The organism is Endozoicomonas sp. ALD040 (assembly GCF_049275945.1).
In the GTDB taxonomy this organism is placed as follows: Bacteria; Pseudomonadota; Gammaproteobacteria; order Pseudomonadales; family Endozoicomonadaceae; genus Endozoicomonas_A.
In genome coordinates, this window is the sequence record NZ_CP184829.1 from 6312879 (window position 1) to 6428221 (window position 115343).

Here is a 115343-nt window from a genome sequence, read left to right on the forward strand (position 1 = left end):
TCATTGTTTATGATCCGGTAACATTAGTTAAATATTCTGAAGTTACACATTTAGCCTAAGAGTAGACATTCACGACAAAACCGTGAATGTGCCCGATGATTTCAGAGTAATAGTGTGCTCTAATAACCACACCGCTGTGTCAGAGCTTCTGTTGCCAACAAGGCAGACATGTACTGCAATGATTGACAGGATAAAAACGAAGGGTTGTGTATACCGCTGCTTATAGTGAAACCAAGTTTACAACTATTCGGTGGTTATCTGACTGATCGAAACAGATCAGTAATCTTTTTCACTAATCTACTACTTGATACTCACCTGCTTCAACCTTGATGGGAGTGCCCAAGCTTATTTTGGCTGTTACAAGGTAAGCTCTTTCGCTGGCAATGCTATTCTTTTGGACTTAATGTCTATACTAACTGTATTTATCAGAGACTGTAAATATTGACCATATTCAGTTTTTTCCAAATCTTTCGCTATTTCAAAAATTTTGTCTAGAGAAAGCCATCCATTACTCAATGCGATTTCTTCAAGACAGGCAATTTTTACGCCTTGACGCTGCTCAATTGTCTGTACAAAATGACCAGCCTCTAAGAGAGCATTATGTGTACCGGTATCGAGCCAGGCAAAACCACGACCAAGTAACTCAACCTTCAGCTTGTTCTGCACAAGGTATAAATTATTCAGCTCGGTTATTTCAAGCTCACCTCTAACAGAGGGAATTACTTCACTTGCAAGTTCAATTACCTGATTATCATAAAAATAAAGACCGGTTACAGCATAATTGGACTTTGGGTTGTCTGGTTTTTCTTCTAATGTTATCGCATTATAATTTTCATCAAATTCAACAACACCAAATCTTTTTGGATCATTAACCCTGTACCCAAATATCGTTGCGCCTTCAACCCTAGATACTACTTCTTGCAATTTGGGTGTAAAACCCTGACCATAAAAAATGTTATCCCCTAATATAAGTGCAACCCTATCATTGCCAATAAATGATTTCCCGATTGTGAATGCTTGTACTAGCCCTTTGGGTTCAGCCTGAATAGCATAACTTAAATTAATACCAAACTGACTACCATCACCCAACACATTAAAAAAATGAACCTGATCCTCGGGCGTGGTGATGAGCAGAATATCCTGAATACCTGCTAGCATAAGTACTGAAAGAGGATAATAAATCATCGGTTTGTCATAAACCGGCAGGAGTTGCTTGGAAACCCCTTTGGTAATTGGATGCAGCCGGGTACCACTGCCACCGGCGAGGATTATTCCTTTCATTTTTTATACCTTATTGGAGCCAAGTCGTTCACGCTGATAACTACCATCTTGCACCCATTTACACCATTGCTGGTTAGTCAAATACCATTGGATTGTTTTACGTAACCCAGTTTCAAAGGTTTCTTCTGGCTTCCAATTTAACTCTTTAGCAACTTTGCTGGCATCGATAGCATAGCGGATATCATGGCCTGGCCGATCGGTAACAAAAGTGATGAGATCTTTATATCGGTCAATACCTTTGGGTTTAACAGGGGCAAGCTCTTCTAATAAGGTACAGATGGCTTGCACCACTTCAATATTTTTCTTTTCATTATGGCCGCCAATATTGTAAGTTTCACCTACTCTGCCTTCTGTGACTACTTTGTAAAGTGCCTTGGCGTGGTCTTCTACATAGAGCCAGTCTCGAAGCTGTTCACCCTTACCGTAGACCGGCAGCGGCTTTCCTTCCAAGGCGTTTAAAATCACCAGCGGTATCAGTTTTTCCGGAAAGTGATAAGGACCATAGTTATTAGAGCAGTTGGTGATGATTACCGGTAAACCGTAGGTACGATGCCACGCTCTTACCAAATGATCGGAGCCTGCTTTACTTGCCGAGTACGGTGAGCTGGGTGCATAAGGTGTAGTTTCAGTAAACAAGTCATCGGTCTCTTCCAGGTCCCCATATACTTCATCGGTTGAAATATGGTGAAAACGAAAAGAGGCTTGTTTCCTAGAACCTAGAGTATTCCAGTACTGCCTGGCTATCTCCAGTAGTGTGCAAGTTCCCACTATATTAGTTTGAATGAACTCTGCAGGTCCATCAATGGAACGATCTACATGGCTTTCTGCGGCCAGATGCATAACCACATCTGGCTGAAATTCTGCAAAAGTGTGTTCCATGATTTCTGGATTGCAAATATCAGCTTGTACAAAATGGTAGCGTTCACTGTGGTCGACCGTTTTCAGAGATTTAAGGTTACCAGCATAGGTAAGCTTGTCAACATTACAGACGAGATCTTTTGTATTGTAAATTATATGCCGAATAAGCGCTGAACCAATAAACCCAGCTCCACCCGTAATAAGAATCTTCTTAGCCATATCACCATACTCCTTTTGTATCTACGATATAGCTGATCGACGGTTTGAACTTCTTAAATTGACAGTGATCAACCAACAACACATAAACATCAGCTTTAACAAAGGCATTATCCAGATTCACCAGTTCAAAGTCTTCGTTCAAACTATCGACATTTGGCTCCACAGCAACAATCTTACAACTCAGGCTGTTAACTAACTCTCTAGTAATTTGCAGCGCCGGGCTTTCTCGCAAATCATCAATATCAGGCTTAAAGGCCAAACCAAAACAGGCAATGGTGACCTCAACCATTTTTTTTCCGGGATGGTCTGCCAGAAACTGATCCACCTTCTCTTTTACTTTTTCAATGACCCAAGCCGGTTTATTTTCGTTTACTACTCTTGCCTGTCGGATCAATTTAGCTGTTTCCGGCGTTTTACTAACAATAAACCATGGATCAACAGCAATACAGTGCCCCCCCACCCCCGGACCGGGCTGAAGTATATTCACCCTTGGGTGTCGGTTAGCCAAAGCGATCAATTCCCAGACGTTGATATCCAGCTCATCGCAGATTATTGAAAGTTCGTTGGCAAAAGCTATGCCTACATCTCTACTGGCATTCTCTGTGAGTTTGGCCATTTCAGCAGTTCGGGCTGTGGTAGTAATACATTCACCCATTACAAACGCACGGTAGAGTTCTATAGCTTTTTCCGAACTCGCTCTATTTATGCCACCAATAACTCTGTCGTTTTCTACCAGTTCTTTTACCACGTAACCCGGCAAAACCCGTTCAGGGCAATGGGCGATAAACAAGTCACCACTCTGCTTTTCATTAAGTGGTACCAGTAGATCTGGTCTGGCTTCTGCTATCCAATTCGCCATTTGTTCTGTGGCACCCACCGGTGAAGTGGATTCCAGCACAACCAAGTCGCCTTTTTTAAGTACCGGAGCAATGGCTTTAGTTGCCGATTCAATATAAGAAAGGTCTGGCTCATAACCCTCTTTGAAAGGAGTCGGTACTGCCACCAGAAAAGCATCAGCAGGTTCCGGTGTTATTGTTGCCCGCAGATAACCAGCAGTAACAGCTGCACTCACCAGCATGTCCAGGTCGGGCTCAACAATATGGATTTTACCGTCGTTGATGGTGTCAACGGCCAGCTGGTTCACGTCTACCCCGATAACGTTCATCTTGCGGGAAGCAAACATGGCCGCTGTAGGTAGGCCTATATAACCGAGACCTATTACTGAAACAGTTTTAAATGTTGAGTCATGCATTGTTTTTATATCCAGGAATGGGTAACTTTTGTCCTAAACCAGCCCACACGAAATGCCGCAATATGGCAGCAAAAAAGAAGATGTGAATTATGAATTGATCAGATGACCGATAATTCTGTCGCTGGCTTTACCATCCCCGTAAGGGTTCTGGGCTTTGCTCATTTTTTCGTAGATTTTGCTGTCATTCAGCAAAGTAGTGATGGTTTCAATAATTTTTGAGGAATCCGTTCCGACTAATTTAACGGTACCTGCCGTTACTGCCTCTGGACGCTCTGTTGTGTCACGCATTACCAATACTGGCTTACCAAGGGACGGAGACTCTTCCTGAATTCCACCAGAATCGGTCAGGATAATATCCGAACGGTTCATTAACCAAACAAAAGGCAAATAGTCCAATGGTTCAATCAAATAGATATTATCAATATCACTCAACAACCGATTAACGGGTTCCCTGACATTTGGATTCAAATGTACCGGGTAAATGATCTGTACGTCGGGTTCCTGCTTGGCTATTACTGCCAGTGCTTCACAAATGCGCTCGAAGCCATCACCAAAACTTTCCCTGCGATGTCCGGTAACCAGAATAATCCTGGAATTGTCGGCAATAAAAGCAAACTGATCAGAGAAACATGATTTAAGCTCATGATCATTTTCCAGTTTATTTTTTACCTCCAACAGCGCATCAATGACTGTATTACCGGTAATCAGAATATTCTCTTCCGCAATGTTCTCGGTCAGCAAATTAGCTTTTGCACTTTCGGTGGGCGCAAAGTGCCATTTTGCAAGTGCTCCGGTAATTTTTCGGTTCGCCTCCTCTGGCCACGGTGAATACAAATCTCCGGTTCTGAGGCCTGCTTCAACGTGCCCCACGGGTATTTGCTGATAAAATGCAGCTAATGAAGTAGCCAAAGTTGTTGTAGTATCACCGTGTACCAAGACTGCATCTGGCTTACACTCGTGGAGAACGGATTCCATACCTTTTAGAATATTGCTGGTTATATCCGTCAGTGATTGGCCCGGCAGCATGACATTTAGATCATAATCTGGCTCTATTTCAAATAGCTTCAATACTTGGTCAAGCATTTCCCGATGTTGTGCTGTCACACAAACTCGGGCTTCAATTTTGGGATGTGAATATAATGCTTTGACGACAGGCGCCATTTTAATGGCTTCAGGACGTGTACCAAAAACGATTAGAAGTTTCATGATTTTCCTTAATCCGGAAAATGGCACCGTATCCAAACGGTGACTTTCAAGGGAGATATCGTCTATTTATGCAGTTGAATCAGAGTATTGCATAGCACTAACCACCACCATACCGCCGACAATACCCCCTAACCTTTTCAGCAACATCAAGCAAAACTGGCGTAAATGTGAGAACTTTGGAAAAAATCCGGCTCAAAGCCTCCGGCTGGTATTCATGGGCAATACTGTTTCTAAGCTCACGAATTTCTATAAATTCAATGGTGTTATCAATCAGACCTTTTTTCTCAGCGCGGTTGATTCTGTCGCGAACGGTACCCCCGTGCTCCACGTCTATGACGTCGATCAAACGGAATATTTTTTGTAGTAAGATGTCGTTAAAACGAGCAAAGCGAGCGGTGAGGGATTCAAATTTTTCCAGATCTTCAAGGTCTGGCATACTTCCCTTTTCTAGATTTACAGTCTTTCAGCGAGCCAAAGACCATTTGAGCAACTCCTCCATCTGCCTCATGCTTTCCAGCTGCTGCTGCAATAACAAGAACTGGTCTTCTTTTATTGCTACTTGTTGCTTGCCGACTTTACCTTCACTCACAGAGAAACACCTTCAGCCAATGCTATTCGAGTAAACGGATCGGAATCATCAGCGGCAATGACCAAGTCTATTTTCTGCTCACCCAGCTTTTCGTAGAGCGCCAACCTGATCCTCATTTTATCGTCAGGATTCAACTTATCTGAAAGAATCAGTAAGTCTATATCCCCACCTCTGACCTGATCATCAACCCTTGAACCAAAAAGCCAAATTTCGGCATCTGGGTCAAACTGCTGAATAGCTGACACAATAGCTTTACGCTCAGATTCACTCAGCCGCACTGGGCACTCCCTCAACCATCGCTTTTATATCAGACACCGGCTCTTTATCACCTTTGTTACAATCTTTTCACTTCGCCCATCACCCACTCAAGGCGCAAAGCATGACGGTCACAAATCCAAAGAGTGCGCCCAATGACGTCTACAAATTGTCTACCGCTACTCATTCCTTACCCTGCTCTGCTGCCACTCAGTTGAATCCCGGTATTTCTGGCTTCATGATGAATCGCTTCTCGGTGTTTTCCTCGTCGATAAATAACCAGGTCAATTTTCTGGTCACCGATGTGCTGCTTGATGTCCACCAGGCTATGGAGTTTAGCATCAAAAACCGCTTCCGGACTTTGCAGGTCGGTTTCTATATAGAGGTCAATATCACCGCCACGCTGATTATCATCAACTCTGGAGCCGAAAAGCCAGATATCAGTTTTTGCACCAAAGTAATGCTGAAGCACGTTGCAAATATGGCCCGCATGTTCGCTTGTGATTCTCAATGGTATTGACCTCTCGCTATTCTCTATTAAACAAGCATTCCGGAATTTTCAGGGCTCATACCACAGGCAGTCTTTTCATACCCGTTCAAGCAATATCCAGCAGGGTGAGTGTAGCTGCAACAGTTGATTCTGTCTCTGATGGTGCCGACATCATCAAGGTCAATAGTATCAATCAGGCGGAATATTTTTTGTAACGAATGTCACTAATACAGGCAAAACGATCAGTATCAATCTGTCGAATAACAGTCACAATGGCTTGCTGCTATGATTCAGTCAATCGCACCGTGCTCTCTCTCAATCATTGTTTTTAGAAACGCTACCGCCCTCCAGATAACACCTCCCTCTGAAAAGCAGCTTAAAAACCGTCTAATTTTTATTCACTACACGACCACTGACGGGCACGCAAAAACCAGGCAACCGTTAGCCAAGAGCCTTCTCTAAATGTCATGAAGTAGCACAACAAGAGTACCAGTTATACATACACTGACAAGTACCTGTCACCCAAAACACACGTCTAAATACAAATATTTTTTATAAAAATACCCATGAGCACGTAACACTCATGCCAGAATTCTTATTTAAAAAGGAATACCTAACTGTCAATGCTCAAAATTGCACCAACCGTCAAAAACGAACCAACAACAAGCACCCTGTCACTGGCTGTTGACTCTTCTTTAATTTGTTGGAAACCTTGTTCTGCATTTTCAGCGATGACAGGCAGACCAGAATATCTGGCCACTGCTTCACTGAGATCGGCTTTATTAAGTGCTCTGGGTGAGTCGAAATCAGCAACAACCCACTCATCTACCACTTCAGACAGCGACTCAATCACTCCGTGATAATCCTTGTCTTTATAGATAGCTATCAGTGCACGAGTCTTCCCTGATACCGGGTCTGACTTCAGGCACTCCGCCAGCTTTGCTGCTGCCTGGGGGTTATGAGCAACATCGAAAACAATCTGAACTTCCTCCCCGCTTTTATTAGTCTCAAGGACTTTTTCATAGCGACCAGGGAGGTGCGATGCTTTTAAACCTTCTACGATGGCATCACGGTTTACAACTTGAGGTAAAAACTGAATCGCTTGCAGAGCAGTAGCAGCGTTATCAATGACTAACGCAGGCACAGGGAGGCCAACATAATCAATACAATCACCCGTTTTGTTCAAACCTTTCCAACTCCATGTTCTGTCTTCTTCTGTTAACTCGAACTCTTTATCTCTTCTGTAAAGAGCTGACTCCAGTCTGACAGCTTGATCGACGATACTGTTTGGTGTCTCCACACCACCAAATATTGCTGGTTTTTCAGAGCGAAAAATTCCTGCTTTTTCTTTTGCTATCGCTTCAATACTGTAACCCAGCCAGTCCTGATGATCCAACCCTACTGTTGTAATAATTGAAATATCGGGCTCAATCATGTTGGTGGCATCGAGACGACCGCCAAGTCCAACTTCCATGAGAGCGATATCTACTTTTTCTTTCCTGAACACATCTACAGCCAACAAGACTGCGAACTCGAAATAGGATAGCCAGTCACCACCCAGCCCGTCATTTACTTTTTGAAAAGAGTCACAGAGGCTTTCATCGCTCGCTTCAACACGATTAACTTTAATTCGCTCATTGAATCTGCGTAGATGCGGAGAGGTGTAAACGCCGACCTTATAACCAGCCGCCAGGAGAATGGACTCTAGAATAGCGACCGTTGATCCCTTGCCATTGGTACCACCTACCGTGATTACGAGCGGAGCGGGTTTGATAAGATCCAGTCTTTCGGCCACCTTTCTGATTCTGTCCAATCCAAGTTCCATTTCGTGTTCAGGCCGGGTGTTTTCCAACCAGTCAAGCCAATCAGACAGCTGCTCGAAGGGAGGCTGACTGTTTTGCTGGTATGTCATGCAGGGATTCCTTGGTAGTACATCGTGAAGGACGAATGGTTGCATATTTGCCCAAATCATTCTATATCTTGCTCTGGATGAATCCTTTATGAGGCAATTCGATGACTCAGCAGCTTTACGAAACTGATTTTTATAGCTGGACGCAGCAACAAGCCAACTTAATCCGTCAGGGTCGACTGGGAGAACTGGATTTGGATAACATTCTCGAGGAAATCGAAAGCATGGGCAGAAGTGAATATCGCCAGCTTAGTCATCGACTGGACGTATTGCTAATACATCTTTTGAAGTGGAAATATCAACCCGTAAACAGGAGCACATATTGGCAAGGCTCAGTTGAAGAACAACGGTACCGTCTGAAAAAACTCATCAAGGAAAACCCCGGACTCAAACCCAAATTCCCTGAGATCTTTGCTGAAGCTTATAACGCTGCGAAGATCACAGCATTCAAGGAAACGGGCCTGCAAGAAGCCACATTCCCAACACAATGCGAGTGGCGCTTTGAACAGGTGATCAATGATGAATTTTGGCCAGACTAGCTTATCGATTCATTACTAGAGACTTTCAACTCCCTCCCTCAAGGAAGGCATGATTTTCTTTATTCTAATCACACCTCACCCAGCCGCTGAAATCACCTCTTCCTCAACTGTACTAAAGTCTGAATCCGGCTCAGCGGGCGCAGGGCCCATCCCCTGCATTTTTCTACAAAGTCGAGCAATCGTCGAACGCATATCGCCTCGATCAACAATCATATCGATGGCACCATGCTCTAGCAGAAACTCGCTGCGCTGGAAGCCTTCCGGCAACTTTTCACGAACGGTCTGTTCGATTACCCGTGGACCGGCAAAACCGATCAAGGCGCCAGGCTCGGCAATATTCACATCACCCAACATTGCCAGAGAGGCAGACACACCGCCATAAACTGGATCTGTCAACACTGAGAAATAAGGTACCGCGCGTTGTTTCATACGCTCCAGTGCCGCACTGGTTTTAGCCATCTGCATCAGGGAGAACAAGGCTTCCTGCATACGAGCGCCGCCACTGGCAGAAAAACACACAAAAGGAATCTTGAGTTCCAGGCTCAGCTCTGCCGCACGGGCAAACTTCTCGCCAACAACAGAACCCATTGACCCACCCATAAAGCTGAATTCAAATGCCACAGCGACCACAGGCAAGCCATCAAGCTGGCCCTTCATGGCCACCAGAGCATCTTTTTCCCCCGTCTGCTTTTGGGCCGATGACAGGCGATCCTTGTATTTCTTTGAATCCCGGAACTTGAGCTTATCGACAGGCTCTATCTCAGAGAACAGCTCTTCTGTGCTGTTTTTATCCAGAAAATACTGCAGACGCTTTCGGGCACCGATGCGCATGTGATGATTACATTTTGGACAAACGTATAAATTTCTCTCAAGCTCTGGACGATACAATACCGACTCACACTTAACACACTTGCGCCACAATCCTTCTGGCACATTGCTGCTCTTCTGCTGACTCGCAGAGCGTGACAGCGAAGGTATCAGTTTGTCGACTAGCCAGTTACTCATTCACGCTTCCTGTCTGTTAGCAAGACTGAAAGGGGGCACCTGAATATTCAGGGCAATCCCCCATTTTCTATCGCCTTAATTCATTGGGTTAACCTTTATCCATTGCCTGACGCATGGCTTCCAGATGGTCAGAAACCCGGTCGATAGCACCATCCCCCTGGCTTTCATAATTAGCCAGCTCAGAGACCAGCAGGGACCCTACTACCACACCATCCGCAACCGAAGAAATGGCGGCGGCAGACTCACCATCACGAATACCAAATCCTACCCCTACAGGCAGATCGGTAAACCCTTTGATGTGAGCCACTCTGGACTGAACGCTGTCCAGATCCAGCTTGTTCGAGCCTGTGACTCCCTTTACAGAAACGTAATATACGAACCCTGAAGCAACAGAACAGATCTTTTGAATACGCTCATCGGTGGTAGTCGGCGTAATCAGGTTGATCATATCAATCTGTCTGGGCTTTAAATGCTCAACCAGATCACCGGCAAACTCCGCAGGCAGATCAACAATCAGTACACCGTCTACACCGGCTTCAGCTGCCCGGGTAGCAAACGCCTCATAACCCATGATTTCAACCGGGTTCAGGTAGCCCATCAGGACAATCGGTGTATTATTATCGTTTTCCCTGAAGCGAGTTACCATTGAAAAAACGTCATTCAATGTAACACCTTGTGATAATGCCCGCTCGTGAGCCTCTGCAATCACCGGCCCGTCCGCCATGGGGTCAGAGAACGGAAACCCAAGCTCAATCAGGTTAGCACCACTGGCTACCATCTTGTGCATAACGTCTACGGTCTTACTGGCCGGATCACCCGCTGTTATGTAAGGCATCAGAGCCTTGTGACCTTCTGAAGACAATCGCTCAAAGCATGTTTTAATTCTCATAATGATTTCTCCTTGAATGCTTAGAACGTAAGTCCATCAATCTCGGCCACGGTGTGAATATCCTTGTCACCCCGACCAGACAGATTGACAAGAATAATCTGATCCTTTGCCATGGTGGGAGCCAGCTGCTCAACAAAAGCCAGGGCATGAGAACTCTCAAGCGCCGGCATAATACCTTCCATACGTGTCAGGCTTCTGAATGCCGCCAGGGCCTCATCATCTGTCACGCAAGGATACTCTGCACGACCCACAGTTCTGAGATGACTGTGCTCTGGCCCTACTCCCGGATAATCCAGTCCAGCCGATACAGAATAGCTCTCAGTTATCTGACCATCGTCGTCACACATCAGGAAACTGCGCTGCCCCTGGAAAACGCCCTGTCTTTCACCAGACATTCTTGCGGCATGCTCTCCAGACTCAACACCGTGACCACCGGCCTCAACACCGTAGATTTTGACGTCTTCATCCGGCAGGAATTCATAGAACAATCCCATAGCATTAGAGCCACCCCCCACACAGGCCACCAGCGCATCAGGCAGACGCTGAGTCATTTCCAGACATTGCCTGCGAGCCTCACGACCAATAACACTCTGAAAATTACGCACCATTTCCGGATACGGATGTGGACCACAAACCGTTCCCAGAATATAGAAGGTTTCTTCAGGACGGGTTACCCAGTCACGCAGTGCTTCGTTGATGGCATCTTTCAGTGTTTGAGAGCCGCTCTCGACCGGTACCACAGTGGCCCCAAGCAGCTTCATTCGGTAGACATTCAGCGCCTGTCGTTTTACGTCTTTAGCGCCCATGTAAACGATGCACTCCAGACCCAGTCTGGCAGCAACAGTAGCGGTAGCCACACCGTGCTGACCGGCACCGGTTTCAGCAATAATCCGCTTTTTTCCCATATGTTTGGCCAGCAGAGCCTGACCAATGGCATGATTGATCTTGTGGGCACCGGTATGATTCAGATCTTCACGTTTCAGGTAGATTTGAGCACCACCCAGACTTTCAGACCACCGCTCAGCATGATAGAGCGGTGAAGGCCTGCCTACGTAATGAGCCAGATCACGGTCAAAATCAGCCTGAAAATCCGGATCATTCCAAAGCTTCTTGTAGGTCGATTCCAGCTCTTCAAGGACACACATGAGCGTTTCAGCCACATAACGTCCACCAAAACGACCAAAATGGCCGGATTCATCCGGCAGTTCGTGCAACTTTTTATAATCTACAGTCATTGTTTTACCGCCTCGACAAAGGCTTTCATCTTTTCGGGGTCTTTACCCCTGTCATTCTCTACACCACTGCTGACATCGACAGCAAAGGGCGCAACCTGTTCTATGGCTTGCGAAACGTTCTCAGGATTCAGGCCACCCGCCAGAATAACAGGCTTATCCAGACTGTCGGGTATCAGCTGCCAGTCGAAGGCCTCACCGGTTCCACCGGGTATACCTTTACGATAAGAATCCAAAAGCAGACCACTGGCACCGGGATAAGCGGCAGCACTTTCCTCAACAGACGTCCCGGGACGTACTCTGAGTGCCTTGATATATCTTCTTCGCCATCGCTCACACTCCTGATCGGTCTCATTGCCATGAAACTGCAACAGATCCAGGGGGACCTGATCCAGAACGTTCCGGATAACCGCTTCCTCAGCGTCAACAAACAAACCCACCAGAGTGATGAAGGGTGGGACCGCACTGGCAATTTCTCGAGCCTTACCAACGGACACAAACCGCTTGCTGGGTGCATAAAACACCAAACCCAATGCATCGGCACCCGCATTAACCGCTTCAAGTGCTTCTTCTACAGAGGTGACTCCACAGACCTTGATCCGAGTCTTCAACGATACCTCTCCCGTATGTGCCTATTTCCAGTAAAGAACGCCTAAAGCATTCGATAACAGTGAACTCTCCCGGTCATCAGACAAACCGGTTAAATACGGCTTCTTTGATGAGTGAGCGATGGGAGTCATTGAACAGGATGCTTCCATACCCCTCCTCAAGGAGAAGGAAATTAAACAGGATCAGAAAGCAGAACGTGGATGTTAGCAGAAACAGCCGACCCTTGTCTCATAGTGAAGAGACAAGAGCCAAATCAAGAGTAAAGCTTATTTCAATTCAAACGCCTGGAAGGGTACTGTCCTCTGATGGCCAGATTGTAATAGCGACCGACAGATTCGGCAGACAGCAAATCCTGGTAAACGCTCTCAGGTACATCATAATATCGATAGAGACTGTCACTACCCACAAACTGGATTTAATGCTTTCTCAATAAACCGCTCAATATCATCACGAACACCATCTTGATTACTGTTCCTGCTAAACCTACCAAGACATCCTCACCAGGATAGGGTGGCAGATCAAATAACCAGCGGGTTTCGACAGATTGCAGACATTGCTCCCAGGAAAGACTTTCAAAGCGCTTGTTATTGTTCAATATCAGACAGTAGCGACTACCTCGAAACTGAAAACTCAAACGTTGCTGCAGGTACTGAACAGGATAAAGTATTCCGAATCTGCGCTCAGACGCTACCGGATAGAACTCTTTGCGCCATCTGAAAACATTCAGCGTTCTGCCTTCTAGAGAAACCACCTCCTCTTCATCTACCTCCCAGTCCTGCAGTCTGCTCTGATCACAAGAACGGGAATAGACCATCCTTCCACTGGTGACTGCTCCCCGCCCTGTCGGGCGAGGCTTCTGACTTCTCAGGCAGCAACCAGCAATGTGCCGGATTTACGCTTGCCTCCATCAGCAGAGACGGACAGACCTTCCGCCTTTAACTTCAAAATGCCTTGATGTTTTATGTTGATAGCGGCGTTAATATCCCGATCATGGGAAGCACCGCATTCACACGTCCATGATCTAGTTTTGAGCGGCATTTCCTCTCGCTTGCGACCGCAGCAGGAACAGGTTTTTGATGAGGCAAACCACTGGTCAATTTTCACCAGATGTTTACCGGCCTGTTTTGCTTTGTAGTCGAGCTTAGTCACAAGGGAGTGCCAACCTGCATCAGCAATGGATCGGGCAAGGCAATGGTTCTTGAGCATGTTCTTGACCTTCAGCGTCTCCACAATCACCGCTTGGTTTTCGTCAATGAGTTGTCTGGACAGTTTGTGCTGAAAATCATTACGGGCAAAAGTGACACGCTCATGCGCTTTTGCTACCAATAATCTGGCTTTGGCTCTGCCTTTAGAGCCTCTTTTGCATCGTGATAGTTTTTTCTGTTTTCGCTTCAGGTTGCGTTGGGCCTTTTCTATGAACCGTGGATTACTGATTTTTGACCCAGTGCTGGTAATGGCAATGTCTGTCAAACCGACGTCTACACCAACTATGTGAGAGCCTTGAAGATCGGTTATTGGTTTTGTTTCAGGCTTAGCATCTTCAGCCAGTACAGAAGCGTAAAACTTACCTGTCGGTGTTTTGCTTAGGGTAATCGACTTGATTTGTCCGTTAATCTCCCGGTGTATCCTTGCTTTAATTGGCGCGCACTTGGGTACTTTGATCCAGTCGTCACCTGTGGAAACAGAAGTGCAATGGTAGCTGCTTTGCTTACCATGCTTTGACTTGAAACGAGGAAAACGAGCTTGCAGCTTCGGATTAAAGAAGTTCTGAAATGCCTTGTCCAGATTGATAATGGACTGCTGCAAGGCAACCGAATCAGCTTCTTTCAACCATGAGTACTTTCGGCTTTTCTTGGCAATTACCAACAAGGGTTTCAAGTCTTTTTTCGGGGCAAGGTTCTGCTCTCGCACCTTGTAGTAATGATTCTTGATGACCAGAGCTTTATTCCAAACCTTACGCACAGCACCAAATTGACGGTTTAAAAAATCCGCCTGCTCTGGTGTTGGGTAGATGCGTACTTTAGTGGCTTTCAACATAACTCTTTACAAGTAAGTGCTCATTATTACAATGCCTGAAATAATATACTTATTACAGGTTATTTCAATTGACTGCGTACCAGCTTGCAGGCGGAACGCTCTGAGTTCCCGTCTTATATCCCCACCCGATTGAGGGTGTCGCAAAAGGTCAATTAAAACGCTTCAAGCTTCAAACCGTCATCTCCGCGAAGGCGGAGATCCACTGCTCGTGGTGGGTTCCCGCCTGCGCGGGAACGACAATCTTGATATATCCTGCTGACCATACCCTTTTGCGACACCCTCGATTGGGCGAGGGTTTACGACGATTTTGCTAAAACACAGACGATAAAGCCTGCTGTAGACCGATGTCGTTTTCTCATAATCCATCCCTGGTTGCCTATTTCCTTGGCTATAAAAATATCAATCGATGAAGACAAATGCTTTATATAATAAAAAGACCTCTTGCCAGCCCGATTGTTAAGTGACTTTCAGGTCACCAGGGCAGCGTCGAGGCTACGAAGAAAGGATTCGGTTCACTTTTTGGCAGTTCGAAATCTGCCGGATAACCCACATCAACAAAATAAAGACCATGGGGCTTGGCTGTAGTACCTCCTTCAGAACGTTTTCGGGCCTCCAGCACTTCTTTTGCCCAGACCGGTGGTTTTCTGCCCGCACCAATTTCCAGAAGAACACCCGTGATGTTTCTTACCATATGATGAAGAAAAGCATTCGCCCTGACATCAATCACCACCATATCGCCATGTCTGTAGACATTCAGATGCTGAATTTCACGAACCGCATGTTTCGCCTGACACTGTACCGCCCGATAAGCATCAAAATCATGCTCACCAATAAGCTGCTGCCCGGCAATATTCATCAACTCTACATCCAGTGGCCGGTAGTAAAAGGTGACACCTTTAGGCAGGTGAGCGGGTCTCACCGGTCGATTAAGAATCACATAGCGATATCTGCGCCACAGTGCAGAATAGCGGGCATGAAAGTCTTCACTGACAGGCTGAACCCAGTTGAAGGAGATGTCATCCGGCAGGTTGGTATTCCCTCCAAATGTCCAACCATAACCACTACGAACGGACTCAGTATCAAAATGAATAATCTGGTTGCAACCATGCACCCCGGCATCCGTCCTTCCTGCACAAACGACAGAGACAGGATGATTGGCTACGTTCGACAACGCCTTTTCTACAGCAGCCTGAACCGAGGGAAGCCCTGACTTCAGACTCTGCCAACCATGGTAACGGGAACCATCGTATTGAACACTGGCAGCTAATCGCGGCATGAAAAATACTCACTCCATCCATTAAAGAGGCTGCTGCAAAACTCCAATAACTCATTTCCACGCTGGGACCAGGAGAGCCTTTGAGCATAGGTGCCAGAGTTTTACAACAGCCACTAAAAGGAGGGAAATTTATCAGGAGGCAGAAACAATTGGTAGGGCAGCAAGCCGAATAAACATAGGGTCCGCCTGGTTTTTAGACACTGAGACGCAATTTTTGGTACTCGAATGAAAAACACGTTTCTTTTCCAGATGCGTCACTTTCCTGGTCTATCTTTACTCCCTACAAAAACACAAATAGATGTAAGGATAGATTTTTGAAGAACCTACTCTCCAATAGATGCAATGACAGAGTTTTCAGAAAACCACTCTCTGCAGGTCTTATGCTGCTGTTACTCTCATTGCCCGCTATTTGCCAGGCCGAATCATTTAAAAGAGGCTTTGTTGTCGAGTTGCAGCAGGATGAAAGCTCTCCAACAGGCAGCTTTTCTATACTGCAAGACCCGCACACCTTAATGAGCACCCCGTCATACCTTACTGATATAAACGACTATGCAGAAGCAATTTTGCCGCCAGAGGAGAAAGCAGACAGACTTGGCTGCGGGGTAAAAACCTCCTTATTTGAGTCGATCTCGTGGAAATTGATTTACGCCACTCATTTTCTGGTTGCTTACGAACTGATTATAACCACCAGTGATGCTATGCTGAGCGCCAAACCTTATTCAGGGGTACCTGCAGAAGCGCTTGTCGCTGTCGGCTCACTTTTGCAAAGCTATTGGAACACCGATTCACCGCTATTCAATCCGATAGGGCAACTGCAGGCAAGTCAGGATGATCCGTTTGTGATCACCACGATGATGCTCCCCGGACGTGGTCAACAACAAAGTCAACAAAAAAGCCAGGAACCAAACCAGCCATCAGCATCACCCGGTCAGCAAGCCTCTCATTCAACCACGCTGCTTAAAGCCACTCTCACCTACCGTTCGGGCTCCGGTGACGGCAACAAAAGCCCCGAACAACAACAGCACACTTTGGGTTTAAATTGTCACGTCGACTCCTGTAATGGCGTTTGTAAACTACGACAATCATCTGATAGCGGCGAGTCATCAGAAGAGAGGTCGCTGAATGCCGCAGAAACTCCAACAAACCAAACTGCAGTGACACCAGAACAAAGCAAGCAATACGCACGAATGGGTGATCTCATTCAAGCCCTGCACGATCTTCAGCCGTACGCCCTTACAGCATCGTTTATCAAGCCGGAAAATGAACCGCAGGAGCAAAGAAGAGCCTACAAGAAGCAACCCAAGCGCTTACATAGCACCGTCAGCAGTCTGAATAGAAGAAGATCCAGTCTCTTCGAGCAACACCATTGTAACGAGACAGTGGTCAGGGCGGATGGCAAGGAGCACCGATGCGATCGGGTCTCAGTCAGCGCTTCAGCCCTCAAGCGTCACAAAAAAAGATTCCACACAGGGTCACAAACTTATGATGAGCCAGCGCTCGGAGAGGATGATCAACAACAGTCATGTGGAACAACCTTCGAGAACTGTGAACAGCTGCCCTATCAGACAGAAGCGCATCGAAAAGGCAAGCAACTTCCTGATACAAAGCAGAATGAAAATGACTTAAACCCTTCAGAAGAAAGCAAAGAGTGATCCAGCTTTCAGCCACTATTAAAAGACACTTCCAGAATGAACAGGCAGCTCGAATATTATCTGGATTTTTTAACAGGGCAAAAAATGTCTGTTTTTTTGCCTTTGCTGCAATGCTGGTTAAACTTCTGACAGACACTCGTCGCCTGTTGCTTCAACCCTGATTCCGATGGCTAAAAAAAAGCCCGATGTGAACCATTCCGGGCTTTAAGTACCTAACCAGTTGGTTTCGCATATTCTGGACGGCGGCTTTTTCCATCCTTCTGCGTTCCAACTCTGGTTGCGCAGCTATGGCTACGCGCCCGTCGTTGCGCCTTGAAGGATGAACAAATCCACTCGCCAGAATATGCGAAACCAACTGGCCAGGTACTTATTGAATTGAGGCTGGGGAATGTTAAACCGCATGCTCCATCAGTGCCTGAGCTTCCTGCTTCTGCTCATCAGAGCCAGACTCAAGCACCTCCTGCAGAATGTCCCTGGCACCTTCTATATCACCCATGTCAATGTAGGCCCTTGCCAAATCCAACTTGGTTGCTGCTTCATCGTCATCAGAAAGGAACTCCAGATCATCGTCTTCCAGAACCGACTCCAGGTCAGGCAGGCCATCATCGAAGCTCAGCGACTGTTCGTCATCATCGGCATAGCGTTCATCCAGTTCAAGCTCCAGATCATCAAGATTATCGCCTGGAGCAGGAACCGCTTCCTGAGCAGCTACGTCCGATTCTGAAGGCAGCTCCAGTTCTTCAAGTGCCTCAGAAGTATCGTCTTCGCCCTGTTCTGGCTCCAGATCAAGATCATCCAGCTGGAAGTCCAGATCATCAGCCGACTCAGCAGGCTCATCATTGAACTCCAGGTCATCCAGATCAAATTCCAAATCACCCAGCTCGCCATCAGAATCAACATCGCTTTCATCGTTGAGTGCTTCATTCAGGTCGAATTGCTCAAAATCGTCATCTGCCTCTTCAGTAGCCGCTTGTTGAGTAACATCTCCAAAGAAAGCTTCAGCCGGGAACCGGGCTTTATAGGCATCAGCCTGACGCAAGGCATCCTGATCATCCAGCGACTCAACACCTGCCAGAGCTGCCTTAAAGTTATCCAGATCATTATTTTCAGCATGAACTTCCAGCAGTTTGAGTCTCAGATCCGAACGATCCGGCTCATTTGCAATGGCTTTTTCCAGAAGCTCAACAGCTTGCGGAAATCTGCCGTAGGCAATATAGATATCGGCTTCACTGATTGCATCCTCGGTCTGCTGAGTCGTCTCTTCTGGCTCTTCATCTTCAAGCAGACTGTCTTCATCGATTTCGAGTGTCTCATCCAGCTCAAACTCTTCCTGATCATCCTGTTGAGGTTCATCAGGAATCAGCGACATCGGCTCCAGGCTGGACTCTTCTTCAACTTCGATCTCGTCCTCTTCTTCCTGCTTGCGACGTCGGTAAACTAACAGGGCCGCAATCAGACCTAATGGCAGCAGAGCTGACAAAGCCAGATAAAGAGGGTGACCAAACAGGAAGCTCAGGAAGCCAGGCTCAGATTCTGGTACTGGTTGCTCAGCCACAGGAACCGGCCTGGTTTCCGGCGCTATTTGCGCCGGTGTCCCGACAGGCTGCTGTGTCAGTGCGGCCATCTGATCATCTTTCAGATCTATCAGTCGTTTCAGGGTACTGATCTGATCGTCGAGATCTTTTAAACGGCTTTTAAGCTCTTCATTCTCGCGAGTCAGGTTATCCATCTTCTCACGAGTCATTGCCAACTCATTCTGAAGCGCCGTGGTTGCCGTGTCTGCAGACCCTCTTCCCAGATCACTGCCCGCACCGGAACTATTATCTGTGGCAACAATCGACAAACGCCCATTGTTTCCAGCACCTTCTCCACCCGACTCGGCTGAGCTGCGTCGTGTTGCATCCAGTTGCTCCAGACGAGCCTGCCACTCACGATTCTGTCGAGCCACTTCACTAACAGCATCCTGAAAGCTCACTTGTGCAATTTCATCTCTGTCAGGCAAGCGCAACACCTGTCCTTTTTTGAGACGGTTGATGTTATTTTGAACAAAGGCTTGTGAATTCTTTTTCTGCAGAGCCAGCATCGTCTGCTGAATACTCAGATCACTGGCAGGCCTGACACTTCTGGCAATATTCCAGAGACTATCATTAGGCTGCACTTCATAAGTATCTCGCTGGCCTGGTCCAGAATAGCTACGGACACCGGTGCGAACAGGCTCTTCCCTGACCGGATTGACCTGGATCGGCCTGGATGATTCTTCTGGCTGGTAGGATGAAGATTGACTCTCAGAGTACCCTCTCTGATCGAACGGATTCACACTCTGACCACGTGAAGACTCAGGAAAACCACTGTTGTATGTCTGGGTAGAAGCAGGATTTACCGGAGCCGCTGCCTCTTGGCTAAAGGCTGGCGGATCCAGCAGCATGGTGTATTCCCGGAGCAGGCGACCACTGGGCCAGTGCACTTCCAGCAGAAAATTAAGGAAGGGCTCACGAACCGCCTGACTGCTGGTGACATGAATATAGCCCGTACCGTCCTCTCTCAGAATGGTTTTAAAATTCAGGCCAGTCAGACTGAAAGGCCTGTCGAGCCCCGCCCGTTGAAAATCTGCACGACTGGCAAGATTGGGCAGAATCTCGTTCCGGGTCAACTCTCTGACTTGCAGCAATTCAATCTCGGCATCCAGCGGTTGATTGAGCGCAGAATTCAAGCGCACTTCACCCAACCCCAGTGCATTCGCCAGACCGGAACCCATTGCTCCTGATATGACCATAGCTGCTACAAGCTTTTGCAGTTTCATTATGAGTCCTTGTTATCTGCACGAATCAGAAAACCCGCCCGTAAACACACCTTACATCGACAGCCAGAAGCAGAACCGAGTTAAAAACTGAACAATTCAGGTCGTCAACTATTCTCAACCCCCGCCTTTCGGGGCATGAGGTTTTCTTTGACGACACTTTTTATAACAAACAGCTTTCCAGATGTGTGCTGCACCCTCAAACAGAAGACAGGTGCCCAATCTGTACTCCAACATGGAATACACCAAAAGCTATGATCACTCATAGCCATAAAACCGGTACGGCTAACAGTTCCTGATTACCTGAAGCCCTACGCTGCTCTAGTCAAAGCAAGGCTTCAGGATAAAATTTTTATTATTCTGACAATTTCAATAAGGAACTGTCACTATTCTAAGCTAAGTTATCATTTTAAAAAGTCTTTTAGCAATATCTCTGCCACTGCCAATGCCTGAAATGCGCCACATCGCACCGGATCAGCAACAATCCAGAGACATATTTGATCGGCATGATCCGGATTTTGACGAATCCGACCAACGACAATGGCATCTTTTCCTGCCACAGTTTCAACAGAAGGCATTTCATCATCGGCCGCCAACTCAATACCAGCAACCCCTGCAAGGAGATCCCTGACAGTCTGCTCATCAACTGGACGGTCCAGATCCAGGTGAACTGCGAGGCTGTCACCAAAGAATACAGGCACACGCACACAGGTAGCACTGACCCTGAGATCATCCTGATCCAGCCCTTTCATGAGTTCTTTAGCAATCATTCGCTCCGGTAATGTAAAACCTGCCTCAGTGACGACACCCACGTGCGGCAGGACATTGAAAGCAATTCGTTGCTCAAAAAGCTTTTTCTTCACCGGCTTGCCACTGAGCAAATCAATTGTTTGCCCACGCAATTCTTCAATCCCTCTCTGACCAGTTTCAGCCAGTGAAAGGCTGGCCATGACATTGATAGAATCAATGCCGACTGCATCTTGAAGCGGCTTCATGACCTGAAGCATCAGGGCAGCAGGACTGGCAGGAATTGCGATCTCCTGCAAGCCTGACAGTTCCGCAGCATCAGACAGACCCGGCAGGTACATCTCGGCCTCGGCACCAATAGCACCATTAACTACACGACAGCCACACTCACTGGCCAGATTCAGAACCTCAGGATTAATTTGTGAGCCAGCGGGTATAATCAGAAGATCGGCATCGGCATAATGAAACGTCAACGCACTAATCACATCGACTTCAGCGCCTTTGAAAGCTACTGTAGTCTCATCTCCAGGCGTATTGGACTCTTCAGGCCCTGTCAGCGGATAGACAACTCCGGGGGTTAAATGGCTCTCTTCCAGAATAGCCAAGACTGCTTCCCCGGCAAGACTCTGTGCATCATAAATCGCTAAATCAAAGGTTCCGCTCATGAGCTTCTCTGCATCTGTACAAAATTGTCGGGAAATGTATCAGGAAGTATTCAGGAAAGCATCACTCAGGCATGAATTGCAGTCATGCCCGAGCTCATGAGATCAGGTTCTAAATACTCGGCCATACGGAATCGAATATTTCTGGCTTATTGGGCAGGTGCTCTGCAAGGCGCAACGACGGGAACATAGCATGCTATGTGACCAGAGTTGCAACGCATCACGACTGCATGGATGCAGGAGCTAGAGCAACGCAGGAGCAGTTGCCGCGAGTGCCTGAACAATAAGTCAGAAAATATGATTTCGTATGGTTGAGTACTTATAAGCTATCAAGCCGAAAGTGTGCTCTTGCTGTTGCCACCGGTATTTCCCTGCGGCTCTGCCAGGCGGTGATCGCAACATTGGCGATCCGGCTACCCTGTCTCACCACATCGCATTCTGCAAAAACATCCTGAATTTTTGCGCTTCTTAAATAATCAATAGAAAAATCCACAATCTTGGCAATTTTTGGCTCATCCATAAACAACATCAAGTGAATGGCTGCCGACATTTCCATAAAACCACCCAGCACACCACCATGGAGTGCTGGTAACACCGGATTACCCGTGTTATCTCTGTTTTCAGGCAGAACAAAAAGGGCATCATCACCCAGAGACTGGCAACTCATGCCAATTTTCCTGGCGTAGGGCAAGAGCTCCGTCAGATAACTGTAATCACTGGTCGCTCTGGCCTGAAGCAGAACCTCACGAAAGTCGTTCTGAATCTTCATTTTGCCAACCCCTTAGCCATTTGGCTCAAGGTTCGCCCGGATCTCATAAAGGTTCCCACGCCGTGCGCAAAAGGCTCGTCACGATTGCCCTGATAGACTACCCCTCTTGTAAAGACAACGGTTTTAGTAACCCGATAGGCTTCAGCAAAGCAGCGAACCGGCTTGAAAGGAGCCGGAAAACCCAGATGATCAATTCGCAGGTCAATGGTAGGACAAGTCTCAAAGCCTGGCAGACTTATACAGGCGGCTATACCGAAAGCGCTATCCATCAGGGTTGTTATCGCACCTGAATGAATGATTCCACTTCCCGGGTTGGCTTCCAGTTCGTCACTAAACGGCATGTTAATGACAACACCTTCAGAAGAGGCATGCTCCGGCTTCATCTCCAATACACGACAATGGGGAACTGCTTGGAAAAACTGCTGAACAATGCTTACTATCTGCTCATCGCTATTCATGTCAATGCAATCTCAAATCATAGTAAGTACCAATGTACAGCATAACCATTTTCAAACAACTGTTTAATTTACTGGCAGCTATAAGATTTGCCCCCCTAAAGGAGAGAAAATCGTCGTTAATCGGAATGTTACAGATGCAAATCCATTTAATACTGAAGAGAATGGGCCTGAGTGCAACGCTTGCACCCAGCTTTTTATCAGCCCACGTAGTCTATCTAGCGGCGAGATTTTTGTTTTTTCTTTTTATCATCCTTCCTCTTGCCTTTCAGTTCAATAACACGACGCTTGTGAGTTACCTTCCGCTCACCCCCAGAGCTCTTCTTGTGAACCGCTTTGCGTTCTGCATAAGGGTTTTCTGAAGAACGGAATTCAATCCGAATGGGTGTTCCCATGATCTTTAGCACCTTTCTGAACGTATTTTCCAGATAGCGCTTATAGGAAGCAGGAACTTCTTCTGTCTGATTACCATGAATAATGATAGTCGGTGGATTCATGGCACCCGCATGACAGTACCTTAATTTGATACGACGATTTCGAACCATAGGTGGCTGATGAATCTTGGTAGCATCTTCCAAAATTCGGGTCAGCTGGTTGGTAGACAGTTTGCGAGTCGCACACTCATAGGCTTCGTCGATAGAGTCATAGAGATGACCGACATTAGTTCCGTGCTTGGCAGAGATCATGTGAATACGGGCAAAATTGATAAACTCCAGCCTTCTGGACAGTTCTTCTTTAACCTTTTTTCGCTCTTCTTCTTTCATGCCGTCCCACTTGTTTACGGCAATCACAACGGCACGACCAGCTTCCAGCACAAAGCCCAGCAGATGCAGATCCTGTTCCACAATCCCTTCTCTGGCATCCACAACCAGTACCACGACATTGGCATCTTCAATAGCCTGAAGGGTTTTAATTACTGAGAACTTTTCAGCCACTTCATGGACTTTACCACGGCGGCGAACACCTGCCGTATCGATCAAAGTGTAATCCTGACCCCAGCGTTCATAAGGTATGTAAACACTGTCGCGGGTAGTTCCGGCCTGATCATAAACGACAACACGTTCTTCCCCCAGCAAACGATTGACCAGTGTCGACTTACCCACATTGGGTCGTCCTACAATGCCAATCCTGATACCTCTGGCCTTGACCGTTTCCGGGTCGTCTTCATCTTCTTCAAACTCATCGGACTCTGGCCCCATCACTTCTTCGAGAACGCCTTCAATCATGCCTTTGACACCACGGCCATGAACAGCAGCAATATGGAAGGCTTCACCAAAGCCAAGAATGGCAAAATCGGCTTCTGCCTGATCAGCATCAACGGTATCCGTCTTGTTAAGCACCAGATGGTACTGCTTGTTCTGCTTACGCAGATGACCAGCAATCATTTCATCAGCGGCAGTCAATCCGGCTCTGGCATCGACCAGGAACAGAACAATATCAGCTTCCCGGATGGCCGCCAGGGACTGTTCAGCCATAGCTGAATCAATGCCTTCCTCATCACCGCTGATTCCACCGGTATCAACAACAATATAAGGTCTCGAGCCCATTCTGCCTTCCCCGTATTTACGATCACGGGTAAGACCGGCTACATTGGCAACCAGAGCATCACGAGAGCGAGTCAGACGATTAAACAGCGTAGACTTGCCAACATTGGGACGCCCCACCAGGGCAATTACAGGAACCATACACTTCATTCCACTGGGGCTATTGAATACCCCCAAAACTTTAAACCAGTTACAGACAAACTGCCGTTTAAGTGGGAGCAGTCTGTCATGAAATCTGTCCTGACAGACCTTGACGGGTCAATTGCAACAGATTCCCAGCATTCAAATAACAGAAAAAGGGCTGAACCTTCCAAGATTCAGCCCGACTTTAATCCTTTGCCAAAGTCACTGTTTGATTCAGCAAATTATTTTTGGTTGAGCGCAGTCAAAGTACCTTCGGCACTGAGCACAAAGAGGAAATCACCCGATACCACAGGAGGGGCTTTGATCGCTGATGAACTGGCCTTGAACCGACCTGCCATAACACCATCAACCTGAGACAATAGATGAACATAGCCTTCCAGATCAGCCACAGCTACATAGCTGCTATATGTCGTTGGCGCTGTCAGCAAACGATATTCCAGCTTATCCTGCCTCCAGCTGACCGCACCACTGCGCTGATCCAGAGAACTGACATAACTGCTGTCATCCGTCAGATACAGGGAGCCGAAACCTTCTGCAATCGACTTGTAGCTGGATAATTCCCGACTCCAGCGGACACGGCCACTGTACATATCCATGGCAGCTACATTACCCTGAAAGCTGACCATAAACAGGTTGTCACCTACGATCAGTGGCTCCGCCTTAATGTCGACCATTCTTTCCAGCTCGGAAGAACCTTTCGGAATAGAAACCCGACTGTTCCAGAGAGGACCACCATCATTCACCCTGAATGCCTTCGCCTCACCATTGGAGAGCCCAACAAACACCGCTTCGCCTTCAATAAGCGGCGTACTGGAGCCTCTCAAAGTCAGTGCAGGTTGCAGGTTTTCCTGATGCCAAAGCTCCTTGCCGGTTTCAGCATCGAGAGCCGTAATCGTATCGTCAATACTCTGAACCATGACGACACGACCGTTGGTTTGGGGAGAAGAAATCACTTCACTGCTTACTCTGGCTTTCCAGAGCTCACTGCCATCTTCCTCTTTCAGGGCAATGACATGCCCATCCAGGGTTCCCAGAAGCAGTATCCCGAAGTCAGCAGTAATGCCACCACCGACAGCTAATTCCAGACTTTTCTTCCAAATCTCCTTACCAGTCTCAAGGTTCAGGGCAATGACATCCCCCTGAGCGCCTGCAGCATAAATCACATCGCCTGAAACAGAAGGCACCAGTCGCTCATAGCTGTCTTCGACACCTTTACCGATACTTCTGGACCAGACCTCTTGCAATTCAATATCCGGCTCAAACCCGGTGAGGGTCTTTGGTTTGCGGACTATATCCTCGTCATCGGAAAACAGGCTACAGGAAGCCAGCCCCAGCGTCAGGGAAACGATCAGCAGTGATCTGATTATCCTCTCCATCCATTAGCCCTCTTTTACGTTAGCTGCCAGATCATCCAGTTTGAACTGCAGCAGAGGCCGGGACTCTCCGTTAGTACGGGCAGCTTCCAGTGCCTTTTCATAGGATTCACGTGCTTTGTCTCTCTGACCCATTGCCAGATGTGCATCGCCTCGAACGGACTCGATAGTCGCTACAAAACCGGCTTCCGAATCGGCTTTGGCCAAAACATCCAGCGCCGCTTGTGCGTTATCGTCAGACTGGCTCAGCATCACTCGCGCCAGTCGGGCACGAGTCACCAGCTCAATTTCCAGATCGGGCTTTTGAGCCAGCACCCATTCAAGGGAAGAACGGGCACCATCAAGATCATTATCCAGAACCTGTTCACGGGCCTGAAGCAGTGTTGCAAAAGCCGCATAATCAGAGCTCTCGTAATCAGACTGCAGAGTTTCCACCACGTGTTTAACGGTGGATTTCTGTTGCTCTGACAGCGACTGCCCCTGAGTAGTGACTTCCAGAAGGCTCTGATAAAGCTGTGATGAAGCAGCTGCCGTTTCCAGCTGATTCTTCTGGTAAGCCTTGTAGCCGAAAATAGCTACGACAGTGATAGCAACGCCAGCAACAACCGGCTTGCCGTATTCCTGCCAGAGGTTCTTAAGCAGTTCTACTTCTTCTTCATCTGTACGGCTCACTCTTTACTCCTGAATTCGCTTTTTCAAAAATTCAACCACAGCAGGAATATCCATGCTTTCCTGCTCACCATCTATTGACAGAGACTTAACGGTTACCGACTGACTGGCCAACTCATCTTCTCCAATGATGAAGGCGAAGTCAGCTCCGCTGTTAAAGGCCCTTTTCATCTGTCCTTTAAAGCCTCCACCGCAATTGACCAGAATGCGCACATCCGGAACCGCTGTTCTTATTTGCTCAATCAGGGGCAGAGCTTTAGCACTGACACCCTCTCCACGGGTGACCACAGCGACATCAACTGTCTTTTGAACCGACTCGGGAATCAGATTCAACGTTTCCAGCATCAGTACCAGGCGTTCCAGCCCCATGGCAAATCCTACTGCCGGGGTTGGCTTGCCACCCAGCAGTTCAACCAGAGCATCGTAACGGCCACCACCGCAAACGGTTCCCTGTGCGCCAAGACTGTCTGTTATCCATTCAAACACGGTCCGGCTATAGTAATCCAGCCCGCGCACCAGACGTGGATTAACGACATAAGAAATCCCTGCCGCATCAAGAATACTTTTCAGGGATTCAAAATGTTCGGCCGATTCAGCGTCCAGATAATCGTGCAATACCGGTGCATCCGCAACAATTTCCCGGGTGCGTTTATCTTTACTGTCAAGAATTCTCAGAGGATTGATACCCAGACGATTCCGACTGTCTTCATCCAATTCCTGTTCGAAGCGGGATAAATACTCGACCAGAGCCTCACGATAATTCTGCCGAGCTTCCAACGTACCCAGAGTATTGAGTTCCAGACGCACATGCTGATCAATACCCAACTCTTTCCAGAGTCTGGCAGTCAACAATATAAGTTCCGAGTCAATGTCGGGGCCAGCCATGCCGAAGGTTTCAACACTAAACTGATGAAACTGACGATAACGACCTTTCTGTGGACGCTCATAACGGAACATAGGCCCCATAGTCCAGAGTCTTTGTGTCTGGTTATAGAGCAAACCGTGCTGGATACCGGCTCGAACACAACCGGCTGTCCCTTCGGGACGCAGAGAGAGACTCTCGCCGTTGCGGTCCTCGAAGGTGTACATTTCCTTTTCTACAATATCTGTACCTGCACCGATGCCCCGGCTAAATAGTGGACCGGGCTCAACCACAGGCATCCTGATTTCGCGATAACTGTAAGTCGCCATCAGGTTACGGAGTCTGGACTCCAGGTACTGCCAGGCAGGACTCTGATCTGGCAGGATGTCATTCATCCCGCGAATGGCTTGAAGTTGCTTTGCCAAGTTCTGACGCCCTCTCAATCCTCTAAATGAACGTTGGTGAGCAGGTAATAATGGCAGATAATGCCTGAAGCATTACTATCAACCGGCAAAAATTGCTCAAAAAGGCTTATTCCAACGACAAAAGCGCCAACTATAACTTTTCCGGGGCCCTGAGTATAGGCAGACTGGCTTGTCGCAGAACCGGATTCTCAATCAGCCAGCTTTCAGTAACAGGCTTGCTACCCTGCGACCCGAGCCAGACGTCTTGACCGCGACTTTTTTGCCATCAAATTTTAGATCCGCCACACCTTTCACATTCCCAAAGCGGACCTGAACGGATGAGGGTACTTCAAGCTCCAGGTTTGAGCCTGCCCTCTGAACATCGGTATAGAGAGCACGACCACTCATATCCTTGACTTCAATCCAGCAGTCCTCAACAAAGTCAATAGCCAGCCTGACAGGGGAGCCATTGTCGGAGAGAGAGCCCTCAGCACCAGAGAGAGAGCCGTCAACATCGGAAAGAGAACTGCCCACTTCGGGAAGAACCCGTTCAGTTTGACCAAGAGGTTCTTCACTGTCCTGACCAACCGCAGGTATATCATCATTTTCTGATTCGTTCTCAGGCTCTGTCACTTCCATTTCAGAATCATCAAAGTCAACCTGCACGGGCATCACTTTTTCTGCTTCAGAAACATCTTCTGACGACTCGATAACAACGGAGGGCTGCTGCCGAAAAATCACTTCCGATTGCGAAGCAGAACGTTTGTCCAGATTCCATCCATAATAACTGCCCGCCCCCACCAGAATAACCGTGAGAAGGCTTGCTCCCCAGGCAAAAAAAGAAGACATTGGACGCCAGGTTGTCAATGGAGCACCTGCTTTCAAATGAGGGGTTTCGGCGCCACTGTGCCCGGTGAAACGATCAAAGTGATCCACCAGTTCATCACCATCCAATCCGAGAGCCCGGGCATAGCGTCTGACGTACCCCCGGGCAAAAACCAGACCTGGCAGTGTCTCAAACTCATTACTTTCCAACGCCAGAATATAAGACTCTGGCAACTTCAAAAGGTCTGCAGCCTCACCTATTGAAAGACCTGCTTTTTGCCTTCCAGCACTCAGTAACTGACCAGGAGCGACAGCAGAAGCCTCCTCCTGGTCTTCCTGGCTGTTTTGCTCATCAGTACTCATAACCGCTTCTACTCCGCACTCCCTCTCCAGTGGAAGAAGGGAATAAACGCCCTAATTGCAAAGAATAACTGGCTGCAGCATCCTGATCGCCATTAACTCTGGCCAAGCGAACCCCCAGCCTCAGGGATCGCTCATTCTGACGGGAAAGACGGGTAAAGACCTGATAGTACTTCCAGGCTTCACGAAACTGGCCTTGCTCTTCAAGTATCGCCGCTAATTCCAGACTTGCACGAGGTAAATTACTGTTCAGTTTCAGAGCTTTGTCAAAATGCTCTGCAGCCAGAGATCGTCGGCCTTGTTTTAATGCCACCAGCCCCAGGTTTTCATAAGCTCGGCTGCGGCTACTGTAACGAACGTCACCGGCGGCTTGCTCAAATTCACGGTAAGCCTCACTCAGGCGGTTCTGACTGAAGAGAAATACACCAAAGTTATTGTGGATTTCAGAAGAGTCAGGATTAAAAGACAGGGCTTTCCTGAAAGATGTCTCTGCCAGGCTGGCTTCTCCCTGAAGCTGATAAACCAACCCAAGCATGCCGAAGGCATCGGCTGATCGGGGCTGGATCTCCAACGCTCGATTAATCGGCTTGACTGCCTTTTCGGTTAGACCCTGTTGCACATACCCCCTGGCCAGTTCAAGGTAGCTACGGACAGCTTCACCTTCATTGACGGGTTCAGGCCCGCCGGTTGTCACACAACCACTCAGGATGATACTGAACAAAACTGCACTGATTCCCAGTTTTGCGATCATACTTCTCCCCGTTTTTTAATTATTTTGAACATAGTAAGTGAACCGGGATAGTCGAGGCCACAGAAATCTGGCCCCTGCGGTCATAATTTTCAGCTCAAACAGGCTTTTACCAGAATCAATGAATTGGAAACCGGATACTCTGATCAGCCAACATTTACCTGACGAGCAGCGATATAGCGTTCACTTCTTCGTGTTTTGTCTGCAACCTGCCCCACCAGCTGGCCACAGGCAGCATCAATATCGTCACCACGAGTCTTGCGCACGGTGACATTAAAGCCGGCTTCCTGAAGTTGTTCCTGGAAGCGACGTACAGCATTGTTGCTGGGGCGTTCATAACCGGAATGCGGGAACGGATTAAAGGGGATCAGGTTGATTTTACAGGGGACATTCTTCAACAACTGAATCAGCTCAATGGAATGCTCAGGCTGATCATTCACTCCCGCCAGCAGCGTATATTCAATGGTTACGACACGTTTGTCTGGAAGCCCACTCATATATTGTTCGATCGCATCCAGCAAGTCTGACAACGGATACTTACGGTTAATCGGAACCAGCACATTTCTCAATTCATCGTTAGCTGCATGAAGCGACACTGCCAGTGACACATCGGTCACCTCACCCAGTTTACGCAGGGCGGGAACAACCCCCGAAGTACTCAGTGTTACCCTGCGCTTGGACAGGCCATAACCCAGGTCATCCATCATCAGGTTCATGGCATCAACGACATTGTCAAAGTTCATCAGAGGCTCACCCATCCCCATCATTACGACGTTGGTGATAGAACGATCTTTCTTTGCGGGAACATTATTAAAGTGACGCGCGGCAATCCAGACCTGACCGATAATTTCCGCCACAGTGAGATCGGAGTTAAAACCCTGTTTACCGGTGGAGCAGAAACTGCAGTCCAGTGAACACCCTGCCTGGGAGGATACACAGAGGGTGCCGCGCTTTCCTTCCGGTATATAGACTGTCTCGACACAACTGCCCGAAGCGACTCTGACCACCCACTTGCAGGTACCATCTTCAGAAAACTGGCTACTGACGACTTGGGGACCACGAATTTCAGCCACCTCTTTCAGCTTTTGCCTGAGAGTTTTGCTGATATTGGTCATTTCATCAAAATTATCGACGCCGAAGTGGTGAATCCACTTGAGCATCTGCTCAGCACGAAACTTCTTTTCACCTATGCTGAGAAAAAAATCCACCATCTTGCTGCGGGACAGATCCAACAGGTTAACAGGTGTGTTTTGAACCTCACCGGCCTCAGCGCTTACGGTGATTAATTCTGACATTCTTAATACCTCAAAAAGCCATGAGCGCTATAAGCCGCCCAACAGCCATGGGGTGGACTCGCATTATCCCTCGCCGGAATTTAATGCAAACCTGAAATGGCTGCATTCTCACTAACTGCCATGATTGACTATAGAGAAAAGTCGTCGACACTGAGCCAATGAAAAATGATTCACGATAAAAACATGAGCGCTATTAAACCACAATAGCCACGGCATTTTTATAGATAAAAATACAGGGCATACGCCTACCCCTGATTTCAGGTTGCAGAAAGAATGCCCCGTTATGTCATTATCGGGTGCGAGGACAAACGTCTGCATCTTCAAAGAAGTAGGACACTTCTCTGGCAGCAGAAGCCGGAGAATCCGAACCATGCACTGCATTTTCATCAATAGTCTGAGCAAAATCGGCACGGATAGTTCCCGCAGCGGCTTCGGCCGGGTTGGTAGCGCCCATCAGCTCACGGTGATGAGCGACCGCATTCTCACCTTCCAGAACCGACACAACGACCGGACCCGACGTCATGAAAGCGACCAGATCCTTAAAGAAAGGACGCTCTTTATGCTCTGCATAAAAACCTTCTGCCTTCTCTTTGCTCAGATGAACCATGCAGGTTCCGACAACTTTCAGGCCGGCTTTTTCAAAGCGGCTAAATATCTCGCCGATGACATTTTTAGCAACGGCATCAGGCTTGATAATTGATAAAGTGCGCTCTACGGCCATTACACTCTCCAAATGTTCTTTTATTGGCCCATTAAGGGTCAAGTTTATAATTCAATGCGCCACCTCCAGTCATTGGGGAAGCTTGGTCGGCATTGTAAACGATCACTATCCCTGTGTCAGTCATATCCGTAAAAATCATACAAGAGAAAAAACAAACTCATATCATTGCATTTCAAAACGCCAATACCACGCTTGTCTCATTTGAGAGATCAGCAGTGCAGCTAATGTGTGTCTACAATTCTTACGCACTCCCGCAAGTGCCATAACATTTCTATTTATTCAAGCTTAATAACTCACTCACTAAGGCAGGCATAAAATTGACTTTAACAAATAAGTTGAGCAACCGTTCCTCTCGATGCGCTGCAATACAGCTTTCACTATTGACATTGTGTTTCTTATTAACATCACCTCCGCTTCGGGCCGCCCCCCAAACATGCGAGGAGTGTATGTCTGCTTTCAATGATGATGTCTTTCTGGTCTGCCCAGTTTGCCACCCGGCAGCTAACTATCCAGCTAAGTCCTTGCCAACTGCCAATCCGCCTATCGCCAGCTGCACGACACCAGATCCAGTAACTCAACCAGCAACACAACACTCCCAACAAGTGGAAGTGGTGATGCGACTTTTTATGTTGGCAGCTCAGGCCCATCCAGATTCAAATTTTGTTTTTTCCCCTGACAGCCTTTTTCACGCCCTGTCGGCCCTACTCGCGGGAGCCTCTGGTACCACCCGGGAGTTGCTCGCAAAATTTCTGGAAAGCTGTGCTTTCCCCACCACAACAGAAGAACCATGTGCCGGTTCAGGGCGAGGCGAGGTCTATTCTGTAGCTAACGCTTTATTATTGGCCTCCCGACACCAGCTTCAGGATACCTATCGAAGGGAAGCTGAAAAGATGAATACGATTGTTCATGAGAATATAGACTTTACTAACAGACCATCCGTGAAAGCACTCGCAAGGTATCTTAACGAAGAGTTCTGCTATTTAACCCATGGCATGATTCGATCTTTTTGCAATGCTGATGATTGGAACACAGAGACTGCACTTATTCTCATCAATTCTGTTTACTTCAGAGGGCTGTGGAAACAACCTTTTTATCGTAAACAGGAAGGAGGAATGTTTACTTTAGCAAACGGAAGAGTGCATCTCAGAAGAGTTTTACATCAGGAAATACAACACACAGGGTACGCTACCCACAATGAGTGGCAAGCAGTAACGGTTCCCTACCGGGGTAACTATGAAATGGTTCTGGTTTTACCCCCGGAAGGAACAGCAGTTTCAGGAATATCCACTGGATTAATGGCCAATTTACTTGCGTCAATACAAACTGTACCAGAAGTGGATCTTACTTTACCCGCTTTTGAGACCCGTTCCAAAAGTGACTTGTATTCCGCCTTACAAAACACGGGTCTGGGATGTTTGTTTGAGCAAGGCAGAGTCAATTTAGGTGGCATGCTAGTGGGTTCTTCGAAAGAGATCTTTTTAAGCGGTGTTCAACAAAATTGCGCCATAAAAGTCAACGAATTAGGAACTGAAGCTTCAGCAGTCACTCAAACTATGTTTGTCGATGGTATCAGAAATAATATCAAAATTAATTTTAACAGGCCATTTCTTTATATATTACGACATAAGAAAACAGAGAGAATACTCTTTATCGGGCAGATACTTCACCCTGAAGACCTTAACTATCGTTAACTGGAAGAATAAATCAATAATTGCTAAAAGCTCTCATTGGTACTGCTGGCTGGGCTGATCACTCAAGCTCTTCTATCCAGGCCGCCTGAATTGCTTCCAGAATCTTTTCCCCACAACGCTCTGGATCATCATCAAAATCTTCCAGAGCCATCACCCAGCCTCTCAGATCAACAAAATTGACAAATTTTGGATCAACATCCGGATGGGCATCGACCAGCTCAGCAGCAATGTCGAAAACATCTGTCCATCTCATTGCCTTTCTTCCTCCTATTCGATGATCCACTCTATGGAAAGAAAGAGACTCATTGGAGCCTCTGTAGCGAAAACACATCAGGATCAGTGTTTCTCTGACACCTGGTTTAGCGTGTACCTGGGTATTTCTACCACCAGATCCTCTTCAGCAACCACCGCCTGACAGCTCAAACGAGATTCAGGCTCCAGACCCCAGGCCTTGTCGAGCAGATCTTCTTCCAGCTCATCAGCTTCTTCCATACTGTCAAAACCTTCACGAACAACAACATGACAGGTGGTACAGGCACAGGACTTTTCGCAGGCATGCTCAATCTCAATACCATTAGCCAGAGCCGCATCACATACGGTCACCCCCGCCTCAGCTTCAATCACAGCCCCTTCCGGACAGATTTCATCATGGGGCAGAAATACGATTTGCGGCATTGTTCAGGACTCCTTGAATTCGTCAATCTTATGACCCGAGAGTGCTTTTCGTATACCCGAATTCATTCGACGGGCAGCAAACTCATCAGTGGCCTTACTGATACGTTCTATTTCAAGCTTGATGGCATCGGCATCCCCCAGACGCCTCACAGTTCCGAGTTGTTCCAGATCAGCCACCAGGCGGTTAAATTCATCTTCACTCAGCAGTTCACGCCCGTCGGCTTTAAGTGCCGTTGTCAGAGCTTCTGTCAAACGATCGGCCTCTACTTCCTGCTCCCTCAGTTTTCTGGCATCCCTGTCTTCAACAGCACTACTCACGGACTCTTTCAGCATACGGGCGATTTCATCATCGGTCAGACCAAATGAGGGCTTGACCTGTACACTGCTTTTAACACCCGTAGCCATTTCTTCCGCTGAAACATCCAGCAGGCCGTCCGCGTCAACCTGGAAAGTCACACGAATCTTGGCAGCACCGGCAGGCAGTGGTGGAATACCGCGCAACTCGAAGCGAGCCAGCGAACGATTATCACTCACCAGCTCCCGCTCACCTTGCAGAACCTGTATGGCCATTGCGGCCTGGCCTTCTTTATAGGTTGTAAACTCCTGGGCCCTACTGACCGGAATAGTGGTATTTCTGTGAATGACTTTTTCCATCAATCCGCCCATGGTCTCCAGACCGAGCGAAAGAGGAATAACATCCAGCAGCAACATTTCTTCAGCAGACTTGTTCCCTGCCAGAACATTGGCCTGTTGCGCAGCGCCCATTGCTACAACCCGATCCGGATCAATAGACGTCAGGGGTTGCTTGCCGACAAATTCAGCCACAGACTCTCGAACAAAGGGTACACGGGTAGAACCACCCACCATAACCACTTCACGAATGTCAGCCGCCTTAACGCCTGCATCACGCAGGGTTCGTTTGAATGCTCTGATGGTTCTGGAAACCAGTGGCTTAACCAGCCCATTAAACTGAACACGGCTCAGCTCACCCTGCCAGCCAGCAAAGGCGACGGGGACGCTATCCAGGTCAGTCAGGGCTTCTTTAGCCCTGCAGGCCTCTGTCATTACGGCCCTGAAAAGCCCGCTGTCAAGTTCCGCTTCAGAAACAGAAGCAGACTCCAGAATCCAATGGGCAACGGCTTTGTCAAAATCATCACCACCCAGGGCTGTATCTCCACCCGTAGCCATGACTTCAAACACGCCTTTCTTCAACCTGAGCACAGAAATATCGAAGGTACCACCACCCAGGTCAAAGACAGCAATAACCCCTTCAGCCCCGTCATCCAGTCCGTAGGCAACAGCAGCTGCAGTGGGCTCATTCAAAAGACGGTATACATGTAAACCTGCCAGCCTGGCTGCATATTTAGTTGCCTGTCGTTGTGCATCATCAAAATAAGCAGGCACGGTAATGACCGCACCATCCAGCTCACCACCCAGGCTTTCCCTGGCACGCTCTGATAATGAACGAAGAATTTCAGCAGACACTTCAACCGGACTGACAGCACCCCGACGGGTTTCAATCAAAGGCATACTGCTTTCTGATTGTGTGAAGTGATAAGGCATCACCTCACCCAGTGTGCTGACATCTTCCAGACCGCGCCCCATCAGTCGCTTAACTGAGACAATGGTATTCAGGGAATCCTCTACGACGTAAGGTTTCGCAGCCAGCCCCACCTCGATACCCTGGTCTGCGTATCGGACTATTGAGGGCAGAATATGATGGCCTTCGTGATCCGGTAATGTTTCCACAGAGCCGGATCGAATGGTCGCTACCAGGGAGTTGGTCGTTCCCAGATCGATGCCTACTGCACGTTTTTGCTGATGAGGTTCCGGAGCCTGCCCGGGTTCAGATATCTGAAGAAGTGCCATATTCGATTCTCAATCATCCAGGAGCTCGGCTTCCAGCTGTTCCAGTTCGATAGACAGCTTAACCATGAATTGCATTTTTTGAACGACAGCCGCAGCCTGCTCCAGAGAAGCCTCATCGCCCTTTTGCCAGAGAGAGGCAAATTCGTTTTGATAATCCGTTACAGATTGGTCCACCTGAGCCATCAGCCGATCCAGTTCAGACTCAGGATCCTGATGTTCACGAATTTCGCTGACAGCTTCTCTCAGCTCCATCTGCTCCATCAGGAAGGCCGTGTCCATAATCGTATTATTTTCAAGATCAACAGAATGGCCAGCCAGATCCAGTAGGTAAAGTGAGCGATTGAGAGGCAACTTCAGTGTTTCGAGCCCTTCATTAACATAGGCCGCATACTGAACCGCCAACCTTTGCTGACGCTCATCTTCCCCGGCAAACCGGTCAGGATGAACCGACTTTTGCAATTCGCGATATCGCTCGGATAACAACGCCTGATCGACCTGAAATTCGACAGGCAACTGAAACAACTCGAAAAAATTCTTGGTTAAATCGACCACGATACCGAACATTCCAAATAGGTGAAGGCCGGAATTCCATCAACAAATAAAATACCAGAAATCCCGAAACTTATTCATTACGCAGCCTTTATTACAACTCTCTCTCAATGTCAAAAAGTCTTTCACCACTCACGTGATAAAAGACTTTTTAATGCATTGTAAAAGGAACGAGGGTCAGGCTGCATGGGTATCACTGTACGTCAAAGTTCAAACGTTAAAGCTCTCACCACAACCACACTCGCTGGCTGCATTGGGGTTGTTGAATTGAAAACCCTCGTTCAAACCTTCCCTGACAAAATCAAGCTCAGTGCCATCAAGGTAGACCAGACTCTTCTGATCCGAGTATATGTAGACACCCTGACTTTTAAAAGACAGCTCGTCTTTGGCAGTTTCATCCACGAACTCCAGCACATAAGCCATGCCCGAACAGCCAGAAGTTCGCACCGCTACACGAATACCGAGACCCCTGCCGCGCTTCTTCAGCTGATCCCTTACATGCCGGGCTGCGGCTTTCGTCATGGTGATCGCCATGAAATACTCCAACTCAATACATAAATCCAGCAGGTCAATGGAATATCACCAACCTTATGACCCGCCGTGTTTGGTACGATAATCGTCGATTGCAGCCTTGATTGCATCTTCAGCCAACACTGAACAGTGGATCTTCACAGGGGGAAGCGCCAACTCTTCAGCAATATCTGTGTTTCTAATTTCTGCTGCCTGATCCAACGTCTTGCCTTTCATCCACTCTGTTGCCAGAGAGCTGGAGGCAATAGCAGAACCACATCCATAGGTTTTGAAGCGAGCATCTTCAATCACACCCTCATCGCTAACCTGAATCTGAAGACGCATTACATCACCACAGGCGGGCGCACCGACCATACCCGTACCTACCTTGTCAGATTTGTCGTCTAGTTTGCCGACATTACGGGGATTCTCGTAGTGATCGATTACTTTTTCACTGTATGCCATGATATTTTCCTCCCACCCGGTTCGATATTAGTGTGCTACCCACTGAACAGTGCTCAGATCTACGCCATCCTTGTACATATCCCAAAGAGGTGAAAGTTCACGCAGTTTTCCTACGGCCTCTCTGACCTGGGCAACGGCATGATCTACCTCTTCAGCGGTTGTGAAACGACCAAAGCTGAAACGCAGGGAACTGTGTGCCAGCTCATCGCTGACGCCCAGCGCACGCAGCACATAAGACGGTTCCAGACTGGCTGAAGTACAGGCCGACCCGGAAGAGACAGCAATATCTTTCAGAGACATAATCAGGGACTCACCTTCTACGAAGGCAAAGCTGATATTGAGATTACCGGCAACACGGTGTTCAAGACTGCCATTGACATGGACTTCTTCCATATCTGCAATACTGTTCATAAAGCGCTGACGCAGCTTCAGGCTGTGCTCGTTATCAACAGCCATCTCTTCTTTGGCGATACGACAAGCTTCACCCATGCCGACGAGCTGGTGTGTAGCAAGAGTACCTGAACGCATTCCACGCTCATGACCGCCACCATGAATTTGAGCCTCGATACGAACGCGCGGCTTACGACGCACGTACAGCACGCCCACACCTTTAGGGCCATACATTTTGTGAGCCGATAAAGACATCAGATCCACTTTGAGACTGGCCAGGTCAATAGGCAGCTTACCCGCACTCTGCGAAGCATCAACGTGGAACAAAACCTTGTTGGCTCGGGTAATTTCGCCAATGGCTGCGATATCTGTGACCACACCAATTTCATTATTGACGTGCATGAGACTGACCAGAACAGTGTCTTCACGCAATGCACTGCTTACCTGCTCGGGTGTAATCATCCCCTGAGAATCTGGCTCGAGGTAAGTCACCTCATAGCCTTCACGCTCTAACTGACGACAGGCATCCAGAACCGCCTTGTGTTCAATCCTGGAAGTAATGACGTGCTTACCCTTCTTGCTGTAAAAGTGCGCTACGCCTTTAATGGCGAGATTGTCAGACTCTGTGGCACCTGAAGTCCAGACAATTTCACGGGGGTCAGCATTCAACAGATCCGCAACCTGTCTACGAGCATTTTCAACGGCTTCTTCTGCCTTCCAGCCAAATACATGTGAACGGGATGCAGGATTACCGAAATTGCCTTCAGACAACAGGCATTGACTCATCTTCTCAGCAACACGCGGATCACAGGGTGTTGTTGCTGAATAATCCAGGTATATAGGTAGTTTCATCCCGTACATCTCCAGGCGCTCGGACATTGGTGTTGTTCGAGTCACTCAAGGCTGTTTGTCCCTGCGATCAACTGCCCTCCCTCATCAAAGAAGGCTATTGATCGCGCTCTTGTTTTTCAGTCCCTGCTGCTCATCCTGACGGATCGCAACACTCTGAACTTCACGTCTGGCTACGAGTTCAGCAAGACTGATACCACTGAGGAATTCGTGGATCTGCTGGCTAAGATCATGCCAGAGGTCATGGGTAAGGCATTTAGCCCCTTTCTGGCAGGAACCACTGCCATGACATCGTGTGGCATCAACCGACTCATTAACCGCATCAATCACTTCTGCCACATAGATTTCATCAATATCACGACTCAGGCGGTAACCACCTCCGGGCCCCCGAACACTGAATACCAGGTCTCCCTTACGGAGACGAGAAAACAGCTGCTCCAGATAGGATAGAGAGATACCCTGACGATCGGAAATATCAGCCAGTGCTATAGGCCCTTCTCCAGCATGAAGAGCCAGATCCAACATAGCGGTCACGGCATAACGCCCTTTCGTTGTTAATCGCATGCTGGCAATATCTCCGAACTAGCCGACCAGAGCCGGTGTTATCAAAAGAATCCAATCTACTGTTTTTGCTGCTTGTCCAGACAGCAGCTCTATCCTGCATACGCAATAAAACCATCACAGGATCAGTATTGGTGCGAATTATGAAATACCCTAGTAATTTAGTCAAGTATTATAAATGATAGTCCGAGAGCCCTGCTTTGGCCTTAAGCCAGCCATTGCGAGGAGAGGGGTTCAGAGAGGGATCAGGCGAAGTCGAGATCAAGCCAACCGAAAAAGATCATCTGAATTAAGGACCTGTTGCTCAACCATCTGGAAACGTTACTAACGAAAGCACCATTAAAAAACTCAGCGACCTGTAAGCCGACGCTATTGTATACAAGCAGCACCCCGCATCCAAGCAAATTATGGATGCGTAAGCACTTCACCCTCCGTGCCTGATTTTACGCTGGCAAAATCTTCTTTTCTTAATTCAGGCAGCTGCTTGTCACCACAATCAAGCCCACGCTCCCTGAGCGTCATACAGAGCTCTTCTATACGACTATCCACTGCCTGCATATGATCCAGCATCGCAGATATAGCGTTTGCGGTAGGATCCGGCATATCTTCTGTCACTGCATAGGCATCAAAACCTATCTTTTCCGCCATTTTCTGGCGCCGAGAATCCACTTCTTCACGCTTTTTGACGATACGCCCCGGTATGCCAACCACCGTAGCACCTTCAGGCACTTCACGAACCACCACCGAGTTGGAACCAATTTTGGCATTTGCGCCAACAATAAAGGGACCCAACACCTTGGCACCTGCACCAACCACAACTCCCTCCATAAGTGTCGGATGACGCTTACCCTGATTCGAAGGGTGATTTTTACCTCTATTCGGCGAAGTTCCTCCCAGCGTCACACCGTGATAGAGAGTCACATCGTCGTGAATGATGGCCGTTTCGCCGATCACCACACCCATTCCATGATCTATAAAAAAACGTCGACCAATGCTGGCACCAGGATGTATTTCTATACCAGTTAACCAGCGACTGAATGTAGACAGCGATCGGCCCAACCAGCAGAAACCGGACTTCCAGATTTTATGCGCTGCACGATGCAACAACAAAGCATGAAGCCCCGGATAGTTGGTAAGAACTTCAAAGGTGCTCCGGGCAGCCGGATCACGCATCATGACCGTTCTTATGTCTTCTTTTAAACGTTCAAACATGGGTCAATTCGTCACTTGTTTTCTGGGTGCTGTTATTATTATTGAATGTACATTTTTACTTCTTTTGAGTCTCCTCAGCCTCTTCAGTTCTGCCGGAACAACCTGCAAACTTCCCGGTCTCTGACAAAATGCCTCTAAGGATACTCAGCTCGACGCGATCTGGACGAATGCGACCGTACATTCGCCTGAGCTTGGCCATAATCTTCTCATGACTACTGTGCTCAAGAAAGCCGATTTGAATCAGCGTCTTATATAAATGCTCATAAAAACGCTCTACATCATCCTGGGATGCCAGCTCATGGGTTCGCGGTGAAGGTAGCGGAACTTCACCCCGAGTTATAGCCAGCCATGCCATTCTCAACTCATAGGTCATAACCTGGACAGCAGCTCCGAGGTTCAGCGAGCTGAAATCCGGATTGGTCGGAACATGCACCTGAAGATGACACATCTGTAATTCTTCATTAGTCATTCCGCGATCCTCCCTGCCAAAAACCATAGCAATATTTCCTGAACTCGCTTCAGAAAGAATCTGGTTAGCGCAGGCGCGTGGATCAACGAGAGGGAGTGACACCCCTCTGACTCTGGCACTGGTACCGACCACAAAGTGACAGTCAGCTACTGCCTCTTCCAAAGTACTCACCACGCTGGCATGAGCCAGCAGATCATCCGCTCCGGAAGCCAGCGCACTAGCCTTGTCTGAAGGAAACTCCTGCGGCTCCACCAACACCAGCTTACTAAGCCCCATGGTCTTCATAGCCCTTGCTGCCGCCCCGATATTACCGGGATGAGTGGTATTAATCAGAACAATGGAAATATTGTCGAGCACCAAAGGCTCAATTGCGACTGCGTCACTCACTGGGGGATATCTCGTTTGCACCAAAAACAAGGAGCCAGAAGCTCATTAAATGCCATAAAACCCATCCAAAATCTGTAACGGATGATTTTTATGATATATACGATCAAGCCGACGAGTTTAACCCAAACAATGACTGACAGCCACGTAAGGGAAGCTTCGATTGGCCTTAAAACCGATATAGTTAACAACCAATACCTCCATCCTGATCATCAGCGTTAAATCAGAGACTACACACAAGCACAATGAAAGGTTTCCAGCCTTAAATAACACTGTTATACTCCACCGCTTGTTTTCCCAGTCACTGGCCCAATACCCGGAACTTTATTTTCCGTGTAGGAAACCAGTCTGTACCAGGCTGCCGACCCCCTCGGTCAGCATTTCGATCTTTCACAGTCAGACGTAGTCCAGCCTATGCAACCCATGGTGAATATGGCCTTGCGAGCAGCTCGCTCGGCCGCCGAAATCATCCTTCACGCCCATCAAGACCTCGAGAGTCTCAAGGTGCAGGCAAAAGACCGGAACGACTTTGTCACTGAAGTCGACAGAGCTTCCGAGAAAACCATTATCGGCGCATTAAAGAAGGCGTACCCCGACCACGGATTCTTTGGTGAAGAGTCCGGTACTATTGAAGGAAAAGGTGAAGGTAAGGACTACCTCTGGATCATTGACCCACTGGATGGCACCACCAACTTCATCCGTGGCATCCCCACTTTTGCTATTTCCATCGCCTGTCAATATCGCGGCCGCATTGAACACGCTGTTGTGCTTGACCCCATTCGTGACGAAGCATTTTGCGCGAGTCGTGGACAAGGCGCCACAATGAACAGCAAACGCATTCGCGTAAGCAGTCGCAAAAGCCTTGAAGGTGCATTAATCGGGACAGGCATCCCTTTCTCCGGCAACAACCTGAACTATCTGGATGGCTACCTGAACATGATGCGCACCTTACTGGGCGATACCGCCGGCATTCGTCGCGCAGGGGCTGCTGCACTGGATCTGGCCTACGTTGCCTGCGGCCGTCTGGACGCATTCTGGGAATTCGGTCTGCAGAAATATGACATGGCAGCTGGCATACTATTAATCCAGGAAGCCGGTGGTCTGTGCAGCGATTTCAATGGCAGACACGACTTCCTGGACAAGGGACAGGTCGTTGCCGCCAACCCCAAATGCTTCAAGGAAGTACTGCAACGTATTCGCCCATTTGCCCACGAAAACATGGGACGCTAACCTCCTAGGAGCCTTATATGGTCCGCCCCGTTTTGCAAGAGCCTGTTTTGTTAATTAGCAAACAAAGATAACTGCAATCATATATACGGCCTATTCATGAGGTCTAACCCTCTGGCCCTGATGGGTATCCGCGCAACCTGGCCTTATCAGTCCGACGGCCTCAAGGGCCAAGGCTCCTATCAGGTTTCAGGTTGCCGGTTTTTACCTGTTTGCCATCAACTGTACATGCTCATCGCAATCTGCGGGGGGGTTCCCCTTTGATTAAGCTTATGCTTTACTTTGCCGCTGCCGCCTTTACCTCATTATGCAGCCTTGTAAACTTCATTTCGGGTCATGATGACCCAGACAATCCGAGCCATTTTATTAGCCAGACCAACGGCGGCAACGTTGTGATTGCTGCGCTCATTAAGTTGGCTAACCCATTTTTTACAGCGGTCATCCTTATTTTTGAGGCAGTGGAGTACCGAACGTGCGCCGTGTATCAATAATGTGCGCAGGTATTTATCACCCCGTTTACTGATGCCCAGCAGGACTGACTTACCGCCTGTGGAATGCTGTCTTGGAACTAATCCCAACCATGCGGCAAGGTGTCGACCAGATTTAAAATACGTCGCATCACCAACGGCTGCCTTCAATGCTGTGGCAGTGATGGCTCCGATACCCGGCATAGTCATCATTCGACGACATTCGTCGTCGTTTTCAGCCAGCTCCTGAATTTTCTGGTCATACTGTTGAATACGCTTGTCAAGACTGGCCAACTCTTCTGATAAACCATGTAGCAGCTCACGAGTCAGCGAATGGAGTCCATTTTCAGCATCTTCCAGAATTCGTGGAAGCTGTGCACGAACTTTACCAATACCCTGGGCAACCACAATACCTTCTTCCAATAGTGACCCCCGGATCTGGTTAACCAGGGCAGTTCTCTGATCAACCGCTTGTTGACGATAGCGGTGCAGAAGTTGCCAGGCCTGCTGCTCTGACGTTTTAACAGGTACAAAACGCATGCTGGGCCGTGAAGCTGCTTCTGCAATCGCTTCAGCATCGTTGTAGTCATTTTTGTTGGTCTTGACATAAGGCTTGACAAATTGAGGTGAAATCAGCTTGACAGTATGCCCATAGTTCTTGAATAACCGAGCCAAATAGTGAGCACCACCACAAGCTTCCATAGCGATAATGCATGGCTCAAGATTTGCCACGTACTCCAAAAGGTTCTTCCTGGACAACTTCTTTCTGATGACTTTGCTACCCTGGTCATCAACACCAAACAGGTGAAAGTTGTTCTTGCCAATATCGATACCAAGTACTGAAATAGTCATGGGTGGTTCGCTCCGGTTAATCCTGTTTAAATGGTTAACTCCATTTTGGCTCATTTGAAGCCGTTTAGGAGGGGCGGACCATCCCATTAGACCGAGAATAGTCTGCCCTACTGCGGCGGCAGCAAATTGGTCTGAAAATCCGCTTTTGTTCGTCAAATAGCTCGCTATTCTCCTCACAAAACCGAATTTTCATCCTCAATTTTCTGCCGTCCTCGCTACGGGCGCTATTCTCGGTCAGGCTCCTAGAGCCTTACCCTTCCGGGCTAAGGCTCGCTTTTCAGGCAAAGTCATTTCACCAGTTTCGCCACGTCTCGAAAAACATCACTCCCGGCGGTTTTCATCAGTTCAAACAGTGCCATTTCAACATTGGTCATCTCAACACCCTTGCGTGCCAATTTATCTAACGCCAGTCGCTTGCTGTGCTTAGATCTGGATGAAGTCGCATCAGCCACTATTTCGACTTCGTAGCCTGAAGCCATTAAATCCAGAGCCGTCTGATAGACACAAATATGAGTCTCAATACCTGCCAGTAAAATGCATGTTTTTCCAGTTGCCATCAATGAATCCATAAACTTTTGCTGCCCACAACCACTGAATGTTGTCTTGGCTATGGGGGCCACACCCTCCAACTCATCTGCAATTTCTGGAGTCGTTCGTCCCAATTTTTCGGGCAACTGCTCCAGCCATAAAACAGGCAAATTCAGCATTCGAACCCCTTTGATCATTTTCACCAGAGCGTCATGCATTTTCTCCTGCTTATACATCAATGTGGCAAGCTTACCCTGAACATCAACAACAACCAGAGCAGTATTATTCTGACTCAGCATACTGACACCTCAACGCGGTAGTACAAACAGTTTAATAATATTTGGGACCTGAACCAAAGCCATTGCACAGATTGCTTTTTATGCAGCGTGACAAGATTTAAAATATTGAGTCAGAGCGCAAAAAAAACCGGCCTTTATACGGCCGGTTCTTCATCAGACTGACAGGTGTCTCAATAAAGACACCTGTTGACGACAACCATCAGGGTCTGTGATCAGCGTCATCTTCCTTAACAGGAACAATCAGGTCTTCACGACTGATCTTCATGTAGATCAGCAGATTGGAGGCAATATAGATGGAGGAATAAGTACCCACACCAATACCTACAATCAGCGCTGTGGCAAAACCATTGATCATCTCACCACCAAACAGGTACAGCGAGAGCAGTACCATCAAGGTAGTACCCGAGGTTGCTAATGTCCGGCCCAGTGTCTGAGTCAGGGAAACATTGATGATTTCATCCGCATCACCCTTCCTCAGTTTCCTGAAGTTTTCACGAATTCTGTCGTACACAATAATGGTATCGTTCAACGAGTAACCAATAACCGCCAGTATCGCCGCCAGAACGGTGAGGTCGAACTGCAATTGCATAAAGGAGAACAATCCCAGAACGATAATGGTGTCATGGGTCAACGCCAGAACGGCACCGACAGAAAATTTGAACTGGAATCGAAAAGCGATATAAAGCATAACCATACCCAGAGCCATCAGCATCCCCAGGCCACCCTGCTCTCTCAGTCGCTCACCTACCTGAGGACCAACAAACTCTACTCGCTTGACGACAACGCTACCATCGTGATTCTGATCCAGCAGCCTGGCAATATTATGGCCCAGAGCCGGATCATCACCGGGAATACGAACCAGAATGTCACGTACAGAACCGAACTCCTGCACGACGGCGTCATTATAACCAGCCTCACCCAGCTGGTTACGAATCTCTTCCGTGTTAGCAGGCTGATCATAAACCAGCTCGATCAAGGTACCGCCGGTAAAATCCAGACCCCAGTTAATTCCTTTAGTGGCCAGGGAAGCCAGGGAGCCCAGGATCATCACAACGGAAAGAATAGTTGCGTAGGTACGCAACTTCATAAAATTAATGGTTTTATCGCTCAAGGCTGCTTTTTCGCTCAAGGCTGCTTTCTTGTCTGCCATTGTGACCACCTCAGATACTCAGTTTCTTCAGATCACGACGTCCGCCGTACACCAGATTCACCAGTGAGCGGGTCACCATAATCGCGGTGAACATGGATGTGACGATACCGATAGACAGAGTCACAGCGAAGCCCTTGATTGGACCGGTTCCCACGGCAAAGAGAATCAGACCGACCAAAAGCGTAGTAATATTACCATCAAAAATTGATACAAAAGCACGGTCATAACCATCATGAATCGCACGCTGTACCGGACGCCCCAGCTTAATCTCCTCTCGAATACGCGAGAACACCAGCACGTTGGCATCCACCGCCATACCCAGTGTCAGAACGATACCGGCAATACCGGGCATTGTCAGGGTAGCACCAAAGATACTCATGACAGCAATCAACAGCATCAGGTTGATTGCCAGGGCAATATTCGCCAGCAAACCAAAAACCCGGTAGACCACCACCATAAACATGACGACAAGACCCAATCCCATCAGAGTGGAGTCCAACCCCATTTTGATATTCTCGGCACCCAGGCTTGGGCCGACTGTTCGCTCTTCAACAAAATACATTGGCGCCGCCAGGGAGCCAGCTCTCAGTAGCAGGGCCAGCTCAGAGGCTTCACCCGAAGAATCCAGACCAGTAATACGGAACTGATTACCCAGTGCCGACTGAATAGTAGCCAGACTGATCACTCGTTTTTCTTCACGGAAACCGGGCACTTTAACTTTGACCAGGTTTCCGTCAATTTCACGGGATTCGGTTCGAGTGACAGGCTTCTGCTCAATAAAGATGACCGCCATGCTGCGCCCGACATTATTCCGCGTGGCGTTATTCATCTTCTTGCCACCGGTACTGTCCAGACTAATATTTACCTGAGGCTGACCACTTTCGGTATCAAAGTTCGACTGAGCACTGGAAACTCGCTCACCGGTGATAATTATGTCGCGCTCCAGGTTAACAGTACGCCCCTGGTAATTAAAAGCCTCCGAATTACTGCGGGAAGCATTTGGCAGCGCCTCAAGACGAAACTCGAGGTTAGCGGTTTTACCGAGAATACGCTTGGCTTCTGCGGTGTCCTGAACACCCGGAAGCTCAACAACAATGCTATTACGCCCCTGACGCTGCACCAGAGGTTCAGAAACACCCAACTCGTTAACACGGTTACGAACAGTCGTCAGGTTTTGCTTGACCGCATAATCCTCCAGTTCACGAATATACTGTTCGGAGTAGCGATAGGAAACAGCATAACGCTCCCCCAGGTCTTCAGCCTCTACCAGCAAATCAGGAAACTCGCGCTTGATCAGACGCTCTGCCTTGTCACGGGTTGCTTCATCCAGGAATGCCAGCTGACGGGCACCGTCAACACGATCAGGCATAGTGCGATAGCGCAACCTTTCCTTTCGGAGCAGTGTACGAATTTCAGTATTCGAAATATCCAGCTTGGTCTTAACAGCCCGATCCGTATCCACCTCCAGCTGGAAGTGCACACCCCCCGACAAATCGAGACCCAGCTTCATGGGGTAGGCGCCCATGGATGTCAGCCATTCTGGTGTCGTCGGAGCCAGATTGAGCGCTACGATGTAGTCATCGCCCAGGGCATCCTTAATCACCGATTTAGCCAACTGCTGCTGATCAGCATGCTTCAGTCGAATCAACAAGGCATCGTTATTATTATCACTGGCCTTAACCTCAATATTGGCCTCAGCAAGCGCTTTTTGTGCCTTATCCTGCACACCAGCATTGATGGTTTCAGATGAACTGGCGCCCGATATCTGAATAGCAGGGTCATCGGGGTACAAGTTGGGCAGAGCGTACACAAAGCCAAGGGCAACGATGATTGCAATCAGCAGGTACTTCCACAGCGGATATCGATTGAGCATGGCCCACCGGTTCCTGTTCTAAATTTTAAATGCCTGGATCAGAAGCCTGTTCAAGGAACAAAACTCTCCCTGATGCTCAGGCAAAGTCCGTTTCTCCAGAAATAACCGGAAACCATCCTCGATTCCCGGTCACGCTTTTTATCTTGAAAAAATTTTTCATCATCAACGATTCAGAAAAACAATTTCCACAGCTCATGGCTGTTAATTAGCTCATAACTATCACTGAATAGCTTTAATAGTGCCCTTGGGTAGAGAAGCAGCTACTGAAGATTTTTGGAAATTCAGTTCGATGTTCTCAGCAACCTTCAAGGTAATAAACTCATCGGTAGTGTTTACGACCTTACCAACGATACCACCAGTGGTCACGACCTCATCCCCCTTTGACAGATTGCTGAGCAGGTTTTTGTGCTCCTTGGCCCGCTTGGACTGTGGGCGCCAGATCAGCAGCCAGAAAATCAGGACAAAACCACCCAGCATGATCAGCTGACCGTACATGCCAGGACCCGCTGGGGCTGCTCCAGCTGCTTCAGCAAATGCCGGACTGATGAATGGGATCATTCAAATGCTCCTTAAAACAATACACAGTTAAATTCCGTTAGATCAAAAACAGGATCCTACCGACCAATTAAAGTACCGGCACTGCCTGACCACGCTTTCGGTAGAACTCTTCGACAAAGTCGTCCAATTTACCTTGTTCAATGGCGTCTCGCAAACCTGCCATGACCCTCTGGTAGTAGCGAAGATTGTGGATTGTATTGAGCATACAGCCCAGGATCTCGCCACATTTGTCCAGATGATGCAGATAGGAGCGACTGAAATTCTGGCAAGTATAGCAGTCGCAACCCTCTTCCAATGACCGGTTATCCCGCTTATGAACGGCATTACGAATTTTAATGACACCTTCGTCTACAAAAAGATGGCCGTTGCGGGCATTTCGGGTCGGCATCACACAGTCAAACATATCCACACCACGGCGTACGGCTTCAACAATATCTTCCGGCTTGCCTACGCCCATCAGGTAACGTGGATAACCTTCGGGCACCTTATTGGTAATATGCGACAGAATACGCATCATATCCGCCTTGGTCTCACCCACAGATAGACCGCCAATGGCATAACCATCGAAGCCAATCTCGGTCAACCCTTCCAGAGAACGATCGCGCAGATGCTCAAACATGCCGCCCTGGATAATCCCAAACAGAGCCGAAGGACTGTCGCCATGAGCCTGTTTGGAGCGCTTGGCCCAACGAAGGGACAACTCCATGGACGCTTCTGCTTCCTTTTCAGAAGCCTCGCCATCGGTACACTCGTCAAAGATCATGACAATATCTGAACCCAGCTCACGCTGAACCTGCATAGAGACTTCCGGGCTCAGGAATACAGGAGAACCATCCACAGGCGACTTGAAAGAAACACCTTCTTCAGTGATCTTGCGCAATTTGCCCAGACTGAAAACCTGAAAACCACCCGAGTCGGTCAGAATCGGCCCCTGCCATTGATTGAAATCGTGCAGATCCCCATGCTCACGGATAATTTCAGTGCCGGGACGCAACATCAGATGGAAAGTATTCCCGAGAATAATCTCCGCGCCGGTGTCGGCAATATCCCTGGGCATCATACCTTTAACGGTGCCATAGGTACCAACGGGCATAAAACAGGGCGTTTCAACCGTGCCACGGGGAAAGGTCAGCCGTCCACGTCGAGCTTCACCATCAGTGGCGAGCTCCTGGAACTGCATGAAGCACTCTTCTCTACTCATGAGCCTCTCAATTCAGACGACACAGCAGACTGCATTCGTCGGAGTCATATCTAAAATAAAATCAAGTTTAAGGTGGGAACGGATCCGTTTTTTTCAAGCCCGACGACCGACTTTCATATTCAGGCTTTGCGGGTCAGCCACATGGCATCGCCATAACTGAAGAATCGATAGCCTTCTTTCACCGCCTCGTTATAAGCCCGAAGTATGGCGTCTTTGCCTGAAAAGGCACTGACCAGCATCAGCAATGTTGACTGTGGAAGGTGGAAGTTCGTGATCATTGCATCTACAGAACGGAATTCATAACCCGGGAAAATAAAGATATCGGTATCACCGAAGAAGGGTTTGATTTCCCCATCTCTGGACGCTGACTCCAGGGAACGTACCGATGTAGTCCCTACAGCCACCACTTTGCTACCCCGGGCACGAGCGGCATTGACTGCTTCGCAGACTTCTTCCGGCACCTCTATGTACTCAGAATGCATTTCATGGTCGGCGATATGCTCAACCCGCACTGGCTGAAAAGTGCCAGAACCTACGTGTAAAGTAACAAAAGCCTGCTCAACACCTTTATTTTTCAGGCGTTGTAACATGGCTTCGTCAAAATGCAGGCCGGCCGTTGGCGCTGCCACAGCACCGTCTTTTTGAGCAAACACCGTCTGGTACCTCAGACGATCCGCACTACCATCTTCACGGTCGATGTAGGGAGGAAGCGGCATATGACCATGCTCTTGTAACTGAGGCAGCACGGGCATATCAAAGTCAATGAGAAACAGAGCCCCCTGCCGACCTGTCACTTCTGCTTGCACACAACCATCAGCCAGAAAGATACGGCTGCCGGGCTTAGGCGCTTTACTGGAACGTATGTGCGCTAAAACTTTTCGTTCTTCCAAAACACGTTCTATCAAAACTTCCAGTTTACCACCGGTCTCCTTTTGGCCAAACAGCCTCGCAGGAATCACCCGGGTGTTGTTCATAACCAGTAGATCGCCGGGCTCCAGAAGACTTTCTACATCGGCAAACTGCCCATGGGTAATGGTTTCTGTCGGACCATCAAGCCGCAACAGACGACTACCGGTTCGTTCCCTGGCAGGAAACCGGGCAATCTGTTCGTCGGGCAGCTCAAAATCAAAATCACTGACGCGCATAGTGGGTGTGTGACCTGGTACTTGAAAACTAAACAGCCTTAGACAGCTCAACCGATTCGAATCACGAGTACGGGCAAACAGGGCCATTTCTCAAAAAAAGCAGGACAATATACTGTAAAACTCCAACTCTGTCAGGCGACATTCTATGCACTTTGGTTTCAGTTACTACGTAAGGAAGAAAAAATAATCAGAAATACCGAATACCAGCTCTCAGGGCAAAACGGCTGTTGAAAACGATTCGGGCTTATGTATACTACGCCACATCTTCTCGGGACAGCCCAGTCCTGAAAACAGTGCCGGTGTGATGGAATTGGTAGACATAGGGGATTCAAAATCCCCCGCCTTTGCGGGCGTGGCGGTTCGAGTCCGCCCACCGGTACCAGAAGTAAGCCCATTCATACACTGGTTTCAACAGTGTTACGTTTTATCGTATCAATGTATTGTCTCAGCTCTTCTATTTTATGTTCAATGATTACTCTTTCACTAGGGAGTTCGTTGCCATAATGAATAAGATGGGCAATTATCATATGTGCCAGGCCACTCATCATATCTGCATCAATCTTTGACCAGTCCTGGTTGAGGGGGTGAGAGAGTGTGTCATCAGCAACTTTTAGCAAATCATAGAACTTGGTTGTAAAGTAACCATGATGATTAGAGTCGAGAGACCTCAAGAAAGCTTCGATTTCTCTACGCATCTGTTTGACCCGATCCCCACAAAACAAAGCAACGCTTCTTTCCTGAAGAAGACACCCTGCATTTTCTGGCCAACGTTGAGAAAGTTCATTACCAATATCACTGGGTTTAACCTCCTTGTTATCATCAAAAGCACGGACGACTTCTTCATCATCTGTTGGCGGCAAACCGCTTACTGCTGAAGTTGCAGTACTGATTTGAGGTATACTGTTCATTCCTTTTTTTCCCTTTTTTGATTGTATAAATTAGAGATTTTCTAAACTCTGTTGTTTCGACCAATAAATCAGAAAATAGTTCAAATGACCTACTGGATGGTCCAGAAAACTACATGAGGTTCTTGGATTTATACGTTTCAATCAGTAATTTAATGTCATTATACTTCCAATAGTCATTACCAATATGGAGCTTTGTTGGCTCAATTCCATGGTCACCTATAAACTTAATAATCGTTTCACCATTTCCCCACTGCATTTCAACCTTGCGATCCTTTGAACCGCCCAAAGGATGAGCATTAAATCCAGAACCTGATATGGTTGGGAGAATTTCGATGCGGCCTTTCAACAATTCTTTAAAATCCAGACATCCGACAACTGTCTTTTTAAGATAGCTATCCACTTTCAGATGTACAGAAGGGTGATGTAATTTTTCCAAACGAGCTATCCTTGCCGCTCTGACTATGTCGTGTCCAAAATAGAGAGGTGGTGCTTCATGCTTGAAAACACTAAAGCCTCCGGCATCGGAATAGCCCTCTCGATCAGAATGCTCTTCATGCCCAGTGGGTTTCTGTATTGAAGGCTGGATGTCCTGATTTTGACGAGAAACGGAGCGATTGACGTATGAGCCTGCGCTTTCATTTTTATGGGGCAATCCGTCATCTGAATTGCTATAACCACCACTGCAACCGGACTGGCCAACACTATTACTAAGTGGATTCATTGATAATACTACTTTTCATTACTTACCCAATATCAGCCAATGGGGTGAGAGTCCTATTTAAGATTTAATTTTGACAACATTCAGTTCAATAAACATTGAGCAAGTAAATTGACTGAAAGTTCAATATTTATTGATCTTCTTTTCATCACTTTCGGTAACTACCTCGGCACTCATCAAATACTCACTATCGATCATTACCATAGACCGTGGAATTTTATCGAAAGCCTGCAATCTATCGAGAATGACTTCTAAATGCTTAATCCTGATCGATAATCAGTTCCGCTTCCTTGTCATGCTTAACCAGAGTGCCAGGGTTTCCAGGTCGTGAGTTGGGGGCTGGTGTTCCGCCTGTTCAGCGATGGTCATGGATGTGCCCCTACGCTTTAAGAAGGCAATGGTCCCTTCACAGTAACGCTTTTCTGTCAAGACCATCAAAGGCGTCCCAGAAATCATCGTCCAGTTCATTCAGATCTACGGCACTTTGAGTGAGCATAAGCTCCCGGGACTCCAGCTGTTCAAGGGATTTGAACGTCAGTCTTTCGATCAGGGGCAGTTCGGATGAGGGGATAGCCAGCGGTTTGAACGGCGCGAGGCTGCGTCGTAATTACTGGCTCGCCCAATCCAGATTCAATGCGCTTTACAAAATGTCATTCAGCAGTTGTCCCACAGGATGATGCTCGGCTGCCAGTCCGGATTTCAGAAACCTTTTCATATCCCGTTCGCTGCGGGCCCTGGCACGAATCACCTATTCGGACTCCCGGACCAGGCTGGAGATGAGCCAGCACAGTTCGGCGGACTGCTGTTGTGTCAGGGTCTTGCGGGAGGCGGAATTGCCAAGAATACTCCGTAATTGATGGTTCATATTTTCCAGCTCAATCGAGTGGCTCAGCTGCTGATAGAAGCCGGTCTGGTTATTCTGGCTCTAGATTCTTTAGATGTTCAGTAATTTCTTGAGCATTCAGGTGGGTCACTTGAACTATTTTCTGATTTCTTGGTCAAAATATATATGTGTTAGAAAATCTCAAATTTATACGCTGACAAAGAGGAGAACAGGAATGATTAGCTTATTTCGAACCAATACTCCACCTCAAGAAGTGGATGTACCCCAGTCAACTGCTGAAGAAGCCGGACATGCTTTTGCTGGTAGCATGGAGGTTAAAACCAGTGATATTAGTAACAAACTTTCTCATTGCTGGCCAGAAAACAGGGGGTATTGTCTTCGGTCTTTTCAGGAAAGAACCGTTAGTTTGTATTACGGGGATCATGTTAATCAGATGAAGAAGCAGGCTCCTGGTTGTCTCTCACTGAGCCTCGATGAAGTGCTGCAAGTCGCTAATGACTTACTCACCCATCCCCTCAACAATAACTGGTCAAAAGGCGATAAAGTTACAATTCAAGCTGTGACACACTTTACATTGGCACATCTTCCTAGGTACAAAGAAAAATTCCCCAGTGAAAGAGAAGCAATTGAACAAAAAATCTCCGAGCTGAGACAATACCTTGATACGCTGGATAGATATGATACAGGGTGGGAACTGGAGGACGAATGAATGATATTTATGAAGTGCAAAATCAGAGTGCAAAATCAGAAATCAGGACACCCAGCCATCAACCTTGAAATCCATTCGCCATGAAGGGCATTCCGATCTCCGGGGCTTTACAGTTAACAAACATAGAAAATCGCCTTGCTCTTTCAACTTCAAAGGTGCAAAGATAGCTCGTTTGGAAAAAATACATCACCCTTCTGTGCACCTGAAATTGGATGCCAGCGATGTAAAAAAGAAAATTGTCGAATGTCTGGTTTTTAAAGATTTGTTGAAATGCCACACCAATATTATCCCAACCTCAGAAGGTGTTGGAGTTAATTTTATTCCCTTGGCCAGTTCAAAGCATGGCAGGGTTAAAATGGAGTCGAAAAATGGAGAAACGATCATTACGTTTACAGGTGATCTTGGATCTAATTCAATAAAACTCCATATTGGTAATGACTATTGGAAACATAATAATATTAATGAACTGATTGGGAAGTATGAATCCATGAATCTCATGTAGTGTTCTGGCTACCGTTCAAGATACCCTGAATTATGGCAGGTGGAACGGAACAATTATGCGCCCCGTTCGGTATCAATGATCTGGTCATTTTCAAAGGATTGATAAGTCATATATCACCAGCTAACTGATGACTTAAGAATGCTTTGTTTGATGAATAGGCATACATGTGATCAAAATTAGCCTACTCGACAGTTTTATACGGGCCAAGAAACCGGAATTAGTGCCAGTGATGCACAGATTGATATTGAAAAACTGCTTTCCCAGTTTCAAGTCTGTCTGGATGTCAGGTGTCTCTGTACCATCTCTCAAAGTCTGCTATTCTGATGGCTCATTCAATAAAAATGGGTAGTACCTATGTCGCTAGAGGCAAGAGTTACCAGGCTAGAGCAAAAGGTTGAACACCTTGAGTATGCCTTCCGAGAAAACAACAAAACTCTTGAAACTACTCACGGGGTGGTCTCTCTGATCCTCAATGAACAACGGGAGAAGTTCAAAGCGGTTGATGAGAAGTTCAAAGCGGTTGATCGTCGTTTCGACAAGAGCGAAGAACTTCTGATCCAGATCGTGAACCACCTGGCCAGCAAGTAACACGCCACTTAACAACAAAACCAGTGGATTGCCTGTCGGCAACCACTGATTTAAAGGATATGGGGAGCGAATCCCGAGAACCTGCAAACCTTGTTGAAAAACTCCGCATCAAAATTCAGGGCTTTTGTTAGCAACCATCGTCAAGGAAAGGGAAAGGGCAAGGACATATCAAGACGATGAACTTTTAAAAAGTTCTGTAGTCCGATAATATCGCCAACTATTATAAAAACAGCCCCTATTCCAGCACCTGACGGGACTACAAAAATGCTCTCCCCCGATAGTAAACTCAGCAACGACCTTGTGCTGGCCCGCAACCAGAATCCAGCCTGGCAACTGCTGGCATCCCGGCGTGGTCCGTTGATGATCAGCTGCCTTAAGACTCTGTTCGAGCAGGAACGGGAAGCAGTATCAGAAGAAGAAGCCCTCCACCTTCTGGCCGAAATTCTCAGTCAGTTTGTCAATCACGATGAGTTCGATATCGATACCGAAGACTTTCTGTTGTTAGCCAAAAAGGAAATGAGAGAGTGGCGTCGACGCAAGCTGATCGTAGAACGGGAAGGTCAGCTGTTTGCTACGGACGCCCTGCAACAGGCCATGGAGTTTATTGACGGCATGGATAACCGCATTATGACGTCTACTGCTTCCCGTCTGGCCACCGTTCAACGGGAGATCGATAATCTTGAAGCCAAGCTCAACCCCGATCAGAAAAGTCGGGCAAATGCACTGAAACGACAGATCGATGCACTGCAACAGGAGCTGGAACGGGTTAATCGTGGTGAATTTAAAGTGCTTGACGGGCCATCTGCAGTGGAAAATATACGGGAAGTTTATAACCTGGCCATGACACTGAAGTCGGACTTTCGCAGAGTTGAAGATTCCTATCGGGAGGCAGACCGACACCTCCGCCAATCCATTATCAGTGAACAGCACCACCGGGGAGAGATCGTCGACCGCCTGCTCGATAGCCACGACCACCTCCTGAACACACCTGAAGGCCAGGTTTTCCACGGATTTTATCAGCAGCTAAGCCACTCGGTTGAGCTGGAGAATATGAAGCATCAATTACGGAGTATTCTTGGCAGTGCCCCCTGCCGCAAGGCCCTGACACAACCGCAGTCCGCCGAACTGCGCTGGCTCACCTCCAGCCTGGTCCGGGAGTCCGAATATGTAATTCGTGCCAGGGCCCGCAGCGAACGCGATGTGAAAGGTTTTCTGAAATCCGGACTGGCAGCCGAGCACCATCGCGTGGGACAGCTGCTGAACGACATTATGGAAAGCGCATTGAATCTGGATTGGCAGAGCCAGAAATTACGACGCGCCCCCGCGCCATTCAAACCGCTGGCCATCCCCTTATCCGGACTGCCTCTGATTGAACGACTGACGTTCAAATCCCTTGAGCAGCTGGAGTCCCGGGAGCTATTGCTCACTCATGGTGCCGTCGATCTGAATGAGCTGGACGATGATTTCTGGGACGCCTTTGATGGTCTGGACAGAGAAGCCCTTCTGGAACAGACCATTGCCCTGTTAAAGCGCCGGGGCACCCCCATGACCATCGCCGAGCTGGCAGAACACCTGCCCCCGACGCACGACCTGGAAACCCTGGCACTCTGGTTAAGCATGGCCAGGGAAGCGGAACTGATTATCGATCAGGATGAGGAGCAACTGGATATTCAGGACCGCGATGGACATTGGCTCCGATTCTATCTGCCAAAAGCTAATCTGGAAGGGGAAACCCTGTCCGCCATTAATTGGGAACTGTAAAACTATGAGCGATTTTTTTGACCAACTGATTGCTTCCGGGACGCAGAAACAGCAGCCCCCGGCAGATGTTCCAGAAGACCAGTCCACCAGCCAGCAGCATGAAAACTCCACCACAGTAACGGCTAAAAACATAAAGAAGGCTGTACAGGAGCTGATGAAATTCGGTTATCTTGAAGCCAGCCGTCGACCCAATCTCTATCAACAGTCCGTCGTCTCCCGGGAGCAGATCAATCAAATTCTGGAACCTCTGGATCTGAAACTCACCATTGATGATATCCGTGGCCTTGCATTTCTGGTGGTTAGCGACCTCTGGCAAAACCAGGAAGAAGACGGGGCAGACAGTGATGAATGGACACATCCACTGGTCAGGCGACAACGGATTACTATGGAACAATCTCTCCTGATCGCCATACTGCGACAACAGTATATCGCCCATGAACAAGAAGCCGGGATTGGTGCCAGTGATGCACGGGTTGATATTGAAGAACTGCTTTCCCAGCTTCAGGTCTACCTGGGTGATATGGGGAGCGACTCCCGTGAACGCAAGCGACTGGATAATCTGCTGGACAAACTCTCCATCCACGGACTGGTTTCAGTAGACGACAAACAGCAAACAGTAACCATTCGACCCATCATCACACATCTGGCGAATCCTGAGAGCCTGCAAACCTTGTTGAACCACTTCAAACAATTACACAGTCCGTCTGATGACGTTTCCACGACCATTGTCCGTGATGAGGCAGAGCAGTAAGCCATGAGTGACCTTAACAATTCACAACACGACGACGCTCTTCCACCGAAAAACAAGAATAGCCCGACAAAAAGCATTGATCTTTTTCAAGCAACAGATCAACCGGACACCGCTTTTGTTCTGAAGGAACTGAGCCTCTATAACTGGGGACCGTTCCAGGGAAACAACCAGGCTACGTTTGACCTGAATGGCACCGCTATTATTGGCCCAACAGGCAGTGGTAAAACCACATTGGTTGATGCCCTGATGACCTTGATCGTCGCTCAACCCAAATACAATCTGGCCTCCACTGGCGGGCACGAAAGCGACCGGGATCTGATCTCCTACGTTCGCGGGGTGACAGGTGCCGGTAACAACTCTGGCGATAATAACCATATCGCCCGCCCCGGTAGGACCATCACCGGGTTGGCTGCCCGTTTTGAACACCGCGATCAGGTGGTGCAGATTGGCGGTCTGTTCTGGATTGATGTGCCAGGCAATGCTTCCACAGACCTGAAAAGACTCTGGCTATTTAGCCAACGCAACGATCAAACCCTGGAGGAGTGGCTGACCCGACTGCACGAAGGCGGTAAACGCGCACTGAGGCAGTTTGAGCGCAATACGCCCGATCTAAAACTGTTTGACAGTAAAAGAGCTTACCTGGATAAGATTCAGCGTTTTTTTGAAGTGGGCAAAAATGCCTTTCCCCTGCTGAACCGCGCAGCAGGTCTGAAACAACTGAACAGCGTTGACGAGATATTCCGGGAGCTGGTGCTTGAAGACCGTTCAATGTTTGTGCGGGCCGGTGAAGTGGCTACGGAATTTGATGATCTTGCTATCATCCACGAAGAGCTGAACACTGCCCGCCGCCAACAGAGTTCACTCCAGCCCCTGCTGAGCCTTAATAAAGACTATCAGAAACAGACGCTTAAGCTATCCGAGCAGCAGGAGCTGTCGGGCATTATTCCCATCTGGTTTGCCATGGCAGGCCACCAACTCTGGACAGCCAGGATTGAGGCATTGAACGCATCAATAGCCGATGTCCGTAGCGCCATTGAAACGGGTCAGAAGCAACATACCCAGCTTCAGGATCAGGCAGACCGGTTAAATGAAGTCTATCTGAAAGCGGGAGGGGCCAGTATCGAGTCTTTAGGCCGTGAAATTGAACAGCAGGAAAGACTAACCGCCGATTGTCGTCAACGAGCCAAAAATTACCAGACACTGGCCCGCAATCTCAGCCTTGATGACACCCTGTCGGCAAAAGCACTCACCGCCAACCAACAGCAGATAGACCAGCAGCAACAAGAATTGCAGTTAAAGGCAGAACAACGGGAAAACGAAGTAAAAGAACTGGGATTTGAGCTGGTATCCAGAGAAAAGCAGCTGACAGAAGCCAGTAAGGAATACGACAGTGTTAAAGCCAGACCCGGCTCCAATATTAAGGGATCACTGCAGAGCTTTCGTAGCGATCTGGCTGAAGCACTGCAGCTACAAGAGGAATCCCTGCCTTTTGTGGCAGAGCTGGTAGAAGTCAAGGCTGAAGAAAAAGCGTGGCGCGGAGCGATTGAGCGTGCCATTGGCAGCCATCGGGAGCGGATTCTGGTCCCTTCAGAGCATATGAAAGCGGCACTTCGCTGGATCAACAGTCGCCATAACCGGGTCCATGTGCGACTGCAGGATGCCAGGAAACCGGATACACAACCCCGGTTTTATGACGATGGTTTTACCCGCAAACTCAACTTTAAAGACCACTCTCACCGGGAAGCACTAAAAATGCTTCTGGCCAGTATTGATCGCCATTGTGTCGACTCACCGGACCAGTTAAAAATAACCCCGCACGCCATGACCCAACAGGGCTTGATGTCTGGCTCCGGCGGTCGCTATGAAAAGCAGGATCAACGCTCCCTGCATGAGAACTGGATGACCGGCTTTGACAACCGCGACCGTCTCGCCAGTCTGGAGACAGAAATTCAGACACTGCGGCAGGAAGAAAAGCTCTTCAATCAGAAATATACAAAAGCCGAGGGGCAGAAACAGGCAATACAACAAAAGCTGGACTTATTAAGCAGGCTATCAGAGATTAGCTTTGAAGAGATCAACCTGCCGGAATACGAACAGCAACTGAGCCATCTTAAGCAACAGCTGGCCACCCTGTTAGCACCCGATTCCGATGCCGCCAAAGCCAAAGTGGAGCTGGATCAGGTCAGAGCAGCAAAGAAGGAAGTACAGGCACAAATAGATGCGAAAGGGCGACAACTGGGTGCACTGGACAATCAACTGAACGCTGCCGAGCAGAAAAAGAGCAAAGCATTTTCGGCCATTGGTCCTGGCCTGACCAATGAGCAAATGGAACTGGCCCCAAGACGACTGCCTGATCTCTCTGCAGTTAACCCTGACGACCTGCCCGACCGGGAAAAAGACTCCCAGAACAAGTCAACGACCCGTATTAAGGAACTGCAGGAGGCAATAAAAACCACCGAAGGAAAACTGATCCGGCAAATGAACGAGGCCCAGAAACAGGATACCGGCGCCCTCAGTGAAGCGGGCACCGAGCTAATGGATATGCCTCAATACCTCGAACGACTGAAAGTTCTAACCGAAGAAGCGTTACCAGAGAAACAGAAGCGTTTTAAAAACTACCTTAACCAATCCTCTGATCAGGGTGTCACACAGCTGCTGAATGCTATTGATAACGAAGTCAGTCAGGTGGAAGAGCGCATTGAAGACTTGAACCGTACCCTGCAACGGGTGGATTTCAAGCCCGGGCAATATCTTCAGTTAAAACCCCAGCGCGTCGTCCATGAGAGTCTGCGCACTCTGGAGTCGGCCCGTCGCCATCTGCGGGCAGCCTCCCTGAAAGACGACGATGGTGAAAGCCATTACCAGGCCCTGGTGAATATGGTGAGTTTACTGCGAGAGGCCAGTGACAATCGCAGAACTCTGGGGGCTCGGGCACTGCTTGATCCCCGCTATCGGCTACAGTTCACGGTAGAAGTATGCGACCGTACGGATCACACCATTATTGAACGGCTTAAAGGCTCCCAGAGTGGCAGTGGCGGTGAAAAAGAAATTCTCGCCAGCTACATTCTGACCGCTTCCCTGAGCTATGCACTCTGTCCTGCAGGAGCAGCCCGCCCATTGTTTGGTACAATTGTGCTTGATGAGGCCTTCTCCAAAAGCTCCCAGGCGGTGGCAGGCAGAATAATCTCTGCCCTCAATGAGTTTGGTCTTCACCCACTCTTTGTCACGCCAAATAAAGAGATCCGCCTGCTACGGGCACATACCCGATCAGCCATTCTGGTTCACCGTAAAGGGATGAAAGCCACGCTGACGCCCATGCGGTGGGAAACCCTTGCACAACACGCCAACAAAAAAAGCCTGATCGCAAGCCAATCACCTGTTGCTACAGATGAGCCAGCCAATCATGAAATCAACAGATGACATAGCTCGGGAGCTGACCAGACAGTGGAATAACGCTAACATCAGGGAAACACGCCTGCTGAAGGCGGACAGCTGGCCCCTGAAAATCAGAATTGGCAGGCCAACATCGCAGGTCATCAACCAGCAGCCGGACAAAATCAGGCAGCACTTCCAGCAATGGCGGCAAATAAACATCGGTGAAGTAGTGTGGACTCCGGTTAACTATCGGGGAGCTGCCGCCTCTATTGAGGTTCCTGCCTACTGGGTGCTGTCAAAACCCAGTGAATGGATTGAAGCAAGCGGTTGTAAAAACAGCAAACATGAATATCAACAACTACTGACCATCATCAGTCAGGTAGACCCGATTTTTCATCCATACTTCGTGCGCCAGAAACGCTGGCTGGCCAAACCGGCAGACGAAGTGATCAAAGCCGCCAGGTTGGCCATGATCCTCACACCTGGTTTTGCCCAGGGCGTGCCACTGCGCTCTCTCGGGGTGGCCAATACCGACACCAAATTTTTCGAGCGCAATCACCTGCTGATCCGGCAACTGCTGGACATCCGGTTTGATGGGTTGGCAAGCAGACTGGGGCTTGAGGAGTTTCTTGACGCTCCGGACGACAGTCACCATTGGTTATTAATCGCAGACCTTGATGGGGCACTGTTGCCTTTCAAACAGCTGAGGGTCAGAGATCAGGAACTCGTCACCACCCCTTTACCGGCCGACAATATCCTGATTGTGGAAAACGAACAATGCCTGCACCTGTTACCTGCACTGTCCAATACCATTGCCATTCTGGGCGCAGGGCTTAACCTGTCATGGATGCAAGCTGCCTGGCTATCGTCGAAAGCCCTGGCTTACTGGGGTGATATGGACACCTGGGGACTGACCATGCTGGCCAGGGCACGCAAATATCATCCAGAGCTTTCGGCAATTTTAATGAATCAGGCGCTGTTCAATCAGTACGAGGAAAATAAAGCAGTTGCAGAGCCAAACCCATCGGTAAATGAAGACTCTACAGCACTGAAGGATGAAGAACAGAAATTCCTGACAGCTCTCAGGCTCCACGAAAAAGGGAGACTTGAGCAGGAGTTTATACCTATGGAGATTGTTCATAGGGCATTGTGTCAATGGCACTTGTCGAGCCAGGAAAAGTTTGCATCCTCCTCAAGTCAATAATACTAACCATGGGTGCCGGTTGTGTTAGGATATTTGTCCCAGACAGGCCCGCAGCCAAGCTTCGATTGCCTGGTCAGTGTCTGACTCTGCTCTTCATTGGCGAAGTCGGTGGACCATCAGCAGATTGGTCTACCTGCCGGAGTGTCTGGACGTTACCATTATTCGTGGCGTATCTCTTAATCTTGAAAAACGCAGGTATTTCCGGACAAGTTCAGATTTATTGATTTTGCGGCTGTTTGCAATAGTTTGAGAAGCCCTTTTCCGAGTTTTCAAATCCAGCTTTTTTTGCGAGCTCCCAGGGTCTCTCACAGCTGTTTGTGCGCTTACACCAAAGATAGCCGGCAGAACCAATGCACCCGTGCTCATCCCGATCAGACCCAACTAAAGGTTGGAAATCTTGTTCTTCCGGGCTGTTCGAACTGCAACCGGTAAGAAGACAGGAGGAAATGAATAGACATGAAATTAGCTTTTTCATAAAACAAACCCACGTATCTAATAAGGTACTAAACCTAAAGTTTGACGAAACAATTATAGATCAACCGATTCCAAATCATCAGAGTGTATTATTCAGCTGAAGTTTCAATGCCAGAGCATAACGAAAGGGCAAGCCGAGCCCCTCAGGTGCGTCGGTTGAAGACTTTCAGAGTGGAATTTACTCCAGTCACTTAACTAGGAGGCTATACTCGAAAGCTCAATTCAATAAGGATAATGATAATGCTTATTAATATACGGTCATATTTTATATTTGTAATTCTTACAACAGCTTTAGCTTTAAATGCGACAACAAAGGTTCATGCAGGTGATTTTCGAATATTAAACCTGTATGAAATCAGGGTATTAATCCTATGTTATCTTTCTGCTAAAGATCTTTTATCTCTAATGGAAGCGCTTAATATTGGGGTATATCAAAGCGTTAGTATGCATATAAAAAACGATTTGTGCGATAAAGTTAATGCTTTAAATATTGACTATATTCCTCCTGCTTTATGGCGTGAGTGCGAAGACCAGGAACAAGGTTGGCATGACTACAGAGCTTTTACATATTGGTTTAGTGAGTATGAAGATGACTTTGATGATGATCAGGAGATCAATGATCATATCAGGGGCGTACCAATGCCTGGAATGATTGAGTATAAACCTCTGGTGAGTATCGCAATAGAAAACATAAAATTCGTTATTTCTTATGTTTGGATAGGTCCACGAGCTGACAACATATGGCATGTATTTGGTGAATTGATTGATGGCTCGGCCTTCTATTTTAATTCAGAATGTTGTTATACCGGCTTTACTGCATGGGGAGCTGGTTTAGTAAGGTTGGCACCAACCTGGAGTTGTTTAATACAAAACATGAGTGAGTCTGAAATCGAAAATTTTATTTCATCGTTGAATTTAGATGATTTTTCTAAAGATATTTTAACCCACTCAAGAACAGCAAAATCATCAGATCGCACAGAAATATTTAGTTATTTTCTGCAAACTCTGATGTTTAAAGATGAGTACGAATCATACGAAGCGCAGATCAGATTTGAAGAACAGGAACTAGATTCAAAAAAACTACCATCCTATATAAACTAACATTAAAGCCCTGAAGTGCCTGGATCAATGGTGATTAAGAGGCTTTAACTGATCGAAGCAAGTTCTGAAAAAATTCATGATTAACTGAGTTAGCTGTCAGCTAACACAATTACGCTAATCCTTTCTCTGTTATTGGGAGTCATGAATCAAAAAGGGGCGACATATTTCCTGACATGAGGGGTCAGAGTTAGAAAACAGATGCTTACTCAGCCCTTTATCAAGACCTTCATCATATAGATCAATACATTGACGTGTCTGTGTAATCAGGGCTTCGTCATCTTCCTCACTTTGCCACTCGTCTCGATCCTTTTGTTTAGAGCCTGGTTCTCCACACGACTCTGCAATAGAGACAGGTTTAAGGAACCCTGAATAATAGAATGTGGCTTCATAGGTGATAGTGCCTTGTTCCCTGTCACTGAGCAGATGAGCATGCCAATATTGTGGAGATTCGAATACAGGATCACAAACAGTATTTGAACATTCAAAACATCCACATTTTCGGCGGATTGCTCTGGCCCCATTATCTATTTCTGCAGCTGCAGCTTCGCCTTCATCATTGCTGAGATCAGGATTCTGATCAAACTCATCACCAGAATCGTCAGGGTCAGCGTCCGCTGCTGATCCTTGGCTGCGTTCAATATTGGCCCGGCCCAGATAGTAATTTTTATCAGGGTTAAAATGAACTCTAAAATACTCAGTCAATAATGGCAAAATAGATAAAAAGGAGGCGTTAATGATGGCACTCACAGCATAGGATTTTAAGGACTGGGGTTGTGGACCAACATCAACATCTAACAGAGGAGTTCGAAAGCTGGCAGTCACAGTCAAAACTCCATCTACAGTCTGTTCGTCAACTCTGCCATCGGATGAGTAGTGATCCCTGTTAAACGACCATACTCTAACCTGTTTTAGATTCAAAAGGTATCTCGGTAATGTTCCTTCTATAAAGACTCGGAGCATTTGAGAGAGCTGGAATGCTGTTAAAGGCAGTAAATCGGAAAATCTGTTATCTCCAGAACACACTGTACGGGGCAGTGTCAATATACACAAGACTGACACTAACCAGATAAATCGCTTCATGCTCTCGGGCCTTTCTTCTGGATAAAAATAATTTATATAACCAAAATCAAAAAAGTCAATAACTATATAGAACCTATGTTTGTAATTATCGAGATGGAAAACGAAGCGGCTAATGAAAGCATTAGTAGCATTTCGTAATCTACATCCATAGGTTTGGTAACACTCTAAGGTAGACTTTTTTGTCTTACTTGGTCAGACCATCTTTCAAACAACCCAGTGTCGTTTAAAAAAATCCAAGCATAACAGACCAACCTCGAAATATCGTATATATTCTCTCAATGTCTATATTCGTTTTTCCAGGATATAGACTGACAATTCACTGACACGAGCTTGTGTATTATGTTGTCTACAAAAGTATCTGCACTATCGCTTTTGTTTTTTGGCTGTTCTGCATTTTCCTCTGAACCCTCTTTCATGGGAGAATGGCAAGGACATGAAGATAAAACTGACTTTTTTTGTAATGTATTATTTACATATCAATCCAAACTTGAATATTCACAAGATCATTTTTTTTACGTACCTTTATCGGAGGGTATTATTGTTGAAAAATTTCGCTCGGGTGAATACGGGCAATATTCTTTGCAAATTTTTGATAAAGCTAACAATAAAGTAATTGATTACCAGTATTATAAATTATGGTTTTATATAGATGCCATTGATCGAAAAGATAAAATCAGCACACAAAAAATGCTGCTATTAACCGATTTAGATGACTCTAAAGAATTTGATAATAAAGACTTACCTACAAAGGTTTTGACAGCAGCTTACAATTTAAATATTCAGCCGTTAATTAATGAAACTTATTCTATTGGTATGATTGAGTATAAAAAGGGGAGTTATAAAAGCTGCACTGTAATGAAAAAAGATGACCCCTTTACTGTAATGAAAAAAGATGCCCCCTTTAAAGATGAGCTTTAGAATATAATTCCGAACTCAGGGACTGCGCCGAAAGCGCAGTCCTCTGAGATTCTTTGTCAGATTAAGTTTTATTAGTTGTTCTCGATACCACTTCCGCTAATTACCCCTAAACCATCAATTTTCTTTGCTGTTTTTTTGCATGCAATAAAAGCAGGAATAGTGCTTTTCGGGTCATCTTTTATTGCTAATGACACCAAACGATGCAAACCATCCAGATGAACTAATCTTCCCTCAGCAAGTTTAGGATCGTCTATGATTTTTCCATAATCGTAACGAATATCGATGGGCTCTACTGTTAAAAAGATTGGCTTTTCAGCAGGGTCTTTTCCTAAATGATAATTTAGAGACCCTGAGCATAACGGATTATTATGCTTATCTTGTTCAGTCCAAACTTTATAACTATTTGCTGCATCTTTAGCTGTTAGACCACACTCTGGAAGAAGGGTTTTTCGCTCACCATCATGTGTGTGCCCTGGCAATAATACTTTCATCGCTGTTTCAAATGGAAGTTCTGCGAATAGCCAACCTCCATGATTTGGTAAAACAATTTCTCTGTGTGCTGTCTTGATATAGTTTTTGGCAATAAAGTTAGTATCACCATATTGTCCATGCTCTTTTTCAAAATTATCCAGTACTTCCTGAAAGCTGACAATTTTTGCCCCCCCAAACAAGGAATCTTTTGAATCCTTGGCTACTGAATATTCACTGATCGGTTTATTTTGAGTCAACCGAGTAGTGCTCGGGATTTGTTTTTCGGTGCTATCTTTCTGCTTCAAAAAACTCGAATTGCAATGACAATTCGTACTCATTCCAGATAAATTTATTGCATCCATAATCAATCTCCTTTTCATTTTACTATCAATAACTTAGATGCAAAATATTCTCATTTGTTCCATAAACAACTGACAAGATTGTTACTGCAATTGACGATGTTAATCTACCTGTTTTTTTAAAATATAAAGCCACCTTCAGAGGCTGCCCCGCAGCTGTAGCCTCATGGAGGGCTTATTATGCGTGACTGGAACAAAACTAATAAGAAAACAACCATTTATTAAGCCATCTAAGTATTTCAGAGTGAACACTGGAAGTGGTTGCAAGTTCTTCTTCTAAATAGATTAAGTCTTCCAGATCTCGGAGGTCAGTTTGACTTGAAACCACAAAGTCAAGCATTGGAACCAAAAGGTCGTGGGAGATTACATTTAAATATTCAATGAGACCATTTACGAAGGGAAATTGAACGATATGAAATAAATGAACATTTTTATAACCGTTCTTTATATAAATATCATGAATATCAGCCTTGCCTAAAATGCAAAGCATTGACAACGTTGAGAATAGAACAAAATTACGTAGCGACCGACTGCACATGAAAATTCTCTGTTACAACCAAAAATCAGGAATAACAATAGTCCAAATACATAGGAATGATTTTGCAGCGTATATCGTTTGATTCAAATTTGCAGTGGGTGTCACCAAAGACCTCACCTGAAAGCACTTTTTATGCTAAAACTGAGACTTGTTGTAGGTAAAGAGTATAATTAATTCTTATATGAAAACTTATTTAAAATGCATTTTAGCAATAATGATCATAGTAAATACCCTATATGTTCCCATAAGTTCAGCCATAGAAGTGTTTAAAAAGGAAGGGCGCTTATTAGTGCTGAGGGATGTGCCCATTAGTCATGTACTGACTCCACGAGTGATGATGGCCGCAATAGCATACAATTTACCGGTAACACTATCTGGTGCAGTATTGGGTAGCTTTTTTGGTGGTTTAGGAGCCTGTTTCCTTCAAGATGCTAATGTTCTTAATTCATTGCCCTCAGATAGTTTTGGTATTCATGCCACTGATTATGGAATATCTATTGTTGCTACATCATCTGAGATGTCAGCTGCCCTCAGCACTTTGGATAGTGGAATATCAATTGGTTGGACTCTGGGGGCAACTTTTGGAGCAGCGTTTGGTGCTTTTTCCATAGGTTTTATTTTTTCCAATATGATCCAGCGATATGGCTTAGATGAGGCAATATCGCGATTCACCCAGCCTTGGGCTCAAAATAGAAACACAGAATTTGATTAGAACATAAAGCCAGCTTATGAGCCGCCTTCAAAAGGAAAGCCAGTTAGAAGGTTTTGATTTTACTTTTTTTATTTATTTTTTGCAGATGAAAAAAAGTTATTTTTGAAATATTCCTTTTCTTCTCTAGTCTTTTTTAACTCTCCTTCAAGGCTATTAATTTTTTTATCTTTCTCCTCCAATTCAAAAGATAGTAATTTTATTTTTTGATTCTTTTCTTTAAGTTCTTGAGTTAATGTCTTAACTTCTTTTTCCAAGCCTTCCAGGTATTTTTCCTTCTTTCCTCTTGACAATGCGGCTGCTACTCTATTTTTTATTTTTCTTTCTTCAATATATTTTTGTCTATCTTGTTCTGTTACTTTTCTTTTCTTAACTTTTGTCGTTTTTGCATCTATTTTCATTCCAAAACATTTAGAATCATCAGGATATTTAGACTCATCAGGGCGATCAACGATATAAGGCTCTTGTGCTCCATAGTAAGGAGAGGAAGAAGAGCTACAACTCGGTTTATCCACTATGTACTCCAAGACTTAAAAACAATAATTTTCAGATTCGGAATTTAGTTAGACAAATATCCTGACTTTATTCGACTTTCCACATAGAATTCATCTGCGTAACTCCGGTTTAATGAATAGTTAGATGGCTGTATTCCAGATTCGTTCCTTTTCTAACAAAATAGTTAGGAACATAGACCATTTTTAGAGCCTAATCAGATTTCAATTGAGCGATCAGCATAAGTATTCAACCATACGAAATCATATTTTCTGACTTATTGTTCAGGCACTCTGACTGCGTTGCAACTCTGGTCACATAGCTTGTTGCGCCTTGCAAAGCACCTGCCCAATAAGCCGGAAATATTCGATTCCATATGGCTGAGTACTTACAATCTTCCTGCTGATAATCATCAGTTTTGTTGTCCGTCTCAGCGACAATACACATAAGGACAGATACTTATCAAGTGGTGGGAACCCCAATGTCAGGGATAATGTTGATTGAAACACATAACCTGCAATCATTGCTTCTGTACTTTTTATTAACCTGAACTTTGCCTGTTGAAGCCTTGGTGACAATACTGATGCAGCTTTTAAACTGAAATAAAGTACCAGATCAAATACCCACAGCAATCGGATACAAACGCCCATCGCTACACCTACGACTGTTATTTGAGCAGCTCGTAACTTACGGACGTAATCTGCTAAGAGCTACTCAGAAATGGTTTTGATCGGACAAAATGCTGACATAGGTATTAGCGGTCACTCACCACTGGCAAAAGAGAAAAAACTCGCTTACATCGTAAGCCAACGTCAAACTCAGGGGCACTGCGAGAGCAAAAAACTCTGGTTTTTTTTGTTATTCACAACTATTGAAGTAACAAAACTTAAAATAACCCTTATGTGAAAATTCAAGTGCTAATATATGCAAATACTAATCACAGAGCCTCATTTTTATGGATACTATTGTAAAGCTAAAGTACATTGAATGTGTTGTTTTTTTCATGCTTCTTTATTCTGTTAAAGTTCTCGCTATAGACTGCCCTCATTGTTGCTACCCAATGAGTTTTACAATGGGACGATATGGATGCACATACCCATTCTGCCCCCTGTTCGTTCAGAATAGAATGGCTTCTCCTATGGGAAATCTAGAACTCAATATTGAAACACGCGATTTTAGTTTTTCTTGTAAAGGGGCAGGCTTACCAGCTCTGAATTCTTTGCGAGTCATTCCATTTCTGGCCCACCAAACATCTGTTCAAACGCAGATGCCAACAATCCCCCAAATCACGCCTATCCCGCAAATGCCATCAATCCAGCAAATGCCAACAATCTCGCAAATGCCAGCAATCCCGCAAATGCCAGCAATCCCGCAAATGCCAGCAATCCCGCAAACGCCAACAATCCCGCAAATCCTTCCAATCCAACAAGCCCCACCAACCCCGCAAGTTCAGGAAGCCCCGCAAACTCAACAAATGGCTTTAGCCTCTACTACTTCAAATCCACCCCCTGATGAGACTACCCGATACAGCGGGTCCGGTCAGCTTATGACAACAGACCATTTGCAAACGCCAATCGTTAAACTAAGAAATACACTTGAAGTACTGCTAAAAGATTTTGGAGTGAACCAGCGAAAACATACTGAGCTAAATTTCATCAGTGATTCCAGTTATTTTTTATTAAGGCGTTTTGCTCTGACTTGGGCCAATCTTTCCAGAAACAGGCAACTTACTAATAATCAGAGATTGGCCAAACTCTGTGAAGAGCTCGGTTTTTGTGGTATTTGGCCTCCGGATATTACATCAGAACAACCCGTTTTTGATAACTCTTTAGATACTTTGATGAATGCAGTCTTACAAAACAATCAAGTATTTATTGCATTTTATACAGAAGACAACCCATTTATTATGTTGCACATAAACATTTTGCAGAATACATTCGCTGCCTTGCCAGTCGTACAAATTCATGGAATTGACCAGGAAAGAGGCTTTGACACGAACTTGTCTCTTGATTCTCTAAGGCAGTTCCTATTTTACCTACTTCATGCCGGTAACGAAGAACTCCGTCACGTTTCCATTTTAATCTTTAAAATAGTGAACCGTTCGCGTGAACCTAACATGGATAAATTACAAATTACCGAAAACTAATATGGAAAAAAGTATAACATCAAATTATGGGGCAGCTTTCTCTTCACATGAGTACCTGTAGATTGAGAACCTTGAAAATTCATCGGATGAATAACGATCTTTGTATTTTATAAGCAGAGGAGTCATTTTCTTTAACAACTTCATATCGGACTGCTGTCAGATATCAAGATTCTGTTATTCCAGGTATATGAATCAAAACGGAGGGGTAGGGTCAGCTGGAAGGCTCTGTTATCCGCTCCTCCCGATGACATTAGCATTAATCTCAAGAATGTTAAACTTCATAACAAAATATTAAACAACGAACTCATATTAAATGGTCAGAGTCGAGGTTCACTGTTTCCCCCAAGCAGCAAATAATCAGCTGCTGGCAGCCTAATCACTTGCTAGACGTTATCAACGAGGGGAGTAAATATAGGTAGTACAAAAATGACGTGAACCAAAATCATTTCTCTTCGAAACATCTTCTTTTATAAAGTCTAATGGAATTTTACTTTCATCGAGGTTAGAGCTTGGCAGTCGTAATTTACCATTTGCAACCAAACATGACCTTACTGCTGAAAAATATTCATCAGAGTATTTCATAAATAAAAACAAAGGCCCTTCATCAACAATTTCTTTATATTTATTGAGACTACTAAGATATTCAGTTGCTCTTTTATCTCCCCATTGTAACAAAACATCTGGTTTAATACGTGCCCTTATATCTAAAGTATCTACACCGTAATGATTATAATGATCATTCTTATGACCACAGCCAAGCATTAAAGTAGAATGTTTATCTGGATTCAGTCCATTTAGAATTACAACACCATACTTTTCAAAGGTGCTATTAAGTTCTTCATGGCAAACTAATGTCATTGTATCTAGTCTTTTTCCATCAGAATGAAGCATAATAAAAAGATCTAATTCATCATAAGATTCTAGTGAGTTCTGAGACTTTATCCTATGAGCTTCATCTCTGGCTGTTACTGTATTCCCTCCTGATGAATATGTATACAAAGGATTATCTGTATTATTCATTGCCATGAAAATCAGATTTGCAACTTTCAACATTAACTCCTGATCATCTTCATTGCCTATAACTACTCCTCTTTCAGATAGATTTTCTGGTGTAATACAAAGAGTTTTATTTTTTTCTCTAGCAAGTGAAAATATTTCGTTAATCTTCCTGTCTTTCAGTGCTAATCCATAATCTGGTTCAGCCTTTTTATCAGGAATTACTTTTTCCTTGGGCTTCTCATCACACCCGTTTTTCAGTTTTTTATCAGATAGAGATTCATCTATTGTATTAATTGAAGATCGTTTTTTTCCTGAAATATCCATGTTTACCTTGTGTATTAATTTGACTGCGCCTGAGTATCCTGTAGAGAAGGTAATTGCAAAGAAAATATCCCCTTCCAGGTTCATACTGATACTTTATTGAGAGCGACCTCAGGTATTTTCCTTTCACAAAAACCTGAAACACCACCATCTATTAAAATTCGAATCATTTATATCTTAACAGTATCATTTTTCATCTTTCTGTCCAGTTGTTCACCACTTGCAGCCTGTCGGACTTAAGCGTCCGTAGCGAGGATTGCAAGAAATTGAGGATAAAAATCTCTGTTTCTGAGGAGAATAGCGAGCTATTTGACGAAGAAACAGGGATTTTTAGACCAATTTATTGCAACCGCAGTAGGACAGTCTTAAGTCCGACAGGCTGCTAGGAGCCTGACCGAGAATAGCGCAACCAGACCAACAGAAGTTTTCCCAAATCTTAAAATGAGCAAAAAATATCCAATTATTAGTGGGATTTTGCTCATTTTTGCATATTTATGCCTTCTCACAGCCTCTATGCTGCCTTTTTAGCCTCTTTCAAATCTTCGAGACGGATTGACCTCGTGGAAGCCGCTTTTACAAATTTTTTGATATTATGCGCAGTGCATACCAGTGAAAATTCCGCTGAAACTTTTTCTTTGCCGCGGAGACTGAACCCTCGGAAACCAGATTCTTTTATCTGTCCAAATGGTGGCTCCGCAATAACTTTACGACGCTCATATATGGCTTTCGCACCGGCTGTCTCCATTTTCTTATTCATAGCCTGACGTGCTTTTTCAAACTTATCGGTACGGATAACCCTGCCAGCCTCTTTCTTTGAATCACTGCAATTCCGACGATAAGGGCATTCCCTGCATACCGTCTTGTTTGCCCGGTAGCTTTTTCTTTTGCTTTTGCTGGCCGGGTTCGTTACCAGCTTTTCCCCTGCCGGACAGATAAATACATCAGCTTCGGAATCATACGCAAAATCCGCTTTGACAAACTTCCTGTCAGAGCTTTCAAGGTCGTCAGCGGCAGGCTTCTCCGCCTTGTCGGTTGCGATATAGGCATCAATCTCATGTCGCTCGACTGTATGTAAGTTTGACCCTGAAAAGTAACCATTATCCATACTCCACTTATCTACAGCCGCGCCATCAGTGGCTCCTGATAATGCCCTCAGCGCCGGCTCCACTTCCTGTACATCGTTGGCGTGTTGGCTGACATGCTGGCCAACAATGATCTGGTTATCGGAATCAACTGTAATTTGAGCATTGTAGCTGTACTCACAATACCCCTTCTTGCTCATCACGCGGGCATCGTGATCTGCAAAACTGATCTGCTTTTTGTCGTCTATTGGTTTGTCTGGATTTAAAGCTTTTTCACGTTCTTCAAGTGCTTTCTTGGCCTCTTTGATTTTTTTCAGGCGCTCTTCTTTAAACTGGAGGTCTTCAGGAATGCTGTAACCATTGGTTGCTTTGTAGGCGTCATCTTCTTCCTGATCACACTGACTGGCTTTTTTGATCAGCTCATCCACTTCGGCACTGAGTTCTGCCTCTTTCGCTTTGAGCCTCCCGTAGCTCATGGCCTTGTGTTTTGAGCTGTTGGCTTTGAACTTGGAGCCGTCCAGGCTGATATGACCCAGTGATGCCATTTTGAGTTCAATGGCCAGTTTGACTGACTGTTTGAAGCAGTCATGGAAAAACGACAGATTATCCTTACGAAAGTCACCAAGAACCCTGAAATTCGGGCAGTTCATTTGTGAGATATACATGAACGCCAAGTCTTGTCGACACCGTCGCTCAATCTCACGGGAACTGAAAACACCATGGCTGTACGCGTAGATCAGAATAGCGACAATGAGCTTTGGAGGGTATGCGTGCTGACCAAGGTGGTGATATTTTTTTTCGACTTCAGACGTATTAATGTTCTGAAAAATGCTTTCATAAATAAAACAATCATGATCTTTGGGAAGCAAATCGAAAACGTTGGTTGGGAACAGCAGATGCTGATCAAACTCAACAGGACTGTCCTTAAACTTTGGTGGTGGTGACATTTGGCATAATCAGAGTTGGTTTAAGGCTTATCATAACAGATAAGCCTATTCTCGGTCAGGCTCCTAGACAGATAAATCTTCTTGAGTTAACGGTTAACCGATCAATGACTCGACTTTAGTTCCTACGTCGTTCTAACTCGCAAATCCATTTACTCGTAGTGCCCCTGAGATTAACAGGAAGTAAATTGCCCCGGATAACCGTCTTTGTATGGTTACTTGCATTGATGATCTGCCTTGAACTGGTGGTTATTTTCATAATCACAGACACATGTATCGTAATTAAAGCTACCACCTGTATCCAGACAATTATATACTTCGTCTTCAGAGAAAAAGTATGGTGCAACTATTGAAATCAAAACACCCAGGATCAAAGCCAGTGCCAAGACACCGAACATGATTTTGAATACTAACCTGAAGTGGCGGTTCATATTGATTGCTCTCGTTTCCTATGGCACATAACTTCTTGCTTAACGAGCTTATCTCGTTCACTTGCCTGTTATGCGGCGGTTACCCAGGAACCCTGGACAGAATGATCTTTAAGGCTTCTTTGATTTCCGCATTGTCAGCTTTCAACACTAAGTACTCAACCATACGAAATCATATTTTCTGACTTATTGTTCAGGCACTCTGACTGCGTTGCAATTCTGGTCACATAGCTTGCTATGTTCCCGTCGTCGCGTCTTGCAGAGCACCTGCCAAATAAGCCAGAAATATTCGATTCCGTATGGCTGAGTACTTACACTGTCTGCTTTCAGTGCAGCAATCTCTCTTTCTTGACAGTCAAAACGTTTCTCTTGCTGATCGAACCTTTGGTGTATTTCACCACGAGTTTTACTGGCGAAGCTGACAATACCCGTGGGTGTCTCGAATATAGTTAGCAGATGGCAACCTTCTTTGATCGTTGTCCTGACAGACTCAGCCCTGAGGATTTAAAAACCTGTTTTGCCGCCCTGGTGGAAAGCCATTGGAGCACGGTCAAAACCGATCGTAATGGCCTGCAGTTTTTCTGGAAACATGTTCTGGGCAAACACTGGGACTTTGTTGAAATCATCAAACCACCGACCGTCAAGCGACTGCCTGTTATCCTGACGCCTGCAGAGGTAGAACGACTGCTCAATACTGCACGGAAACTTCGCTATTACACCATTCTGTTGACACAGGAGAAGACTTCCCAGATCCGACATATCCAAGACTTCCGTAATGCAGTGGTCTAGAGACACTCATCCTGAATAAATAGCGTTCAGAAAAAACGTTTTGATTCAAGGTCCGCCAGAAAAGTAAACTTCAGTAGACCTTCCTTACCAGAATTCAACCCGGGCTTGTGCAACAACAGGATAAGATTGCGGCTGAGCGCAATCTATCCTTATTCGTTATGTGCGTGGCCGATTAATGCCTTTGAGAGGAAGGCTGAATTGTTACGCTAAGAAGATACAGAGTATCTTTGCTGAAGTCTTGCTCATTGGGCCATTCTATAGAACCAAATGAAACTCTTACCTGCTTAAAGTAATTAATATCTTTAAGTTCTACAAAAATACCTTTTTCCAAGTATGGAGAAACGTCAAACTCTTTGACTTCATCATTCTCAAACTCAATATGGAGTTTGTAATTCTCTAAAGCTTGTACTGATTTCACCGCAGGATTCATATTTACACCTATTTTAAGGGATCAATTTTGAATACTGAGTCTCCATTTATTGCTAAATCCCAGTTAGCCATGAGACTTTCTTTATGAATTTCTATCCAGGCATCAACAAGTTTTTGCTTGTTCTTAGGGAGATTTCCTTCAAGTATTTTGCCTGTAGGAATTTCGATAATTGCCTCAAAATTCTGATAAAAAACATGAATGTGAGGCATATTGTGTTTCTGATTATCGAAGTAATACATTCGAACAATCAGACCATAAAACATTGATATAGTAGGCATTTATTAATCCTGAGTTCAATAGCTCAACTGATTATAACCCACTGAAATATTTTGATCAGCTATAGGTTTACCAGAAGCACATAACGCTAAAATCAGGGGCTGTGCCGCTGGCGCCGATGGATGCTCTTGTTGAACCAAGCCGCTAACGCGGCAAAAAAATACCGTTCATCCCAGCCACCCCAACATTGCCAATACTTCCTGATATCCGCACCACTCCGGCGGGGCTTATATAAGGAAGCAACATGGAACGTTCTGAGCAAATCCGGTTTGACAAACTGTATCAAAAACACATCACCACCCTGAAGCTTCAGGGCAAAAGAAAGTCAACCATTGATCTATACAGCAGGCCAATTCGGCGGCTGGCAACCTTCTTTGATCGTTGTCCTGACAGACTCAGCCCTGAGGATTTAAAAACCTGTTTTGCCGCCCTGGTGGAAAGCCATTCCTGGAGCACGGTCAAAGCCGATCGTAATGGCCTGCAGTTTTTCTGGAAACATGTTCTGGGCAAACACTGGGACTTTGTTGAAATCATCAAACCACCGACCGTCAAGCGACTGCCTGTTATCCTGACGCCTGCAGAGGTAGAACGACTGCTCAACACTGCACGGAAACTGCCCGATTACACCATTCTGTTGACACAGGAGAAGACTTCCCAGATCCGACATATCCAAGACTACCGTAATGCAGTGGTCTGGAGACACTCATCCTGAATAAATAGCGTTCAGAAAAAACGTTTTGATTCAAGGTCCGCCAGAAAAGTAAACTTCAGTAGACCTTCCTTACCAGAATTCAACCCGGGCTTGTGCAACAACAGGATAAGATTGCGGCTGGGCGCAATCTATCCTTATTCGTTATCTGCGTTAACCAGTTAGGAAGTACTTTGCTTTAGAATCGTTTCTTTTCCAACATGCTTGCTTGTCGTTCATTGTTCTTTGTGAAGATTACCGTTTTTTTATTACTCTCTATTCAGCAAGGTAGTCTATTAGACACCCGATGTTGTAGCCAATTGTTCCAAGAGTTACAGGAGTGTAGAGAAAACCAATATTTATTCCTCTATGTTGTTCATCGAGCCCGTCTGTAGCAAGATAACAGTGACAAAATATGCCAGTATAGAGTCCCCAAATTGATAGGGTTTTCGCCCAACTTATTGTCTGCTCCTCATCTTGAAACTGTACAGCGAAACTGTCTGTAGCAGTCGATAAGCTGGCAAGTAAAGCAAATACCCGAGCGGTTTTCATAAGCTTATCTACTACGAATTGAACTCTGAGTTTAGGCATAAGATAAACGAAGCTATCACTTCATGCCAATACTTACACTCTGAGTACGTGAATACTACCAGCAGATCCCGCTACTTATACGATCTAGGGTCGTGTAAGTTGGCATGGAAAAAATATTCCCCTTTAGTACCAGAGCTTGTAAAGGTATATAACTGATTACATAAATTCATAGCTAAAAATGTTTGCGAGAGTATAAAAAAAGCAGAACTAAATCCCTTGGCACCCCTGACTTCCACTGTCGTTTACTTGTTCAAGATATAAACATGATCGATGCTGTTCGCAAACTTCGCCTTTGAAATTCGTTTAATATAATACTTAAAGGAATATTCAGTTCACTGTCTGCCTGAGCCTACACAGTTAGTAAAAATTAACATTTACACGTCTCAAGGCGTGTAAAGTGTTAGAGCTGTGGAATACTACAACCACTTCAACATTATTTCAGGAGTAGCGAATATGGGCGCAATCTGTCCTTATTCGTTATGCGGCGGTTATTCTGAACGAGAATTACTTTATAACTAATATGGCAGCTATTTAAGTATGAACTATATTAAAACCTACTTCTTGTTATGGCGTTTTCAAAACGAAATGAAATATTTTAGGCTTTGCACATTAACCTTACTGCTTTTTATTGTACTAAAACCTGAAGCAGCATTTGAAAGAATAATCATTAAATCTGACAAAATACCAGTACTTGAAATCACAGCCAAATATAATCATCAAGCATCTAGGACTAGAAATATAGTCCCCGATAAAATTATTGTCAGATCATTACTATCAGATACAGTAAGGGGCAGGCTGGGGACACATTCCTTCTTTACAGCTCTAGAGAATTTTTCGCGTTCTTTGTACAGGACAGGAATTATGAGTATGACTGCTGAACGCGAATATTCTAAGAATTTTACTTTATCATTCGCTAACGCACCTAGTTTATTGTTAAGAACGCCAGCTATTGACATGATGGATTGGCAAGTGGTTTTTTCTCATCTAAATCAAGACAACCTGCTTTATCAATCTGGCTGTCAAATCCCAGGAGTTCATCCACTTATATTATTTTTCTCGAGTGATTTTTTGAATTATCTTGATCAGAATATTTTGACAGGGCTCGCAGGCAGCCAAGCAATACAAATTCCTTTATTACAATTAACTGCTAATACTGAGAACTATTTAACAGATGATTTGGTATTTACAGAATCTGCTAATGAAACAGACTTGATTATTAATATATACCCACAAGGCGAGAATCAAGTGTCTCCTCCAGAAGGGTATACAATGAAACGATTTTTTGAGGGCAGCTTAAAACATTACCAATAGCCGCTAACGCGGCAAAAAAATACCGTTCATCCCAGCCACCCCAACATTGCCAATACTTCCTGATATCCGTACCACTCCGGCGCGGCTTATATAAGGAAGCAGCATGGAACGTTCTGAGCAAATCCGGTTTGACAAACTGTATCAAAAACACATCACCACCCTGAAGCTTCAGGGCAAAAGAAAGTCAACCATTGATCTATACAGCAGGCCAATTCGGCGGCTGGCAACCTTCTTTGATCGTTGTCCTGACAGACTCAGCCCTGAGGATTTAAAAACCTGTTTTGCCGCCCTGGTGGAAAGCCATTCCTGGAGCACGGTCAAAACCGATCGTAATGGCCCGCAGTTTTTCTGGAAACATGTTCTGGGCATGCGCCGCAGGCGCAGTCCCCTGGAAATTTTTGTTATGCCTATACTTCGATATATTTTCGAAGGTTGAAAGTTGGTATGAAGACACAGCTAAAAATTTATTTATTCAGTATTCTGATAACTATAAATTCTATTAACGTCTCTGCTAACAATGAATTTTACGATATTGGAGTGATTGAGAACTTCACATCAAAACTAACTGATTATAAGCAGTACGTAGGTCTTGCTTTCGCCTGCTTATTTTTGCCCACTTTAATAAATCGAAGTGATAGTTATTACAACACAATTACAACAGCAAATGCTTTATTAGCTGCCCTCGGTGGATCTATTGGATATTTAGCAGGTGTTACAGTAGCAAATTCACCTGAGTTAATTAGAAAAGCAACAATTCTTATAGGAGAAAATATTAATTACATTGTAAAAATGAGTTCGCTTTCAATCGAAATTTCAGATGTACTTTTAATGATAGAAAAAGATCTAAAAATGATTTTAAATCTAACTCTTTCTGCTTCGGCTCTGGGGTTAGCAATAGCTACGATTTTGCTTAGCGAGCTAGATCAGCTGATCTACATCCTCACGTCGAGACATGCTTATTTGTTTTTGTGATTTGAGGCATAACGCCGCAATAAGCCGCTGAGCCGCAGGCGAGGTCAGGTGGAGGCCGAAGGCCGGGACGAACTTGATTGCTTTGTTGAACCAAGCCGCTAACGCGGCAAAAAAATACCGTTCATCCCAGCCACCCCAACATTGCCAATACTTCCTGATATCCGTACCACTCCGGCGCGGCTTATATAAGGAAGCAACATGGAACGTTCTGAGCAAATCCGGTTTGACAAACTGTATCAAAAACACATCACCACACTGAAACTTCAGGGCAAAAGAAAATCAACCATTGATCTATACAGCAGACCAATTCGGCGGCTGGCAACCTTCTTTGATCGTTGTCCTGACAGACTCAGCCCTGAGGATTTAAAAACCTATTTTGCCGCCCTGGTGGAAAGCCATTCCTGGAGCACGGTCAAAACCGATCGTAATGGCCTGCAGTTTTTCTGGAAACATGTTCTGGGCAAACACTGGGACTTTGTTGAAATCATCAAACCACCGACCGTCAAGCGACTGCCCGTTATCCTGACGCCTGCAGAGGTAGAACGACTGCTCAATACTGCACGGAAACTGCGCTATTACACCATTCTGTTGACACTTTACAGCATGGGCTTAAGGCTGGCCGAAGGCCTGAACCTGACCATTGCCGACATTGATTCCGAACTCATGAGAGTCCATTTGCGCAACTGCAAAGGCGGCAAGGATCGCTATGTTGATCTTCCCAGTCGAACACTTAAGGCCCTGCGCCGCTATTGGGCCACTCACCGAAACCCAAAGTTTCTTTTTCCTGAAGGCCAGAGCGCACAGCAACGGCACCGAGCGACTCAGCCCATGAGCCGTTCCTGCACCCAGAAAGCCATGAGACAGCTGGTTGAAGAATGCAGGATTAATAAAAAGGTCAGCCCTCACAGTTTACGACACAGCTTTGCCACGCACCTTCTTGAACAGGGTTTAAGTCTCAGGGCTATTCAGACACTGCTCGGGCACATGTGCCCAAAAACCACCGCTATCTATACCCAGTTAACAGAAACCGCCCAACTTAATACCAGGAAAGTGATGAATCATCTGATCAATGAACTCAAGCTGAAAGGAGATGATCAATGAAGCTTTCCCATATAGCAGCGCAATACGGTGATCGGTTTCTGGAAAAATACAGTCAATGTCTTTTACCTGGCCATATCAAAGCACTGCAAGCAATACAGCACTGTCGAACGTCGGCAGCCGGTATGACCTTGCTGGAATGCAACGGCTGCGGGACACGGGATCAAAAGCCCATGTCCTGCGGGCATCGCCACTGCAACCGCTGCCAGAACACCGATACCAGCGAGTGGCTGCAGCGGCAAAGACAGAAACTACTGCCCGTTGAATACTTTATGGTGACCTTCACCTTGCCAGCGCAACTTCGAAACCTGGCGTGGCAACATCAACGACAGGTGTACGATTTACTGTTCAGAACGGCAGCTGACACCCTGAAAGAATTTGGCAGCAATTCCAAAAAACTGGATGCAGACCTGGGAATGACCGGCGTTCTGCACACTCATAGCCGACGGCTGGATTACCATCCCCATATACACTTTGTCGTGCCAGGTGGCGGCATCAATACCCGACGAAAAGAGTGGCGCAAACTCACAGGCAACTATCTGTTCAATGGCAAGAACCTGGCCATGGTCTTTCGAGCCAAACTCCTTCGCGCCCTGGACGAACAGGGACTACTATCTCCGAGCCTGAAAACAAGGCTGCCCAATGAGTGGGTCGTCAATTGCAAACGGGTAGGCAAAGGATTACCAGCACTTGAATATCTATCCCGCTATCTGTACCGAGGCGTGATCAGTGACAACAACATCCTGACCAGCAAACGAGGAAAGGTGACCTTTTCTTACCTCAACAGTGAAACAGGCAAAAAGGAGAAGCGAACCCTGCCAGGAGAAGACTTCCTGTGGCTGGTACTAAAACATGTATTACCCAGGCGACTTCGACGATCGCGGGATTACGGATTTTTACACAGCAACGCAAAAAAACAATTATCACTGGTGCAACTGGTTTTAAATGTGATAGTGAAAGCAGTCGAACCCGTCATTCGCCCGAAATTCACATGCAGGCGTTGCGGTGAGTCTATGAAACACATTGCGTTCAGTTTCCTGAAACCGACCTGAGCTATTGTCACATCAACAAACACCGCCATTCACAAGCAAGGAGAAAATGTAAGCTCAGCCAGACAGATCCGACATATCCAAGACTACCGTAATGCAGTGGTCTGGAGACACTCATCCTGAATAAATAGCGTTCAGAAAAAACGTTTTGATTCAAGGTCCGCCAGATAAGTAAACTTCAATAGACCTTTCTTACCAGAATTCAACCTGGGCTTGTGCAACAACAGGATAAGATTGCGGCTGGGCGCAATCTATCCTTATTCGTTAAATTCACATTGCGTTTGACCCAGAAGGTTTATTTGTTGCTCTGGCATCAATTAGTACGAGCTCCTTACTTTCTTTAAGCTCCAGATCTTTCATTGTCTTTATGAGTTTTGTAAGTTCTGAGTCTGTAAAGTAAAGGATCACTTTTATTGATTTTTTGGTTTGGTTTGCAGCTTTATATATTTCCACTTGTTTTGCAAGGTTCTGTTTTAGCTTACTATTGCCTGCGAGTTTAAACTCAACCAGTGTACTATCTTTAGAGCCGCGCGAAATCTTATAATCTACGGGTCCTCGACCATTGTTCACTTCCGCATTTACATCATCTTCAGCCGCATACCAAGTTAATCTGAAGATTAGCTGTAAATCTGACTCTCGCTTAACAGGTTGTCCTTTTATATAAAATAATCGATAACCATCATTATTCTCAATGACCTGCTTTAAGAATTTAGCTCTATTGTATGCCTCTTCAAAAGTATCTCCCTTTTGGGAGTAAAACTCTCTTTGTGCTCGAAGTATCTCTACCAGGTTGGTGACTTGGCGGATAAAAACAGCTTCAGTTTCTTTTACTTTCGCTTCACTAAGTGCTACAGCCTCATTGCCATGATCTTCTTTATACCTAATATAATGGTCAATGAGTTCTGGGAATTTAAGCAGCGTACGTGATATTGCCTGATTCATATCACGTTTGTTCGCATTATCAGGAATCTGCCTCAGGAAGTAATCGTTAATTTGAGCACGAAGTTCAATATTTGGTATTGAACCTGCAATTTCGTCAAAATCACCAATAATGTCGTGTTTGTTTATCCATGCTTCATCTTTTGTCAGAATATCTTTTGGAGTTAAGAGAACAAAATCTCCATCAATGAAGGGAAGTTTGTATTTCTTTGACATCCAAGTTCTGGTTTCGTAGTTGAACTGAGCATGTTTAACATGGACAGTTCTACATCTGCTATCGTCAACGTACTCTTTGGCGAACTGTGCCGTATATTCGCATATAAACCCTTTAATAAGGTTTGTAGTGAAGTCACTGATGGAGTCTTTCCCAACCCCATCTTTTATCAGACAAAGTTTTTCTAAGTGGCTACTTTTAGTTATTTTCTCAGCTCCGAAGTCATTAAAAATTGTACTTAAATTGTCATTCAGAGCAGTTGCAAACTTGGGGCCGAGACCCGAGCCAACATTTCCCACTTTGCTGTAACCAAGCCAATTTTGTTTTACTTCAGGGAAAAGAAACCAGTGTTTTACAAGCCCTTTCGAGATTTCCCCTTCCTCAGATACTTCCCTTAAAAAGGTAATGTAGTCAATGATTTCTTGATGGAGCTTTTGGTATTCTTCTTTATCACTATTGAATAATAGAAATGGATCAATAAAAACAGGAAGATCGTTGATCAAGGAGATATTAAAGGCTCCATATTTTTCAAGATCTTCTTTTTCTACATCGAAGTAATCGGAAAAATAGATGTTCATGCGATCTTCCTTGTGAATTTAACGCCATGCTGTGGGGCGCCGCACAGCGGCGTCCCAGCCCCTTTAGGGGCGACACCAGCAACTTGTTAGCATGGCAGCCCACCCGCAAGGGCAAATGGTGAATGATGCAGAGGTTTAGCAGCTTTCTTGCTGAACTGATTGAAGCGCACAATCTCTGATATTTAAAAGCTTCCAGGCGATAAAGAAGCTGATGCAACTTTGAACTGGCATAGGGCCACTGAGCAAAAAGTACCGATAAACTGAAAACCAACGCTGACATGCCCAACGATACACCGCAGATTTTTCAGCGACAGACTTCACACCAGCAGACATGAACTGCTGAGAACTACTGAAAAAATGGTGAATGATGCAGAGGATTAGCAGCTTTCTTGCTGAACTGATTGAAGCGCACAATCTCTGATATTTAAAAGCTTCCAGGCGATAAAGAAGCTGATGCAACTTTGAACTGGCATAGGGCCACTGAGCAAAAAGTACCGATAAACTGAAAACCAACGCTGACATGCCCAACGATACACCGCAGATTTTTCAGCGACAGAATTCACACCAGCAGACATGAACTGCTGAGAACTACTGAAAAGTTAGTGTAACAGTGTCTTTTTGCTGGGAGGTTCTAACTCGAAACCCACCATAGACAGTGAACCCAAAAGCTCTTTTTGAAAACTGGTCTTTTCACAACCAGAAACTCTCTATTATTGCTGCCTGCTAACGCCATGCTGTGGGGCGCCGCACAGCGGCGTCCCAGCCCCTTTAGGGGCGACACCAGCAACTTGTTAGCATGGCAGCCCACCCGCAAGGGCAAATGGTGTATGATGCAGAGGATTAGCAGCTTTCTTGCTGAACTGATTGAAGCGCACAATCTCTGATATTTAAAAGCTTCCAGGCGATAAAGAAGCTGATGCAACTTTGAACTGGCATAGGGCCACTGAGCAAAAAGTACCGATAAACTGAAAACCAACGCTGACATGCCCAACGATACACCACAGATTTTTCAGCGACAGACTTCACACCAGCAGACATGAACTGCTGAGAACTACTGAAAAGTTAGTGTAACAGTGTCTTTTTGCTGGGAGGTTCTAACTCGAAACCCACCATAGACAGTGTACCCAAAAACTCTTTTTGAAAACTGGTCTTTTCACAACCAGAAACTCTCTATTATTGCTGCCTGCTAACGCCATGCTGTGGGGCGCCGCACAGCGGCGTCCCAGCCCCTTTAGGGGCGACACCAGCAACTTGTTAGCATGGCAGCCCACCCCAAGGGCAAATGGTGAATGATGCAGAGGATTAGCAGCTTTCTTGCTGAACTGATTGAAGCGCACAATCTCTGATATTTAAAAGCTTCCAGGCGATAAAGAAGCTGATGCAACTTTGAACTGGCATAGGGCCACTGAGCAAAAAGTACCGATAAACTGAAAACCAACGCTGACATGCCCAACGATACACCGCAGATTTTTCAGCGACAGACTTCACACCAGCAGACATGTACTGCTGAGAACTACTGAAAAGTTAGTGTAACAGTGTCTTTTTGCTGGGAGGTTCTAACTCGAAACCCACCATAGACAGTGAACCCAAAAACTCTTTTTGAAAACTGGTCTTTTCACAACCAGAAACTCTCTATTATTGCTGCCTGCTAACGCCATGCTGTGGGGCGCCGCACAGCGGTGACCCAGCCCCTTCAGGGGCGACACCAGCAACTTGTTAGCATGGCAGCCCACCCGCAAGGGCAAATGGTGAATGATGCAGAGGTTTAGCAGCTTTCTTGCTGAACTGATTGAAGCGCACAATCTCTGATATTTAAAAGCTTCCAGGCGATAAAGAAGCTGATGCAACTTTGAACTGGCATAGGGCCACTGAGCAAAAAGTACCGATAAACTGAAAACCAACGCTGACATGCCCAACGATACACCGCAGATTTTTCAGCGACAGACTTCACACCAGCAGACATGAACTGCTGAGAACTACTGAAAAGTTAGTGTAACAGTGTCTTTTTGCTGGGAGGTTCTAACTCGAAACCCACCATAGACAGTGAACCCAAAAACTCTTTTTGAAAACTGGTCTTTTCACAACCAGAAACTCTCTATTATTGCTGCCTGCTAACGCCATGCTGTGGGGCGCCGCACAGCGGCGTCCCAGCCCCTTTAGGGGCGACACCAGCAACTTGTTAGCATGGCAGCCCACCCGCAAGGGCAAATGGTGTATGATGCAGAGGATTAGCAGCTTTCTTGCTGAACTGATTGAAGCGCACAATCTCTGATATTTAAAAGCTTCCAGGCGATAAAGAAGCTGATGCAACTTTGAACTGGCATAGGGCCACTGAGCAAAAAGTACCGATAAACTGAAAACCAACGCTGACATGCCCAACGATACACCACAGATTTTTCAGCGACAGACTTCACACCAGCAGACATGAACTGCTGAGAACTACTGAAAAGTTAGTGTAACAGTGTCTTTTTGCTGGGAGGTTCTAACTCGAAACCCACCATAGACAGTGTACCCAAAAACTCTTTTTGAAAACTGGTCTTTTCACAACCAGAAACTCTCTATTATTGCTGCCTGCTAACGCTTAAATCAGGTGCGCCGTAGGCGTCACCTGGATTTTCTTGGTACGCCCGGCATGGGCATGAACTTATGGGGTGAAAGTCCCCTGTGGGTAAACCAGCATCGGATCTTGCGCCTAATAAGCCAACCGATGATAACCACTAGCTTAAGGCAAGTGCAATCCCGCGAGGGATTGTGCGGAGGCAGTCTGACTGCAAAGGTGCGAGCCGACGGACAGAAATCGCATACAAGGCCGAGTCTCGTGGGCGAGTGAGCCAATGATCACAAAGCCCTCTGGTTTGAGAGACACGGTAAATGCGGCGGTTGTGCACTGACAGTTCATGTTCTTATCCGGGGAGGTCTGTTCAACATGCGATTGGTTATTCCCAGTTCTCAGCCACTGGTTACAACAGGCTCGGCGAGCAAGATTCATCACCCTGTTCGAGCAAACCCGATGACAACCAATAGCGCCCAAAGGAGTAATCCTGTGTGGTGATTGAACAGAAGTCAGCAGACGTCATAGTAGTTGTTCGACAGGAGTCGTCAGCGAAGGACTGAACACCGATGACAAAGAGGAGACTGATTCCCTCAGCGCAGTGCAGCCGTCCGGCGAAACACTGTGTCTGGCGACAGAATCTTTAACCAGCTTTGAACCACGATCTACTAAGTTGTGCACTGGAGCCTGCCAACTTACTGAAGGCATGGAAACAGGTCAGAAGCAACAAAGGTGCTCCCGGTATTGATGGAGTCACCATTGATGCCTACCCTGACTTTGCTAAACAGCATTGGCCTTCAGTGCGCCAAGCCTTACTGGATGGAACATATAAACCGTCTCCGGTGCTTCGGGCTGTTATTGAGAAACCCGATGGAGGAGAAAGGTTGCTTGGAATTCCTACCGTTCAGGATAGGGTCATACAACAGGCCATAGTGCAGGTGTTAACCCCTATCTTTGATCCCGGATTTTCAAACAGCAGCTTTGGTTACAGACCGGGAAGATCTGCACAAGATGCCGTGCAACAGGTTAAACGCTATATCAAACAGGGGCTGCATCAGGCAGTTGACGTTGATCTGAGTAAATTCTTTGATACCGTCAGCCATGATGTACTCATGTCGAGAGTCGCCCGTAATATTAACGACAAGCGTCTGCTAAAACTGATTGGTTGCTACCTCCGTGCTGGCGTCATGATTGATGGGCAATGCTACCCGACACGGGTGGGTATGCCACAAGGCGGTCCACTTTCACCGCTGCTGTCGAATGTACTTCTTGATGACCTGGACAAGGAACTGGAATATCGGGGTCATTGCTTCGCACGTTACTGTGATGATTTTGTGATACTCGTTGGCAGTCAACGATCAGGGGAGCGAGTGATGGATAGCATTACCCGTTACCTTGAACGAAGGCTGAAATTAACGGTAAATCCGACCAAAAGCGAGGTGGTGAAAGCCACCAAAGCAGAGTTCCTGAGTTTCACCTTTACAGGTAAGAAAATCCGGTGGACAGAGAAGAGCCTGCGCTGCTTCAGGCGGCAAGTCCTTAAACTCACCAGCCGCAGCTGGGGTGTATCAATGGGCTACCGTTTGCGAAAGCTTACCGAATATATCAGGGGCTGGATGGGTTATTTCAGAATAACCGAATATTACCGTCCTATACCGCTACTGGACCAATGGATACGTCGGCGTATCCGCTGCTGTTTTATCAAGCAGTGGCGTAAACCGAAAACCCGCTATCGAAATTTGGTCAGGTTGGGCGTTGATCACATCAAAGCCGCCGGGATCGCAATCAGTAGCAAAGGGTATTACCGGTTAAGCAAAACCTTTGCAACACAGCAGGCACTCAACGACAGTTACCTCGCAAAACTTGGGCTTGTTTCGCTGAAAGACTTATGGATTAGGTTTCACTATCCTAGGTGAACCGCCCGGTGCGGACCCGCATGCCGGGTGGTGTGGGGAGAGCTGGAGAAAGACCAGCTCTTACCCGATTGTACGCCCGACATGGGCATGAACTTATGGGGTGAAAGTCCCCTATGGGTAAACCAGCATCGGATCTTGCGCCCAATAAGCCAACCGATGATAACCATTAGCCGACGGCAAGTGCAATTCCGCGAGGAATTGTGCGGAGGAAGCCTGAGCGCAAAAGTGCGAGCCGACGGACAGAAACTGCATACAAGGCCGAGTCTTGTGGGCGAGTGAGCACAAGATCACAAAGCCCTCTGGTTTGAGAGATACGGTAAATGCAGCGGTTGTGTACTGACAGTCCATGCTCTTATTCGGGGAGGTCTGCCCAACCGGCGACCGTGAATAATATCCAGTTTGACCACTGGTTCAACAGGTCTGGCATTCTGGCTTCATCAACCGGAATGAGCGAACTCGATGAAACACGGTAGCGCATTCAGGAGTAATCCTGTCTGTGTTTTGGGTAGAAGTCAGCAGACGTCATAGTAGCTGTTCGACAGAAGTCATTAACTGACCGGAAGTCGTCAGCGAAGGACTGAACACCGAAGACAAAGAGGAGACTGATTCCCTCGGAGCAGTGCAGCCGAACGGCGAAACACTGTATCTGGCGACAGAATCTTTAACCAGCTTTGAACCACAATCTACTAAGTTATGCACTGGAACCTGCCAACTTACTGAAGGCATGGAAACAGGTCAGAAGCAACAAGGGCGCTCCCGGCATTGATGGAGTCACCATTGAGGCCTACCCTGACTTTGCTAAACAGCATTGGCCTTCAGTGCGCCAAGCCTTACTGGATGGAACATATAAACCGTCTCCGGTGCTTCGGGCTGTCATTGAGAAACCCGATGGAGGAGAAAGGTTGCTTGGAATTCCTACCGTTCAGGATAGGGTCATACAACAGGCCATAGTGCAGGTGTTAACCCCTATCTTTGATCCCGGATTTTCAAACAGCAGCTTTGGTTACAGACCGGGAAGATCTGCACATGATGCTGTGCAACAGGTTAAACGCTATATCAAACAGGGGCTGCATCAGGCGGTTGACGTTGATCTGAGTCAGTTCTTTGATACCGTCAGCCATGATGTACTCATGTCGAGAGTCGCTCGTAAGATTAACGACAAGCGCCTGCTAAAACTGATTGGTTGCTACCTCCGTGCTGGCGTCATGATTGATGGGCAATGCTACCCGACACGGGTGGGTATGCCACAAGGCGGTCCACTTTCACCGCTGCTGTCGAATGTACTTCTTGATGACCTGGACAAGGAACTGGAATACCGGGGTCACGGTTTCGCAAGATACTGCGATGACTTCGTGATATTGGTTCACAGCCAACGGGCAGGGGAAAGGGTGATGGAAAGTATCACCCGATACCTTGAGCGTCGACTGAAACTGACAATCAACCCGACCAAAAGCAAGGTGGTGAAATCCACTGAGGTCGAGTTCCTGAGTTTTACCTTCACAGGGAAGAGAATCCGCTGGTCACAGAAAAGCCTGCTTCGCTTTAAGCGGACAATCATCAAACTCACCAGCCGCAACTGGGGAGTCTCGATGGACTACCGCCTGCGAAAGCTTGCCGAATATATCCGGGGCTGGATGGGTTATTTCAGAATAACCGAATATTACCGTCCTATACCGCTGCTGGATCAATGGATACGTCGGCGCATCCGTTGCTGCTTTATTAAGCAGTGGCGCAAGCCGAAAACCCGTTATCGAAATTTAGTCAAGTTAGGCGTTGATCATATCAAGGCCGCTTCGATTGCAGCCAGCAGCAAAGGGTATTATCGGTTGAGCAAAACCTTCGCAGTACAGCTGGCACTCAACGACGGTTACCTTACAAAACTTGGGCTTGTTTCTCTGAAAGATTTGTGGATCCGGTTTCACTATCCTCGGTGAACCGCCCGGTGCGGACCCGCATGCCGGGTGCTGTGGGGAGGGCTGGAGAAAGACCAGTCCTTACCCGATTTAGGCTCTGGAACTCATTAATGAAACCATTAGTTTAAGCAGCACCGTTTATATTTCTTTTCGCTCCCACAGGGACATTTTTCATTTCTGCCAATCTTTCGTGATTTTACAACAGTAGTTGGGTTTATTTTTGTTTGTGGCTTTGGCAAATCTTTAATAATAGAATCCATTTCAGAGGAATATTCCCATTGATGCTCAATAGAAACACCAATCTTAATATTTCTGTCGTTCGGATCTAAACAAATACCTTGCCATGAATCAGCTTTTTCAGCATATTTTCTTCGCTCACAATGTTCAATAAGTGATGCCGCTGCATGAGAATAATTTTTAGTATTGAAATGAATTGTTAAACCAGCTTTGCTGTCTTTAATGCCTATGGTTAAGTCGTGATGCTTACCATCACGTATTGCCTTTTCCGTTAATGAAGTTATTCCTAAATTTATTTGATCTACAGTTTCTCCACTAAGAGAAAGGAGTAGAAACCCAAAGTCTACTGAGCCAGAGTCTTCTTTAAATTCTATCTGGTTAATCAATTCTCCTACAGGAGTACCATTATTCATGGTTAATATTCCTTCAGGAGTATTTCTACCGGGTAATCCCTCTCTTCTGGTTACCATTGCAAGATCAAGGTCTGAAGACAGGTCTTCAGACAGATGATAAAAGCTTGACTCTTCCTGCATCCATAAATTCTGCTTTAAATGGTAGGATAGAATTGTAAGCTCTTGAGTTGAATTAATTCTTTCGTAATATAACGCTCTTCTATTTATGTAACTTAAAAAATATAGTGGAGATTTAAGCATTTCAGTCATCACATCAAGCAGAAATACATCCATTATAAATGGAGCCTTTATCTGCTCTGTTTCTTTATACTCTAAAAACTGTCTAGACTGAAAGCTTAATGCTGGATAATGATCAGAAAGAATACAAAAAATATATTTTTCTTTAAAGTCCCTACTAATATTGATTGTATTGGAATTACTATCCTTCAAGATAATGTCTTGATCGCTAATTAGCTCTGCACAAGATAATCCCTGATTGTAGGCATCTTGAACGGCTTTCTTAAAATCCTCTTTTAATACATTGTCATTGCCTTTTCTTGCAGCGATAGTTAGTTTTTTTGACTTTGCTTGCAATATTATTGCGCGATTAGCAAAAACTACTAGAACATCTATCTCTCCGGCTTTTTCTCCTTTTTTATCAAAAAGATCAATATTCGTGTGTACTCTATTTTCACCGAATACTTTTTTCAATCTTGTCTCAGAGAATTTTTCTGTAAACTCTCCTCGATTGATCATTGCTGTATTTTTATAAGATTTGTCACTATTAAACCAAAAAAACGGTGTTTCATATAATGCTTCCACCAAACTATAATGCTGAAGAAGTATGAATTCCTCATCTGTTTTTCTGATGATAGGATATGCATTTACAACATTGAAATCACCAAGGCTTTTAAATTGCTCATTTTTATTTTCAGTATCAATGGAAAATGATTCTAGTATTGATGATATTGCATGGCGATCAATACAACACTCTTTACTTATTTCATCTACTGTGAATGTGAAAGCGGGAAGGATAGTGCACTCAGAAGGCTCTAAATTAGGTAGATTAGATATAGTAGTTGTTAACTTGTCACTCTGGTATTTTGATAAGACAGAGATTGTTTTTACCACATCACTTACAGAGAATCCTCTATTGCTTTCAAACCAGTCATTATCTTTCTGATATTTCTCAATTGAGAAATCTCTATATTGAAAGCTATACGCAGATTCTCCAGAATAAAAAATTGGCTCCCTTAAAACAGCACCATTTTCAAATGGATTATTTTCGAGAAAATCTTCTATAGATGCTCCTTGGAATATCGGCATCATCATAGATTGGTGTATTTCATGCAATAAGCTTTGAGTTCTATCAATGTAGCTCTGTAGAACTTCTGGAGACGGAGTTTTAAAGTTAATATTTGATTTGTGCATTAGACCTATTAATGTAGATATTTCCGTCCTAATAAGTCTTTCAGGGGAAACTGGTTCCATTAAATCTTCAGAAGTAACTGAATCCCCGTACCTTACTGTGTTATCTCTAAAACAAAAACAAGCTATAGCATGGATGTAGCCATCGGATTTACAAAGTTCTTCAAGTTCTGAAAAAATCTCAGACTCTTCTCTTACGCTTAGTTTCATACTTCTTTAATACTCAGAACTCTGAATTTATGTGGAGCCTAACGCCTGCTTCAGCCGCACGCCGAAGGCGCGTCGGGTGGAGGGGCGAAGCCCCTGAACGAACTGGAAGCATTTGTTATGTGCGTAGGTTGATTCTATAAACGAAAGCATCCTCTATGAATTGACCATTTATAGTTTCTCTTGAGAGCCTTTCTTTTAATATGTTTTTCTTACTATTGAAAACACTGGCCAATAATTGCAATATCTTGTTTGAATTATCGGTAACACCAATATTATTAAGGGATAAGGTTGAATCTTTATCCGAAAAATCGTTTAAGGCATCTACTACTTTTTTGTAGTACTTTTTTGGCCCTTCAGATTTAACTAATTCTGAAGTAAAGAAAAGCTTCCATGTTTTTTCTTCTGGATAATATAACCAAAATGTTGCAGAAACTTTAGCATCGCTCTTATCAAGTTTTTTGAGAAGAGTTTCACCGACACTAATCATTTCATTCGTTAGGCTTTCGCTTACCAAAATTTCTTTAGCCATTGTAAAATTCCTGATTGTTTATCGGTAATTGCTTCAATTAAGTCAATAGCTCTAGTTTTTTCGATATTTGTTTCATATCGGGAGGTTTCTTTCCAGTCTTTAACAACTGCCCAGTTCAATTTAAAAGTTTCACTATCCTGTTCTTCTTTTTTGAGCCTTTGCTTCAGCCCTGCGACACCAACCAAATCAGTTAGGTTGTGGGTATGGCTATCTTGAGCCAACTTCTTGTTTGGAAAGTCAAACTCTTTGACTTGCTTACAAATACAAGCTTTTAAAGCACACTCAACAGAATACCCTGCAAGATAGTAAGCTCCATTGAACTCATCATTTTCAAGCAGTATTATTGCTTCTCTTATCCTTATCGAGGATAAGCTCTCTAACTCAGCCTTATTCATATAGCTAAGATTGCTCTCAAAATCGTATGAAATTGTAAAGATAGCGGATTATGTCATGCTTTGATCTGTTTTTTAACTTTTACTTACTGCTTGGTAGGAGCACATAACGCCATGCTGTGGGGCGCCGTAGGCGTCCCAGCCCCTTCAGGGGCGATACGAGCAACTTGTTAGAGCCTTGCTGGCATATAGCTACAGCATTCAGTTAAAACATGCTCAGCTTTTTTTGGGTCAATAGGTGAGAGATTGTTGACAGTATAGGGAATTGCCGTGTTTATCCATCCAACATGCAGATCTCCACCAAACTCTACGTAGTAATAATTTCCAGGAACAATATTTAAAACGTACTCTTTGCTTGGAGTCAAAGCCATAAACGGCCATTTAATCTTTATGTTATGGTCACCTTCTTCTAAATATGTCCATGTAAATGTATTATTTGGTAGTTTGGCTATTGGTTTACCATCAACTTCAGCGGAAACACTGTATGCAACTGGTGGAACCATTTGACGATAAATAACCAATACGGCTTTATCTTCACTAGGTATTCCTATCTTTGCATCAATATAAGAGGCAGCATTTTTTGGAGCGGTAGAGCAAGCACTTAAAAGCACCGCAGACAAAAGTATAAATATTTTTATTCTATACACTATTTCTTTCTCTCTGTTTTGTATAAAAGGCTCTAACGCTTGCAGCAAGGGTGGCGAACACAGTGAGCCATCCCTTTTGCCTGCACTTGTTAGCACCCGTTTTTGATTGCTGGAATTACTCTTTCGTTGTGCAACCTTACACTAATGTTTGAGTCTTTTTGTAGATAGGACTTAGCAATCCGGTGAACACCATCCAATACCCATGTTTTTCCCTTCCATTCCAATAGATCTATTGGCCAACTCAAATCAGCTTTTACTACTCTATCGTATTGATAAGGTGACCTAGATTTATCCCCGAGCACTTCTAGAGGTGAAATATCAAACAACATTCCCATGTTTGGCTTCGATGACCATAGCGGAAGGCCAAGCAAGTAATCAAAATGACTCCTTGGGGTAGCCACGCTTTTACATTCCAGAGTCCAAACCTTTTTAACATCCCAATTGAACGGAAGAATATGCTCTTGAATTAACTCGGGTATAAATTTTCTCATATCCTGTCGTAGCCTGATAAAGGGTGCTAACGCCTGCTTCAGCCGCGCGTCGCAGGCGCGTCGGGTGGAGGGGCTTTAGCCCCGGAACGAACTGGAAGCATTTGTTAGGCGCTGGAATGAGAACGCAGCAGCTAATGCAAATATCAGTGCATCGAACCATAAGAACCACGAAATAGTCTTTGACTGAAAATATTCAGGCTCACCGTTGAACCTTACTTCAGCTGCCTGTAATTCTAGCTGCCTTGCATTTAGTTCTTCATTTAACCTTCTCAAATGAAGAGATACTTCTTCGTTTGAACGATTTGAATAACGCAACTTAAAGTTATAGTTATCTATGACTTGCTCCCATTCATAGACTCTATCGTATGCTCTTTCCCAAGAATTTTGTGGTAAAACAAACCAACCTAAAAAAGCAAATAGCAATGAGAACGACAATAACCCAACTGCTATGCCCAACTTTTTTTTCTGTGTAATGAACAGAAATGCAACCAGACATGTCAAAAATAAAAGAGCAAACTCAACACCTAACAATAGGTTTCCAGACTCTTTACCGAAAATTCCCCGCTGACTTTCAGCAAACAAACCTAACTGAATTGCAACAAATGCAAATATTGAACAAAAAATAACATACATTACTGAATACTCAATAATGAGAGTTAAAGACCTTTATCTAAAAGCTAGCTCTTTCTATTTCAATTTTATTGCCTCGTAAATCCGAATAAAATACCTTCACCGAATCTCCCACAAAATCTTTGATCATTATTGAAATATTAAGCCCGTCTTGATTAAATTTTTCTTCATCAAATTTAATATTGGTTTCATTTGGATATTTTGGGATTAATAAATAATCCCTTTCCCATTTTTCAATCATATCTAGCAACTCTTTTGAGACGTCCAATTCTGACATGCAGAAAGCAGCTCCTTCATGATCCCAGGTTGATACTTCATAATCAGCCATAACTAAGATTTCGGTAACTAATTCTTTATCACCATCCAAAAAATACAACTTATTCATAATATACTCGATACTGGAAGTGGCGCCTAACGCCAAGGTAAGGGGCGCCGGTTACGGCGTCCCGCGCAGCCCCAAAGGGGCGGAGTGCACTTGACCGACTTGTTGAACCAAGCCGCTAACGCGGCAAAAAAATACCGTTCATCCCAGCCACCCCAACATTGCCAATACTTCCTGATATCCGTACCACTCCGGCGCGGCTTATATAAGGAAGCAACATGGAACGTTCTGAGCAAATCCGGTTTGACAAACTGTATCAAAAACACATCACCACACTGAAACTTCAGGGCAAAAGAAAATCAACCATTGATCTATACAGCAGACCAATTCGGCGGCTGGCAACCTTCTTTGATCGTTGTCCTGACAGACTCAGCCCTGAGGATTTAAAAACCTATTTTGCCGCCCTGGTGGAAAGCCATTCCTGGAGCACGGTCAAAACCGATCGTAATGGCCTGCAGTTTTTCTGGAAACATGTTCTGGGCAAACACTGGGACTTTGTTGAAATCATCAAACCACCGACCGTCAAGCGACTGCCCGTTATCCTGACGCCTGCAGAGGTAGAACGACTGCTCAATACTGCACGGAAACTGCGCTATTACACCATTCTGTTGACACTTTACAGCATGGGCTTAAGGCTGGCCGAAGGCCTGAACCTGACCATTGCCGACATTGATTCCGAACTCATGAGAGTCCATTTGCGCAACTGCAAAGGCGGCAAGGATCGCTATGTTGATCTTCCCAGTCGAACACTTAAGGCCCTGCGCCGCTATTGGGCCACTCACCGAAACCCAAAGTTTCTTTTTCCTGAAGGCCAGAGCGCACAGCAACGGCACCGAGCGACTCAGCCCATGAGCCGTTCCTGCACCCAGAAAGCCATGAGACAGCTGGTTGAAGAATGCAGGATTAATAAAAAGGTCAGCCCTCACAGTTTACGACACAGCTTTGCCACGCACCTTCTTGAACAGGGTTTAAGTCTCAGGGCTATTCAGACACTGCTCGGGCACATGTGCCCAAAAACCACCGCTATCTATACCCAGTTAACAGAAACCGCCCAACTTAATACCAGGAAAGTGATGAATCATCTGATCAATGAACTCAAGCTGAAAGGAGATGATCAATGAAGCTTTCCCATATAGCAGCGCAATACGGTGATCGGTTTCTGGAAAAATACAGTCAATGTCTTTTACCTGGCCATATCAAAGCACTGCAAGCAATACAGCACTGTCGAACGTCGGCAGCCGGTATGACCTTGCTGGAATGCAACGGCTGCGGGACACGGGATCAAAAGCCCATGTCCTGCGGGCATCGCCACTGCAACCGCTGCCAGAACACCGATACCAGCGAGTGGCTGCAGCGGCAAAGACAGAAACTACTGCCCGTTGAATACTTTATGGTGACCTTCACCTTGCCAGCGCAACTTCGAAACCTGGCGTGGCAACATCAACGACAGGTGTACGATTTACTGTTCAGAACGGCAGCTGACACCCTGAAAGAATTTGGCAGCAATTCCAAAAAACTGGATGCAGACCTGGGAATGACCGGCGTTCTGCACACTCATAGCCGACGGCTGGATTACCATCCCCATATACACTTTGTCGTGCCAGGTGGCGGCATCAATACCCGACGAAAAGAGTGGCGCAAACTCACAGGCAACTATCTGTTCAATGGCAAGAACCTGGCCATGGTCTTTCGAGCCAAACTCCTTCGCGCCCTGGACGAACAGGGACTACTATCTCCGAGCCTGAAAACAAGGCTGCCCAATGAGTGGGTCGTCAATTGCAAACGGGTAGGCAAAGGATTACCAGCACTTGAATATCTATCCCGCTATCTGTACCGAGGCGTGATCAGTGACAACAACATCCTGACCAGCAAACGAGGAAAGGTGACCTTTTCTTACCTCAACAGTGAAACAGGCAAAAAGGAGAAGCGAACCCTGCCAGGAGAAGACTTCCTGTGGCTGGTACTAAAACATGTATTACCCAGGCGACTTCGACGATCGCGGGATTACGGATTTTTACACAGCAACGCAAAAAAACAATTATCACTGGTGCAACTGGTTTTAAATGTGATAGTGAAAGCAGTCGAACCCGTCATTCGCCCGAAATTCACATGCAGGCGTTGCGGTGAGTCTATGAAACACATTGCGTTCAGTTTCCTGAAACCGACCTGAGCTATTGTCACATCAACAAACACCGCCATTCACAAGCAAGGAGAAAATGTAAGCTCAGCCAGACAGATCCGACATATCCAAGACTACCGTAATGCAGTGGTCTGGAGACACTCATCCTGAATAAATAGCGTTCAGAAAAAACGTTTTGATTCAAGGTCCGCCAGATAAGTAAACTTCAATAGACCTTTCTTACCAGAATTCAACCTGGGCTTGTGCAACAACAGGATAAGATTGCGGCTGGGCGCAATCTATCCTTATTCGTTATGTTGCATGTGGATGGCGGTAGATTTGCCAGAGCCCACCTCTGAACTCTGTTTCTTTTTCGAGATTTGCACCTACAGATTTCGCCAGCTTTATTGATGCCAAATTCTCTGAATGAATAAAACTTATCAAAGACAAATCTGGCATATATTTTTTGCCAGTTGCTTGAACAATCAGAGTTGCCTCCTTTGCAAAGCCTTGTCCCCAGAACTCCGGAGCCAGTGCCCACTTTATTTCTGGAGATGGCCAGTCGTTAGGATACCAGAAGCCTACTGGACCCAGTACAGCGTTACTGGACTTTTCTACAACAGCATAAGGGCCATAACCTCGTAGTTGCCAATGGCCAATCATTCCTGCCATAGCTCTCCATGTTTCACCCTCTGTAAAAGAGCGACCTGTTGTGAATTTTGTAGCTACGGAGTCACAATAATATTTGTGCAAATCAACCCAATCACCGTCTTCGAATTGTCTGAGAATTAATCTCTCTGTTTCCAACACTTTGGGGACAAGAAAGTCCATTTGATGAATGACTCCTTTGATTTGTATGCAACATAACGCCAAATTCAGCGGTTGCCGAAGGCAGTCCGCTGGAATTTTTTGTTGAACCAAGCCGCTAACGCGGCAAAAAAATACCGTTCATCCCAGCCACCCCAACATTGCCAATACTTCCTGATATCCGTACCACTCCGGCGCGGCTTATATAAGGAAGCAACATGGAACGTTCTGAGCAAATCCGGTTTGACAAACTGTATCAAAAACACATCACCACCCTGAAACTTCAGGGCAAAAGAAAATCAACCATTGATCTATACAGCAGACCAATTCGGCGGCTGGCAACCTTCTTTGATCGTTGTCCTGACAGACTCAGCCCTGAGGATTTAAAAACCTATTTTGCCGCCCTGGTGGAAAGCCATTCCTGGAGCACGGTCAAAACCGATCGTAATGGCCTGCAGTTTTTCTGGAAACATGTTCTGGGCAAACACTGGGACTTTGTTGAAATCATCAAACCACCGACCGTCAAGCGACTGCCCGTTATCCTGACGCCTGCAGAGGTAGAACGACTGCTCAATACTGCACGGAAACTGCGCTATTACACCATTCTGTTGACACTTTACAGCATGGGCTTAAGGCTGGCCGAAGGCCTGAACCTGACCATTGCCGACATTGATTCCGAACTCATGAGAGTCCATTTGCGCAACTGCAAAGGCGGCAAGGATCGCTATGTTGATCTTCCCAGTCGAACACTTAAGGCCCTGCGCCGCTATTGGGCCACTCACCGAAACCCAAAGTTTCTTTTTCCTGAAGGCCAGAGCGCACAGCAACGGCACCGGGCGACTCAGCCCATGAGCCGTTCCTGCACCCAGAAAGCCATGAGACAGCTGGTTGAAGAATGCAGGATTAATAAAAAGGTCAGCCCTCACAGTTTACGACACAGCTTTGCCACGCACCTTCTTGAACAGGGTTTAAGTCTCAGGGCTATTCAGACACTGCTCGGGCACATGTGCCCAAAAACCACCGCTATCTATACCCAATTAACAGAAACCGCCCAACTTAATACCAGGAAAGTGATGAATCATCTGATCAATGAACTCAAGCTGAAAGGAGATGATCAATGAAGCTTTCCCATATAGCAGCGCAATACGGTGATCGGTTTCTGGAAAAATACAGTCAATGTCTTTTACCTGGCCATATCAAAGCACTGCAAGCGATACAGCACTGTCGAACGTCGGCAGCCGGTATGACCTTGCTGGAATGCAACGGCTGCGGGACACGGGATCAAAAGCCCATGTCCTGCGGGCATCGCCACTGCAACCGCTGCCAGAACACCGATACCAGCGAGTGGCTGCAGCGGCAAAGACAGAAACTACTGCCCGTTGAATACTTTATGGTGACCTTCACCTTGCCAGCACAACTTCGAAACCTGACGTGGCAACATCAACGACAGGTGTACGATTTACTGTTCAGAACGGCAGCTGACACCCTGAAAGAATTTGGCAGCAATTCCAAAAAACTGGATGCAGACCTGGGAATGACCGGCGTTCTGCACACTCATAGCCGACGGCTGGATTACCATCCCCATATACACTTTGTCGTGCCAGGTGGCGGCATCAATACCCGACGAAAAGAGTGGCGCAAACTCACAGGCAACTATCTGTTCAATGGCAAGAACCTGGCCATGGTCTTTCGAGCCAAACTCCTTCGCGCCCTGGACGAACAGGGACTACTATCTCCGAGCCTGAAAACAAGGCTGCCCAATGAGTGGGTCGTCAATTGCAAACGGGTAGGCAAAGGATTACCAGCACTTGAATATCTATCCCGCTATCTGTACCGAGGCGTGATCAGTGACAACAACATCCTGACCAGCAAACGAGGAAAGGTGACCTTTTCTTACCTCAACAGTGAAACAGGCAAAAAGGAGAAGCGAACCCTGCCAGGAGAAGACTTCCTGTGGCTGGTACTGAAACATGTATTACCCAGGCGACTTCGACGATCGCGGGATTACGGATTTTTACACAGTAACGCAAAAAAACAATTATCACTGGTGCAACTGGTTTTAAATGTGATGGTGAAAGCAGTCGAACCCGTCATTCGCCCGAAATTCACATGCAGGCGTTGCGGTGAGTCTATGAAACACATTGCGTTCAGTTTCCTGAAACCGACCTGAGCTATTGTCACATCAACAAACACCGCCATTCACAAGTAAGGAGAAAATGTAAGCTCAGCCAGACAGATCCGACATATCCAAGACTACCGTAATGCAGTGGTCTGGAGACACTCATCCTGAATAAATAGCGTTCAGAAAAAACGTTTTGATTCAAGGTCCGCCAGATAAGTAAACTTCAATAGACCTTTCTTACCAGAATTCAACCTGGGCTTGTGCAACAACAGGATAAGATTGCGGCTGGGCGCAATCTATCCTTATTCGTTATGTGCGTAGGTTGATTCTATAAACGAAAGCATCCTCTATGAATTGACCATTTATAGTTTCTCTTGAGAGCCTTTCTTTTAATATGTTTTTCTTACTATTGAAAACACTGGCCAATAATTGCAATATCTTGTTTGAATTATCGGTAACACCAATATTATTAAGGGATAAGGTTGAATCTTTATCCGAAAAATCGTTTAAGGCATCTACTACTTTTTTGTAGTACTTTTTTGGCCCTTCAGATTTAACTAATTCTGAAGTAAAGAAAAGCTTCCATGTTTTTTCTTCTGGATAATATAACCAAAATGTTGCAGAAACTTTAGCATCGCTCTTATCAAGTTTTTTGAGAAGAGTTTCACCGACACTAATCATTTCATTCGTTAGGCTTTCGCTTACCAAAATTTCTTTAGCCATTGTAAAATTCCTGATTGTTTATCGGTAATTGCTTCAATTAAGTCAATAGCTCTAGTTTTTTCGATATTTGTTTCATATCGGGAGGTTTCTTTCCAGTCTTTAACAACTGCCCAGTTCAATTTAAAAGTTTCACTATCCTGTTCTTCTTTTTTGAGCCTTTGCTTCAGCCCTGCGACACCAACCAAATCAGTTAGGTTGTGGGTATGGCTATCTTGAGCCAACTTCTTGTTTGGAAAGTCAAACTCTTTGACTTGCTTACAAATACAAGCTTTTAAAGCACACTCAACAGAATACCCTGCAAGATAGCAAGCTCCATTGAACTCATTATTTTCAAGCAGTATTATTGCTTCTCTTATCCTTATCGAGGATAAGCTCTCTAACTCAGCCTTATTCATATAGCTAAGATTGCTCTCAAAATCGTATGAAATGGTAAAGATAGCGGATTATGTCATGCTTTGATCTGTTTTTTAACTTTTACTTACTGCTTGGTAGGAGCACATAACGCCATGCTGTGGGGCGCCGCACAGCGGCGTCCCAGCCCCTTTAGGGGCGACACCAGCAACTTGTTAGCATGGCAGCACACCCGCAAGGGCAAATGGTGAATGATGCAGAGGATTAGCAGCTTTCTTGCTGAACTGATTGAAGCGCACAATCTCTGATATTTAAAAGCTTCCAGGCGATAAAGAAGCTGATGCAACTTTGAACTGGCATAGGGCCACTGAGCAAAAAGTACCGATAAACTGAAAACCAACGCTGACATGCCCAACGATACACCGCAGATTTTTCAGCGACAGACTTCACACCAGCAGACATGAACTGCTGAGAACTACTGAAAAGTTAGTGTAACAGTGTCTTTTTGCTGGGAGGTTCTAACTCGAAACCCACCATAGACAGTGAACCCAAAAGCTCTTTTTGAAAACTGGTCTTTTCACAACCAGAAACTCTCTATTATTGCTGCCTGCTAACGCCTGCGTCAGGGGCGCCGTAGGCGACCCCTGGATGCAATTGTGTACGCCCGACATGGGCATGAACTTATGGGGTGAAAGTCCCCTATGGGTAAACCAGCATCGGATCTTGCGCCCAATAAGCCAACCGATGATAACCATTAGCCGACGGCAAGTGCAATTCCGCGAGGAATTGTGCGGAGGAAGCCTGAGCGCAAAAGTGCGAGCCGACGGACAGAAACTGCATACAAGGCCGAGTCTTGTGGGCGAGTGAGCACAAGATCACAAAGCCCTCTGGTTTGAGAGATACGGTAAATGCAGCGGTTGTGTACTGACAGTCCATGCTCTTATTCGGGGAGGTCTGCCCAACCGGCGACCGTGAATAATATCCAGTTTGACCACTGGTTCAACAGGTCTGGCATTCTGGCTTCATCAACCGGAATGAGCGAACTCGATGAAACACGGTAGCGCATTCAGGAGTAATCCTGTCTGTGTTTTGGGTAGAAGTCAGCAGACGTCATAGTAGCTGTTCGACAGAAGTCATTAACTGACCGGAAGTCGTCAGCGAAGGACTGAACACCGAAGACAAAGAGGAGACTGATTCCCTCGGAGCAGTGCAGCCGAACGGCGAAACACTGTATCTGGCGACAGAATCTTTAACCAGCTTTGAACCACAATCTACTAAGTTATGCACTGGAACCTGCCAACTTACTGAAGGCATGGAAACAGGTCAGAAGCAACAAGGGCGCTCCCGGCATTGATGGAGTCACCATTGAGGCCTACCCTGACTTTGCTAAACAGCATTGGCCTTCAGTGCGCCAAGCCTTACTGGATGGAACATATAAACCGTCTCCGGTGCTTCGGGCTGTCATTGAGAAACCCGATGGAGGAGAAAGGTTGCTTGGAATTCCTACCGTTCAGGATAGGGTCATACAACAGGCCATAGTGCAGGTGTTAACCCCTATCTTTGATCCCGGATTTTCAAACAGCAGCTTTGGTTACAGACCGGGAAGATCTGCACAAGATGCCGTGCAACAGGTTAAACGCTATATCAAACAGGGGCTGCATCAGGCAGTTGACGTTGATCTGAGTAAATTCTTTGATACCGTCAGCCATGATGTCCTTATGTCGAGAGTCTCTCGTAAGATTAACGACAAGTGTCTATTAAAACTGATAGGCCGCTACCTTCGTGCTGGCGTCATGATTGATGGGCAATGCTACCCGACTCGGGTAGGTGTGCCACAAGGCGGCCCTCTTTCGCCGCTACTGTCAAATGTACTTCTCGACGATCTGGACAAGGAACTGGAATACCGGGGTCATTGCTTCGCACGTTACTGTGATGATTTTGTGATACTCGTTGGCAGTCAACGATCAGGGGAGCGAGTGATGGATAGCATTACCCGTTACCTTGAACGAAGGCTGAAATTAACGGTAAATCCGACCAAAAGCGAGGTGGTGAAAGCCACCAAAGCAGAGTTCCTGAGTTTCACCTTTACAGGTAAGAAAATCCGGTGGACAGAGAAGAGCCTGCGCTGTTTCAGGCGGCAAGTCCTTAAACTCACCAGCCGCAGCTGGGGTGTATCAATGGGCTACCGTTTGCGAAAGCTTACCGAATATATCAGGGGCTGGATGGGTTATTTCAGAATAACCGAATATTACCGTCCTATACCGCTACTGGACCAATGGATACGTCGGCGTATCCGCTGCTGTTTTATCAAGCAGTGGCGTAAACCGAAAACCCGCTATCGAAATTTGGTCAGGTTGGGCGTTGATCACATCAAAGCCGCCGGGATCGCAATCAGTAGCAAAGGGTATTACCGGTTAAGCAAAACCTTTGCAACACAGCAGGCACTCAACGACAGTTACCTCGCAAAACTTGGGCTTGTTTCGCTGAAAGACTTATGGATTAGGTTTCACTATCCTAGGTGAACCGCCCGGTGCGGACCCGCATGCCGGGTGGTGTGGGGAGAGCTGGAGAAAGACCAGCTCTTACCCGATTATGCCCGTTTTTATTGCTAGGAGGTTGTTCATATATCGATCACCGTATGATGTAAGTGACCAATAGTCGTCTTCAATAATTTCAATGAGTTTCAATGCTCGAAGCTGTATTTTTATAATGTCAAATGAGTCAGTGTAAACGCGGATATTTTCTATTTTACAATCTTTGTGCTTCTTTTTTGTATGGCTGGAGATACCAGATTTTATAAAGCTATTGATTCTTGCAGTGATTCTGTATTCTGAGCTGGGATTGATTATTTCTGGAGCAATATAAGCGAAAAGTGAATCCCATGTTGTTTTCAGATCATAGTCATACTCTTTGCCTTTTTTCCAATACGTTACATTGTTCTTGCCTGTTGTAGGGACTTTTGTCTCGTAGCAACAACTAATGCTTAACTTATCATTTCCTTTAGATAGACCCTCAATGCCGCTTGGTTCTTTTGCACTGAGCTTTCTGATAGTTTCTTCTAAGGATTTTATTTTTTTGTTGAGTTCTAATATTTTGGAAGATTGATCTTCAATGACTTGGTCTGCTCTAGTCCAGCCAATTGCTGGCTCGTGTTTAATTAGCTGAGTAATGCTACGACTTACCTTAGCTCCAAGGTCTACAGGGCTATTCCAGTATTTGCATAGTTTTTGCTCGCACAATGCTCTGAACTGTGAAAGTTTTTTATTATTACTTTCAGATTTTTCAGTTTTTGCAGATACGATGTTACCGGGGTTTTCATGGAGAAATGCAATAACAGGCTTTCCTGTTTCTACTGCATATCTATACTCCATCTCTGTATAACTCATTCCTGTGTTTTTTGAGATAGAACCATACCTTCCGCCTAATATCACAATGTAATAATCAGACTCATCAATTACCTTTTTTATCCAATTCCATTGTTCTTCATTCGCAGCAGGGAAAAGCTCCATTCCAGAAGGCATGCAATCTAATTCAAGGAGTGCTTGCATGACTTCAGCTCTTTCTTCACTTAGATCCTTATAAGTGGAACTTACAAAAACTTGAAAACGTTTGTTCAATGTTTACTCCGTAGGGCATAACCTCAAAGCTGACGGGCGCACAGTATGTGCGTCCCAGACTGGCGTGTTGTTAGATTTGCGATTGCATAGGAGCCAACAGCAAAGATGAAAATAGATATTGCAGGTATTGAAAGCGACATAATCAGGCGCACACTGCTTGTTTTCATAATCACTCCACTTTACCCAGTTATATGTGTTTTAGGGATATTACAGATTACATGGCGTGAATTGGGTAGAGCTTGGTTCAACATGTGCATCGTTTCGCAGGTTATCTTAGGGAAAAATCATGAAAGCCCCCGAAGCCACTGAGCTCAATGGCTATAAGGATATCCACCTATAGAGTAAAATACACATCCATTGTCTTATACAAAAAAGATTTGGATGTTCTGGAAATGAATGCATTTGATTTAATGAATAGGCTATCTGTCATTTATGACGCACGTCAGCAATGGAAAGTAGATCATAAACTTGCTGATATTCTGCTCTTAACCATCTGTGCTGTCATTGCAGGTTGTGAAGGTTGGGAAGAAATTGAAGACTTCGGCAATGAAAGACTGCAATGGTTAAAAAAGTATGGTGAATTTGAATACGGTATTCCTTCACATCATACAATTTCCAGAGTAGTTGCTGCTATTAACCCAAAGCAATTCCAGAAATGCTTTATTGAGTGGATGCAAGCCTGTCACCAGACAACCAATGGTGAGATCATTGCAATTGATGGAAAAACAGCAAGAGGCTCTTACGATAAAGGCAAGGACAAAGGTGCAATTCACATGGTGAGTGCATTTGCGACTGCAAACGAATTGGTTCTTGGCCAAATTAAAATTAATGATAAAAGTAACGAGATTACCGCCATACCTGAATTGCTTGATCTCCTGGAAATCCGTGGCTGCCTCATAACTATAGACGCCATGGGGTGTCAGAGGGATATTGCCAAGAAAATCGTTGATAAAGGCGCTGATTATTTGTTAGCGGTAAAGGCAACCAGGGTAAGCTCTATGAAGCATTTGAGGAACATTTCTCTGTTGAAAAAGTGAATCAATGGAATGGTGATACTTTCAGAATCGAAGAGAAAAGCCATGGTAGAATGGAAACACGCCTTCACATAGTAAGTGATACCTTTGATGAGTTCGTTAATTTTTCTTTTGATTGGAAAGGAATGAAAACACTCGGGATTATTTTCTCTGCCAGAATGGAAGATAAAGTGTTCAATGCTGATGATATCAGTGTCCGTTATTATATCTCCTCTGCGAAGTTAACAGCAGAAGAATTTTCACATGCTGCAAGAGAGCATTGGGCGATCGAAAATAAACTCCATTGGAAAATGGATGTTGCAATGCGAGAAGATGATTGTCGAATCAGAAGGGGCAATGCCGCTGAAATGCTCACAGGTTTTCGGCATATGGCAGTGAATATGTTGAACAATACCAAAACCTTTAAAGCAGGCTTAAAGCGTAAACAGAAAAAGGCAGCCATGAACACACAATACCTGTCTGAAGTCCTTGCTGGGTGTGGGGTTTCATGATTTTTCCCTACAGGTTATCTCAGACGTTCGTTATGCGAACAAAACTATCGCCGAATGTTGGCAAAGACCGAACACTCGCTGAGTGAATCTAACGCCATGCTGTGGGGCGCCGCACAGCGGCGTCCCAGCCCCTTTAGGGGCGACACCAGCAACTTGTTAGCATGGCAGCCCACCCGCAAGGGCAAATGGTGAATGATGCAGAGGATTAGCAGCTTTCTTGCTGAACTGATTGAAGCGCACAATCTCTGATATTTAAAAGCTTCCAGGCAATAAAGAAGCTGATGCAACTTTGAACTGGCATAGGGCCACTGAGCAAAAAGTACCGATAAACTGAAAACCAACGCTGACATGCCCAACGATACACCGCAGATTTTTCAGCGACAGACTTCACACCAGCAGACATGAACTGCTGAGAACTACTGAAAAGTTAGTGTAACAGTGTCTTTTTGCTGGGAGGTTCTAACTCGAAACCCACCATAGACAGTGATCCCAAAAGCTCTTTTTGAAAACTGGTCTTTTCACAACCAGTAACTCTCTATTATTGCTGCCTGCTAACGCCATGCTGTGGGGCGCCGCACAGCGGCGTCCCAGCCCCTTTAGGGGCGACACCAGCAACTTGTTAGCATGGCAGCCCACCCGCAAGGGCAAATGGTGAATGATGCAGAGGATTAGCAGCTTTCTTGCTGAACTGATTGAAGCGCACAATCTCTGATATTTAAAAGCTTCCAGGCGATAAAGAAGCTGATGCAACTTTGAACTGGCATAGGGCCACTGAGCAAAAAGTACCGATAAACTGAAAACCAACGCTGACATGCCCAACGATACACCGCAGATTTTTCAGCGACAGACTTCACACCAGCAGACATGAATTGCTGAGAACTACTGAAAAGTTAGTGTAACAGTGTCTTTTTGCTGGGAGGTTCTAACTCGAAACCCACCATAGACAGTGAACCCAAAAACTCTTTTTGAAAACTGGTCTTTTCACAACCAGAAACTCTCTATTATTGCTGCCTGCTAACGCCTAAATCAGGTGCGCCGTAGGCGTCACCTGGATTTACTTGTGTACGCCCGACATGGGCATGAACTTATGGGGTGAAAGTCCCCTATGGGTAAACCAGCATCGGATCTTGCGCCCAATAAGCCAACCGATGATAACCATTAGCCGACGGCAAGTGCAATTCCGCGAGGAATTGTGCGGAGGAAGCCTGAGCGCAAAAGTGCGAGCCGACGGACAGAAACTGCATACAAGGCCGAGTCTTGTGGGCGAGTGAGCACAAGATCACAAAGCCCTCTGGTTTGAGAGATACGGTAAATGCAGCGGTTGTGTACTGACAGTCCATGCTCTTATTCGGGGAGGTCTGCCCAACCGGCGACCGTGAATAATATCCAGTTTGACCACTGGTTCAACAGGTCTGGCATTCTGGCTTCATCAACCGGAATGAGCGAACTCGATGAAACACGGTAGCGCATTCAGGAGTAATCCTGTCTGTGTTTTGGGTAGAAGTCAGCAGACGTCATAGTAGCTGTTCGACAGAAGTCATTAACTGACCGGAAGTCGTCAGCGAAGGACTGAACACCGAAGACAAAGAGGAGACTGATTCCCTCGGAGCAGTGCAGCCGAACGGCGAAACACTGTATCTGGCGACAGAATCTTTAACCAGCTTTGAACCACAATCTACTAAGTTATGCACTGGAACCTGCCAACTTACTGAAGGCATGGAAACAGGTCAGAAGCAACAAGGGCGCTCCCGGCATTGATGGAGTCACCATTGAGGCCTACCCTGACTTTGCTAAACAGCATTGGCCTTCAGTGCGCCAAGCCTTACTGGATGGAACATATAAACCGTCTCCGGTGCTTCGGGCTGTCATTGAGAAACCCGATGGAGGAGAAAGGTTGCTTGGAATTCCTACCGTTCAGGATAGGGTCATACAACAGGCCATAGTGCAGGTGTTAACCCCTATCTTTGATCCCGGATTTTCAAACAGCAGCTTTGGTTACAGACCGGGAAGATCTGCACAAGATGCCGTGCAACAGGTTAAACGCTATATCAAACAGGGGCTGCATCAGGCAGTTGACGTTGATCTGAGTAAATTCTTTGATACCGTCAGCCATGATGTCCTTATGTCGAGAGTCTCTCGTAAGATTAACGACAAGTGTCTATTAAAACTGATAGGCCGCTACCTTCGTGCTGGCGTCATGATTGATGGGCAATGCTACCCGACTCGGGTAGGTGTGCCACAAGGCGGCCCTCTTTCGCCGCTACTGTCAAATGTACTTCTCGACGATCTGGACAAGGAACTGGAATACCGGGGTCATTGCTTCGCACGTTACTGTGATGATTTTGTGATACTCGTTGGCAGTCAACGATCAGGGGAGCGAGTGATGGATAGCATTACCCGTTACCTTGAACGAAGGCTGAAATTAACGGTAAATCCGACCAAAAGCGAGGTGGTGAAAGCCACCAAAGCAGAGTTCCTGAGTTTCACCTTTACAGGTAAGAAAATCCGGTGGACAGAGAAGAGCCTGCGCTGTTTCAGGCGGCAAGTCCTTAAACTCACCAGCCGCAGCTGGGGTGTATCAATGGGCTACCGTTTGCGAAAGCTTACCGAATATATCAGGGGCTGGATGGGTTATTTCAGAATAACCGAATATTACCGTCCTATACCGCTACTGGACCAATGGATACGTCGGCGTATCCGCTGCTGTTTTATCAAGCAGTGGCGTAAACCGAAAACCCGCTATCGAAATTTGGTCAGGTTGGGCGTTGATCACATCAAAGCCGCCGGGATCGCAATCAGTAGCAAAGGGTATTACCGGTTAAGCAAAACCTTTGCAACACAGCAGGCACTCAACGACAGTTACCTCGCAAAACTTGGGCTTGTTTCGCTGAAAGACTTATGGATTAGGTTTCACTATCCTAGGTGAACCGCCCGGTGCGGACCCGCATGCCGGGTGGTGTGGGGAGAGCTGGAGAAAGACCAGCTCTTACCCGATTAGGCTGCGTGAACACTGCTTCTGCATATTCATTTGCAATGCTTCGAAATTCTCTGACAAGAGAAAGAGAACCATCTACTGAAAGACGAGGATACTTTTCACTTACTGAGAAAATATTTTCCCCGAATACGTTCTCATATTTCTCAATATTAATATTTTTTTCTAAGATACCATTATTGTGAGCTACAGCATTTCTCAGTTCTCGAACCATATCTACCTTTTTCCTTCGTTCCCGCCACTCTTTGATAGATATACTATGTGTATGAAGGAGTTCGTTTATCATTGCACTTAATTTTTTTGGTTTTTCTTTCTTTATATAAAATGCATATTCTTCAGAGAAAAAGCCTTCAAGAAGTGAGTAAGACATAATTATTGCTGTGTCACTGATAGCATTTCTTGCAATAGTGTTTTTAGTTTCACTATAAGAACCATCAGGATGAGCCGTTACACTTCTTAAGTTTGAAACCATATTTTCTAGAATCATCTCCACGCCATCAAAGGGCCTAGCACCTGTCATAAATGTCAGATGCGCATAATTCCATTTTTGATCTGTTATTGATTTTTCCACTGAATGTGTTCTGTAAGATGAGTTATGTACGATGCTTAATGAAGCGGCCTAACGCCATGCTGTGGGGCGCCGCACAGCGGCGTCCCAGCCCCTTTAGGGGCGACACCAGCAACTTGTTAGCATGGCAGCCCACCCGCAAGGGCAAATGGTGAATGATGCAGAGGATTAGCAGCTTTCTTGCTGAACTGATTGAAGCGCACAATCTCTGATATTTAAAAGCTTCCAGGCGATAAAGAAGCTGATGCAACTTTGAACTGGCATAGGGCCACTGAGCAAAAAGTACCGATAAACTGAAAACCAACGCTGACATGCCCAACGATACACCGCAGATTTTTCAGCGACAGACTTCACACCAGCAGACATGAACTGCTGAGAACTACTGAAAAGTTAGTGTAACAGTGTCTTTTTGCTGGGAGGTTCTAACTCGAAACCCACCATAGACAGTGAACCCAAAAACTCTTTTTGAAAACTGGTCTTTTCACAACCAGAAACTCTCTATTATTGCTGCCTGCTAACGCCATGCTGTGGGGCGCCGCACAGCGGCGTCCCAGCCCCTTTAGGGGCGACACCAGCAACTTGTTAGCATGGCAGCCCACCCGCAAGGGCAAATGGTGAATGATGCAGAGGATTAGCAGCTTTCTTGCTGAACTGATTGAAGCGCACAATCTCTGATATTTAAAAGCTTCCAGGCAATAAAGAAGCTGATGCAACTTTGAACTGGCATAGGGCCACTGAGCAAAAAGTACCGATAAACTGAAAACCAACGCTGACATGCCCAACGATACACCGCAGATTTTTCAGCGACAGACTTCACACCAGCAGACATGAACTGCTGAGAACTACTGAAAAGTTAGTGTAACAGTGTCTTTTTGCTGGGAGGTTCTAACTCGAAACCCACCATAGACAGTGATCCCAAAAGCTCTTTTTGAAAACTGGTCTTTTCACAACCAGTAACTCTCTATTATTGCTGCCTGCTAACCGCAAAGCTGACGGGCAGCCAGAGGCTGTCCCAGACTGGCGTATTGTTAGGTGCATGGCAGAGGACTTAATTGGTGGAAAAAATGGAAGCAGGTAAGATTGAAAAAGTAAAAGATAACATCGGGGAAAAGCTCGATGAATTGGCAGACCTGGCTGAGTTCTGGAAGAAACGTAGAAATGAAGGCAGGACTCCTACTGGTGTCAGACAAGCAATGCTCATGGTCATAAATGAAATACAGCTTTACCAGCAACAAGACGCACATAACTTGTTATCCAGCCAGATCGAAGACCAGAAAAACAAAATAGCCAATAATATGCTGGAAAGAATGAAAACCAACAGTAGTACCTAACGCCTGGTTCAGCCGCGCCGCCGACGGCGGCGTCGGGTGGAGGGGCGTAGCCCCGGAACGAACTGGAACCATTTGTTATGTCACGTGCTAGAGGATTTTGTGGCTGTTAGAAGAAATACAGGATAGTTTCCATGTGGTTTATGTACAACGCTAGCTGAAGTTACTTTAACTTTGATGAATCCAGCATCAACTGCTGCTTTTGTAATGGCTTTGCGATCAAAACCATGATGATGAACACCTGTATCCTCTGTGTGAAATGAACCATCTTCTTTATCAAGGTCTGCGATTGCGATAAAACCCTCAGACTCAAGCATTGAGTGAAGCTTACGGAACATTTTTTCAATGTTTTTCACATGATGCATTGTCATGGAAGATATAACACCGTTATATTGGTGATCCATATCTCGTCTTTCAAGATCAATTTCGAGGATATCTAGCTGGCAGTGAATTTTATTTCTTTTTTGTTCAAGCTGCTGATTCATTGATGGCGAGATATCTATTGCGGTTATTTTTTTAACATGTGGAGCAATCCTTTCAAGTAGCAAACCAGTTCCTGACCCAAAGTCCATTAGATGCATTGTTTCATCTAGTTTTACATTGCGAAGAATAGAGTTCGCAATATTCTCAACATTAGCAACTCGAGTTTTTGTTAATTCATAACTACTTGCTTTTTGAGCAAAGAAATCAGTACCCATTACTACCTCTGTTAATTTGCTTATTTTTCTTTATTTGATGAACTTTGTCGATATTGATGAAGTGACAAACGCCATGCTGTGGGGCGCCGCACAGCGGCGTCCCAGCCCCTTTAGGGGCGACACCAGCAACTTGTTAGCATGGCAGCCCACCCGCAAGGGCAAATGGTGAATGATGCAGAGGATTAGCAGCTTTCTTGCTGAACTGATTGAAGCGTACAATCTCTGATATTTAAAAGCTTCCAGGCGATAAAGAAGCTGATGCAACTTTGAACTGGCATAGGGCCACTGAGCAAAAAGTACCGATAAACTGAAAACCAACGCTGACATGCCCAACGATACACCGCAGATTTTTCAGCGACAGACTTCACACCAGCAGACATGAACTGCTGAGAACTACTGAAAAGTTAGTGTAACAGTGTCTTTTTGCTGGGAGGTTCTAACTCGAAACCCACCATAGACAGTGAACCCAAAAGCTCTTTTTGAAAACTGGTCTTTTCACAACCAGAAACTCTCTATTATTGCTGCCTGCTAACAGCTATTAGATCTCAAGCGAGTGATATTAGATATTACACTCACACGCGGCATATCCCCCTAAATCAAGAAATATCAACTCGCTTGAGATATATCCCGACTTTCCAACCTGTCATAAAGTCATTAATTATCAACAGACTATAAGCCATTTTACCTACCGCCCCAGATAGACCGCAAGTGAGTTATTTGCATTTTTAGTATTTTCTTCAATAATACTGTACAAATAAACAGCTTTTGAGTTTACCATGCCATCTCCTTTTATGACTGAAGTACGCAACACCCTCAGAGTGAAGCGCTATAGCTATAAAACTGAACAGTCCTATTGTTATTGGATCAAGTACTTCATTCGTTATCAACACATGAAGCATCCTCAGTATTTAGGGCCTGATCATGTCAGACAATTTTTGACTTATCTTGCCGTTCAGCGTCGGGTTGCGACTTCAACACAAAACCAGGCATTGAATGCTCTGAACTTTTTATACAAACAAGTTTTAGGTAGACCTTTGGGGGATGTCAGCAATCTGGTCAAAGCCAAAAAGGCCACAAAGATTCCTGTGGTGTTTGAACGACATGAAGTGAATGCAATTTTCACAGTGATCAGCCCTACACACAAGTTACCGGTTCAGCTGATGTATGGTTCCGGGTTGCGGCTAATGGAGTGCCTTCGCCTGCGTATTAAGGACATTGATTTCAACCGTATGGCCATTATTGTTCGCAGTGGTAAAGGCAATAAGGACCGGGTAACCATCTTGCCAGACCAGCTTATTCCTGAGCTAAAAGCTCGCATAAGCGAGGTTCGCCTTCTCCATATCATGGATAAAGAGGCCGGTTTTGGTGAAGTATGGATGCCGGATTCTCTGGCAAAAAAATACCCATCTGAAGCAAAAAGCCTTCATTGGCAGTATCTATTTTGTTCTCACAAGCGTTCAATCGATCCAAGGGATGGACATGAGCGACGCCATCATATTGATGACAGTACTTTGCAACGAGCAGTAAAACGAGCCATTGAGTTATCCGGTATAGAAAAGAAAGGAAGCTGCCATACTTTCAGACATTCTTTTGCCACGCATTTGCTTGATGATGGCTACGATATTCGAACGGTTCAGGAGCTTCTTGGACACAAAGACCTGAAGACAACCCAGATCTACACTCATGTGCTAAACCGTGGTGGCCACGCAGTAAAGAGTCCTTTGTGCAAAATATAACAGGCACGCTACCGCACGGGGACCTCCCCGAGACAGCTGAAGAGCACTTATCCCTTTGGCTCAATAGCTTCCTGCCTGAGTGAATACATTCTATTGAGCGACATTGTGCCAGTATTCTCTATTGAAGGGTAGGTAGTAGTGCCTATTTATGGCTGTCTTATATTTTTCGTGATCCATTCACCACGCCTATACGTAGAAAAAGGCATAACAATAGATTGGCTGGCAGGCACGACAAGGAGTGAAGTTATATGGGTTACCGGAGCGGCGATTGATGCAGGCAGGGTCAATATATTATGGCTAAAGTAAGCAAGCGTTTATTAGTCCTTAACGCCGTGTTGTTTCAGCTGGTTTGGTTTATTGCTGTGCAAGGTGACAATCTGTATGCGCTATTGGCATTACTCTTCTTGCTTGTTATGCACTTCACGCTAATGAAACCGGACGCACAGGAGTTACGACTGATCTTTGCCGTACCAGTCGTTGGTATCGTTGCTGACACTTTAATTATGAATGCAGGATGGATTGAGTATCAGAGTACTGATCATTTTCTTATTCCTATCTGGCTATGCGTTTTATGGGTTGCGTTCGCGACTACTCTTAAACATTCGATGAGTTGGGTATTTAAGACCTTCTGGTTACCTCCATTGGTGGGCTTGCTGGTTGTGCCATTCAGTTATTGGGCAGGCATTAAATTATCAGGGTCTCAGCTTTTGATCCCCATGGAAAGGCTACTGCTGCTGGAAGGCCTGGTCTGGGCTGTTTTATTGACTCTGATTGGCCATACAACAAGAAAACAGGAACAATCCTTATGCTAGCGTCTTTAACCCCAAAATCGATCATGATATTCAGCCCGGTTCTACTACTCTCTCCGTTCGCTCAAGCAGATCATCCGGCAATTATCGGGTATGCATATCATTCGGGAACACAACAACTGGCATACACTGAAGAGCACACATTCCCGGACTTCCTGTCTCATCATGTTGTTTATAAAGAGACTGACGGAAGTATTTTCGCCAGCAAAACCATCGACTACAGCGATAGCTATATTGCGCCTGATATCATCCAGACAAATCAGCGTAATGGAGAACTGATCAAAACCGAGTTCGTGGACGATGCAATCAAAGTTTCTTACAGAACAAGCTTCGGTGCAGACACTCAACAATCAGACATTGCCTTTTCCGCTGACCTGGTGATCGATGCCGGCTTCGATCACTACATTCGTTTAAACTGGGACGCCCTCATAGCAGAAAAAGAAACAGTGATTCAATACCTGATACCAAGCCACCAACGAAAAATCGATCTCCGCATAAAAACAGTTGAATGCAAGAAAGACCTGAAAAAGACTCATATTTGCTTCAATATTGCCGCAGACAGCTGGTTATATCGCATGCTCTCGTCGTCACTTACACTCAGCTATGGCAAGCAAAGCCAAAAGCTGATGATTTTCTCTGGCCGCTCTAATATCAGCGATAAGAACGGTGATTATCAAGACGTCACTATTCGCTATCAATTCCATACACCTATTAAAAACCAAGAGATTAGTTATGTTGCGAATTAGCACTCTGCTGATGGTTCTGTTTTTATTTGGCTGCAGCTCCGTCGATATCAGCCAATATCAAGATAACCAACCCACTCTCTCATTACCGGAGTTTTTCAATGGTCCTCTGACAGCCCACGGGATTCTGAAGAATCGAAGCGGCGAGGTAATACGCTACTTTAACGCCACCATGACAGGGAGCTGGGACGAAGAGGGAATTGGCACTCTGGATGAGGATTTTATTTTTGACGACGGTGAAAAACAAAAACGTATCTGGACATTCACACCGGATGGCAAAGGCAGCTACCTGGCCAGTGCAGGAGACGTTAAAGAAGCCGTGCCTGTGAAAACATCTGGCAATGCCTTATTTATGGCGTATGTACTGAACATCTTCTACAAGGGTGAACCTCTCGAAGTGTCGATAGACGACAAAATGTACCTGGTCAGCGATAAAGTCATGATCAATGAATCCATCATGACCAAGTTCGGTATCGACTTGGGCTATATTACTCTGACGATCATCAAAGACGGGAATGATACCGGCAGCTGAA

The 115343-nt window shown here is 45.8% G+C and carries 106 protein-coding genes, 1 tRNA gene and 1 pseudogene (1 of these 108 only partly in view); 37 read left to right on the forward strand and 71 right to left on the reverse strand.

Translation table 11 applies throughout. The features are described 5' to 3' along the window. From ACOJUN_RS23105 to folC, 10 genes are all read right to left on the reverse strand, one after another. Positions 1-4, reverse strand: the 5' end (the start) of a protein-coding gene (locus tag ACOJUN_RS23105) for an acetyltransferase (RefSeq protein ID WP_422134202.1). Its footprint begins 656 nt before the window's first position; 4 of the gene's 660 nt are visible here — the first part of the coding sequence; its start codon is at positions 2-4; its stop codon lies beyond the left edge, outside the window. A gap of 353 nt (positions 5-357) precedes the next feature. Continuing rightward, positions 358-1281 (reverse strand): glucose-1-phosphate thymidylyltransferase RfbA, encoded by a 924-nt coding sequence (gene rfbA, locus ACOJUN_RS23110; RefSeq protein WP_422134203.1) that lies wholly within the window; start codon positions 1279-1281, stop codon positions 358-360. A 3-nt stretch (positions 1282-1284) separates the two neighbouring features. After that, positions 1285-2358, reverse strand: a complete 1074-nt coding sequence (rfbB, locus tag ACOJUN_RS23115; protein WP_422134204.1) for a dTDP-glucose 4,6-dehydratase — start codon at positions 2356-2358, stop codon at positions 1285-1287. Position 2359: 1 nt separating this feature from the next. Next, positions 2360-3610, reverse strand: coding sequence for a UDP-N-acetyl-D-mannosamine dehydrogenase (gene wecC / locus ACOJUN_RS23120; RefSeq protein WP_422134205.1), 1251 nt, complete (start codon positions 3608-3610; stop codon positions 2360-2362). Between the two features lie 87 nt (positions 3611-3697). Then, positions 3698-4816 carry a non-hydrolyzing UDP-N-acetylglucosamine 2-epimerase gene (gene wecB / locus ACOJUN_RS23125; protein ID WP_422134206.1) on the reverse strand — a complete coding sequence of 373 codons (1119 nt, stop codon included), beginning with the start codon at positions 4814-4816 and terminating at the stop codon, positions 3698-3700. A 97-nt stretch (positions 4817-4913) separates the two neighbouring features. Further along, positions 4914-5252 (reverse strand): hypothetical protein, encoded by a 339-nt coding sequence (locus tag ACOJUN_RS23130; RefSeq protein WP_422134207.1) that lies wholly within the window; start codon positions 5250-5252, stop codon positions 4914-4916. A 27-nt stretch (positions 5253-5279) separates the two neighbouring features. Next, positions 5280-5405 (reverse strand): hypothetical protein, encoded by a 126-nt coding sequence (locus tag ACOJUN_RS23135; protein WP_422134208.1) that lies wholly within the window; start codon positions 5403-5405, stop codon positions 5280-5282. Then, positions 5402-5683, reverse strand: a complete 282-nt coding sequence (locus ACOJUN_RS23140; RefSeq protein WP_422134209.1) for a nucleotidyltransferase family protein — start codon at positions 5681-5683, stop codon at positions 5402-5404. The genes ACOJUN_RS23135 and ACOJUN_RS23140 overlap by 4 nt, the downstream gene beginning before the upstream one ends. A 167-nt stretch (positions 5684-5850) precedes the next feature. Further along, the gene (locus tag ACOJUN_RS23145; RefSeq protein ID WP_422134210.1) at positions 5851-6171 is read right to left on the reverse strand and encodes a nucleotidyltransferase domain-containing protein; all 321 of its coding nucleotides are present in this window, start codon (positions 6169-6171) and stop codon (positions 5851-5853) included. 592 nt (positions 6172-6763) lie between these two features. Continuing rightward, on the reverse strand, positions 6764-8062 hold the full coding sequence (gene folC, locus ACOJUN_RS23150; RefSeq protein ID WP_422134211.1) for a bifunctional tetrahydrofolate synthase/dihydrofolate synthase: 1299 nt from the start codon (positions 8060-8062) through the stop codon (positions 6764-6766). Between the two features lie 101 nt (positions 8063-8163). Here folC and ACOJUN_RS23155 point away from each other — a divergent pair, with 101 nt between their 5' ends. After that, positions 8164-8598 carry a DUF29 domain-containing protein gene (locus ACOJUN_RS23155; protein ID WP_422134212.1) on the forward strand — a complete coding sequence of 145 codons (435 nt, stop codon included), beginning with the start codon at positions 8164-8166 and terminating at the stop codon, positions 8596-8598. 75 nt (positions 8599-8673) lie between these two features. On the opposite strand, the gene accD is transcribed toward ACOJUN_RS23155, so the two are convergent. The 7 genes from accD to truA form a co-directional block, all read right to left on the reverse strand. Beyond that, the gene (gene accD, locus ACOJUN_RS23160; RefSeq protein ID WP_422134213.1) at positions 8674-9603 is read right to left on the reverse strand and encodes an acetyl-CoA carboxylase, carboxyltransferase subunit beta; all 930 of its coding nucleotides are present in this window, start codon (positions 9601-9603) and stop codon (positions 8674-8676) included. 88 nt (positions 9604-9691) lie between these two features. Next, the gene (gene trpA, locus ACOJUN_RS23165; RefSeq protein ID WP_422137120.1) at positions 9692-10495 is read right to left on the reverse strand and encodes a tryptophan synthase subunit alpha; all 804 of its coding nucleotides are present in this window, start codon (positions 10493-10495) and stop codon (positions 9692-9694) included. 17 nt (positions 10496-10512) lie between these two features. After that, positions 10513-11727, reverse strand: a complete 1215-nt coding sequence (gene trpB / locus ACOJUN_RS23170) for a tryptophan synthase subunit beta (RefSeq protein ID WP_422134214.1) — start codon at positions 11725-11727, stop codon at positions 10513-10515. After that, positions 11724-12335 (reverse strand): phosphoribosylanthranilate isomerase, encoded by a 612-nt coding sequence (locus ACOJUN_RS23175; RefSeq protein ID WP_422134215.1) that lies wholly within the window; start codon positions 12333-12335, stop codon positions 11724-11726. Before ACOJUN_RS23175 ends, trpB begins: the two co-directional genes overlap by 4 nt. 269 nt (positions 12336-12604) lie before the next feature. Further along, positions 12605-12739 carry a KTSC domain-containing protein gene (locus tag ACOJUN_RS23180; protein WP_422134216.1) on the reverse strand — a complete coding sequence of 45 codons (135 nt, stop codon included), beginning with the start codon at positions 12737-12739 and terminating at the stop codon, positions 12605-12607. A 458-nt stretch (positions 12740-13197) separates the two neighbouring features. Continuing rightward, a complete protein-coding gene (locus ACOJUN_RS23185; protein WP_422134217.1) occupies positions 13198-14370 on the reverse strand; it encodes an RNA-guided endonuclease InsQ/TnpB family protein in 1173 nt (390 codons plus the stop codon). A 472-nt stretch (positions 14371-14842) separates the two neighbouring features. Further along, the gene (gene truA / locus ACOJUN_RS23190; protein WP_422134218.1) at positions 14843-15646 is read right to left on the reverse strand and encodes a tRNA pseudouridine(38-40) synthase TruA; all 804 of its coding nucleotides are present in this window, start codon (positions 15644-15646) and stop codon (positions 14843-14845) included. A gap of 380 nt (positions 15647-16026) precedes the next feature. Between truA and ACOJUN_RS23195 the strand changes: the two genes are divergently transcribed. Then, a complete protein-coding gene (locus tag ACOJUN_RS23195; protein ID WP_422134219.1) occupies positions 16027-17298 on the forward strand; it encodes a hypothetical protein in 1272 nt (423 codons plus the stop codon). A gap of 391 nt (positions 17299-17689) precedes the next feature. Here the strand turns inward: ACOJUN_RS23195 and ACOJUN_RS23200 are convergent, their stop codons facing one another. The 12 genes from ACOJUN_RS23200 to ndk form a co-directional block, all read right to left on the reverse strand. Beyond that, positions 17690-20098, reverse strand: coding sequence for a FimV/HubP family polar landmark protein (locus ACOJUN_RS23200; RefSeq protein ID WP_422134220.1), 2409 nt, complete (start codon positions 20096-20098; stop codon positions 17690-17692). Positions 20099-20499: 401 nt separating this feature from the next. Further along, positions 20500-21507, reverse strand: a complete 1008-nt coding sequence (locus ACOJUN_RS23205; RefSeq protein ID WP_422134221.1) for an Asd/ArgC dimerization domain-containing protein — start codon at positions 21505-21507, stop codon at positions 20500-20502. A 316-nt stretch (positions 21508-21823) separates the two neighbouring features. Further along, complete coding sequence (locus ACOJUN_RS23210) at positions 21824-22273, reverse strand: PaaI family thioesterase (RefSeq protein WP_422134222.1); 450 nt, start codon at positions 22271-22273, stop codon at positions 21824-21826. Then, entirely contained in the window at positions 22270-22731 is a 462-nt protein-coding gene (locus ACOJUN_RS23215; protein WP_422134223.1) for a PaaI family thioesterase, read from the reverse strand. The genes ACOJUN_RS23210 and ACOJUN_RS23215 overlap by 4 nt, the downstream gene beginning before the upstream one ends. A gap of 215 nt (positions 22732-22946) precedes the next feature. Then, positions 22947-24413, reverse strand: coding sequence for a ribosome biogenesis GTPase Der (gene der, locus ACOJUN_RS23220; RefSeq protein WP_422134224.1), 1467 nt, complete (start codon positions 24411-24413; stop codon positions 22947-22949). A gap of 224 nt (positions 24414-24637) precedes the next feature. Beyond that, positions 24638-25792, reverse strand: coding sequence for an outer membrane protein assembly factor BamB (gene bamB, locus ACOJUN_RS23225; RefSeq protein ID WP_422134225.1), 1155 nt, complete (start codon positions 25790-25792; stop codon positions 24638-24640). A gap of 3 nt (positions 25793-25795) precedes the next feature. Continuing rightward, entirely contained in the window at positions 25796-26461 is a 666-nt protein-coding gene (locus tag ACOJUN_RS23230) for a YfgM family protein (protein WP_422134226.1), read from the reverse strand. Positions 26462-26464: 3 nt separating this feature from the next. Further along, a complete protein-coding gene (hisS, locus tag ACOJUN_RS23235; protein ID WP_422134227.1) occupies positions 26465-27745 on the reverse strand; it encodes a histidine--tRNA ligase in 1281 nt (426 codons plus the stop codon). A gap of 192 nt (positions 27746-27937) precedes the next feature. Beyond that, a complete protein-coding gene (locus ACOJUN_RS23240; protein ID WP_422134228.1) occupies positions 27938-28912 on the reverse strand; it encodes a helix-turn-helix domain-containing protein in 975 nt (324 codons plus the stop codon). After that, positions 28902-29660 (reverse strand): type IV pilus biogenesis/stability protein PilW, encoded by a 759-nt coding sequence (gene pilW / locus ACOJUN_RS23245; protein WP_422134229.1) that lies wholly within the window; start codon positions 29658-29660, stop codon positions 28902-28904. The genes ACOJUN_RS23240 and pilW overlap by 11 nt, the downstream gene beginning before the upstream one ends. 143 nt (positions 29661-29803) lie before the next feature. Next, complete coding sequence (gene rlmN / locus ACOJUN_RS23250; protein WP_422134230.1) at positions 29804-30952, reverse strand: 23S rRNA (adenine(2503)-C(2))-methyltransferase RlmN; 1149 nt, start codon at positions 30950-30952, stop codon at positions 29804-29806. A 289-nt stretch (positions 30953-31241) separates the two neighbouring features. Then, entirely contained in the window at positions 31242-31673 is a 432-nt protein-coding gene (gene ndk / locus ACOJUN_RS23255) for a nucleoside-diphosphate kinase (protein WP_422134231.1), read from the reverse strand. Positions 31674-31990: 317 nt separating this feature from the next. Between ndk and ACOJUN_RS23260 the strand changes: the two genes are divergently transcribed. Then, positions 31991-33364 carry a serpin family protein gene (locus ACOJUN_RS23260; protein WP_422134232.1) on the forward strand — a complete coding sequence of 458 codons (1374 nt, stop codon included), beginning with the start codon at positions 31991-31993 and terminating at the stop codon, positions 33362-33364. Between the two features lie 58 nt (positions 33365-33422). Here ACOJUN_RS23260 and iscX read toward each other — a convergent pair whose 3' ends face one another. The 10 genes from iscX to trmJ all read right to left on the reverse strand — a co-directional run bounded on the left by iscX (position 33423) and on the right by trmJ (position 41300). Next, positions 33423-33617 carry a Fe-S cluster assembly protein IscX gene (iscX, locus tag ACOJUN_RS23265; RefSeq protein WP_422134233.1) on the reverse strand — a complete coding sequence of 65 codons (195 nt, stop codon included), beginning with the start codon at positions 33615-33617 and terminating at the stop codon, positions 33423-33425. 83 nt (positions 33618-33700) lie between these two features. Beyond that, positions 33701-34039 carry an ISC system 2Fe-2S type ferredoxin gene (gene fdx / locus ACOJUN_RS23270; protein ID WP_422134234.1) on the reverse strand — a complete coding sequence of 113 codons (339 nt, stop codon included), beginning with the start codon at positions 34037-34039 and terminating at the stop codon, positions 33701-33703. Between the two features lie 3 nt (positions 34040-34042). Further along, entirely contained in the window at positions 34043-35908 is a 1866-nt protein-coding gene (gene hscA, locus ACOJUN_RS23275; RefSeq protein ID WP_422134235.1) for a Fe-S protein assembly chaperone HscA, read from the reverse strand. Between the two features lie 9 nt (positions 35909-35917). Further along, positions 35918-36460 (reverse strand): Fe-S protein assembly co-chaperone HscB, encoded by a 543-nt coding sequence (gene hscB, locus ACOJUN_RS23280; protein ID WP_422134236.1) that lies wholly within the window; start codon positions 36458-36460, stop codon positions 35918-35920. Between the two features lie 207 nt (positions 36461-36667). Next, positions 36668-36991 (reverse strand): iron-sulfur cluster assembly protein IscA, encoded by a 324-nt coding sequence (gene iscA / locus ACOJUN_RS23285; protein ID WP_317142071.1) that lies wholly within the window; start codon positions 36989-36991, stop codon positions 36668-36670. A gap of 54 nt (positions 36992-37045) precedes the next feature. Then, positions 37046-37432 carry a Fe-S cluster assembly scaffold IscU gene (gene iscU / locus ACOJUN_RS23290; RefSeq protein WP_422134237.1) on the reverse strand — a complete coding sequence of 129 codons (387 nt, stop codon included), beginning with the start codon at positions 37430-37432 and terminating at the stop codon, positions 37046-37048. A gap of 27 nt (positions 37433-37459) precedes the next feature. After that, positions 37460-38674, reverse strand: a complete 1215-nt coding sequence (locus ACOJUN_RS23295; RefSeq protein ID WP_422134238.1) for an IscS subfamily cysteine desulfurase — start codon at positions 38672-38674, stop codon at positions 37460-37462. 84 nt (positions 38675-38758) lie between these two features. After that, positions 38759-39235 carry a Fe-S cluster assembly transcriptional regulator IscR gene (gene iscR, locus ACOJUN_RS23300; protein WP_422134239.1) on the reverse strand — a complete coding sequence of 159 codons (477 nt, stop codon included), beginning with the start codon at positions 39233-39235 and terminating at the stop codon, positions 38759-38761. A gap of 402 nt (positions 39236-39637) precedes the next feature. After that, the gene (gene cysE, locus ACOJUN_RS23305; protein ID WP_422134240.1) at positions 39638-40444 is read right to left on the reverse strand and encodes a serine O-acetyltransferase; all 807 of its coding nucleotides are present in this window, start codon (positions 40442-40444) and stop codon (positions 39638-39640) included. A gap of 55 nt (positions 40445-40499) precedes the next feature. Next, complete coding sequence (trmJ, locus tag ACOJUN_RS23310) at positions 40500-41300, reverse strand: tRNA (cytosine(32)/uridine(32)-2'-O)-methyltransferase TrmJ (protein ID WP_422134241.1); 801 nt, start codon at positions 41298-41300, stop codon at positions 40500-40502. A 411-nt stretch (positions 41301-41711) separates the two neighbouring features. On the opposite strand from trmJ, the gene ACOJUN_RS23315 reads away from it, so the two are divergent. Next, a complete protein-coding gene (locus tag ACOJUN_RS23315; RefSeq protein ID WP_422134242.1) occupies positions 41712-42527 on the forward strand; it encodes an inositol monophosphatase family protein in 816 nt (271 codons plus the stop codon). A 302-nt stretch (positions 42528-42829) separates the two neighbouring features. Here ACOJUN_RS23315 and ACOJUN_RS23320 read toward each other — a convergent pair whose 3' ends face one another. The 7 genes from ACOJUN_RS23320 to queA form a co-directional block, all read right to left on the reverse strand. Continuing rightward, positions 42830-43843, reverse strand: a complete 1014-nt coding sequence (locus ACOJUN_RS23320) for an IS110 family transposase (protein ID WP_422132667.1) — start codon at positions 43841-43843, stop codon at positions 42830-42832. A 287-nt stretch (positions 43844-44130) separates the two neighbouring features. Next, positions 44131-44670 (reverse strand): hydrolase, encoded by a 540-nt coding sequence (locus ACOJUN_RS23325; RefSeq protein ID WP_422134243.1) that lies wholly within the window; start codon positions 44668-44670, stop codon positions 44131-44133. Positions 44671-44869: 199 nt separating this feature from the next. Next, positions 44870-45820 (reverse strand): protein translocase subunit SecF, encoded by a 951-nt coding sequence (secF, locus tag ACOJUN_RS23330; protein ID WP_422134244.1) that lies wholly within the window; start codon positions 45818-45820, stop codon positions 44870-44872. Between the two features lie 10 nt (positions 45821-45830). Next, entirely contained in the window at positions 45831-47693 is a 1863-nt protein-coding gene (gene secD, locus ACOJUN_RS23335) for a protein translocase subunit SecD (protein WP_422134245.1), read from the reverse strand. A gap of 219 nt (positions 47694-47912) precedes the next feature. Beyond that, positions 47913-48251 (reverse strand): preprotein translocase subunit YajC, encoded by a 339-nt coding sequence (gene yajC, locus ACOJUN_RS23340; protein ID WP_422134246.1) that lies wholly within the window; start codon positions 48249-48251, stop codon positions 47913-47915. 67 nt (positions 48252-48318) lie between these two features. Continuing rightward, a complete protein-coding gene (gene tgt / locus ACOJUN_RS23345; RefSeq protein ID WP_422137121.1) occupies positions 48319-49431 on the reverse strand; it encodes a tRNA guanosine(34) transglycosylase Tgt in 1113 nt (370 codons plus the stop codon). Between the two features lie 140 nt (positions 49432-49571). Then, complete coding sequence (gene queA / locus ACOJUN_RS23350) at positions 49572-50597, reverse strand: tRNA preQ1(34) S-adenosylmethionine ribosyltransferase-isomerase QueA (protein ID WP_422134247.1); 1026 nt, start codon at positions 50595-50597, stop codon at positions 49572-49574. Positions 50598-50892: 295 nt separating this feature from the next. On the opposite strand from queA, the gene ACOJUN_RS23355 reads away from it, so the two are divergent. Continuing rightward, a tRNA-Leu gene (locus tag ACOJUN_RS23355) sits at positions 50893-50979 on the forward strand. A gap of 13 nt (positions 50980-50992) precedes the next feature. Here ACOJUN_RS23355 and ACOJUN_RS23360 read toward each other — a convergent pair. Together ACOJUN_RS23360 and ACOJUN_RS23365 are read right to left on the reverse strand one after the other, a co-directional pair. Next, the gene (locus ACOJUN_RS23360) at positions 50993-51505 is read right to left on the reverse strand and encodes a hypothetical protein (protein ID WP_422134248.1); all 513 of its coding nucleotides are present in this window, start codon (positions 51503-51505) and stop codon (positions 50993-50995) included. Between the two features lie 109 nt (positions 51506-51614). Beyond that, entirely contained in the window at positions 51615-52226 is a 612-nt protein-coding gene (locus tag ACOJUN_RS23365; protein WP_422134249.1) for a hypothetical protein, read from the reverse strand. A gap of 1055 nt (positions 52227-53281) precedes the next feature. Here ACOJUN_RS23365 and ACOJUN_RS23370 point away from each other — a divergent pair. The 8 genes from ACOJUN_RS23370 (at position 53282) to ACOJUN_RS23405 (ending at position 63532) form a co-directional block, all read left to right on the forward strand. Beyond that, on the forward strand, positions 53282-53776 hold the full coding sequence (locus ACOJUN_RS23370; protein ID WP_422134250.1) for a hypothetical protein: 495 nt from the start codon (positions 53282-53284) through the stop codon (positions 53774-53776). A 64-nt stretch (positions 53777-53840) separates the two neighbouring features. Then, a complete protein-coding gene (locus ACOJUN_RS23375) occupies positions 53841-54278 on the forward strand; it encodes a hypothetical protein (RefSeq protein WP_422134251.1) in 438 nt (145 codons plus the stop codon). A gap of 354 nt (positions 54279-54632) precedes the next feature. After that, positions 54633-54866: a hypothetical protein gene (locus ACOJUN_RS23380; RefSeq protein ID WP_422134252.1), complete on the forward strand. Its 234-nt coding sequence runs from the start codon at positions 54633-54635 to the stop codon at positions 54864-54866. Positions 54867-55130: 264 nt separating this feature from the next. After that, positions 55131-56627, forward strand: a complete 1497-nt coding sequence (locus ACOJUN_RS23385) for a DUF3375 domain-containing protein (RefSeq protein WP_422134253.1) — start codon at positions 55131-55133, stop codon at positions 56625-56627. Positions 56628-56631: 4 nt separating this feature from the next. Continuing rightward, complete coding sequence (locus ACOJUN_RS23390) at positions 56632-57378, forward strand: DUF4194 domain-containing protein (protein ID WP_422134254.1); 747 nt, start codon at positions 56632-56634, stop codon at positions 57376-57378. A gap of 3 nt (positions 57379-57381) precedes the next feature. After that, entirely contained in the window at positions 57382-60798 is a 3417-nt protein-coding gene (locus tag ACOJUN_RS23395) for an ATP-binding protein (protein WP_422134255.1), read from the forward strand. Next, complete coding sequence (locus tag ACOJUN_RS23400; protein WP_422134256.1) at positions 60782-61957, forward strand: Wadjet anti-phage system protein JetD domain-containing protein; 1176 nt, start codon at positions 60782-60784, stop codon at positions 61955-61957. The genes ACOJUN_RS23395 and ACOJUN_RS23400 overlap by 17 nt, the downstream gene beginning before the upstream one ends. Positions 61958-62671: 714 nt before the next feature. Continuing rightward, positions 62672-63532 (forward strand): hypothetical protein, encoded by an 861-nt coding sequence (locus tag ACOJUN_RS23405; RefSeq protein WP_422134257.1) that lies wholly within the window; start codon positions 62672-62674, stop codon positions 63530-63532. A gap of 129 nt (positions 63533-63661) precedes the next feature. On the opposite strand, the gene ACOJUN_RS23410 is transcribed toward ACOJUN_RS23405, so the two are convergent. After that, positions 63662-64354: a hypothetical protein gene (locus tag ACOJUN_RS23410; protein WP_422134258.1), complete on the reverse strand. Its 693-nt coding sequence runs from the start codon at positions 64352-64354 to the stop codon at positions 63662-63664. Between the two features lie 597 nt (positions 64355-64951). Here ACOJUN_RS23410 and ACOJUN_RS23415 point away from each other — a divergent pair. Then, positions 64952-65530 carry a hypothetical protein gene (locus ACOJUN_RS23415; RefSeq protein ID WP_422134259.1) on the forward strand — a complete coding sequence of 193 codons (579 nt, stop codon included), beginning with the start codon at positions 64952-64954 and terminating at the stop codon, positions 65528-65530. Between the two features lie 71 nt (positions 65531-65601). Here ACOJUN_RS23415 and ACOJUN_RS23420 read toward each other — a convergent pair whose 3' ends face one another. Next, positions 65602-66363 carry a DUF6309 family protein gene (locus tag ACOJUN_RS23420; protein WP_422134260.1) on the reverse strand — a complete coding sequence of 254 codons (762 nt, stop codon included), beginning with the start codon at positions 66361-66363 and terminating at the stop codon, positions 65602-65604. Between the two features lie 716 nt (positions 66364-67079). Between ACOJUN_RS23420 and ACOJUN_RS23425 the strand changes: the two genes are divergently transcribed. Further along, on the forward strand, positions 67080-67610 hold the full coding sequence (locus ACOJUN_RS23425; protein ID WP_422134261.1) for a hypothetical protein: 531 nt from the start codon (positions 67080-67082) through the stop codon (positions 67608-67610). A 68-nt stretch (positions 67611-67678) separates the two neighbouring features. On the opposite strand, the gene ACOJUN_RS23430 is transcribed toward ACOJUN_RS23425, so the two are convergent. Next, on the reverse strand, positions 67679-68122 hold the full coding sequence (locus ACOJUN_RS23430) for a hypothetical protein (protein WP_422134262.1): 444 nt from the start codon (positions 68120-68122) through the stop codon (positions 67679-67681). A gap of 1103 nt (positions 68123-69225) precedes the next feature. Here ACOJUN_RS23430 and ACOJUN_RS23435 point away from each other — a divergent pair. Continuing rightward, positions 69226-70245, forward strand: coding sequence for a hypothetical protein (locus ACOJUN_RS23435; RefSeq protein WP_422134263.1), 1020 nt, complete (start codon positions 69226-69228; stop codon positions 70243-70245). A gap of 393 nt (positions 70246-70638) precedes the next feature. On the opposite strand, the gene ACOJUN_RS23440 is transcribed toward ACOJUN_RS23435, so the two are convergent. Further along, positions 70639-71652, reverse strand: coding sequence for a hypothetical protein (locus ACOJUN_RS23440; RefSeq protein WP_422134264.1), 1014 nt, complete (start codon positions 71650-71652; stop codon positions 70639-70641). Positions 71653-72076: 424 nt separating this feature from the next. Beyond that, positions 72077-73594 (reverse strand): IS1182 family transposase, encoded by a 1518-nt coding sequence (locus tag ACOJUN_RS23445; protein WP_422132798.1) that lies wholly within the window; start codon positions 73592-73594, stop codon positions 72077-72079. Between the two features lie 881 nt (positions 73595-74475). Between ACOJUN_RS23445 and ACOJUN_RS23450 the strand changes: the two genes are divergently transcribed. Next, the gene (locus ACOJUN_RS23450) at positions 74476-74808 is read left to right on the forward strand and encodes a phage integrase N-terminal SAM-like domain-containing protein (protein WP_422134265.1); all 333 of its coding nucleotides are present in this window, start codon (positions 74476-74478) and stop codon (positions 74806-74808) included. A 172-nt stretch (positions 74809-74980) separates the two neighbouring features. Here the strand turns inward: ACOJUN_RS23450 and ACOJUN_RS23455 are convergent, their stop codons facing one another. Next, the gene (locus ACOJUN_RS23455) at positions 74981-75238 is read right to left on the reverse strand and encodes a DUF2442 domain-containing protein (RefSeq protein ID WP_422134266.1); all 258 of its coding nucleotides are present in this window, start codon (positions 75236-75238) and stop codon (positions 74981-74983) included. An 8-nt stretch (positions 75239-75246) separates the two neighbouring features. Further along, positions 75247-75516 carry a type II toxin-antitoxin system toxin DhiT gene (gene dhiT / locus ACOJUN_RS23460; RefSeq protein WP_422134267.1) on the reverse strand — a complete coding sequence of 90 codons (270 nt, stop codon included), beginning with the start codon at positions 75514-75516 and terminating at the stop codon, positions 75247-75249. Between the two features lie 242 nt (positions 75517-75758). Here dhiT and ACOJUN_RS23465 point away from each other — a divergent pair, with 242 nt between their 5' ends. The 6 genes from ACOJUN_RS23465 to ACOJUN_RS23490 all read left to right on the forward strand — a co-directional run bounded on the left by ACOJUN_RS23465 (position 75759) and on the right by ACOJUN_RS23490 (position 81226). After that, positions 75759-76226, forward strand: a complete 468-nt coding sequence (locus ACOJUN_RS23465; RefSeq protein WP_422134268.1) for a site-specific integrase — start codon at positions 75759-75761, stop codon at positions 76224-76226. A gap of 1104 nt (positions 76227-77330) precedes the next feature. Continuing rightward, a complete protein-coding gene (locus ACOJUN_RS23470) occupies positions 77331-78104 on the forward strand; it encodes a hypothetical protein (RefSeq protein ID WP_422134269.1) in 774 nt (257 codons plus the stop codon). A gap of 103 nt (positions 78105-78207) precedes the next feature. Continuing rightward, positions 78208-78540 (forward strand): phage integrase N-terminal SAM-like domain-containing protein, encoded by a 333-nt coding sequence (locus ACOJUN_RS23475; RefSeq protein ID WP_422134270.1) that lies wholly within the window; start codon positions 78208-78210, stop codon positions 78538-78540. An 8-nt stretch (positions 78541-78548) separates the two neighbouring features. Continuing rightward, on the forward strand, positions 78549-79076 hold the full coding sequence (locus ACOJUN_RS23480) for a hypothetical protein (RefSeq protein WP_422134271.1): 528 nt from the start codon (positions 78549-78551) through the stop codon (positions 79074-79076). 198 nt (positions 79077-79274) lie between these two features. Continuing rightward, positions 79275-80177, forward strand: a complete 903-nt coding sequence (locus ACOJUN_RS23485; protein ID WP_422134272.1) for a site-specific integrase — start codon at positions 79275-79277, stop codon at positions 80175-80177. Continuing rightward, positions 80174-81226 carry an IS91 family transposase gene (locus ACOJUN_RS23490; RefSeq protein WP_422134273.1) on the forward strand — a complete coding sequence of 351 codons (1053 nt, stop codon included), beginning with the start codon at positions 80174-80176 and terminating at the stop codon, positions 81224-81226. Before ACOJUN_RS23485 ends, ACOJUN_RS23490 begins: the two co-directional genes overlap by 4 nt. 267 nt (positions 81227-81493) lie before the next feature. Here ACOJUN_RS23490 and ACOJUN_RS23495 read toward each other — a convergent pair whose 3' ends face one another. Further along, the gene (locus tag ACOJUN_RS23495) at positions 81494-82954 is read right to left on the reverse strand and encodes a hypothetical protein (protein ID WP_422134274.1); all 1461 of its coding nucleotides are present in this window, start codon (positions 82952-82954) and stop codon (positions 81494-81496) included. Positions 82955-86158: 3204 nt separating this feature from the next. Here ACOJUN_RS23495 and ltrA (ACOJUN_RS23500) point away from each other — a divergent pair. After that, a complete protein-coding gene (ltrA, locus tag ACOJUN_RS23500) occupies positions 86159-87421 on the forward strand; it encodes a group II intron reverse transcriptase/maturase (RefSeq protein WP_422134275.1) in 1263 nt (420 codons plus the stop codon). A gap of 352 nt (positions 87422-87773) precedes the next feature. Here ltrA (ACOJUN_RS23500) and ACOJUN_RS23505 read toward each other — a convergent pair whose 3' ends face one another. Next, a complete protein-coding gene (locus ACOJUN_RS23505) occupies positions 87774-87899 on the reverse strand; it encodes a hypothetical protein (protein ID WP_317142120.1) in 126 nt (41 codons plus the stop codon). Between the two features lie 193 nt (positions 87900-88092). Between ACOJUN_RS23505 and ltrA (ACOJUN_RS23510) the strand changes: the two genes are divergently transcribed. Beyond that, complete coding sequence (gene ltrA, locus ACOJUN_RS23510; RefSeq protein WP_422134276.1) at positions 88093-89355, forward strand: group II intron reverse transcriptase/maturase; 1263 nt, start codon at positions 88093-88095, stop codon at positions 89353-89355. 98 nt (positions 89356-89453) lie between these two features. On the opposite strand, the gene ACOJUN_RS23515 is transcribed toward ltrA (ACOJUN_RS23510), so the two are convergent. The 6 genes from ACOJUN_RS23515 to ACOJUN_RS23540 form a co-directional block, all read right to left on the reverse strand. Then, a complete protein-coding gene (locus ACOJUN_RS23515) occupies positions 89454-91601 on the reverse strand; it encodes an SEC-C metal-binding domain-containing protein (protein WP_422134277.1) in 2148 nt (715 codons plus the stop codon). Positions 91602-91716: 115 nt separating this feature from the next. Continuing rightward, positions 91717-92130, reverse strand: a complete 414-nt coding sequence (locus ACOJUN_RS23520; RefSeq protein ID WP_257287148.1) for a hypothetical protein — start codon at positions 92128-92130, stop codon at positions 91717-91719. Then, complete coding sequence (locus ACOJUN_RS23525) at positions 92109-92525, reverse strand: HEPN domain-containing protein (RefSeq protein ID WP_422134278.1); 417 nt, start codon at positions 92523-92525, stop codon at positions 92109-92111. The genes ACOJUN_RS23520 and ACOJUN_RS23525 overlap by 22 nt, the downstream gene beginning before the upstream one ends. A 167-nt stretch (positions 92526-92692) precedes the next feature. Continuing rightward, on the reverse strand, positions 92693-93169 hold the full coding sequence (locus tag ACOJUN_RS23530; protein WP_422134279.1) for a hypothetical protein: 477 nt from the start codon (positions 93167-93169) through the stop codon (positions 92693-92695). Between the two features lie 566 nt (positions 93170-93735). Then, positions 93736-94293, reverse strand: coding sequence for a hypothetical protein (locus ACOJUN_RS23535; RefSeq protein WP_422134280.1), 558 nt, complete (start codon positions 94291-94293; stop codon positions 93736-93738). 37 nt (positions 94294-94330) lie between these two features. Beyond that, positions 94331-94675: a hypothetical protein gene (locus ACOJUN_RS23540; protein WP_422134281.1), complete on the reverse strand. Its 345-nt coding sequence runs from the start codon at positions 94673-94675 to the stop codon at positions 94331-94333. 215 nt (positions 94676-94890) lie between these two features. Here ACOJUN_RS23540 and ACOJUN_RS23545 point away from each other — a divergent pair, with 215 nt between their 5' ends. Then, positions 94891-95793 (forward strand): site-specific integrase, encoded by a 903-nt coding sequence (locus ACOJUN_RS23545; RefSeq protein WP_422134272.1) that lies wholly within the window; start codon positions 94891-94893, stop codon positions 95791-95793. Beyond that, on the forward strand, positions 95790-96842 hold the full coding sequence (locus ACOJUN_RS23550; RefSeq protein WP_422134273.1) for an IS91 family transposase: 1053 nt from the start codon (positions 95790-95792) through the stop codon (positions 96840-96842). The genes ACOJUN_RS23545 and ACOJUN_RS23550 overlap by 4 nt, the downstream gene beginning before the upstream one ends. Positions 96843-97103: 261 nt before the next feature. On the opposite strand, the gene ACOJUN_RS23555 is transcribed toward ACOJUN_RS23550, so the two are convergent. Then, a complete protein-coding gene (locus ACOJUN_RS23555) occupies positions 97104-97622 on the reverse strand; it encodes a GNAT family N-acetyltransferase (protein ID WP_422137122.1) in 519 nt (172 codons plus the stop codon). Between the two features lie 194 nt (positions 97623-97816). On the opposite strand from ACOJUN_RS23555, the gene ACOJUN_RS23560 reads away from it, so the two are divergent. Both ACOJUN_RS23560 and ACOJUN_RS23565 read left to right on the forward strand, forming a co-directional pair. Next, on the forward strand, positions 97817-98719 hold the full coding sequence (locus ACOJUN_RS23560) for a site-specific integrase (protein WP_422134272.1): 903 nt from the start codon (positions 97817-97819) through the stop codon (positions 98717-98719). After that, positions 98716-99768, forward strand: coding sequence for an IS91 family transposase (locus ACOJUN_RS23565; RefSeq protein ID WP_422134282.1), 1053 nt, complete (start codon positions 98716-98718; stop codon positions 99766-99768). Before ACOJUN_RS23560 ends, ACOJUN_RS23565 begins: the two co-directional genes overlap by 4 nt. A gap of 261 nt (positions 99769-100029) precedes the next feature. Here ACOJUN_RS23565 and ACOJUN_RS23570 read toward each other — a convergent pair whose 3' ends face one another. The 3 genes from ACOJUN_RS23570 to ACOJUN_RS23580 all read right to left on the reverse strand — a co-directional run bounded on the left by ACOJUN_RS23570 (position 100030) and on the right by ACOJUN_RS23580 (position 101860). After that, positions 100030-100443 (reverse strand): hypothetical protein, encoded by a 414-nt coding sequence (locus ACOJUN_RS23570; protein WP_257287148.1) that lies wholly within the window; start codon positions 100441-100443, stop codon positions 100030-100032. After that, positions 100422-100838: a HEPN domain-containing protein gene (locus ACOJUN_RS23575; RefSeq protein ID WP_422134283.1), complete on the reverse strand. Its 417-nt coding sequence runs from the start codon at positions 100836-100838 to the stop codon at positions 100422-100424. The genes ACOJUN_RS23570 and ACOJUN_RS23575 overlap by 22 nt, the downstream gene beginning before the upstream one ends. 896 nt (positions 100839-101734) lie before the next feature. Further along, positions 101735-101860, reverse strand: coding sequence for a hypothetical protein (locus ACOJUN_RS23580; protein WP_317142120.1), 126 nt, complete (start codon positions 101858-101860; stop codon positions 101735-101737). 193 nt (positions 101861-102053) lie between these two features. Between ACOJUN_RS23580 and ltrA (ACOJUN_RS23585) the strand changes: the two genes are divergently transcribed. Further along, positions 102054-103316: a group II intron reverse transcriptase/maturase gene (gene ltrA, locus ACOJUN_RS23585; protein WP_422134284.1), complete on the forward strand. Its 1263-nt coding sequence runs from the start codon at positions 102054-102056 to the stop codon at positions 103314-103316. Between the two features lie 60 nt (positions 103317-103376). On the opposite strand, the gene ACOJUN_RS23590 is transcribed toward ltrA (ACOJUN_RS23585), so the two are convergent. After that, positions 103377-104411, reverse strand: a complete 1035-nt coding sequence (locus tag ACOJUN_RS23590) for a DUF4062 domain-containing protein (RefSeq protein ID WP_422134285.1) — start codon at positions 104409-104411, stop codon at positions 103377-103379. Between the two features lie 392 nt (positions 104412-104803). Here ACOJUN_RS23590 and ACOJUN_RS23595 point away from each other — a divergent pair. Continuing rightward, a pseudogene (locus tag ACOJUN_RS23595) lies at positions 104804-105936 on the forward strand (ISAs1 family transposase). 1344 nt (positions 105937-107280) lie between these two features. Here the strand turns inward: ACOJUN_RS23595 and ACOJUN_RS23600 are convergent. Beyond that, positions 107281-107406 carry a hypothetical protein gene (locus ACOJUN_RS23600; RefSeq protein ID WP_317142120.1) on the reverse strand — a complete coding sequence of 42 codons (126 nt, stop codon included), beginning with the start codon at positions 107404-107406 and terminating at the stop codon, positions 107281-107283. A 193-nt stretch (positions 107407-107599) separates the two neighbouring features. Between ACOJUN_RS23600 and ltrA (ACOJUN_RS23605) the strand changes: the two genes are divergently transcribed. After that, complete coding sequence (gene ltrA, locus ACOJUN_RS23605; RefSeq protein ID WP_422134284.1) at positions 107600-108862, forward strand: group II intron reverse transcriptase/maturase; 1263 nt, start codon at positions 107600-107602, stop codon at positions 108860-108862. Here ltrA (ACOJUN_RS23605) and ACOJUN_RS23610 read toward each other — a convergent pair. Then, the gene (locus ACOJUN_RS23610; RefSeq protein WP_422134286.1) at positions 108855-109499 is read right to left on the reverse strand and encodes a hypothetical protein; all 645 of its coding nucleotides are present in this window, start codon (positions 109497-109499) and stop codon (positions 108855-108857) included. The two genes, ltrA (ACOJUN_RS23605) and ACOJUN_RS23610, sit on opposite strands and share 8 nt — an antisense overlap. Before the next feature lie 1061 nt (positions 109500-110560). Between ACOJUN_RS23610 and ACOJUN_RS23615 the strand changes: the two genes are divergently transcribed. Continuing rightward, positions 110561-110827, forward strand: a complete 267-nt coding sequence (locus tag ACOJUN_RS23615) for a hypothetical protein (RefSeq protein WP_422134287.1) — start codon at positions 110561-110563, stop codon at positions 110825-110827. 80 nt (positions 110828-110907) lie between these two features. Here the strand turns inward: ACOJUN_RS23615 and ACOJUN_RS23620 are convergent, their stop codons facing one another. Continuing rightward, entirely contained in the window at positions 110908-111522 is a 615-nt protein-coding gene (locus ACOJUN_RS23620; protein ID WP_422134288.1) for a class I SAM-dependent DNA methyltransferase, read from the reverse strand. 776 nt (positions 111523-112298) lie between these two features. Here ACOJUN_RS23620 and ACOJUN_RS23625 point away from each other — a divergent pair. The 4 genes from ACOJUN_RS23625 to ACOJUN_RS23640 all read left to right on the forward strand — a co-directional run bounded on the left by ACOJUN_RS23625 (position 112299) and on the right by ACOJUN_RS23640 (position 115342). Next, positions 112299-113258: an integron integrase gene (locus tag ACOJUN_RS23625; protein ID WP_422134289.1), complete on the forward strand. Its 960-nt coding sequence runs from the start codon at positions 112299-112301 to the stop codon at positions 113256-113258. 293 nt (positions 113259-113551) lie between these two features. After that, positions 113552-114070, forward strand: a complete 519-nt coding sequence (locus ACOJUN_RS23630; protein ID WP_422134290.1) for a DUF2878 domain-containing protein — start codon at positions 113552-113554, stop codon at positions 114068-114070. Continuing rightward, positions 114064-114813: a hypothetical protein gene (locus ACOJUN_RS23635; RefSeq protein WP_422134291.1), complete on the forward strand. Its 750-nt coding sequence runs from the start codon at positions 114064-114066 to the stop codon at positions 114811-114813. Before ACOJUN_RS23630 ends, ACOJUN_RS23635 begins: the two co-directional genes overlap by 7 nt. After that, a complete protein-coding gene (locus tag ACOJUN_RS23640) occupies positions 114800-115342 on the forward strand; it encodes a DUF3833 domain-containing protein (protein WP_422134292.1) in 543 nt (180 codons plus the stop codon). Before ACOJUN_RS23635 ends, ACOJUN_RS23640 begins: the two co-directional genes overlap by 14 nt. Position 115343: the final 1 nt, after the last annotated feature.

Excerpts from the sequence above, each read along its gene's own strand:
- rfbA (WP_422134203.1), bottom strand. The coding sequence starts at position 1,281 with ATGAAAGGAATAATCCTCGCCGGTGGCAGTGGTACCCGGCTGCATCCA.
- rfbB (WP_422134204.1), bottom strand. The coding sequence starts at position 2,358 with ATGGCTAAGAAGATTCTTATTACGGGTGGAGCTGGGTTTATTGGTTCA.
- wecC (WP_422134205.1), bottom strand. The coding sequence starts at position 3,610 with ATGCATGACTCAACATTTAAAACTGTTTCAGTAATAGGTCTCGGTTAT.
- wecB (WP_422134206.1), bottom strand. The coding sequence starts at position 4,816 with ATGAAACTTCTAATCGTTTTTGGTACACGTCCTGAAGCCATTAAAATG.
- ACOJUN_RS23130 (WP_422134207.1), bottom strand. The coding sequence starts at position 5,252 with ATGCCAGACCTTGAAGATCTGGAAAAATTTGAATCCCTCACCGCTCGC.
- folC (WP_422134211.1), bottom strand. The coding sequence starts at position 8,062 with ATGACATACCAGCAAAACAGTCAGCCTCCCTTCGAGCAGCTGTCTGAT.
- ACOJUN_RS23155 (WP_422134212.1), top strand. The coding sequence starts at position 8,164 with ATGACTCAGCAGCTTTACGAAACTGATTTTTATAGCTGGACGCAGCAA.
- accD (WP_422134213.1), bottom strand. The coding sequence starts at position 9,603 with ATGAGTAACTGGCTAGTCGACAAACTGATACCTTCGCTGTCACGCTCT.
- trpB (WP_422134214.1), bottom strand. The coding sequence starts at position 11,727 with ATGACTGTAGATTATAAAAAGTTGCACGAACTGCCGGATGAATCCGGC.
- ACOJUN_RS23185 (WP_422134217.1), bottom strand. The coding sequence starts at position 14,370 with ATGTTGAAAGCCACTAAAGTACGCATCTACCCAACACCAGAGCAGGCG.
- truA (WP_422134218.1), bottom strand. The coding sequence starts at position 15,646 with ATGCCGCGATTAGCTGCCAGTGTTCAATACGATGGTTCCCGTTACCAT.
- ACOJUN_RS23195 (WP_422134219.1), top strand. The coding sequence starts at position 16,027 with ATGCTGCTGTTACTCTCATTGCCCGCTATTTGCCAGGCCGAATCATTT.
- ACOJUN_RS23200 (WP_422134220.1), bottom strand. The coding sequence starts at position 20,098 with ATGAAACTGCAAAAGCTTGTAGCAGCTATGGTCATATCAGGAGCAATG.
- ACOJUN_RS23205 (WP_422134221.1), bottom strand. The coding sequence starts at position 21,507 with ATGAGCGGAACCTTTGATTTAGCGATTTATGATGCACAGAGTCTTGCC.
- ACOJUN_RS23210 (WP_422134222.1), bottom strand. The coding sequence starts at position 22,273 with ATGAAGATTCAGAACGACTTTCGTGAGGTTCTGCTTCAGGCCAGAGCG.
- ACOJUN_RS23215 (WP_422134223.1), bottom strand. The coding sequence starts at position 22,731 with ATGAATAGCGATGAGCAGATAGTAAGCATTGTTCAGCAGTTTTTCCAA.
- der (WP_422134224.1), bottom strand. The coding sequence starts at position 24,413 with ATGGTTCCTGTAATTGCCCTGGTGGGGCGTCCCAATGTTGGCAAGTCT.
- bamB (WP_422134225.1), bottom strand. The coding sequence starts at position 25,792 with ATGGAGAGGATAATCAGATCACTGCTGATCGTTTCCCTGACGCTGGGG.
- ACOJUN_RS23240 (WP_422134228.1), bottom strand. The coding sequence starts at position 28,912 with ATGAGTACTGATGAGCAAAACAGCCAGGAAGACCAGGAGGAGGCTTCT.
- pilW (WP_422134229.1), bottom strand. The coding sequence starts at position 29,660 with ATGATCGCAAAACTGGGAATCAGTGCAGTTTTGTTCAGTATCATCCTG.
- rlmN (WP_422134230.1), bottom strand. The coding sequence starts at position 30,952 with ATGTCAGAATTAATCACCGTAAGCGCTGAGGCCGGTGAGGTTCAAAAC.
- ndk (WP_422134231.1), bottom strand. The coding sequence starts at position 31,673 with ATGGCCGTAGAGCGCACTTTATCAATTATCAAGCCTGATGCCGTTGCT.
- iscX (WP_422134233.1), bottom strand. The coding sequence starts at position 33,617 with ATGAGATGGACAGATGTTTTCGACATTGCTGCTGAGCTGGTCGATGCC.
- fdx (WP_422134234.1), bottom strand. The coding sequence starts at position 34,039 with ATGCCGCAAATCGTATTTCTGCCCCATGATGAAATCTGTCCGGAAGGG.
- hscA (WP_422134235.1), bottom strand. The coding sequence starts at position 35,908 with ATGGCACTTCTTCAGATATCTGAACCCGGGCAGGCTCCGGAACCTCAT.
- iscA (WP_317142071.1), bottom strand. The coding sequence starts at position 36,991 with ATGGCGATCACCATGACGAAAGCCGCAGCCCGGCATGTAAGGGATCAG.
- iscU (WP_422134237.1), bottom strand. The coding sequence starts at position 37,432 with ATGGCATACAGTGAAAAAGTAATCGATCACTACGAGAATCCCCGTAAT.
- ACOJUN_RS23295 (WP_422134238.1), bottom strand. The coding sequence starts at position 38,674 with ATGAAACTACCTATATACCTGGATTATTCAGCAACAACACCCTGTGAT.
- iscR (WP_422134239.1), bottom strand. The coding sequence starts at position 39,235 with ATGCGATTAACAACGAAAGGGCGTTATGCCGTGACCGCTATGTTGGAT.
- cysE (WP_422134240.1), bottom strand. The coding sequence starts at position 40,444 with ATGTTTGAACGTTTAAAAGAAGACATAAGAACGGTCATGATGCGTGAT.
- ACOJUN_RS23315 (WP_422134242.1), top strand. The coding sequence starts at position 41,712 with ATGCAACCCATGGTGAATATGGCCTTGCGAGCAGCTCGCTCGGCCGCC.
- ACOJUN_RS23320 (WP_422132667.1), bottom strand. The coding sequence starts at position 43,843 with ATGACTATTTCAGTACTTGGTATCGATATTGGCAAGAACAACTTTCAC.
- ACOJUN_RS23325 (WP_422134243.1), bottom strand. The coding sequence starts at position 44,670 with ATGCTGAGTCAGAATAATACTGCTCTGGTTGTTGTTGATGTTCAGGGT.
- secF (WP_422134244.1), bottom strand. The coding sequence starts at position 45,820 with ATGGCAGACAAGAAAGCAGCCTTGAGCGAAAAAGCAGCCTTGAGCGAT.
- secD (WP_422134245.1), bottom strand. The coding sequence starts at position 47,693 with ATGCTCAATCGATATCCGCTGTGGAAGTACCTGCTGATTGCAATCATC.
- yajC (WP_422134246.1), bottom strand. The coding sequence starts at position 48,251 with ATGATCCCATTCATCAGTCCGGCATTTGCTGAAGCAGCTGGAGCAGCC.
- tgt (WP_422137121.1), bottom strand. The coding sequence starts at position 49,431 with ATGCAGTTCCAGGAGCTCGCCACTGATGGTGAAGCTCGACGTGGACGG.
- queA (WP_422134247.1), bottom strand. The coding sequence starts at position 50,597 with ATGCGCGTCAGTGATTTTGATTTTGAGCTGCCCGACGAACAGATTGCC.
- ACOJUN_RS23360 (WP_422134248.1), bottom strand. The coding sequence starts at position 51,505 with ATGAACAGTATACCTCAAATCAGTACTGCAACTTCAGCAGTAAGCGGT.
- ACOJUN_RS23365 (WP_422134249.1), bottom strand. The coding sequence starts at position 52,226 with ATGAATCCACTTAGTAATAGTGTTGGCCAGTCCGGTTGCAGTGGTGGT.
- ACOJUN_RS23370 (WP_422134250.1), top strand. The coding sequence starts at position 53,282 with ATGATTAGCTTATTTCGAACCAATACTCCACCTCAAGAAGTGGATGTA.
- ACOJUN_RS23380 (WP_422134252.1), top strand. The coding sequence starts at position 54,633 with ATGTCGCTAGAGGCAAGAGTTACCAGGCTAGAGCAAAAGGTTGAACAC.
- ACOJUN_RS23385 (WP_422134253.1), top strand. The coding sequence starts at position 55,131 with ATGCTCTCCCCCGATAGTAAACTCAGCAACGACCTTGTGCTGGCCCGC.
- ACOJUN_RS23390 (WP_422134254.1), top strand. The coding sequence starts at position 56,632 with ATGAGCGATTTTTTTGACCAACTGATTGCTTCCGGGACGCAGAAACAG.
- ACOJUN_RS23395 (WP_422134255.1), top strand. The coding sequence starts at position 57,382 with ATGAGTGACCTTAACAATTCACAACACGACGACGCTCTTCCACCGAAA.
- ACOJUN_RS23400 (WP_422134256.1), top strand. The coding sequence starts at position 60,782 with ATGAAATCAACAGATGACATAGCTCGGGAGCTGACCAGACAGTGGAAT.
- ACOJUN_RS23405 (WP_422134257.1), top strand. The coding sequence starts at position 62,672 with ATGCTTATTAATATACGGTCATATTTTATATTTGTAATTCTTACAACA.
- ACOJUN_RS23415 (WP_422134259.1), top strand. The coding sequence starts at position 64,952 with ATGTTGTCTACAAAAGTATCTGCACTATCGCTTTTGTTTTTTGGCTGT.
- ACOJUN_RS23420 (WP_422134260.1), bottom strand. The coding sequence starts at position 66,363 with ATGGATGCAATAAATTTATCTGGAATGAGTACGAATTGTCATTGCAAT.
- ACOJUN_RS23425 (WP_422134261.1), top strand. The coding sequence starts at position 67,080 with ATGAAAACTTATTTAAAATGCATTTTAGCAATAATGATCATAGTAAAT.
- ACOJUN_RS23435 (WP_422134263.1), top strand. The coding sequence starts at position 69,226 with ATGGCTTCTCCTATGGGAAATCTAGAACTCAATATTGAAACACGCGAT.
- ACOJUN_RS23440 (WP_422134264.1), bottom strand. The coding sequence starts at position 71,652 with ATGAACCTGGAAGGGGATATTTTCTTTGCAATTACCTTCTCTACAGGA.
- ACOJUN_RS23445 (WP_422132798.1), bottom strand. The coding sequence starts at position 73,594 with ATGTCACCACCACCAAAGTTTAAGGACAGTCCTGTTGAGTTTGATCAG.
- ACOJUN_RS23450 (WP_422134265.1), top strand. The coding sequence starts at position 74,476 with ATGGCAACCTTCTTTGATCGTTGTCCTGACAGACTCAGCCCTGAGGAT.
- ACOJUN_RS23455 (WP_422134266.1), bottom strand. The coding sequence starts at position 75,238 with ATGAATCCTGCGGTGAAATCAGTACAAGCTTTAGAGAATTACAAACTC.
- dhiT (WP_422134267.1), bottom strand. The coding sequence starts at position 75,516 with ATGCCTACTATATCAATGTTTTATGGTCTGATTGTTCGAATGTATTAC.
- ACOJUN_RS23465 (WP_422134268.1), top strand. The coding sequence starts at position 75,759 with ATGGAACGTTCTGAGCAAATCCGGTTTGACAAACTGTATCAAAAACAC.
- ACOJUN_RS23470 (WP_422134269.1), top strand. The coding sequence starts at position 77,331 with ATGAACTATATTAAAACCTACTTCTTGTTATGGCGTTTTCAAAACGAA.
- ACOJUN_RS23475 (WP_422134270.1), top strand. The coding sequence starts at position 78,208 with ATGGAACGTTCTGAGCAAATCCGGTTTGACAAACTGTATCAAAAACAC.
- ACOJUN_RS23480 (WP_422134271.1), top strand. The coding sequence starts at position 78,549 with ATGAAGACACAGCTAAAAATTTATTTATTCAGTATTCTGATAACTATA.
- ACOJUN_RS23485 (WP_422134272.1), top strand. The coding sequence starts at position 79,275 with ATGGAACGTTCTGAGCAAATCCGGTTTGACAAACTGTATCAAAAACAC.
- ACOJUN_RS23490 (WP_422134273.1), top strand. The coding sequence starts at position 80,174 with ATGAAGCTTTCCCATATAGCAGCGCAATACGGTGATCGGTTTCTGGAA.
- ACOJUN_RS23495 (WP_422134274.1), bottom strand. The coding sequence starts at position 82,954 with ATGAACATCTATTTTTCCGATTACTTCGATGTAGAAAAAGAAGATCTT.
- ACOJUN_RS23505 (WP_317142120.1), bottom strand. The coding sequence starts at position 87,899 with ATGCGCTACCGTGTTTCATCGAGTTCGCTCATTCCGGTTGATGAAGCC.
- ACOJUN_RS23515 (WP_422134277.1), bottom strand. The coding sequence starts at position 91,601 with ATGAAACTAAGCGTAAGAGAAGAGTCTGAGATTTTTTCAGAACTTGAA.
- ACOJUN_RS23520 (WP_257287148.1), bottom strand. The coding sequence starts at position 92,130 with ATGGCTAAAGAAATTTTGGTAAGCGAAAGCCTAACGAATGAAATGATT.
- ACOJUN_RS23525 (WP_422134278.1), bottom strand. The coding sequence starts at position 92,525 with ATGAATAAGGCTGAGTTAGAGAGCTTATCCTCGATAAGGATAAGAGAA.
- ACOJUN_RS23535 (WP_422134280.1), bottom strand. The coding sequence starts at position 94,293 with ATGTATGTTATTTTTTGTTCAATATTTGCATTTGTTGCAATTCAGTTA.
- ACOJUN_RS23540 (WP_422134281.1), bottom strand. The coding sequence starts at position 94,675 with ATGAATAAGTTGTATTTTTTGGATGGTGATAAAGAATTAGTTACCGAA.
- ACOJUN_RS23545 (WP_422134272.1), top strand. The coding sequence starts at position 94,891 with ATGGAACGTTCTGAGCAAATCCGGTTTGACAAACTGTATCAAAAACAC.
- ACOJUN_RS23550 (WP_422134273.1), top strand. The coding sequence starts at position 95,790 with ATGAAGCTTTCCCATATAGCAGCGCAATACGGTGATCGGTTTCTGGAA.
- ACOJUN_RS23555 (WP_422137122.1), bottom strand. The coding sequence starts at position 97,622 with ATGGACTTTCTTGTCCCCAAAGTGTTGGAAACAGAGAGATTAATTCTC.
- ACOJUN_RS23560 (WP_422134272.1), top strand. The coding sequence starts at position 97,817 with ATGGAACGTTCTGAGCAAATCCGGTTTGACAAACTGTATCAAAAACAC.
- ACOJUN_RS23565 (WP_422134282.1), top strand. The coding sequence starts at position 98,716 with ATGAAGCTTTCCCATATAGCAGCGCAATACGGTGATCGGTTTCTGGAA.
- ACOJUN_RS23570 (WP_257287148.1), bottom strand. The coding sequence starts at position 100,443 with ATGGCTAAAGAAATTTTGGTAAGCGAAAGCCTAACGAATGAAATGATT.
- ACOJUN_RS23575 (WP_422134283.1), bottom strand. The coding sequence starts at position 100,838 with ATGAATAAGGCTGAGTTAGAGAGCTTATCCTCGATAAGGATAAGAGAA.
- ACOJUN_RS23580 (WP_317142120.1), bottom strand. The coding sequence starts at position 101,860 with ATGCGCTACCGTGTTTCATCGAGTTCGCTCATTCCGGTTGATGAAGCC.
- ACOJUN_RS23600 (WP_317142120.1), bottom strand. The coding sequence starts at position 107,406 with ATGCGCTACCGTGTTTCATCGAGTTCGCTCATTCCGGTTGATGAAGCC.
- ACOJUN_RS23615 (WP_422134287.1), top strand. The coding sequence starts at position 110,561 with ATGGAAGCAGGTAAGATTGAAAAAGTAAAAGATAACATCGGGGAAAAG.
- ACOJUN_RS23620 (WP_422134288.1), bottom strand. The coding sequence starts at position 111,522 with ATGGGTACTGATTTCTTTGCTCAAAAAGCAAGTAGTTATGAATTAACA.
- ACOJUN_RS23625 (WP_422134289.1), top strand. The coding sequence starts at position 112,299 with ATGCCATCTCCTTTTATGACTGAAGTACGCAACACCCTCAGAGTGAAG.
- ACOJUN_RS23630 (WP_422134290.1), top strand. The coding sequence starts at position 113,552 with ATGGCTAAAGTAAGCAAGCGTTTATTAGTCCTTAACGCCGTGTTGTTT.
- ACOJUN_RS23635 (WP_422134291.1), top strand. The coding sequence starts at position 114,064 with ATGCTAGCGTCTTTAACCCCAAAATCGATCATGATATTCAGCCCGGTT.
- ACOJUN_RS23640 (WP_422134292.1), top strand. The coding sequence starts at position 114,800 with ATGTTGCGAATTAGCACTCTGCTGATGGTTCTGTTTTTATTTGGCTGC.